Here is a 115,343-nt window from a genome sequence, read left to right on the forward strand (position 1 = left end):
GATAATTTACAACAGGCATCAGATGAGTTGGATAAATTTAGGTATAATAAAAAAATAAGTTCACCGCATATTAATTAACTACGGATGGAAAGGATGAACTCAGATCGGTTTAACCAATTATGAAATCTGTGTGAATCTGTGCAAATCTGTGGTAAAAAATACAAAATGAGTATTTCAGTTAAAAATCTTTGTAAACATTACGATAAGCAAAAAGCGGTCGATTCAATCAGTTTTGAAGCTAAACCAGGTCGTATTTTGGGTTTTCTGGGGCCTAACGGAGCTGGTAAATCTACCACTATGCGTATGCTTACCGGTTATTTATCGCCTACATCTGGTGAGGCTGAAATTTCCGGTAAAAGCATTCTTACTGATGCTATTGAAGCTAAAAAACATATTGGCTACCTTCCTGAAAATACGCCACTCTATACTGATATGTATGTAAAGGAATTTTTAAACTTTGTTGGTGAAACGTATAAACTTACCAATTTATCGGCAAGGATTGACGAAGTCATCAAATTGGTAGGCTTAACACCAGAACAGCATAAAAAAATTGGGATGTTATCGAAAGGATATCGCCAAAGGGTTGGTCTGGCCCAGGCGATCATTCATAATCCAGCGGTTTTAATTTTAGATGAGCCCACTTCTGGTTTAGACCCAAACCAACTGGTCGACATTAGGCAACTGATCAAAACACTCGGCAAAGCTAAAACGGTTGTCATTTCTACCCACATCATGCAAGAAGTTGAAGCCATTTGTGATGACATCATCATCATTAACAAAGGTAAAATTGTAGCAAGCGATTCACTTGAGGGGCTTAAAAAAGCGCATCAACAACAATCATTAGAAGATATTTTTAGAAAATTAACCGCTTAAATTCATGCATAGCCTAAAAATCAAAATTATACTTATAGCTTTTATATTTTTAAGTCCGATACTTTTAAAAGCTCAAAACAGCCCGGGCATTGGTATTGCAGCCGAAATCGGTTTACCGTCAGGCAATTTTTCTAACCTTTCAGGAATTGGCTTAGGTGCATCAGTAAAAGCCGATCTTCCGGTTGCAGAAAATTTTGCCATAACATTAAATGCAGGTTTTATGAACTTTTTTGGCCGAAGGAACCAACTTTTCAATGTGCAGGATTTAACTTATATTCCTGCAAAAGCCGGACTGAAATACCAATTGAGTGAAAGCTTTTATGCTGAAGGTCAATTGGGAGCTGCTTTACCCTTAAATAAGGAGCAAAAAACCTTATTTGCCTGGTCGCCCGGTATTGGTAATCAATTCAAACTTTCAGGAGGAAATAAACTTGATTTAGGGATCCGATACGAAGCATGGACAGGTAGAAACAATATTGCCGGTTTAAACAAATCCGATAGTAAAGGATTTGTGGGCATCAGGTTTACCTATGTGTTTGGCTTGTAAGTTACGCTCAGCGATTCTAAGCCCGGTAACCTAACGAAAAAATATTTCTTAACTTCGGCATTTAAATTTAACTATGTACGCAGTTTTTAAACGCGAGTTATTCAGTTTTTTAAGTTCGATGGTAGCATACATTACCATTGGCATTTTTCTGTTGGTTTCTGGTCTGTTACTATGGTTTTTCCCTGATACCTCAGTGCTTGATTATGGTTATGCCGAGCTTGATGGTTTTTTCAGTTTGGTACCTTATCTTTTCATGTTTCTCATTCCCGCCATTACGATGCGCTCTTTTGCTGAAGAAAGGAGAGAGGGGACTTTTGAACTTTTAATTACCCGGCCGATCCAAATCTGGCAGATTATTGTGGCAAAATATTTAGCGAGCCTGGTTTTGGTATTATTTGCCTTAATCCCAACCTTAGTCTATTATTATAGTATCTCAAAATTGGGTTTTCCTGAAGGAAATATCGATTCAGGATCGGTTATTGGCTCCTATATCGGTTTGTTTTTATTGGGTGCTACCTTTACATCAATTGGTATTTTCTCATCTGCATTAACTAAAAATCAGGTTATTGCGTTTGTTATTAGTGCGGCATTATGTGCATTTGCTTTTTTAGGTTTCGATTATAGCAGTCAGATTGCCGCATTTCAAAGTATGGAGAATATCATTCGCAACTTAGGCATTAATCAACATTATACTTCGATAAGCCGTGGCGTTTTAGACACCAGGGACCTGATTTACTTTATTTCCTTTTCGGTACTTTTTTTATTGTTCACCAAATTAATAACAGGAGGTAAACGATAATGAAGCTGAAAAATAAGTGGATTAATTTGATCATCGTAATAACGTCACTGATTATTTTAAATGTTGTTGGGCAGTATGCTTTTCATCGTTTTGATTTTACTGCCGATAAACGTTTTACGCTGAGCGAAAAAACAAAAACCTTACTGCAGAAAAATGAAAAACCGGTAATGATTACTGTGTTTTTAGCTGGAGAATTACCACCTGCGTTTAAACGCCTACAAGCTGCGGTGTCGGATATTTTATCTGATTATAAAGCTTATGCTAAAACCGAAGTTAAAGTGGTGTTTGTTGACCCCATAGCAGGGCTTAATCAGGCTGATCAGGATACAGTAATCAATAATTTGTACGAAAGAGGAATAGAAGCAACTAATTTAAGCGTTAAAACAGAAAGTGGGTTAACGCAGAAACTCGTATTTCCGATGGCCATGATGGAAAGTGAGGGTAAGGAATTCCCCATTAAACTTTTTCAGAATTTAGATACCCGTGGGAATTACGAAGACAATATCAACCGCGCTATTGAAAATCTGGAGTATATTTTTACTTCAAGTTTAAAGAAGGTACTTTCGGGTGATAATCCAAGGATTGGCTTCTCGGAATCAAATGGCGAACTCTCTGATTTGCAAATGGCAGATGCCATTCACACGCTATCCAACAGTTATTTAGTTGGCCGTATTGATTTAAATAGTATTGATAAGGCTGGGCTAGATAAACTGAAAATGCTCATTATTGCCAAGCCCAGGAAACCCTTTACAGAAACTGAGAAATACAAAATCAACTATTTTGTAATGAATGGCGGGAGGGTACTTTGGAGTATCGACCAGGTAAATGCCGAATTGGATAGTTTGCGTGGAAAAAGCGGACAGATGGCTGTTAATAGTAATCTGAACTTGGATGACATGCTTTTTATGTATGGTGCAAGGATCAATTATAATATCATTGCTGATCCGGCGAACAGTGCCGAAATTCCGGTTTCAACAGGCGTTGTAGGCGGACAGAACCAGATGCAACTATTGCCCTGGATTTATTATCCTATTTTATTGCCCGATGCGGCTGAAAGTCTGGTGAAAAAGCTGGATGGGGTAAAATCTGAATTTCCAAGCTCGGTAGATACTATCGGGGTTAAAGGTGTGAAAAAATCGTACATCTTAAATACTTCTCCTTACAACAAAGTATATAATGTGCCGAAATTGTTTAGCTTGCAAATGGTAAGCGAACAGTTAGATCCGCAATCTTTCCAAAGTAAACCGCAACATGTTGGTTTGATGCTGGAAGGTCAATTTCCGTCGGTTTTTGCCGGGCGCCCCTTGCCAGCTACCATTATGCAGCCTTATGCCTTGGAAAGCATTAGCAAACCTGCTAAAATGATCGTGATAGGAGATGGTGATATTTTTAAAAACCAGGTATCAGCGCAAAACGGCACGCCCTTTCCATTAGGTTTCGATCGTTATTCGCAACGTACTTTTGGCAATAAGGCTTTATTGCTCAACATTGTTGATTATTTTACGGATAATGATAACTTAATTGACCTACGGAATAAAGAAGTGAAAATTAGATTGTTGGATAAAGCCAAAATTAAGCTCGAAAAAACAAAGTGGCAGCTGATAAATGTTGTGGCGCCTTTGCTATTGTTAATATTCTTTGCAATTTTTCAACATTATTACCGCAAATACAAGTACGCTAAATAATTTTTATATTTTTGAAGAAGACTAAATAACATCATGAGATTTATTGTATCCACATCAACTCTATTAAAACACTTACAAACCGTAAATGGTGCATCAAGCAGCAGTACGGTTTTGCCTATATTAGAAAATTTTCTCTTCGAAATTAAAGATGGAAACTTAACTATCTCTGCTACCGATCTGCAAACCAGCATGACAACTGCTTTGGCTGTAGAATCAAAAGAAGAAGGTAAAGTAGCTGTTCCATCTAAAATTTTATTAGATACACTTAAAACATTACCAGATCAACCGATCGCATTTAATATCGATGATAGCACTTTCGCGATCGAGATCAGCGCCGGAGATGGTAAATATAAATTAAGTGGTGAAAATGGTGATGATTTTCCGAAGATTCCTGTCGTAGAAAACGCGTCTTCTGTAAATTTACCGGCATCAGTTTTAACTGAAGCCATTACAAAAACTATTTTTGCGGTAAGTAATGATGAGTTGCGCCCGGCTATGACAGGTGTATTCTGTCAGTTATCTCCTCAGCACATCACCTTTGTAGCTACCGATGCCCATAAATTGGTGAGATATCGCCGCATGGATAGCAAAGCAGATAAGGCAACCTCATTTATTCTTCCGAAAAAGGCCTTAACACTTTTAAAGGCTGCTTTACCTTCAACAGATATTAATGTATCAGTAGATTATAATGCAACAAGCGCTTTCTTTAAGTTCGAAAATATCAACTTAGTGTGTCGTTTAATAGACGAGCGCTATCCTGATTATGAGGCAGTAATTCCAACCAATAATCCGAATAAGCTAATTATCGATAGAAGTTTGTTTTTAAATACCCTTCGCAGGGTGGTAATTTTTGCCAATAAAACGACGCACCAGGTAAGATTGAAAATTAGCGGAAGTGAATTAAATATCTCTTCTGAAGATTTGGATTTTGCTAACGAGGCACATGAACGTTTAAGTTGCCAATATGATGGTGAAGACCTGGAAATTGGCTTCAATGCACGCTTTTTGATCGAAATGTTAAGTAATTTAAGTGGTGATGAAGTTACTTTAGAACTTTCTACGCCAAATAGAGCAGGACTTTTAATTCCGCAAACCAATGACGAAAATGAAGATGTTTTAATGTTGGTGATGCCTGTGATGCTAAACAATAGTTACTAAAAAAAAACTAATTCATTAGTTTTAATAAGAAAATGGCTTGGTTTTTGACCGAGCCATTTTTTGTTTTTAATCAACCAAACACAAACTAATGAAAATCTATAACAACCTCTCGAAACTACTGCTTTTGTTCATTGTCTTATGCAGTACAGGTCTTTCATCCTGTAAAAAGAATAATCCAGGTGAAGTAGTTAATGGCGAGGCCAAGTTAAAAATGGTCAATGCTTCGCTTGCCGAGGACCATCAGGATTTTTATTTAGATAATGAGAAACTAACCACTGCGGCTTTAGCTTTTGGCGAAACGAGCGAATATGTAAAAATACCTTCTGGCAACAGAAGTGTTTCTTACACCGGAGCAAATAATACGGGTACAGATACTTCATTAAACTTTACTCCATCTATTACATACACTACTTTTTTGGTGACCAATAAAAAGGGCGAACTGGAAATTGTTAATTATGAAGATAATCTGAGTAATACAGAATCAGACAAAGCGAAAATTAAACTGATCAACCTTACACCCAGTTTTGCTACAGGTATAAATGTTATGGTGCAGGGAGGCACACAATTCGTTAACGGATTGGCTTTTAAAGAAGCATCGAATTATTTTACAGTAAGTGCCGATGTAAATTTAAGATATTCAGTAGTAGGCTCCGGTAGTATTAAAACGATTGAGAGCACAAGTTTGGTAGGTGGTAAAATTTATACAATCTGGTTTAGTGGTACTACCGCTGCAACATTAACCGCACATATCATTACCGATAATTAATTTCAAAGTTTAATATGCTTTCTGCTATCTTTACGTTTTATTAGCATTGGCAATTTATATGAAAAATACAGTATTGTTTTCCAGGATATTCCTTTTTTTTGCATGCACTTTTTTAATCAGCTCTTGTATCAAAAACAATAATTTCATTAAGGGAGATGCGAAAATCCGTTTTTTTCAAGCGGCTTCAACCGATACCACTCAAAATTTTTATTTAAATGGGATACAGATTGGAGCCTCGGTAGCCTATAATACAAATACAAGTTATGTTGTTATAGCTGGCGATTCTGTTTTTAATATCTCAAGCAAAAATATAGGCACTGGTGTAGATGCTACTTCTTTGGCGAATCAGGAATTTAAAATTGGTCAAAATTATTCTGTTTTTTATTATAAAGACAAAACTGGCGGTCCTGCAAAATTGAAAGTTTATACGGATGATGTAAAACCAGATCTTGATTCAGCTAAGTTAACTTTTTTGAACCTGGGTTATACACTTGGATCTAAAGTTGTGATTACAGATAGTACAAACACAGCTAATCCAATTGAATCTTCAATTGACTATGGTGAGATTAAGACTTTTAAAGTAAAAGTTAATAAGATCATGAAGTATGCATTTAAATTATCTAGCCCTACAGCGACGAATCCACCACCTGCGGTAACACGTTTAGATTCTCTGACGATTAATAATGGAAGAGTTTATCTGATCTTGTTTGATGGTGATAAAAAAGGTGAGCTTAAAAACCGGATCATCTCATCCAACTAATTATTTATTATTACTATTTTAAGTATTAATCGCTTTACTATTCATACTTTTGCCCAAAATCAGATACATTGGAATTACTACATCAGCTTTTAGATTTTATTCTCCACATTGATGTTCATTTAGCCGAAATTGTTAATGAATATCGTACCTGGACCTACCTTATTTTATTCCTAATCATTTTTGCAGAAACAGGTTTTGTGGTTACACCATTCCTTCCTGGCGATTCATTACTTTTCGCGATGGGTGCATTAATTGCAGGCGAACATGAAACTGGTTTAAATATCTGGATTATGCTCCTTATATTAATTGTGGCAGCGATTTTAGGAAATACAGTTAACTATAAACTGGGAACTGTTTTGGGCGCCGGGGTATTTAAAGAGAAAAACAAAATCTTAAAACTTAAATATTATCACCAATCGCATGAATTTTTCGAAAAACATGGTGGTAAAGCCATTATGTTGAGCCGGTTCTTGCCGATTTTCCGGACAATTGCTCCTTTTGTTGCTGGTATAGCTAAAATGCCATTTGGCCGTTTTATGTACTATAATATTATTGGTGGTGTAACCTGGATTTTCGCGTTATTAATTGGTGGTTACCTATTAGGACAGATTCCGGTAATCAAAAATAACTTCGAATTAGTCATCATTTTTATTGCTGTAGTTACTTTTGTTCCTGCTATTTGGGCTGCCGTTAGAAGCCGCTTAGAGCCTAAAAAGGTTGAAAAAATTATTGAAGGAGAAGATCCCAAATCATAACTAAAGTTCCCGGCCGATAAGTTTGCCATTTTGGTATTTCTTTTCGGTTTCTTTTTCTTCTTTTTGTTCATCTGGCAATATTTCGGTTTTAACCAGGTTTTTAAGTACTGGCTGTCCGGCATCTACCCAGGCAGAATACCAGAACGAACCTGTGGTTAATATGGCAGCACGCATCTGCTTTTCGACCATATTGTTCATCTTATCGTGATAAGCCTTTGAATATTCTCTGGAGTATTGTTTGAGCACCGTATTGTTACGTTCTGAAAAACTATATTTTTGCCTGGAAGGAAATGATGCATTTAATTCCGCTTCAAAACTTAGAACGGTATCAACCAGACTATGGGTATGTTTAAGCACTTTCCAGATTTCTTGCAATGGGTTTTCGATATAATCTGCTTGTCCTACAACAAAATTGTAATTTGTAGAAAACAGTTCTGGCAAACGGCTTTCCCAAAAAGCGTGGATGCCAACTTGATTGGTAAGTTGCCCGTTATGGTTTGCAGTACTGTGTAAAGGAACGTGTGCATCGCCAATGTAATGACCCAGATCTGCAGAATATTTTAAGATTTTTACTGAATCGTGCATTTTAAAGGCTTTAACTAAACTAAAATAGCTACGCTGTATTTGCCAGGGGATAATACCATCGGTGTTCAGCTTTTTCAATCCATATTTAGCCAGGGCATCATCCCATTTTTCAGGAATGCTATCCATATTTTTCTCATAATTTTCCACATCCAGGTAATGTCGTGGTGCTTCAAGGGTGTCAGCATACCTCCGTTTATCCGGGTCAACAGCGTGTTCGGTAATGTATTTGATATTCTTTTTATAGAAACCGATCATGTCAGAAGGCAAAGTGAAAACAGCAAGATTGTTTATCCTTTGATGCGCAAAGAAGCCCCAGGAGGTACAAAGAAATATAGGGATGATTAACGCGGTTAAAATCGTTAATCTTTTCATATCCTAAGATAAAAAAAAATATTTATTATTTGTCCTGATTTAAACTTAAGTTAATTTCATTCCGGTCGATATTGAAAATTTCTGATCCGATGTTATTTAACTTTTCACTGAAGGGCTCAAATCCATGATCTATAATATAATTTCTTTCCTTTTCAGTAATGGGCACCATCCATAATATATTCACCTGACTATCACGGTAATTTTCAAGCTGTATATCGGGTAAGTGATTCAGATGTTTCACCAGTACTACCGATGTCATTTTTGTACGTTTAAGAATATTAAAAGTGACGGTGTGGCCGTTCCCAAGCCAGGAAATTCTCTTCCATGGAATGCTTGCCTGTCCACTGATCCAACTGCCAATAAGGTTAAGTTCTGCCTGAGACAAACCTGCATTTAAGAGCAAGCCCAATTCTATCCTGTTTATCTCATTAGGGTCTTCGCTATACATTTCAGCCACAGGCATGGGTAGTAACGATAGTCCGACAGTTACAAATACATCCTTAATCTCTCCTTTCTTCAAAAATAAGCCTCTGGGCGGCCATTCGTTTCCATCTATTGTAAAATATTGATCACTTTTACCTAAATTATCTTCATATTGCTGGAGCAACTGAGGTTGAATCATTTGAAATGGATTAATTTCCTGATCCCACAATTGCCAGTATTCTTTCGATTTTCTAACCCTTTCTAACAAGATATTAGAAGATTTAAGTTCCCAGCAATAATCTCCTTCGCCAACGCAGTCTCTGGCATAACCTGAGAAACCATTCATGCCTGCCCAGGATGGGATGATGGCAATAACTTCTCCCTTTTCCATTAAAGCAGCACCATCACCTTCCTCAAACCAGACAATTTCCAAATCATCTGCTTGCAGAGGTATTTGTCCTTGGGGGAACCTGCAGTACGCTTTGATTAACATTGGCGGAATCCCTTCTTCCATTTGTTTTAAATCTGCATTTATCGGGGCTTCATCCAGATTTCTGATCCAACAGGCTTTAACTCCGAAATCGGAATCTTCATCACCCCACAAATAAAAATAAGCAACTTGATTATCCTGCTCCACAATAGCGGTAATCGGACAAGCTGGACTTCTCAATTCCATGAGTACTTCTGGTTTTTCCCTTTTAGGAGCGTCTGAACCAAATAACTTTTTTAATAAACTCATCTTTAATCTAAATCTTAATTCTTCAACATTTTAAATGAAAACCAGCCCAATAGCCCAATAATCACTACCATTAGTACCCAAAGCCAGGCTTTATTTTCGAATAATGGTTTTTCTGTTTTTATGGAGTAAGCCGGGTTTTGCTGTTCCGCTCCAATGTTTACGCTGGTTAAATCAACTGGGATTTTATTTTCGAATTTTTCAATTTCATAAACAGGATTAGTTGCCTTTTCATTACCATAGTATAGGGCATATTCACTTTTTGGCTCATCAAAGCGGGCAATAATTTCGGAAATGTTTCCTTTTAACTGTAAACTACTTAACCGTAATGGTTTATTGTCGTTGTTTTGGATAGTAATTTTTAACCTGGATGTAACGGTATTCTCAAAATTGAATGCCGTTTCTTCCAAAGAACTTATTGTGCCTTCATAAAGATTCGCATAATTGTACTGAATGCCTTTGTCGGTTTTAAAACTATCTGTTGCATATTCAATTTTGATCGGACGGTAAAAATCGAAATCGCTTTGTGCATTCAACTTTAGATAGGATAAGGGAACCGGAGTGTTTAGGGTTACATCAACAACGGTTTCCTTTTTGGATAGATCGTTTTTAACATCGAAAGATTTGTATCGAACCTCTTTATAGGTTCCTTTTATGGTATCTGTTTTTGAGATTTTTGCCTCCAATAATTCAGGCTGTATGGGACTTTTTACCGCAACCCTAAAATATTTATATTTCGAATCAGGAAAATTCAATTTGGTAAACTGGTAATCTGTATCGTTATTTTTGATTGATAAAATTCGGTAGTCTGATAAGATGGCAAACCATTGTTTGTTATCATTACTCCCTTCAAGGGTCACTTTCCAATCGAAGTTGTCTTGTTTGAAAGCTAGTTTAATCTGGTTAATTAAGTTTATTCCTGGCGATTGAAAAGTATAATAATAACCATTTGGATTCGTGCTTTGGTTAATCTGTTTAAATGTAATATCATTTGTAGTTACCTTATCTGCACGCTGTTTTAACAGGTAAGGCACTTCTATGGTATCTTTTCCATTAATGCCAAAAATCCTTAAATCTTCGAAACCTGCATTTGCTTTTTTATATAAATCATCTGGTAGCGTCATTTTATGCCAGACCGTATTAACGCCGGTTATACTCCGTTTAAATTTATATGTATTGGTTTGTGCATTTGCGATACTGGTACAAAGCAAAAGCAAGCTAAATAGTTTAATTTTCAATTTGAGCATCATCTATAATTAAATGTTTGTATTTATTGTAAAGGAAAGAAATGATGAGCAATAATACCCCTAACGACACAAAAACTATGGTTTTAGAAATTGTGCTTAAAGAATAAATATCGTACAAGAAAAGCTTTATCAATGTTATTCCAAATAAAACCATAGCCCCAATGCGTAAGTATTTTTTGTTTTTGGCCAAGCCCATGCTAATTAAGAATAATGAAAAGATACCCCAAAGGATGCTCAATCCGAGTTTATAACTTCCTTCTGAATGTGATAATTCTAAAATGTTGATCAATTCGCTGCTGACGATCCATAAAAGGGAAACATAAAGTAAAAAATCGAACATCATTTTCAAATCCCTTTTCAACAGCCCTGAACGTTGCAGTTGGTTGCACTGTATAATCAGTAAAGCAAAAAAAGCAATTGCCATATACCTGGTACAGGTATTAAGTGAGCCAATACTAAAATATTTACTTTCAGGAAGTAAATAGGCATCTCTAAGCTCGCTTAAGTTATAAAGTCCGAATGTTAGAAACGCTATGATAACCAGAAGATTAATCAGAAGGTTAGCAACAGCAAGTTCGCTGTTTTTTAGTTTTTTAATGTTCAGATAACTTAATGCTGAGGCAAAAAACAGGGTGTAAATATAAATCCATGCTGTTTTTAAAGTCAGGTAATTATAGTTGTATTCACTGCTTGAGTCATAAAACTTTGATTTTGGATTAAGGTTAATCTTGCTCAATTCGAATAGGTTGTTAAAGTATTTAGAGATCTCGATCCTAAAAGTAATGTAGATTACAAAAACCAGAATAGCGGGAATGGAATAACTAAGTATCCTTCTCATCCAGATCCATTGTACAGGCTCGTCACTTTCTTTTTTGCTGATACTGAACATCCAGAAGAAGCAGGCAATAAATATGCATGCGGTTAAAAAACCTACATTAAGGATTGGTGTAATTACAGTTGCATTTCCATTGTAGATGTCATAATAAGTTATCCAATCTTCCAGCAGACTAAAAAAGGCAAGGAATATTAATGGGAAAGATAATTTTTCGTAAATAACAATCTTTTTTACCCGAGCTAAGTAGAACAGCACTGCGGCCTCTACCACCCAGAAAATGGTTACCCAACCGCCATCTAACTGAACAGGAACAGCCATGGTAATAAAGGTGATCACCATTGCCAGAATGAGATAAAAGAGGTTTTTATCTGCAAGATTTTTCTTGTAAATAATTAAGCTCACCACAAAGTGGATCACGGCGTTTGCCAATGTAAACAAACCTAATAATTCAATACTGTTCCTATTGTCTGATAATATTAGATAACCTATCCCGTAGTATACAAATGAATTTAAAAGTAAGATGACCACATCGCTAAAGCCAAAAACCTCTTTTTTGCTTACTTTATAGGCCAGGTTGGTAATGTAAAAAATGAGGAAAAATAGACTAGAAAATAATAATGAGATGCTAAAATAATCGTTTTTACTGCTTAAATCTAGGCGCCAGGCAGAAAAGATGATCCATGTTAAACCGAAAGAAGCATAGAACAGGGGTTTCCAGTATTTTTTGAAACTGAGTACCAGGATCCCGATATTGATAATCGCCATATAAGTAAACAAAACACCAACCTTGCCAGAGCCATCGCTCAATAAAAATGGGACAGCATAAGCGCCAACTAAACCAATATGGGCGATAACCTGTTTGTTATATTTAATTGCTGCAACAACGGTAAATGAGGTAAATACAACCATTAAAGCAAAGGCCAGTGCCTGCGGAATTAAGGCATAGAAATCGTAAGCTGCATAGGTAATAAAATACATAATCGCAATCGCACCGCTAACCAATACAGCTGAAAAATTTTCATATTTAGCTTTAAGCTTAATGGCAAAAGCCATTAAACCTACACTGACAGCGTAACCCAAAACAATTCTTGTAAGTGGACTAATCATATCGTGATCAATGGCATATTTGGCACCGATTGCTACACCGATAATTAAAATCAGGATACCAATTTTGCTGATCAGGTTTTCTCCTATAAACTTCTCGAAATCAGATTTAACCATGTTTTCGCGCTTAAATCTATCAGCGAAATTAGGTTGCTTTTGGTTTGCCGCAGGAGAGATAGGCGCAGGGGTAGGTTGCGGTGCAGCCGAACGTTGCATGGCAAAGTTAGGAGGTGTATTTCTTGCTGGTGGTGTAATTATTGGCTCAGGATTTATTGCTGGAGGTATAGGCACTGAACCTGGCGATTGCAGCGCCCTAACCTCGTTTTTTAAAGCCTGAATTTCGGCTTCAAAGCTTTGTTGCCTGAGCAATAAGTTTTCCAGCTTAATTAATAGCAGATTTAATTTTTCGGAATTATCCATTCTATATTTTGTACTACGTATTTTTACTTTACTAATATAGGAATGTTATTTTATAAGGGGAGGAATATAATAAATGAGGTATTTTACCGCCTTTGCCTGGCAATAGGTCGGTATAAACTTCCCTAAAATAGGAGAGGAGTACGAAATGCTGAGGCAAAATCAGCTTGTATTATTGAGGTTTATAGTTTAACCCTTTTGCTATGTTTTACAAGATAAATCAGCTCCCCTCCTTATCTTCAAGGAGGGGTTGGGGCAATGTCATTAAGTTAGGTACCGCGGTCGTCAGTCTGAGCGTAGTCGAAGACTTTTTGAGATTGATAAAATGCAAATAAATGCCCTTCGACTACGCTACCATTGACGTTATTTTGTAAATCATTATTAATCAGTGTTTTAATTACTTTAGTATTTCCGCCCAGCTAGGCCATAGCACGATATCCCCGTTCTACTTAAATCCGGCCTAACAAATTTTTCGGGCTGTACTGTCCAAGCCAACCTACTAGCTTCGAAAGAAAAATTTTCAGCCGGCAGTTTTTGTTTTTTCATATGTGTTTATATTTTTAATGGCATTCAAGCTAGCTTCGCTGGTCTTTTTGATGCCAAAAAGAAAGAGCCCTTCGGCGGCGGCGAGCCGAGGCAAGACCGCGCCTTGGGACAAGAGAAGACAATTATACGTCACTCATATTGATTTTAAACAATTAATTAACCCTCAGTGTGACATCTTTTTGAGATTTATATCATTAACGTGATGATATTGGGGTGGCTTTTTGTTGGATTTTATGCACATTAAATTAATTCACTGATTTTACAGCAAAAATTCTTTTTAATGATTTTTTTGTAAAACAAAAACGCTACTTATTTCTTTAAAGCTTCGCGTACTTTTGGAGCAATTTTGCTTCCGAATAACTCTATCGATTTCATCATTGCGGCGTGAGATGGTCCGCCAACATCCATATGGGCAGAGAAACGGGTTAAACCAAAAGTTTCTTCCATTGCCAAAATTTTATCTACCGATTCGTTTACATCGCCAATAATTAAGGCTCCGCTATTGCTTCGGCCAGCGTCGAACTGGTTACGTTGATAAGGTGCCCAACCGCGTGATTTACCAATCCTGTTCATCTGGGCAGAATAAAGCGGATAATAGTAATCTGCAACTTCATTACTGTTTTCGCCAAATAAGGAATGCATATGAACGCCTACTTCGAACTTGTTCATATCATGGCCATAGGCCTGGTACACTTTTTTGTAATAATCAAAAAGTGGTTTAAATTGTATAGGCTGACCTCCGATAATGGCAAACATTACAGGTAAGCCTAATCTACCAGCGCGTTCTACCGATTCTGGTGTTCCTCCAACGGCTACCCAAATTTTTAAGTTATTATTTACGGCTCTTGGCAACACTTCCTGATTATTCAGTTCTGCTCTGAATTTACCTTTCCAACTAATTTTGGTTTCCTTATTTATTTTAAGGAGTAATTCAAGCTTTTCTTCATAAAGTTCGTCGTAATCTTGTAAGTTATATCCGAACAGGGGAAACGATTCAATAAAGCTGCCACGACCAGCCATTAATTCTGCTCTTCCGTTCGAAATTAAATCTATCGTTGCAAAGTTTTGATACAGTTTAACGGGATCAGATGAACTTAAAACCGAAACTGCACTGCTTAATTTAATGTTTTTAGTTACTGTGGCTGCAGCAGCCAGTATAATTTCAGGACTGGATACGGCGTAATCAGGGCGATGGTGTTCGCCAATGCCATAGAAATCTAAACCAACTTCGTCCATTAGTTTTATTTCTGCTATAATTTCCTGAAGTCTTTGCTGGGCGGGTTGAATTTCTCCCTTTGCATTGATCTGGAGATCGCCAAACATTCCGATACCTAATTCCATAGTGTTAAAATAATTTTAACAAAGTTAATAGATAAGGGTTTATCAGTTTTTGATGTATGGTAAGAAATTTATGAATCGGTGAGTTTACCCAGCGTTTTTAGAATTGTTTCCAATTCGCGGTTGGGGTAATCAAAATTTGTGGATTCGATTTTAAATTTTCTGCCATTTTGTAAGATAATGCTAATGAAAGAATATCTTCTACGTCCAAATGGCTCATCAATAGCTTTTATTGTTTTAATTTCATTCCACTTAAAATTCCCCAGTTTTAACAATGTGATTTCATTTTCATCGGCAATAATTGCGTATTCATCCTGCTTCGCGATTAGGTTTTTAAAGTAGAAAATAAAGAACACAGTTAATATAGACATCGAGATTATAGCCGATTGCACATAGCTTAGATCAAACATAAATATTGGTGCGACAAAGAATAATGGGAACATTGAGAAGATATAAATCATAATGAATATGTTGCCATTGTCTTTAACTTTGATCGATTTAACCATATTCTGGAATTTATTATGGGTTAAAAGAAATGAGTCCATTATAAACCCCATCAATTACTTTGCTCATTCTTGATATATCGAGGGTTTCCATGGTATCGGTTTTTTGGTGGTAATTTTTATTCCTGTAAAAGGAGGTATCGGTAATCATCATGGCATCGTAGTCAAATTTCCAGTAATTTAAATGATCAGAAAAATCGATACCTGGGAGTGAAGGTGGGCTGGCAAATGTTTTAGTTAAGATACTTTTGCTTGCTTTAAAGTTTTTAGAAAACTGATTTACAAATTCACCAGAACCGAATTTTTTAACCAGTGTAATGTAATTCCCCTTGTTTCCATACTTTACTGATAAAATACCTAGAGGGTAGGATTGCGATTTGGCTTCGTCCTTAAAATAAGCAATCATTTCGAGTGAAATCATACCAAATACTTCAGCTTTTGATTCTTTTAATGATTTAGCATGAATGTAACTGCCCATAAATTCGGTTCTGAAATAGGGTGGTTCTTCTAAAGTATAAGCTACAAGATCAATACGGTAATTGAGTTTTTTACCTTTAAGCAACCTGGAAAGTTCTATTAAACCAACTATACCGCTGGCATTATCATCCGCACCTTCCTGATCTCCGCAAACATCGTAGTGTGCGCCAACGATAATCCGTTTTTTATTTTCTGTACCAAAAGAGCAGATGATATTTTTATAGATTTTTTGATCAACATCATATTTCTGTGCGGAAACACTATCTGATGATTTTTCAAAAATTGTTTTGATATAATCAGCCGTTAAATTGAGTTGATCGATATTGGTATGGTTACGGAATTGAGGTGTTTTGGTTAAGGTTTTTAAATAAGTTTTGATTACGCTTGTATCTGATTGCGCAGAGGCACAACCTTGATATACAATGAAAATGAAGAGAAAGCGAATTAAGATTTTAAGCATGGGTTAAAGTATCAGGATGTTTGGTTGTGATCCTTAACCGAAGATAATGATTTGGGTTTATTTTATGGGCAGATCAGCCAGTGTTTTTTCGGTTAGCCCTCGCTATTAAACCCGATTATAGCGAGCACGAAGTGCAACGAAGTAAAGCGGTAAGCGGGGCTTTCGGAGCAGATTAGCATTGGCTTTGCTTTCCAAATAAAAGTTGGGATGAAGATCTTAAGCAGATTTGAACCATATAAGGAACATAAGATCATATCAGCTTATGCCTGGAAAGATTCTGAAACGAGTTCAGAATGACGTATCTACAGAAGCAAGTTCAGGATGAATCAGCTAGGTTAAAATCGGCAACTGAAAACTAACAACTGTTAATTGCGAACTACAAACTACTCTATTTTCTTACCTTTCATTGCAGTAGAAATCGCAGCATCCATTACACGCTCAGCAAAGGGGCGGGTAAATTCATTCAATTCATCTGCTTTCTTTAAAATGGTATCTTTTTCCTGTGAGGCTAAAGCTGTTTTTAACGCTTCTATATGTGCCACGGTTTCTGCAATTTCAGTCTCGCTTAAATGTTCTGCATGTTTTTTGATAAAACCTTCGGCTGTGTAAACCAATTGTTCTCCTTCGCTTCTTGCTTCAATCAGCATCCGTTGCTCTACGTCACTTTTGGCGTGGGTAATGCTGTCGATCAACATTTTTTCTACCGTATCATCACTCAAGCCGTAACTTGGCGTGATTTCGATCTCTTGTTTAACTCCAGAACGTAACTCAATTGCCTGCACAGTTAAAATGCCATCGGCATTCAATAAAAAGTTGATATCAACCTTTGGCAAACCAGCAGGCATTGCAGGGATTCCTTTTAAATCGAATTCGGCAAGTTTTCTGTTTTCCTTAACTAAATCGCGCTCACCCTGGTAAACAGAAATCTTCATATTCACCTGTCCATCTATAGAAGTAGTGTATTGGCGACCGGCTTTAGTAGGCACTTTGCTGTTACGGGAAATAATAACATCCATTAGACCACCCATGGTTTCGATACCCAAAGAAAGTGGGGTTACATCCAACAATAAGATATCAGAACGGTTTCCGGCCAAAACATCAGCCTGGATGGCTGCACCAAGTGCTACAACTTCATCAGGGTTGATATTATCCTGTGGTTTTTTACCGAAGAAATTCTCTACAGCCTGCTTTACATATGGCGTACGGGTAGAACCTCCTACCAAAATTACTTCGTCGATATCGGCAGCGGTTAAATCTGCATCTTTCAATGCATTTTTACAGGCTGTGATGGTTTCTTCCACCTTTGCGGCAATCAATTGCTCAAAAGTTTGTTTATCCAGAGTGCACCAGATTTCGCCAACCTGTTCATTATATAAATTTTGGGTCGATAAAGCTTTTTTAGCAGCTTCAGCCTGTAAACGTAAGGTTTGCATTAAAATGTTATCCTGAGCAACTACCGTTACATCAAGATTATTTTTCTCCAGCCAATAGTTTAAAATGGCCCTATCGAAATCATCACCACCTAAATACGTATTTCCATTTGTCGCCAAAACCTCAAAAATTCCATTTTGGATCTGTAGAATAGAAACATCGAATGTTCCTCCTCCTAAGTCGTAAACGGCAATCGTTTTTTGTTGCGAAGGATCTAAACCAATGCCATAAGCTAAACTTGCTGCGGTAGGTTCGTTCACAATGCGCATCACATCCAAGCCTGCTAATTTTCCTGCATCACGGGTGGCCTGGCGTTGACTATCGTTAAAGTAAGCCGGAACAGTGATTACAGCCCTGTTAACTGGTGTTTTTAAGGCATGTTCTGCTCTTGCCTTAAGTTCTTTTAAAATTTCTGCAGATAATTCTATAGGAGTATAAAAACGGTTACCAGCCTGGATTTTCACCAAAGCATCGGTATCGTCGTCGATAATTTTGTAAGAAAAAATAGCGGCGTGTTCGGCTACATCTTTATAAGATCGGCCAAGAAGTCTTTTAACCGAAAAAATCGTGTTAGAAGGATCAGTAGTTAAGTATTCTTTCGCCTCGTTACCTACAATCGCTTCATTTTGGCCATTAAAATAGACCACTGATGGTACCAATATCCCTTTGCCAGCATCGTTAATTACCTGCGGATTTTTATCTGGATTAATAAACGCCACCAAACTATTGGTTGTGCCTAAATCTATTCCAACTATAATTTCTTCCTTCTGAAACGAACCTGTAGCAAGGTTAATTGATATTTTTGCCATAGGAGCAAAAATATGCTTTTTAAATAAAGGTTATGTCATTCATTTGTTAGCAACAAATATAAACCTAAAGAAATTATGACTGAAAATAGCGTATAGTTTATTTCTAAAAACAAAATAATAGCGATGTGATATTTTTGAAATTTGTAATAAAATATTTAATTTTTTTCTCTCAGATTTGTTTGTTTGCTTGTTTTGTGCTGTTTTTCTCTAAATTTTAATATGTATTTTGTGTTTTAAGGTGTTTTTATATGAAAATTATCGCTACAATATTTATATTGCCTGTACATTTATCTAAATTAATATGAAAAAACAGCTATTTTATGTCTTGTTTGGGCTTTATTTGTTCCCTATAACCTCTTTTGCGCAAAATATAATAAAAGGTAAGGTTACAACATTGAAAGGAGAAGGAATTATAGCCGCTTCTGTTAAGGAGAAAGGTACAGGAAAGGGTACTGTGACCGATCAGAATGGAGATTTTCAGATTTCAGTTTCTGATAAAGGAACCTTAATTGTCAGTGCTATTGGATATGAAACCAGAGAAGTAGTAACAACAGCCGGACCTTTAACAATTATTTTATCGGAAAGTTCACAAAATCTTGGCGATTTTGTGGTGGTTGGAACCCGTGGTAAAGGCCGCTCTTCTATTCTTACACCTGTTCCTGTTGATGTGATCAAGATTAATCAGGTGAACATGCCTACTGCAAAAATGGATTTAACTTCAATTTTAAATGCTGCTTCACCGTCTTTTAATTTTAACAAACAAAGCGGATCTGATGGTGCAGATCAAATAGATCTGGCTACGCTCAGAGGTTTGGGGCCAGACCAGACATTGGTTTTGGTAAATGGCAAACGCCGTCACCAAACGGCCTTTGTTGCAGTATTCGGAACCAGGGGAAGAGGGAATTCAGGAACAGATTTAAATGCTATTCCGGAATCTTCGATAGACCGTGTTGAGATTTTACGCGATGGTGCATCGGCACAATATGGATCGGACGCAATTGCAGGGGTAATTAACTTAATATTGAAAAAAGATGTTGGTGTTTTAAGTGTTAATACCGGATATTCAGGTTATTATGATCCAAGAAACAATACGCATTATGCTAAAGAGCTAGGGCAGTATCGCCAGGGTGGTGCAATTGATGGGAATGCATTTTCTTTAGGTGCCAATTATGGTGTTGCACTGGGTAAACATGATGGTTTTATTAATTTCTCTGGAAACTTTTTTGCCAATGGAAAAACATTCAGACAAAACCTGAATACAGATTTAAGTACCAAAGATGGTTTGCCTATTAATACGGTGAGGAGATCTACTGGTGATGGATCAGTAACCTCTGGCGGTTTAATGTATAATATGGAACTGCCAATTGCAAATACAAAAACAGTCATTTACTCTTTTGGAGGTGGTAATATAAAAGCCTCTGATGCTTATGCGTATACCAGAAATTTATCAGAGCGGCCTGAACGTTTTCCTGACGGGGTTGCCGGAAATCCTATTTTACAAACCACAATAGACGGAGAAACTTATTTTGATCCGATCATCCAGACTAAAATCCAGGATTTATCCTTTGCAGCAGGTGTAAAAGGGATCTGGGGTAAGGACTGGAACTGGGATTTAAGCAATACGCTGGGACGTAACAATTTTCATTTTTATGGCGATCAAACATTTAATGCTTCTCTTGGTGCTGGTAAAACTCATTTTGATGATGGGGGTTTTTCATTTTTGCAAAATACAGTCAACTTTAATTTGAGTAAGGCAATTCCAACTGTTGCATCGGGTTTGAATTTGGCTTTTGGCTTAGAGCATAGATATGAAAACTATAAAATTTACGCAGGAGAAAAAGATTCATATTCTAACTATAACCCAGATAAAGCTACAGGTTCTCAAGGTTTTCCGGGTTATCAGCCAGGCGATGAAGTTAACGCGGGTCGATCTAATGTTGCTGCTTATGTTGATGCAGAATTGGATGCTACCGATAAGTGGCTTATAGGTGTTGCTGTTAGGGCAGAAAATTACAATGATTTTGGCTTCACCAGTAATTACAAATTTGCGACCCGTTATAAATTAACAAACAATTTTAATGTTCGCGGATCGATAAGTACAGGTTTTCGTGCACCATCACTACAACAAATTAATTTCAGCAATACGTTTACAAACGTGCAGGGAGGCAAGGTTTTCGAAGTTAAAATCGCACCGAACTACAGTCCAATTACAAAAGCAGCTGGAATTCCTGATCTTAAACAAGAAAAATCTGTTAATGCAAGTTTAGGCTTTTCGTGGAAACCAGTTTCTGAAATTACGGTAACCCTCGATGGTTATCGCATTAATATTAAAGACAGAGTGGTTTTGTCAGGTCAGTTTGATGAAAGTATTCCAGCGTTGAAGCCGATATTAAATCAATTGAATGTATCACAGGCACAGTTCTTTGCAAATGCGGTTAACACTACAAATTATGGTTTGGATTTAGTTGTAGATTATACTAAACGCTTTGACAATAAAAGTATTAAGGTTTTGTTTACCGGAAACTTAAATCATTTAAATATTGATAAGATTAACATTCCGAATGCTTTAAATGGTTCTTATGAAAATCAGCAGGCATTTTTTAGTGACAGAGAACAAGCGTATATTAAAGCATCTGCTCCTCCTGTAAAACTAGGCTTAAACTTAGATTATGGGTTTGGTAATTGGATGGTTGGAACGCATTTTCTGTACTATGGCAAAATTTCGATTTTAGGCTATGGTTATGCAAACACTTATCCACCATTGGTTGAACTGGATAATGATCCAAGCAAAACGGTTTTAGAACAGTTTAATTATTCAGGCAAAATGGTTACTGATGTTTATGCTTCTTACAAAATCTCGAAAAAAGTGACGGTGTTTTTTGGTGCAGATAACGTTTTTAATATTCACCCTGATTATGGTTACGTACAAGGCGCAAAGCTTTCTGCCTACGATGGCGAAACAGGCGGTGCATGGGATGCCGTTCAAATGGGCTTTAATGGTCGGAAACTCTTTACCAAATTGGCTTTTAACTTTTAAAAGGAACTGAATATAAATGCTAAAGAGGCTTTTGATCAGTTCAAAAGCCTCTTTTTTTTCTTTTTTCCCCACCAGATCAAAAATCCGGTAGTGGGCAAGGTTGCAATAATTAACGCAGCCATAAATGCCAGTATCTTAGTAGGCCAGCCAAATAAGCCTCCATCATGCATATCAAGGTTTGAATTGCGCCATTTTAAACCCAATGGCTTATTCTGATGTAACATTTGATCCGTAAGCAAACCCGTATTTGGATTGAAGTAGAAATAACTTAATCCCCGCCAGGCATCTCCTGAATGAATGATCTGAACGGTAGCCATCATACTTGCTTTTTCGTCTTCTGGATAATTTACCAGGATCGCTGTGTAATTCCCTTTATTTAATCTGATTAGTGTATTTAAGGCCAGGTTACTGGCTAAGCTATTTTTATGTTCAGCCGGAGATTGTACATATTCTCTTAACAGAACCGGCTTTTTAGCTGTGCCCAATGACTTATAAATGCCCAGTTCCCACCATTTAAATGACCATACCAGGCCGGTGATAGCGATTACCAGGGCAAATGGAATCACATAAAAACCAAACGTACTGTGCAAATCCCAGTTAAGTCGTTTAAACCTTGCATTCCACTTTACTGTTAAGCGTTGTCTGATGTTTTTTAGCTTTTTAGGAAGCCAGATGATAAAGCCTGTAATAATAATCATTAAGAACATGAGGACAGAAGAGCCTACGATAAAACTTCCAATAGGCTTCTTAAATAGCAAATATTGATGAATCAGTCTGACTATACTGAAAAATTCATGTTTAAGATCAATAACCCCGAGAACCTTTCCGCTAAACTGATCGATATACACATCTTTATTATATGCTACCTGACCAAGATAAAAAAATGATTTAGCCTTTTTATTGGCTTTAGAAGCTGAAAATACGTAGGCGTATTGATCTGATTTTACTTCTACACGATTAAATTTTTCGTCAACTGGAAGTGCCTTCTGTGCCTTTTCTTCTAAAATATACAAAGGCAATGGTTTACCCGCTGCCTTTGTATAAACAATATCCTGATGGAAAAAATTAAACAACTCCTCTTCGAAAACGTATATACAGCCCGTAAAGGCTACAATAGTAATGATAACACCACTGATCAGGCCAAGCCACAGGTGTATTAAAGCAGCTATTTTTTTAAATTTTTTCAAAATTTTAATTGAAAGTATAACCCAGCGTAAATAAATAATTTGAAGGTGTACCCGGGAAAAGTCTTAAGTAATCGTACCCGCCAACCCAGTGCACTTTATTCGTAATATTATTCATGTTAAACTGTACTTGTACCTTACCAACATTATAATAAAGTGCAGCATTGAATAAAGTATAGCTTGGAATCGTTTGATTAAAATTCAAAGATAAAATTCTGGAATCTACATAATTTGAACCAGCGCCAATGCCTAGTCCTTTCAAAATACCATCATTGAAGTTATATTTTGCCCAGATGTTTGCGGTATGATGAGGTGCATTTGGTTTCTGTATACCAACTTCTGATGCAACAGGACTATCTGTAATCATAGCCTGATTATAAGAATAAGATGCCAATATGCTGAGTTGTGGAATAATGCGGCCAATAATGTCGAATTCAATGCCTCTTGAACGTTCTTCGCCTACAGGACGCAAACGATCTGGTTGGCCTTCAATATTTGCAGGATAAAGCACATTGGTTTGTTTAATCTGGTAAATGGCTGCAGAGGCTGTTAAGTGATCATCCAGCCAGCTGGTTTTAGCACCAAATTCAATCATATTGCTTTTTAAAGGATCAAATGGTCCGCCGGCATTTGGGTTGGAAATGGCCGAAGCAGTTTGTGGCGTGTAACCCATTACATAAGTTCCGTAAAGGTTAATGTTTTGTGTGGCTGAGTAAACCAAACCGAATCTGGGCAATAGTGCTTTAGAGTGCGCTTTTGCTTCTGTTGGTTTAAGGTAATTGGCGAAATCGGTATAATACTCGTAGCGTAATCCAATCAAGGCCTGTAATTTACCAAATTTGATATTGTCCTGTACGTAACCGGCGTGCAGAAAAAAGTAGGTTGGATCATAAGCCGCCTGGGTAAAAAAGTTTTTGCTATCGTCCTGCATGCGTTGTGATCCCATTACATCATTCAGGTTGAAAGATGGTACATTCGGTACCAGCAAATTATTTACCACAAGGAAGCGCTTGATATAATTGGTAGGATCCTTATCATAATCAGCTTTCACGAAATTTAAAGAACCCGTATTAGCCGCATTTCTATAAGATAATGCGGTTAATTGTGAGGCGCCAACAGGTAGTTTCTCGCTGGCGAAATCATATCCGGCAACAATAGTTTGTTCTATTTTACCAGTTTTAAGCTTGTAGTTAATAAATCCAGAGAAGTTATCAATATATCTTTTACGGATTCGGTTAAAAATCTGCATGGCAACTAAATTGGTATTGGTAACTCCTGATGCATTGTAAACATAGTCATTGGCACTTCTGTGCTCATACAAATCTTCGCTGTATCCTGTCTTCATGTAAGAAGCTGTAAAATTGAAGTTATCGCTGAAACGGTGATTTAAGGAAAGTGCAACATTATAAGTTTTCTCATTCAGCCGATCGTTCCCTGTATTTAGTGAAGTTGATTGTGGCGTAGAATATAGGTTTCCATTCCCAAAAACGGATTGTCCACGATCTAAACGGCTTTTTGAATCATTGTAAACCAGGTCGAAGTTTAAACTGGTATTTTTCGAAGGTAAAAACGTGAGTGATGGTGCAATAACCACATTTTTATCAAATTGTAAATCGCGGAATGAATTTGCATCCTCATAACCAAAGTTTAAGCGGTATAGTAACGTACTATCTTTATTTGCAGGTCCGGTAACATCGGCAAGCGCACGGAAAGTATTGTAACTTCCCATAGAAAGGCTCAATGATTTACGGGTTTCTGCCAAAGGTTTTTTGGTTACGCGGTTGATCACACCACCCGGACTCGCATTGCCATAAAGTGCTGATGAGGGGCCTTTTAATACTTCAACACGCTCCAGGTAATTGGCCAGGGGCTGTTTCCAGAAACCAGTGCTGGTACGCATGCCATTAATTAACTGAGTATTGCTACCGCCATTAATTCTGAAACCACGGATAGTGATGTCGTCGTAAAATGTGAACTGATTTACTCCGCTGAAGTTTTTAACCACTTCACCAACCCGTACAGCACCCTGATCTGCAATTAGTTCTTTACTTGCATAAGAAACCGATTGTGGTAAATCTTTTAATAAAATTTCTGATTTACTTCCAATAAATGTGGCGGTATTTTTATAGGTTTTCTCTTTCCTGCCGGTTATTTCAACCTGTTGTAAATCTGATTTTGTTGGAGATAAGCTCACATTAAAAGTGATTTTATCACGATTCAGATTAATATTTCTGCTGGTAGTGATGTAACCAACATAGCTGAATTTAATTGTCGATGTGGTTTTGCTCACAGATAAATTAAAATTTCCTTTTTGATCGGTGATTGTTTTTTCATTTCCATGATCAGCATATACATTAACTCCAGGGATTACTTCACCGGATTCATCGGTTACTTTACCATTTATGGTCACCACTTCCTGGGCTGAGGCAAGGGCATAAATACCCGTAAAAACAATTAGAAATAACAGTTTCTTATAAAGATTAGACATTGAAATTTGTTTGGTTTTTATTTAGACTTATTTTAAATAATGCGCAAATCTAATATATTTCTGAAATGTTACAAAAGGAAAATAAATAATTGAAGTTTTTAAGTGAGTTGGGAAGATAAGAGAAACAGGCTATTTCTTGTTTTTTTCTTCAATCCAAAGCGACATGTATTTTGTACTCTGTGCGGTGTGGTGATTTAATATCTGTCCGAAAAAGTTATTTTGCCGGTGTGCAGTTAAATCTGAAGCTAATCTATCGATTTCTTTAATGAATTGATCAGCAAAATATTTTGTGGAATACCTTTGATTAATAATATCTATGCCATTTTGTTGTGCCGCTTGCCACGCGGTTTTATCCTGATAAAGTTTTATAGCTTCCTCTATAAAAAGTTCCAGATCATCTTCAATGCTACCATTCCAGTCTAAATTACCTTTCATGGCTTCTGCACCAACAGATGTAGTTACCGACGGCGTGCCAACCTGCATGGCATCGATAAACTTACCTTTTACACCCGCACCAAACTGTATGGGGGCAAGTAATATCCGATGTTTAGCAATGGTTTCCTTAGCATCTACAGCTCTTCCTTTAATTAAGAATTTTTCGCTTTTGTTATCCAGTTGCAGCACTTTTTGCGAGGCATAAGATCCGAATATATTTAAATTTACACTTGGAAGCCTTTTTCTGAGTACTGGCCAGATCCTGGTTTTTAAAACCTGAACAGTATTCCAGTTGGGCTCATGAAGGAAATTGCCAATGAAAACAAAATCTGCCCGATCTTCAAAGGGAATCCATTTTTCGATCACTTGCTGATCAATTTCTTCTTCGAGAAATGGTAAATAATAAATTAGTGAAGCATCAATTTTGAATTGATTTTTCAGGATATCTATCTCCACTTCCGAAATGATTAAAGATAAATCACAACGTAAAATTGAAGCAATTTCTCTTTTAGCCGTATCTGAAAATAAATCTAAAACTTGTTTTTTTTTACCGCTTTGCTGGCGCGCACTTCTCAGGCAATGTAAATCTTCAGTATCTAAAATCCTCAATGCATCGGGGCATTCCTGTTGAACCCGCCAGCCATATTGTTCTTCTACCATAAAACGGTCGAACATGACAATTTCAGGGTTTAGTGTTTTTAAAAATGAATTAAAGCTTTCATCATTCAGCTTTATTTGCTGCTCAATAACAGGAGTTTGTGTGAAATCATAACTGAAATCGCTTTTTGATGCTGCAGAGGCAAAAGTGATTTCGTAATGTTTGTTTAAAAATAAATCGACCAGTTGAATCATCCGTGTTCCCGCCGCCGAAGAAGTGGGTTCGGGCCAGACTAATCCAATAATCAATAATTTTTTTACGCTTCTACTCATTTTCTACAAAATAAGCTCTTTTTTTTTGCTCCCGCATATAAATGTGATTTTTGCAGATTAAAATCTAGATCTGCGATTATCTACTAAATCTGCGGGATATATAAACGTATCTTAAATATTCTTAATTTTGCAACTCAATTACACCACCACATGTTAGGATTAAAATTGTTGACAGACCCACGTTGGGCAAATATTGCGGAATCGAATTTAGAAGAAATTTTATCTGACCATGCCTGGTGCGAACAAAAAGCGGCTACCAATGCCATTACCTTGATCACTCAAAATTCTGAACATCAGGATCTGGTAGATGAACTAACCGCCATTGCCATTGAAGAGATGCAGCATTTCCAGATGGTTATTGAAATTATAAAAAAACGAGGTTACACCTTAAGCCGCGAACGGAAAGATGATTATGTTGGTCGTTTGGTGAAATTCAGTAAAAAAGACGGAAGCCGGAATATGGCTTTTATTGACAGGTTATTGTTTGCTGCAATGATTGAAGCCAGAAGTTGTGAACGGTTCAGGGTACTTTCGTTAAATATTAAAGATGCTGAACTGGCTAAGTTTTATCACGAACTGATGGTTTCAGAAGCAGGACATTACACGACATTTTTAAACTTTGCCCGTAAATACAGTACGGATGTAGATGTAGATAAACGCTGGAAAGAATGGCTGGATTTTGAAGGCGAATTGATTCAAAGTTTCGGAACTAAAGAAGCGATACACGGGTAAATGATGTAAGATGTTTTATGGGAAATGGATGATGGAGGTATTTATCGCTTGATCTTCTGACTTTCAGATCCCTGAATTTCCGACTTATGAATATTCCACAGCCAAATAACGATATCCTGATAGCTATCGATACCTTTTTTCTGGTTGTTCAGTTTTAAGAAACGATCGAAAGCGGCATCCATATAACCGAACATATCACCATTGTATTTTCTCCAGAATTCTTTTTCAATTTTAAAATCAGCTAAAACCCGAGGTGAAAGTTTTAAATAAAGTAATTTATAGTCCTCTGGTGATTTCATCCGGATTTCGAATAAGATATACCGCAACATTTCATAATTGGCAGAATATTGGTAATTCACATCAGGACTGTTTCTTGCGGTCAGGTATCCCAAAAGATTAGCTTCATCTTCGTAAGCAATGCCTAATTGGTGCCCAATTTCGTGGCAGCTTACATAGGGTTTAACGAAATCTGGCAAATTCATATTCATATTAGCTTCGCCAGAAAGCGGGGCATAATAACCTTCAATACCAATTTTACTGATGATCCATGAATTTAAAACCGATTTTAAGCAAGGATTGGAATATCTGAATACTGAGTTTTTTTTCTCCATAAATGAGTAAGCAGCGGCAGATTTTGATTCGAGCTCATTAATCGTGTAAGCGGGCACTTTATTTTGCCTCAATTTTAAGGCATTGGTTTTATCAACGAAATAATTGCACAGAACAACTAATTCTTTAACATTATATTTTTCGTTGCCAATTCCTAACTCCTCGCTAATACTTGGTCGGCTATAATTTAAACCCCATACGATTTTGAAAATGATATAGAGAATTAAGAAAAAAATTAAAATTTGTAAGGGGACAACAATTCTATCCTGTTTTTTTAGTGATTTACGTCTTTTGTAAAACCTTACGATTTTATAAATTACAAAGCCAATAAGTAAAACATATATCATATCTCCAATAGCAAAAGGAAACAGAGCCGAAATAAACCTTAATGCTGAAGAAATGTAAGGATAAAAACCTGTTGAATAATATTTTTGGACAAGGGTAGGGAAGAAGCCAAAGAAGAAAATAATTAGCGCAATGACAGATATAGCAACAGCTTTTACAAGATTTTTTTTTATTGAGGTCATTATTTGTAATGGCCTTTCAAAGAATAAATATAGAGAACATCTTCTATCACTTCATAAATAATTCTATGTTCATCGTTAATCCGTCTAGACCATTTCCCGGAAAATTCATATTTGAGCGGCTCTGGCTTACCTATTCCACTATATGGCTCTTCAATAATAGCTAATATCAACTGTTCAATTTTCTTTTTTATAGCCTTGTTTCCAGATTTCTTCCAAAATTTGATATCTAATAAAGAATCGTCAACATATTGAATCTCCATCGAATTATTTCCATAAATCTTCAATAGCTATTTTAACACCTTTGCCAGCTTTTACCTGTTCTTGGCCTCGTTTTATTTTAGCTACAAATTCTGGGTTATACAGACTTTCTTCTGTTTCAAAATCGATCCTTAAAACCTTCATAACCGCTTTTAGGGCTGAGGCTTCTTCTTCGTTTTTTGGATGTGCAATTAAAGTTTCCATATTTATTATTACTAATAAACAAATATAACAAATCTATCGTGCAAAAGTTAATCGTTTTCCGATCTGATCGGTCGTAAATTTGCCATTTTGATAAGCCAGATTTCCTGATACGAAAGTGTGGGTAATACTTGACTGGAACGTATCTCCATCAAAAGGACTCCAACCACATTTATAGAAATTATTCAATTTGGTTACTTTCCATGAATCTTTGAGGTCTACCAGCACTAAATCTGCCCAGTAGCCTTCGCGGATGAAACCACGTTTCTCTATGTCAAAACAAATCGCCAGATTATGAGCCGTTTTTTCGACAATTTTTTCTAAAGAAATTTTACCTTGTAAATGCATTTCTAATAATGCCGGTAAGGCATGCTGTACCAACGGGCCGCCAGATGGAGCTTGAGCGTAAGGCTGCTGCTTTTCTTCCAATGTATGTGGGGCGTGATCTGTGGCAATCACATCAATATAATCTTCAAGAACGCCTTTAAGCACACCTTTTTGATCATCTTCGGTTTTTACAGCAGGATTCCATTTAATGAAATTTCCTTTTGAAGCGTAATCTTTATCGTTAAACCAAAGGTGATGTACACAAGCTTCTGCCGTGATTTTTTTATCCTTTAGCGGGGTAATATTATCAAATAAGGTTATTTCTTTTGCTGTAGAAATGTGCAGGATATGCAAACGCGTTTTATAAGTTTTTGCCAGTTCGACCGCTAGTGATGATGATTTATAACAAGCCTCTGCACTTCGGATTAAAGGGTGCATATCGATTGTTAAATCGTCACCATATTGGGCTTTGAACTTAGCTAAATTTTCGCGGATGGTTGCTTCATCTTCGCAATGCGTAGCTACCAATATTGGTGCTTTGCTAAAGATGTTTTCTAAAGTTTTCTCGTTATCTACCAGCATATTCCCGGTTGATGAACCCATAAAAACCTTAATTCCGCAAACATTTTTAGGATCGGTTTTTAAAACCTCTTCAATATTGTCGTTACTGGCGCCCATGTAAAATGAATAATTGGCCAATGAGGTTTGGGCAGCAATTTCGTATTTATCGGCCAGTAAATCCTGTGTTAAGGTATTAGGCACCGTATTGGGCATTTCCATAAAAGAGGTAATCCCTCCGGCTACTGCAGCCATACTTTCAGTAAAAATATCGGCCTTATGGGTTAATCCCGGCTCGCGGAAATGAACCTGATCGTCAATCATCCCTGGTAAAAGGTATTGTCCTTCTGCATTAATTTCCTGCGCATCAGGTGTTGATAGATTTTGACCGATTTTAGCAATTAATCCATCTTTTATCAATACATCAGCAACAATTTTTTGTCCTTCGTTAACAATTGTCGCAGCTTTTATCAGGTAAGTATTCATGGTTTCAAAGGTAAAAATAGATTTGAGAAGTTAGATATGAGATTTGAGAATTTCAATTGTCTATTTCGGCGGATGAAAGGTACAGAACTGAATTTAACGTATTGTTTTAGGTTAAATAAACCTGCTATCCGTTTTATCCCGATTTTCATCGGGATAAAACGGATAGCAGGACTGCCACAACCGAAGAATTACTGAAATTGCTTTTCTAAATAGCTTTGGTCTTTCTGCTTTAGACTTACTTTTAAGCTTTCGGCTTAAAAAGCCTATCTTTGTGCGCTATGGCAAAATCGTTCGAAGAATTTAAGTTAAACAGGCAAATTTTAAATGCAGTTGCCGATGCAGGTTACACCGTTGCCACGCCGATACAGGAAAAAGCAATCGCTCCAGTGTTATCTGGACAAGATATTTTCGGTATTGCTGAAACTGGTACAGGAAAAACTGCTGCTTTTGTTTTGCCAATTTTAATGCAGTTGAAATATGCTCAGGGCGATCATCCAAGAGCACTGATTTTGTCGCCAACACGCGAACTGGCCATGCAGATTGCAGAACAGGTGAAATTATTTTCTACTTATACCGATTTACGTTCTTTAGTGATTTTCGGCGGAATTGGTCCGAAAACACAGAAAGAGCAGATTGCAAAAGGCATTGATATCCTGATTGCTACGCCAGGAAGATTCTTAGACTTATATTTAGCTGGCGATATTAACACACAGAGTTTGAAATTTTTGGTGTTGGATGAAGCTGATAAAATGATGGATATGGGTTTTATTGGCTCTATTCACAGGATTTTGGAGATCGTTCCACGTAAACGGCAGAATTTGTTGTTCTCGGCAACAATGAGCGACTTGGTCCAGAAAATTGCCGGCGATTTCCTGAATAATCCGCTTGTAATTGAGGCATCTGCACAGGCAACCCCTGCTGCAAATGTAACGCAGACTCTATATTACGTTCCGAATTTCAAAACGAAAATTAACCTATTGCAGCATTTACTGAAAAATGATGAGACTTTTAATCGCCTGATTATTTTCTGTAAAACCAAAACGGTTGCCGATAATATTTTCAGTTTTATTGAACGTAGGTATGGTGCTGAAAATGTCCGAGTAATTCATGCCAATAAAGGACAGAACACCAGGATTAACTCTATAAATAGTTTTAAAGAAGGTAATATCAGGGTACTGGTGGCTACAGATGTGGCGAGTAGGGGCATTGATGTAAGTGATGTGAGTCATGTGATCAATTTCGATGTACCGATTATTATTGAAGATTATGTACACCGTATTGGCCGTACAGGCAGGGCTTTTGCCAAAGGTGATGCGATTACCTTTGCTACTGATGCCGAAAAGTATTATATCCGCAAAATCGAAAAATTGATTCGCCAATACATTCCTGTGGCCGAAATTCCGGAAGGCGTATTCATTGATGAAACCCCTTACGAAGAGCGCCAGCATATTGCAAAAGAAATCGATATGCAGAAACGTAAGGAAGATCCTGATTTTCAAGGGGCTTTCCACGAGAAAAAACACGCTGCGGCAATAGAAAAAAAGGTGAGGGAGAAAGCCAAAGCAAAGGCTGGTAAACAGGTAAAGAGTTTTAAAAAGGGCAAAAAATTCGATAAGAAAAAGTAATGAACCCGACACAATTAAAATAATTATTAATTTTCTAAATAATTATTTCAATTGTCAAAGGCTCCATCTGACAATTGAAAACAAATAAATAAACACAGATGAACTTTAGGATTACGCCTTTAAATATTGTAAGTGCCGTTGGTTTGGGCTTGGTGGTTGTAAATCTCTTTTCGGAGAAAAGTGCAGCACCAAGACATGTAAACCTGGATGGTTTTTATCTCCTTATATTGGGCTGTTTAATTGTGGTAACATTTATTACAGATATGATTTTCCGCTTTACTCTAAAGGATATTAAAAGAATTTGGATTGTTGAATTGATTTTCATTGTTATTGCGGCCGTGTTAATGTTAATCTTGCAAAAGGTCGCGTAATTAAACCGTAAAAATATCCCGCCAATGTTAATCATTGTAATCTACTCATCTGTGGAATCAAATTAATTAATCATCTTTGCATCCGGAAAAATTAATCGGTCTAAATCGGAGGAATCTGTTAAATCGGTGAAATCAATATTAATATGAAAAAAGCAGAAATAAAAATAACCGTTGAGTTAGATGAAGGCAACAACCCGGATAACATACTTTGGGAAAGCACAGATTCTGGTAACGCTGATAAAGTGCCTGCGAAGGCGATGTTTTTATCAGTTTGGGACCACAATTATAAAAATACCTTAAAGATAGATCTTTGGACAAAGGATATGCCTGTTGACGAAATGAAACGTTTCTTCTACGAAACTTTGCAAACCATGGCCGATAGCTTTTTAAAAGCCACAAACGAAACTTTAATTGTTGAAGATTTACGCGATTACTGTGCCCACTTTGCAGATAAGATGGGGATTATTGAAGGGCAGTAGTTTAGTCATTAGTCATTAAAAAATACCAGGTAAGTTAGCGATTAAGCCATTAACTTCCATTACAAACAATTACCAATCAGTGGATTCGTTAAAATCAGTGTAATCATTTTTAACTATGTTAGTATTAAATAAATTCAGGGCTTGGTTAGGCATTTTGTTATGCGTTATTGCAGGTTTCTGCCCCATGCTAAAAGTGCCCATTAAAGGCAATTGGAACTTGTATCAATCAGATGCAAGATTGTTTTTGATTACTTATGCCATTATCGCCATTTCGGTATTGGTTCTCTTTATCAGAAAAGTAGGTGCTTTCAGGTTTATGAGTTTTGTAATGGCTATCTGGTATGTTTTAGCGGTAATTGCTGTTTACTTTACAGCAAACAATTACACTAAATATGGCTTCGCAAATAAATTTATCGGTAAAGTTGTTCATTTCCAATGGGGTTGGATTGTACTTTTGGTAGGTGTTATATTTATGCTTTTCAGTGTTAAGAAATCGCAATTAGAGGTAAAACCTTAGTTCATTTAATAGAATAGTTTAGGGAATAGCTGGTAGCCATGATTTTATTGGCCACAAGCGTTTAAAAGGAACATTTGGAGGATAATTAAGGGTTTTCAGGTTCAAATTGGTAATATCCTGAACAAAAAGTTCTACTTCATCCTTATAATGAAATTTACATAGGCATTTTTAGGTCGGGTCTCCAATCCACCCGAGGGATTTATTGTATCACAATCTTTATAGCGCAAACCTTGGTCTGTTGATGCAATTTTAATTGGATCGGCAAAAGCAACACCTCCTCCGGTTGATCCGTAAAGTGATGTAGTATGCTTATGTGTTCGTAACTCATCGCCTTGGTAACTCCCAACTCCTCCAATTTCCTCTGTAGCATTTTTTCTATCCTTCACATCAGGATCGTTCAATTTGTCTGTGTAATCGACTCCTCTTAAAAATTGGCCTTGTAAATCTGGTAATTTAAATTCTGTATCATCAACACCTTTTCCCCATTTAAAGCCTAATATTTTAAACAACTCTGGGAAATCGCCTACATTTTTAATTGCTCCATCACAAATTTCCCAGCCGTCTGGTTTGTCTTCTTTTGCTCCTGCAAAGGCAAGTATTGATCCGATAGGATTATCTTTATCTGTAGTATTACCAGTCAAATAATGTTGGTTCTTTGCCAGCCAAACAGCTGGATAAATAAATGGAGTAATTGTATTCTTCTTTGCTTCTCGATTTATAAAAATTGCAAGACTTGAAAATTCATCTTTTAATTGAGATTCGGTAAACAAGAACAAATCTATTTTTACAGGAAGGATATCCCCGCCCTTTAGTTGCCATTCGATATCATCCTGGGTCTTAAAGTTGTTTTTTGTGTCTGATTTTCCTGAAATACCACCATAAGTAAATTCAACCTTGTTATCGTCGTTTTTATCTATCACCGGTTTTGCCTTAAGAATGGTCTCTGTGTTTTCTTTGGTTAAACTGGCATAATTAATTTGGTCGATCATGAGCTCAATTTCTTTGTCATCAATAATTTTAACAATAGCTTCTATTTTTTGCTTGTTTTCAAAAAGCTTGTCCACAAACTGCTTAATAATTTCTGTATATTTCGAAACGTCGCCATCTATAGTTATGTTAAGCTCAGATTTACTATTTCGGATAACTTCAGAAACATAACTTCTGTTTAAATACCTCTTTATTTGTGTTTCAGAAGAAACCACAGTATCTGATTGAGCCCCAGCGACACTCAATGGCCCAAGGGATATCCCAAAACCACCGCCAGAACTTGAAGAAATGATCTTGCTTTTCTGTATTTTGTCTTCGTCGCCTATTATTTTTTTTGTGTTTTTTGAATCGTTGAAAAAAGTAGCTATAGAATTTACTGTTGTTGTTGAATAAGGAGAACCATCACTATACAAATTTGCCCAAATTAGATTAGTTCGACTGTTGTTATAAAAGTACTTGAGTTCATTAAATGTTCCTTTGAGTAAATAAGCTCTTTCATGTATTAGCGTCAATTGAGTTGTATAATTGTCATCAGGTGTAAGCATGGAAATATCATCTTCGTTAAGCCATACTTTTTTATTCCCTATCTTGGCATAGATTTTATAAAACTTGAAGGGTAAAAGATTAAGCGCTACTGCCGAACTATTGGTTAAGTCTTGTGCATCTCTAATTTTACTGATCATTTCTGCTTCAACTAAAGGATCAGAATGCTGTATAACGATAGAGATTTCCTGAATAGTTTTATCCTTTTTGTCGTCTGGCACCTTCTCTTCAATTTGATCTAACGAGTCCTTATAATCTTTCCAATCTACCAATATTAGCGGAGTATAAAAATAAGCAGGTCTATCGGCGCTTCTATTTTTATAAACAGCAATTTTTAATCCACCATAAGAAGCTAGATTATAGGTATTGTAAAAGGATGGAATTTCAAAGTCTAAGGTTGTTCCTTGATTTGTTTCTAGTTGTGACATAATCTTGTTTTTGTTAGTTTAAGTATTCGCCATCTTCCAATAATTGAAAGTAGTCTCCGGCTTTTGCAATGGTTAGTTTATCTGGGCATGTGCCATAACTGCCGCCGTCACTTCTATGGCAAATCACGGCTGTGTGATTGTCAAAACGAATTTCGGCTACTTCATTTGGCTTAATAGTAGTAAAGGTTATACCAGTACCTGTATCCCAATCTAATGTGAGAACGATATTTCTATCAACCGACATATTTTCAAAGTTGGCAAAGACTTCATCATCTTTAGTTTTCAGAGTGCTCATATTTGGAAATTTGATTTCGCCTACTTTGTAATGCGGTGTTCGGCGCGTCCGTTTATTATTGGATTATATTTTTTAAAATGGCTCGTCGCTTATTAATACGATCCATGTTGGTATTTTAGATGTTGTAGCTATGCCGATGCGCAAATCTGAATACTCATAAATAATTGCCATCCGGCCACGGGTTGCACTGGCAAAATAACTATTCGCAATATCGATTTCGTAATACCTAGCAACGGCATCGGCTTCATTTATTTTATTGGTATTAAAAAAAGCTATTTTACCATAATAGGGTTTTGCATAGCCCGGTTTGGTGATGGTAATGGCATAGTTTTTAATTTTTTGCTTTTTAAATATTTTTAATGCTGTTTTTATATTGGTGGAATTGATTGTAGTTTTTGAAATCTGACCTTTGTTTGGCTCAATATTTAATTCGGCCAGCGTGAAAAATTGATTAGGCTTTACAACTGCATTTTTTTCGGTAAATTGTATATTAAAATCTCCATCTATTTTACCCCGGTTAATTGGTACTTTTAAGGATGTGCCACAAGAACTGATAATTGTGAGGCCCATCACCGCAGTACACATAGGAAATATTAGTTTTTTCATAATTGTATAATTTTAAAATGTTTGTTTGAAAAATATTTGCCTTGATAATATATCTTCACATTGGTAATTTTTACTTTTTCCCTGGTATACAATAATATTTTTCCTCTTTTAGAACAGCTGCACCTGGTACCCTCCATTATACTACCATCTGCATTACGGTTATTAATGTCGCCATTGGTATCTCTATCATTTTCATTGCCATCTTTATCTCTATTGTTTTTATCCCCGTTTTTATTTATTTTGTTTCTTTTTCCTTTCGTTCTGCGGTCGGCAATTTCTCCACCACTTTTTCTGTTCCCAGCAGCGCCATCATTCAAACGGCTGCTATTGTCTCTATCATCGTCCCTGTCGTTTCCATCGCCGTCTAATAATCGGCAAATGCAGTCGCCACCTATGCTATACACTTTATTTCCTGCTATAAACAAGGTTTTGTGCATGGTATCTGCAATTGTTTTTATTTCGGCATCGTTGTTTGCTAAACCGATATAACTGAATGTTCTATCTTGGCAATACCCAGCAGAGTAACACAACATGGATATTAATAATGTTAATATTTTCTTCATATCGTTTTTCGATTGATTTATGCTTTTGTAGTTATCCATAATCTCTCTTCAGTCATTCTAAACCATGAATTTTTCGTAAGTTTTAATTTACATATCAAATTTAAGTTTCCATTTTTCTTTGGGGCTGGCAATTGAGTGAAGTATCTTCTTTTTGCTGTGAGCTGTAGGTAATAAGGTGTGTAGTGAAAAAATAAAGCGGAAACCTGAACGAAATTTTGAGTATTTTAAGCTACGCTAAACAAAAAACAACATACTTCGCATTGGTAAACCTGTATCTCACACATTTTTAAGCTTTTTTGCTCCTTTTCTAATTATCTTTAGTAACACCTTTTTTGGTTTCACTAGAATGGTTATAAAAAGCAAATTTTTTAAGTGTTTAATGCTTTTAGACTTTGTCTTAATGGGCAACAGTCTTAATGCGATTGCGCAAAAGAATATTAAGCAGATAAATATCACTCAGCAAAGCAAAAATGTTAGTCTTTTAAACCAGGCATATTATACGCTATCGAAAAAAAACAATAAAACTTATGCCCAACTCCAGGAACTAGATTGGCACTTTTTGGACAGTAACATAGCAGCACAAAAAGAGTTTCCAGATACGGTTTTACAATATTGGATCAATTTTAGTATTCGCAGTACTTTTGATAGGGATACCAGCTTACTGTTGAAATTAGACAGTAAAATGCAACAAACTCAATTGTATGAGCGTGTAGGAAATCGATTGGTACTGGTTGGGCAAACGGGTTTTGGTGCTAAAATTTCAAATCTCTCGATAGCTACTGATTATTGGCGGATACATTTGACCTTAAAGCAAAAAGAAACACAATATTTTTATGTGCTCATTCAAAAATACCTATACAACATTGTTCCACAATATCCGCAAATAGAAACCTATGATACCGCCTACAGGGAAAAGAACAGAGAACTGGTTTTGTTTCCGTTAAGTTTTAGACATGTTAAATTGTGGGTTGCAGGTTTTTATTTCGCCGTTTTTATTTATTGTTGTTTAAAATATTTTCTTCAGCGGAGAGATAGAGCGTATCTGTATTATGCGTTAGCATCATTATGTATGTTTTTTAGGTATTCGTTACAGGTAGATGCCATTCTTTTAGAAGTAAATTGGCTACCGATAAATAATGATTTTATATTTCTACTCTCTTTTATTCCCCAAACTTTTTTTTATATTCTTTTTTTTGGCGAATTTTTACAGGTTAAAAACAACAGATACCTTAACTTATTTTTAAAATTTTGTTTATGGCAATGGGTTTTAATGATCGTAGTTATGATTGTACATTATTTACGGCCAGAACTTAGCCCGATTACAAAAATATTTTGGATTTATAATTCTTTGCCATTTTTTATCCTTACTGTTTTGCTCAGTTATTATGCCCGGCCAAAACCAAACAAAGGCTATTTGCGGTTTGCATTTACAGGCTTGGCGGCCATATCATTTGCGTTATTATTTGTTTTGGCGCCTAAATGGCTGGATGTCTATAACCATTTGCCAAGTTGGTACTACGCCATTAACAATTACGTAGATTTAGTAACACTGGCTTTTGCAATAGATGCCGTTTTGTTTTTAACAGCGTTGGCATACAGAGACCGCCTTGACGAGCTGGAACGCATTGACTTAAAAATTAAAAATGCGGAGAACGAACATAAGATTTTAAGATTGCAAATGAATCCACATTTTATTTTTAACTGCTTAAATTCAATAAATTTATATATCGAACAGAATAACAGTGTGTTAGCATCTGATTATCTGAGTAAATTCTCTCAGTTAATGCGCTTATCCCTTTCGCACTCAAGGAAAGATAAAATCGTATTATCAGAAGAAATCAAAACCATAAAGTTGTACCTAGAAATGGAAACCATGCGTTTCAAAGGTAAACTGAAATATATTTTCGACATTGATGATAATGTTGACGCCGATTTTATAGAAATACCACCGATGCTGGTGCAGCCCTATATCGAAAATGCCATTTGGCACGGCCTGATGCATAAAAGTGTTGGCGGTGAAATCCTGATTAAAATTTCTCAGGATTTTACACAGCAAACTTTACTCGTAATTATTGAGGACAATGGAATAGGGAGGGTAAAAGCATCGGAGCTGAATAGTAAGGCGGCCGAAAAAGAAAAATCGTATGGAACATTGATTACAGGAGAGCGTATTGCTAATTTTAATAAGGAATTTAATACCAATACACAAATCCATATAGAAGATCTTTACGGCGCAAATAATGAGGCCAAAGGAACCAGGGTTTTAATCAGTATCCATTTAATTTAAAAACAACCTAATGTATCATCAATAAAAATAAATAAAATCTAAAATATGAAAGCGCTCAATATTGTAATTATAGATGATGAAGAAGATAGTATAAGTTTACTGCGTATACAGTTAAAAAAGCATTGCGGACAAGCTGGAGCCATTTATTCGTTTAACAGCCCGATTAAAGCATTACAGGAGATTGAAAGCTTAAATCCGGATTTGGTTTTTTTGGATATTGAGATGCCAGAACTAAATGGCTTTCAGCTTTTGGAGAAATTAATGCCAATCAGTTTCAAAGTGGTTTTTACCACAGCTTATAATGAGTTTGCCATCAAGGCCTTCAGGTTTAGCGCCTTGGATTATCTGGTTAAGCCTGTTGATATAAAGGACCTGGTTGAAGCCGTTAACAGGGCTGTAATTAGAAACAATTTTTCTGATAAACAACTCAATCACTTTCATCGGCAGATGAATATGGAACGTGTAAATAAAATTGCCGTGAGTTCTCTTTCAGGTATTGTTTTTATTAATGTAGACGATATTCTGTATGTTGAAGCCAGTAGCAATTACTCTATTTTGGTCTTGCTGGATGGCGAGAAGGTGATTATTTCAAAAACACTAAAAGATGTTCAGGAAATATTGGAGGACAGAAATTTCTTTAGGATACACCGTCAGTATATTATCAATTTAAACAAAGTGAAGTTTTTTAACAAGAATGATTGTTTGCTTACATTGGAAAATAACAAACAGTTACAGGTAGCAAGGATACAGAAAGATAAACTGATAGAGAAATTTGGAGCCGTATAGGTTAATTGGGTTAATTGTTGCATAACGCTAAACCAGTTCGTTTTTCTTTGCGGTTGTCATCCTGTGATTTACGGAAATTGACCTGATCCTGGTTTTGATGATCTTAATCAGCCATAAAATAATCATCGGTATATTCTTCCAATGGAATATAGATTCTTTCCCATTCATTGCCGCCTACTATTTCCCAGGTGTGCCCTTCCCCGGCCGTATCGTTGGCAATAAGTATAGTACCCGGCTCGATGATAAAGGTATCGCCATTGCTTACTGTAAACCGCAGTTTACCCTTAAGCGTAATTACATATTGCCTCCTCGGCGCAGGGTGGGGGATTTTCTCTAAAGTTGATACATCAGTTTGGGCGAAAAAATAATTGGCATTGATATGTTGGCGGATCGGGATTTTACCCATTTCAAAAGCGCATTTGTCGCCCTCAATATTGATTAATCGTATTGCTTTTAAATAGTTTTTTGGCGTTCCGGCTTGATCGTTATTCATCTGCTAAAATTATGGTTTTAAAATTTTAATTCGGTTTGTCCTTTTTTGGCAACCTCACGTTCATGTTGTAGTAGCCACTGTTTACGCCATAAACCTCCGGCATAACCAACCAGTTTGCCGTTGCTGCCAATTACCCTGTGACATGGCACTACAATGGCAATATTGTTTTTTCCGTTTGCCGCTGCAATAGCCCGTATCGCTAACGGATTGTGCGTAGAAAATTTTGCGTATGAGGTGGTTTCGCCAAAAGGTATCTTCAATAAATTCTGCCATACTTCCTGTTGAAATTCGGTTCCTTTTTGTTTCAGTGGAAAATCGAAATCCCAAAGCTTTCCATTAAAGTATTCTTTTAATTGGTTGGCAACTTTTATGGTCAGTTCGTTTTCTATCAAATCAGCAATATCCTTTTCTTCAAAAGTAACGGCATGCACAAAATCCTCATCAGCCAGGATGCTTAATCTGCCAATAGGCGTTTCTATAACTGATGCGTAGTTCATATTTCTAATTAACCACAGATTTACACAGATGAACACAGATTTTCGTGCATATTGTTTTTCTTAGTGTTTTCTGTGTCTACTTGTTTAATTAATTTTAAATGCCTTTAACCTCTTTTATGCTACTTCGAAAGAATAGCATCTGTGTTTATCCTTATTATCTGTGGTTAATGGTCTTTCTCTGTGCCTCCGTGGCCAATAAATTTTAATGCCATTAATTCCGATATACTGCTTTAAAAATGCCATCCGTGTTTATCCTTTTTATCTGTGGTTAAATCTTTCTCTGCGTCCCCGTGGCTAAGTGAGTTTCCAAACAAAATTACAACAATACAACAATTTAAGCATGCAATATTTATCAATAAAAGTATCTTTGCGGTTATGCAATTGGCCAAAGAGGTTAAATATTTAATTCACAAGGAAGTATTATTAGAGTGGCGCTCCAAATATACCATTAACGGTGTATTGCTCTATGTGGTTTCTACTATTTTTACCTGTTACCTGTCGTTTGTAAGCCTTGGCGATAAATTAACCTGGAACGCGCTTTTCTGGATTATCATGCTTTTTGCCTCTATAAACGGCGTTTCAAAGAGCTTTTTACAGGAAACCAAGGGGCAGCAGTTGTACAGTTATATTTTGGCCAGTCCCGCTGCGGTTTTGATTTCTAAAACAGTTTATAATACCCTTTTGATGTTGGTGCTTACCACTATAGCATTGGGCTTTTATACTTTGGTTTTCGATTCCTTTACGCCGCCCGATATGCTATTGTATTACGTTGCCGTGGTATTGGGCAGTATGAGTTTCTCTACCGTTTTTACTATGGTTTCGGCCATTGCAAGTAAGGCTGGTAACGGTGGGATGTTAATGGCGATATTGAGTTTTCCGATCATTATTCCGGTATTGATCTTGTTAATTAAACTGGCCAAAAATGCGGTCGACGGCTTGCCATGGGAGAATAGTTACGATGAAATTGCGATGTTACTGGTAGTGAATGTACTGATGGTGTCAACGTCTTTATTGTTATTTCCTTACCTTTGGAGAGATTAAAAAAATGATTGAATGAGAGAATGATTGAATTATAGAATGAGAAATTTGCAAGTATAAATACTTGATGATTTTTAAACCATAAAAAAGAATATTTCTCTCATTCCAAAACTCAAACATTCAAAATTATATATGTATGAATAAAACTTGGTGGAAAATTTTAGGTTCAATTCTGGTGATTTATACTGCAATCGCGGGTTTATTACTTCACGTACCTCGTTTACCTATATTAAATGAAACAATCCGGAATCTGTATTTCCATGTTCCGATGTGGTTTGCCATGATTGTACTTTTTTCTATCTCAGTTTTCTATAGTGTAAAGTCACTAAGTAGCAAGAGTGAAATCGACGATATGAAGGCTGTGGAGAGTGTAAATGCCGGAATTATTTTTGGCCTTTTGGGTTTGGTTACCGGTGCGATCTGGGCTAAATACTGCTGGGGAGAATTTTGGAGTTTTGATCCCAAACAAAATTTTGCCGCTATTTCTGTTTTATTATACTTTGCTTATCTCATTCTCAGGAATGCGATTGATGAAGAACAAAAAAGAGCAAAAATTTCTGCTATTTATAATATTTTTGCCTTCCCAATGATGGTGGTGTTGCTTTTTGTGTTACCACGTTTAAAAGATTCATTACATCCGGGCAACGGTGGCAATCCTGGTTTTAATAGTTACGATTTGGATAGCCGTATGCGTATGGTATTTTACCCGGCATGTTTAGGCTGGATCTTAATCGGCTATTGGGTATATACCATCCGTTTCAGAATTCGCAATATTGAAAACAAACAACAACATAACTAAAATGAAGAAGATATTTTTCTCCCTGATATTAATGATGGCCACCATGCAGTTATTTGCACAAGATAATGGCGTGGAAATGGCTGATAGCCTTCGCAGCAATGGAAAGATATATGTTGTGGTAATTTGTATCGTAATTATTCTGGTAGGGCTGCTTGCGTATCTTTTCTCGATCGATAAAAGGTTGAAGAAAATCGAAAAAGAAAATCACAACAACAAATAAAACGGCCTGTAATTGCGATAGTCTGGATTAAGTTTAACGGAGATCAAAATTATATTGATCTCCTTTTTTATGTCTTATTTCTGATTCAAGATTTATGATATTCGTAATTATTGTAGCTTTTTTGTTTGTTGATTAATCAGTATCGTAATAAAATAGTCCTGTGGATATTTTTTTTATAATTTTTTTTCATCAGAATAAGCAATCATAAAACCTATGAAAATGGTCGTTTTAATCGGGTTGAGGAATCAATATATCCTCGTTTAAACCTGTTTAAATATTGTTTTTGAACAGTTTTGTATAAACGGTATAAAATCTGTTTCAAAGCCTGAACAGGGTGGTGTTAGCTATACACTAAGTATTTTTGCATTTGGATATGTGCAGTTTTTTTAGGCAATTTTGCACCGAAAACTTATTCAATATAAAAAATAAATAATGGCTAATCTAGCAGACGAGAACAAGTTCTTTGCAGATGTTTGTAAAAACTTTGACAGTGCGGCTCAATTCACCAATCATCCGGAAGGTTTATTGAACCAGATTAAAACATGTAATAGTGTATATCGTTTCCAATTTCCAATCCGCCGCGGAAACGGTTTTGAAGTAATTGATGCCTGGCGTGTTGAGCACTCTCACCACATGAGCCCTACAAAGGGTGGTATCCGTTACAGTGAAATGGTAAACGAAGATGAGGTAATGGCACTTGCGGCCCTAATGACTTACAAATGTGCTATTGTTAACGTTCCGTTTGGCGGTGCAAAAGGTGGTATCAAAATCAACACCAAACAATACAGTGTTGCCGAACTGGAAACCATCACACGTCGTTATACCACAGAATTAATTAAGAAAAACTTTATTGGCCCTGGTATCGATGTTCCTGCTCCGGATTACGGATCTGGCGAACGCGAAATGAGCTGGATAGCCGATACTTATATGACCATGAATCCTGGTCAGTTAGATGCTTTAGGCTGTGTAACTGGTAAGCCAATTGCTTTACATGGTATCCGTGGACGTAAAGAAGCTACAGGCCGTGGGGTAGCTTACGCTGTACGCGAATGTGTTGAAGTAGCAGAGGATATGGCTAAAATTGGTTTTAAAGCTGGTTTAGGAGATAAAAGGGTAATTGTACAGGGCTTGGGTAACGTAGGTTATCACTCAGCTAAATTTTTAGCCGAATTTGGTGCTACAATTGTCGGGCTTTGTGAGTTTGAAGGTGCTATTTATAATCCTAATGGATTAAACGTTGATGAGGTTTTTGCACACCGTAAAAACACAGGTTCAATTTTAGATTTCCCTGGTGCTACCAGCTTTAAAAATTCGATGGAAGGTTTAGAGCAAGATTGCGATATCATTGTTCCGGCAGCATTAGAAAACCAGTTTACGGAGCTTAATATCCGTAATATTAAAGCAAAAATTATTGCTGAAGGTGCAAACGGACCAACTACACCAGAAGCTGAAGCCATTTTTACAGAGATGGGCGGCATCATCATTCCTGATATGTATTGCAATGCAGGTGGTGTTACGGTTTCTTATTTCGAATGGCTGAAAAATCTTTCACATGTGGCATTTGGCCGTATGGAGAACCGTTATGCAGCTAACTCAAATGCCAATCTGATCAATACTTTAGAGAACTTAACCGGTAAAACCATCCTTCCGGAGCACCGTTTAATGATTGTTAAAGGCGCATCAGAAATGGAATTGGTAAACTCTGGTTTAGAAGATACCATGATCCATTCTTACCACGAAATTCGTGAAACCAGAATGAATAAACCAGGCACGCAAACCTTGAGAACTGCTGCTTTTGTAAATTCTATCGATAAAATTGCGGTTTCTTATATGAATTTAGGCGTTTGGCCATAATAAGGCCTGGGGTAGGAAGGCAGAAGGTTTAAGGCTTTCCCTCAACGGTAAATAAAAAAAAACCTTACAGTTCTAAAATCTGTAAGGTTTTTTTGTTGACTAATTTCGTTACTGCGAAACCATCTTAATCTTGCAAATGTTAGCTTATGAGGGGCGTTATTCCCAACTTGATTTGGAATCGTAATGCAAGCGCTTTAAGATTCCCGCCTGCGCGGGAAAGACGACTACTCTATTGAAATCTGTCAATCGTAGCCTATCGAACGACTTGTATGATTTATAAGAATAACATAAAAGATCACAATACTCTGCGTAAATCACCTTGAATCTGCGGGAAATACTTACTTGTTTGCCGGAATATCAACATTGAAATTAAAATTTAACGAGCTGTTGAATCCATTTTTAAACGGTTTTAAAAGTTGGATCAAGGCGTTACGATCCTCATTTAAAAATAAAAGTTCCGATTCTAGTTTGATTTTATCTTTCTCTATACTTTTTGCTTTGATTTCCAGTTGACTAAAAGTACCCAGTTTATCGGCAATTAAGGGTATTGATGTTTGTTTGATCAATTTTTTAAAATCAACTTTAAAATAAAAGAAGTCGTCAGATGATGCCCTTTTCAAATCTGGTTTAGCGCTTTGAACTGTACTTAATTGAACATTACCATTACTGCCTTTAAAATAAAATTGGTATAAAGGAATCATTGCGCTGCTAATCTTTCCGGTAGATTGATCTAATGCGCCTAGCGATTTAAGGTAAGTATTCAATGCTTTATCGTCGGCATTTAGATTTATAGTAATCGAGGGAATCTTCCGGTCTTGAAGTATTTTTTTCTCCACCTGCTCAAAGTCATCATTGTACTCGTAGCCGACAATGGTATCTACCTGCGTAATAGTGTTTGTCCATTCAAAATCCACGTAATCTTTGTAAAATCTGAAAAAACTATCTTTTGAAAGTAGGGAAAGACTTTCAGCTGCTTTTTTTTTAGACAAAGCAGGTTTAAACTTCCCGTTTAGCCACATACTCACTGTACTTTGGGGATTTAAAATCCGATGCTTAGGTTCAGCAGCAGGTTCTATCCATCTATTCACCAATTCACTGTTAAAATCAATTTTTCCATCTGTAAAATTAACTTTGCTTAAAGTTTCTTCATTTTGAAAAGACAGGTGATCGGAAAAGCTGGCCATTTGCTCAAACTTGCTATCGCTAATTTTAACCATGTTTTTCTGAGCCTGTATTTCTTCCAGTACATTTTTTACCGGCTCCTTTTTCAGGGTAAATGCCAGGCTTACCGTTTTATTGTTGAACAGAAGGCAAAATGTTGAGTCTGCAGACTGGAAAAAATGAGTATCCTTTTTGATTAATGCAAGCTTTTTCAGAATAAAGCGGTTAAATGCCAAACTGTCGGCTATTTCGAAACACGAGAAAAAAGTATTTTTAGCTCTTCCTTTTAACATGTATATGTAAATGTTTGCGGGTATTTTTAAGCCTGTGTTTAAATCGGTTAACCTTTCTTTGATCCCTTTCTTGTCTGCTCCTGAATATTGACCAGGATGTTTCAGATAACTAACTGCAATGGTTTTGTATAGTTCATCAACATTAATTTTAAACAAAGCATCGGTAGAAACAGGGATGGATATCTTATTGGCCTGGATTTGTCTGTATTTGAAAAAGCCGAAATAACAAAGCAGCAGCAATATTACTATCGCTGCTGTTATTTTTAAAAATTTCTTCATGGAATATGGTTAACTGTTTAAATCGGTTAACTGTAAACTGCCAACTGATAATTGCCAACTAAACTATTTAGCTGCATTCTCAATAAGCGAAAACAAATACTTCAATGCATTTTCATGCCCGTTCGGAATTTCGGCGCTGATATCTGCTGAAACTAATCTGCCCTTAATCGGGTTCGATTTCATGTACACATTGCCCATTTTTTCTAAAGTACTGTTAAATTTCTTAGCGGTTTCTTCACCGCCAATTTCTGAATCTGGCACTTTTCCTACAAGATTTTTAGCATTAAACAGGAAGCTGAAATTGTTTTTGCTCAACAGGTCTTTGTGCAGCTTGCTGATTTTGTTGTTGTGTTGATTATTACTGATGCTTTGCATCTCACTTAAAGAATTGCCAAAAAACACAATTCCGTCTTTAATCATAAAGTAAATATCAATCGGGCTTTTCTTCTCCTGAATTTTATAAATATTATTTTCAACCGTTACCATGTTTTTATGAATGCCATATTTAATCAGCTTGTTAATCAACCTGGTATCTTCAGAAGAGAACATGAAAAGGAAATCAGGTAAAGTTTCATTTTTGGTTTTTGTTACCTCTTTTTGATTGTAATCATCATCATACTCATAAGTGGTATAAGTAACTTCTTTGGTTTTTAATCCATTGATTACGAATAGCGCATCACCTTTAATTACTTTGCTCACCGCTTCTTCATCCAATAAAAGTGAAAACAGACCAGTTCCCAATTCAACCTCCTCGTCCATTTTACCGCCTAAAAAAGAACCATAAGTTTGTTTAATTAACTTCGGGAATTCTTCTAAATAAGCTTTAGTATCAATAGAATAGCTCATAAAACCAAGGGCTTTTTCACTGTCTACATATTTCAGAAAGTTTTTGTTCAACTTCCTGTTCATAATTTTTTTATAAGCATCGGCTTGTTCCTGGGCCAATTCTAAGCCCGTAGAAATACGGAAACTTTTGTCATCCATAAAAAGTTTAGCATTTAAGCTGCCATAACCTTTCATTAAGCCTGCTTTACCATAAGTGCCAAATTCAGGCGCAATGGAATTGTAAACATCCTGAAGGCTCGATACCCATAGCTCTGCAATGGCTTTGTTATCCAAACTTGAAGTATAAGATTTATTTGTCTCAATAGATTCATAAGTGCCATTGAAAATCTGATCAGCCTGAGCGGTCATCCAGGTAAAAGCCAGTCTTTTTTTCTTGGTATCCTGTTCTGCCAGTTCTTTCTGGTACTCTTGATAGTGCTTTTCATCACCAGCCTGATTATAATTTGCAGTGTCCGCTACATCGCCTGAAACATAAGCTACAGCACTATCCCTTACCACATCATCAGGCATGTCTGGTGAGATTCCATCATAAATAAAACCATCACTGACTGGCTTTTTCTTTTTACCAGCAGTAGATTTCTTTAGTGTTTTACCTTTAGTGGCTTTTTTTGCTGATTTTTTCTTTTTATTAGTGGTTTTTGTCTTTTTATAAGATTTTACTTTAGCGGGAGTAACAATCTCTTCAGGATAAGCAACCGTCGCCACCGAATCTACAGCCACAGCAGCACTATCTAATCCTACTGTATCCCACCCATATTTTGTGTATTTAATCCCATAACGGGCAGATTTAACTGAATCGGCAAAAAATGAACCCCTAATGCTTCCTGTTACAAAATAAAGCATGTTATTGTTCCATTTGATGATACTCGTACTATCAGGTAAAACCATTGTACGGATATCGCCCTGCTGCGTAAATTTTTTCTCTTTATTTTCGATCAGGCTTTCAAATTTTTTGGCATCCTTTATCGGAATTAAAAAACAGTTGTAGGTAATGCTATCACTTAATTGGTTAAAGTAATACATGTTTTTCTCCAGGTTGATGCCAAAATCTTCTATACTGGTGAAGTTTTTATCCAGAGATTTAGAGGTTTCCGTCAATAATTTCTTGCCTACAAAAGATTCGTTAAAATCTTTTACAAACATGAGTTTAAAAACATTATCGCCCTTAATGGTGGCTACTGTGAAAGCATTTGATGGAATTTTTTTTGCTAAATCCTGTGCCTGCGCAAAGTTTAGCGATAAAAATAGGGAGATGGCAATTAGAATTTTTTTCATTTAGATAGATTTTTTAGAGATAAGGATCATGTTTATTTTACTATTGAGGCTATATACATGATTTATTTAGATAGTTGTATAGTGTTTGATACGTTAATTTTTCCGTTAATTAAATCCATAATGCTGCTTTTTAACATCACGGCTTTTTTGGATTTCGACACGTTTGATGACGGATTGGCGCTACTTGTTACAGGAGACTCGAAACGATAGATGCTGGTGTAGGTAGCACCGTTAAAAACCGCCTTGTCTTTTGCTTTTAATTTACTGAATTCTGTTTTAGCGGTACCGATTGCCTGGTATTTTCGGCTAAAGGTTTTGGTAGCCTTGTTATAGGTGTAAGATGAAGTATTGGTTGCCTTAATTTTTTGTTGCGCAAGAATGTTTTTGGTGATGTTATTGATATTCGAAACATCTTTAAAAGAAAAGCTGATGGTTGCGATGTAATTATTAAAATCACTCGTGCTTTTAACATTCGAAATTCCCTCCGATTTTCTCAAATAGGCTACTGCTTCACTTAATTCTTGCTGAATTTTCTGTTTACTGGGGACTTTATAACCCTGTACGCTATCTAACAGCATTACAGAAGCCACCTTTGTTTTACTCTGACTCAGGTTTATGGTGAGCACAACATCACCAGTACCATCGCTTTTCATCGAAATTTCTTCAATTACCTCAAAGCACGAGCTTAAAATGGGTATCAAAAAGATAAATAACAATAACTTATAAAACTGTTTCAAGTTCATATTAATCCGGTTTATGTTTACTGTGTGGAATGTAAAAAGGGAATAATTATCTGACAGGCCAAACTTAATAATTTCAGGCCGGACTTTTAAGCGATTTAAGATATTACTTAAGATCGGTTATAAATAGGGATTCAGAACAAAATATTTGCCCTTCAAAAATCAGTTGATTGTCAATATAAAGACAAGAAAAATGTAAAAGAATGCTGGCTAAGCCTATTTTTCTATCTTTGTTGCCAGCTTTTACAACAAGTATAAACCATGAAGAAAAGTGCAATCATTGGGTTGATTACCATCGCGATTTCCGTAGGGATTTTATTTAGCTTAAATGCAAATACCGACACCTACTCTAATTTCAAACAAGCAACTCTTTCTGAGAAAGAAGAACATGTTATGGGCTATTGGGTAAAATCAATGGGTACTTACTACGATGCCGTAAAAGACGCGAACCATTTTTCATTCCATATGAAAGATGAAAAGGGAGACGTGAGAGAGGTAATTTACGCTGGTACCAAACCGCAGGATTTCGAAAAATCAGAAAAATTAGTGCTTATCGGTAAAATGGATAAGGACAAATTTTACGCATCGAAAATTTTAATGAAATGCCCATCTAAATATAATGATAACCTGGTAGAGGTTAATAAGGACGGCAAAGTCGAACAAGTAAGCAAAGACGGCGGGAAAAAATATAACTAATTTATTTAATGGATATTCAATTTGTAGGCGAACACCTGTTACCAGGTAAAATCGGGCAGTTTTTTATTGTTCTGGCATTTAGTGCATCATTACTATCAACTATATCGTATTTTTTTGCCAGTCGCGATAAAAAATTAGAAGAAAAATCCTGGAGAAACTTAGGCCGGATTGGATTCTTAGTTAATTTTGGCTGTATAATTGGTATTGGAGCAATTTTGTTCTATCTGGTACTGGGGCACTACAATGAATACAGTTACATTTATTGGCACTCCTCAAAACAGCTTCCAATTCATTATATTATTTCTGCCTTCTGGGAGGGACAGGAAGGAAGTTTCTTGCTCTGGGCTTTCTGGCAATCATTTCTAGGTACTTTATTAATCTGGAAAGCTAAAACCTGGGAGCGACCTGTAATGACAGTTGTAGCCTTCTCCCAAGTGTTTTTAACCTCAATGCTTTTAGGGGTAGAGATTTTTGGCGAACGCATCGGAAGTTCTCCATTTATCTTGCTAAGAGATTCGCTTGATTTAAAATCAATGGCTCCTGTTGTTTTCGCAAATCCTGAGAACTTCGCTAATTATTTAAAATTCATTACCGATGGTAGAGGATTAAATCCGTTGTTGCAAAATTATTGGATGGTGATTCACCCGCCAACTTTGTTTTTAGGTTTCGCCAGTATGGTTGTGCCTTTTGCTTATGGCATTGCGGCTTTATGGCAAAAAAGATATAAAGAATGGATTAAACCAGTTATGCCTTGGGCGCTTTTTGCGGTGATGGTTTTAGGTACAGGTATTATTATGGGGTCTTTCTGGGCTTACGAAGCATTAAACTTTGGCGGTTTCTGGGCTTGGGATCCTGTAGAAAATGCTTCTTTAATTCCATGGTTAACCCTAATCGGGGCGGTACACGTAATGATTGCATATAAAAATACAGGGCATGCCTATTTTACAGCCATTGCATTGGTATTCTTAAGTTTCTTATTGGTGCTTTATGCATCGTTTTTAACACGAAGCGGAATTTTGGGCGATACATCTGTACACTCGTTCACTGATATGGGAATGTTTGGTCACCTGATTTTGTACAACGTAGTTTTTGCAGTTTTGGCCATAACGTTGATTGTAGTACGGTGGAAAGAATTGCCGATTACCACCAAAGATGAAGAAACCTATTCTCGCGAATTCTGGATGTTTATTGGCGCTTTAGTGGTAACTATCGCTTGCATCCAGGTCATATTCTCCACTTCGGTTCCTGTATTTAACAAAGCCTTTGGAACAAATTTTTCGCCTCCAATCGATGCCGTTAAATACTATAATCAATGGCAAGCCCCATTTGCGGTATTAATTACTTTGATTTCGGGTTTCTCTCAATATTTAAAATACAAAAGAACAGATCCTCGAAAATTTTATAGCAGTTTAATCTCTGCGATTTTGTTTTCGATTGTTTTAACCGCAGGTTTAGTGTATGTGGCTGGGATTTACACCAACACCATGTACATCCTCATTACTTTCAGTTGTTTGTTCGCTGTTCTTTCTAATGCTGCAGTATTATATCAGGCTTTTGGTGGCAAGGCTAAATTGGCTGGATCTGCAATTGCACACATTGGTTTTGCTTTTTTGATCTTAGGTGCTTTAATTTCTGCCGCTACAAACAAACCTTTATCAATTAATGCCAGTAAATTTATTCCGGTAGAAGGTTTCGAGAAGGCGGAAAAACCTGGTGAAAACATCATGTTATACAAAAACGAACCTAAAAAAATGGGTAAGTATACCGTAACATACATCACTGATACAGTAGTGGCACCCAATACCATTTATACCCTTAATTTTAAAGTTTTGGATAAAGAAGGGAAAGTGAAAGAAGATTTTAATTTGCATCCACATGTTCAGGACAATGAAAAAATGGGTTTGATTGCCTCTCCTGATACCAAGCATTATTTAACCTACGATGTGTACACTCACATTACCAGCGCCCCTGCTAAAAAAGAATCGCACGAAGGGCATTCGGATGATGAAAACTATAAAGCACCACGTATTGTTAAAGTTTCAGTAGGCGATACCATCCATACTTCGAGCGGTGTGATTACGGTGAAAGATTTAGATCGAAAGCCTACTGCTAAAGATTTAGCACTTGCGCAAGGCGATTATGCGGTTGGTTTACCATTAGAAATTAATGCAGCCGGTAAAGTTTACAACACGGAGCCTATTTTCTTAATAAAAGGGAATAATACTTTCGATTTCGCCCGTAAAGTGGATGAATTAGATTTGAAATTCCGTTTTTCGAGGGTTTTGCCAGATGAGAAAAAAGTAGAGCTTCAGATTTTTGAAAAACCTCAACAAGCTAAAGATTGGGTTGTTTTTAAAGCAATTGAATTTCCTTTCATCAATTTATACTGGGCTGGTACCATCGTAATGGTTGTGGGTTTCTTAATTTCAATTTTTAGAAGGAGAAAAGAGGCCAAAGTCGTATAAAATCATGAAAATTGTTTTATTAGGTTCTGGAAACGTTGCCACACACTTAGCAAAGGCTTTAAAAAGCAAGGGCGAGGAGATCGTGCAGGTGTACAGTCAAAACCTGGATAATGCAACCTTATTGGCACAGTCGATTGCAACTGAAGCCATCGGCGATTTAAATGAAATTAAGCAAAATGCTGATTTATATATCATCTCGGTAAAAGATGATGCGATTGAAAGCGTTGCTAAATCATTGAAAAATGTAACTGGCCTGGTGGTACATACCTCTGGAACTACAGATATTAATGTTTTATCATCACAAGTTACTAAAGCGGGCGTTTTTTATCCTTTGCAAACTTTTTCAAAAGAAAAAGAGGTTTCATTTGAAAATATTCCACTTTGTATTGAAGCGAACGATGACAGTCAATTAACGATTTTAAGCAATCTCGCTGCTAAAATTAGCCGGGAAGTATATAAGTTAAATGGCGAGAAAAGAAAAGTATTACACCTGGCAGCGGTATTTGCCTGTAATTTTCCGAATCACCTGTATGCTTTGGCAAATAAAATTTTAAGTCAGAACGATTTGAATTTTGAAATCATCAGGCCATTAATTGCCGAAACAGCCGATAAGGTAATGAGCAACCTGCCTGAAAATGTGCAGACTGGGCCAGCAGTTAGGGTTGATGAAAGCACTCTAAATAAGCATTTGAGCATGTTAACCGATATGCCTGAATTGCAGAACATTTATCAAACATTGAGCGATAGCATAAAATTAATGCTGAAATAGCATAATTACGGCTTCTGCTTATTACTTTTGCAAAATAATTATGAGCATTTTTAAACTAAAAATAAATTTTGAAGAAGCAGATCACGAATCTATTGAATTACCAATAGCAGCCGGAGAATCTGTTTTAGATGTTTGTCTGGATAATGGAATCGAATTACAGCACAACTGTGGTGGTGTTTGTGGTTGCAGTACCTGCCATGTGTACGTAACAAAAGGTATGGACAATATCGAAGAGATTTCTGACAAAGAAGAAGACTTTATCGATAGAGCAGTCCGTCCGAAAATTACTTCCCGTTTAGGTTGCCAGTGTGTGGTGATTAACGGCGATATCGAAGTAACCATACCAGACCAGTCTGATTTTATGGGACACTAGGTTTAGTCCTTAGTCCAAAGTCCTTAGTCGGGAGTCGATTAACCAATTTCAACAATTAACCAACAAAACAACATGAACAACGATAAATTTGCTTTACCTTTTTATTGGAACGACTACGAAGATATAGCAATGTCTTTATATGAGAAATTTGGTGATGATTTTACAGAAGCCAAAATTTACCGTATCCGCTTTACCGAACTTTTAGAATGGGTTTTAGAATTGCCAAACTTTAAAGGTACTCGTGAGGAAAGCAGTGAAGGCCATTTAGAACAAATTCAATCTGCCTGGGTATACGAGTGGAGAGATAATCAGTAATTTAGTTTGGAGACAAGAGTTTGGAGTTTAGAGCTCCATTCTACTCACAACTCCAAACCCCAAACTCCCAACTCAAAATGTTTCTCCAGAAATTAAAAGAGATTACCACTTTCATTTTTGATGTAGATGGTGTGCTTACCGATGGATCAGTTCAGGTTACTGATAATGGTCAGTCGTTGCGCACTTTTAACATTAAAGATGGCTATGCCATGCAATTGGCTGTTAAAAGAGGTTATAATGTTTGTATTATATCTGGTGGAGATGGTATTGCCATGGGCAAACGATTTTTTAATCTGGGCGTAACCGATGTTTTCCTCGGAACAGGAGATAAGGTTGCCATTTTCAATCAATATCTTCAAGATAAGGGCATTACTTCAGAAGAAGTGCTTTATATGGGCGACGATATCCCTGATTTAAAAGTAATGAAACTTGTTGGGCTCCCAACCTGTCCGGCAGATGCGGTAGAAGAGATAAAAGCAATCTCTACATTCATTTCCCCTTACAATGGAGGAAAAACCGCTGTGCGTGATATTATCGAAAAAGTAATGAAAGTACAGGGCAGGTGGCACGATGAAAATCCAAATGCTGCCGATTCGGGGATGTAATTAGTTCAATAGTTCATTTGTCATTCGTTCATTGGTAATTGCTGGTAGAACATTGTTTATTACTTCTTCGGCGCTTGTCATCCTGAGCGTAGTCGAAGGATCTTTCTACAAGTATTTTCAAGAAATAACTTAGTAATAGATTTCTCCGTTTCACTTCTTAACAGTCAGGATGATGATATAAGTTATGACTATTGATCATTGTAAATTGAACATTGGTCATTGTGCTTTCCATGATTGTCATCCTGAGCGTAGTCGAAGGATCTTTAGCTACGTACCACCTAACAGAATGACGTTCCCGTTATAAATCTTCAGTTCAAAAATTTGCAATACACCAGATTATGTACGAGATTTACATCAGTAAATTAATCAATCGATTGATTAATTTACTGATGTAAAAACATAATTTTTAATCATATGAGTACATACCTTGTGCCTGTCGATTTTTCTAAAACAGCTGATCATGCTGCGAAATATGCGGCCAGGTTGAGTTTCGCGATGACGAACTCAAAAATTATACTGCTTAATGCTTATTACGTTTCCGAATACGAGAGCATTCTTCCTACACCCGATATGATCATTACGACTGATGAAAATATCGCTGATGAAATTAAGATAAGGCTCGAAGCACTCGAAAAACTGAAGTCAAAAATGCTGGAGATTAATCCCAAGGCCGACATAGAGGTTTCTCTAACAAGAGAAACCTTATTAAGATCAATCATCGATCGGGTAAATAGGGAAGAAATCGAAGTCATTATTATCGGAAGTAATGGTAAAAAGGCGAAAGATGAAAGTGATATCGGTTCTAATGCGATCAAAATTTCTAAATCAAGTCCGGTTCCGGTTTTGGTTGTTCCGCCTAAGGCTGATTATCAATCCATCCGTAAAGCCATTTTAGCCTGCGATTTTAAAAAGGTTAAAGAGGTGATCCCGATGCACGCACTCAAAAATATCCTGAGCAAACATGTCCTCGAACTTTTGGTGCTTAATATTAATTCTGGTCATAAGATCGATTCCCAGGAAGAACATTTTTTACATGAGATGCTTAAAGATTTTTCGCCGGCATATCACTACGCTGATCATCCCGATACGATTAAAGGAATCGTAAAATTTGCCAAAAGCGAAGAAGCCCAGTTAATTATCGCACTTCCAAAGAAGTATAGTTTTTTTGAAAGTTTGCTGCACGAAAGTGTATCTCAAAGGTTAACGATTAAATCGCATGTGCCGGTGTTATTGTTGAAAGATTGATATATTTTATTTCGCAACAGCTTAGTTACATAGCGACTTTAAACTTTCATTTTCTTTTACACTCCAACAAACTCAATTTGGACCAAAAACAACAAAAGAACAACATGAAAAAATTAATGATGATTTGCGGATTAATGCTAGGTATAGCTGGTTTCGCTAACGCGCAACAAGGTGGTGGACAGGGAAGAATGATGATGAAACCTGAAGAAAGGGTAAAACTGTTAGACGAAAAATTAAAGTTATCGGATGATCAGAAAACAAAGTTAACCACGGTTTTTACTGAGCAGGCTGAAACCATGAAAAAAATGCGCGAAGAAATGCAAGGCGGTGGCGATAGAGATGCGATGAGAGAAAAAATGCAAAAAATGCGTGCTGATAACGACGCAAAAGTTACTGCGGTATTAACTGACGATCAGAAAAAAGCTTACGAAGCCTGGCAAAAAGAACAACGTGCTGAAATGGAAAAACGCAGACAAGGTGGTGGAAATAACTAATCCTGGTAAAATATGAAATAAGAAAAGCGGCTTTATGTCGCTTTTCTTATTTTAGCAGAAAAATAAAATATGCCTGCCAATTTCCCTCCCATTATTTTAGCCTCTAAATCGCCACGTAGACAAGAGCTTTTAACACTTATGGGCTTAAATTTCAAAGTCGAGCTTAAAGATGTTGATGAAAGCTACCCCTCAGATTTAAGTCCGGCAGAAATTGCCGTTTACATTTCAGAACAGAAGGCCAGGGCTTTTACTGCCGATGGCGAAATAGTGATTACAGCAGATACCATTGTTGCATTAAACGGTGAGATTTTAGGTAAACCTGAAGATAGGGTGCATGCTCAAGAAATGTTAAAAAAGCTGTCTGGAAGCAGACATGAAGTTTTTACGGGTGTAACACTTGTTAAAGGCGATAAAATTCATTCGTTTTACGATAGGACAGAAGTTTACTGTAAATCTGTTACAGCTGATGAAATTGATTTCTACATTGATAATTACAAACCCTTTGATAAGGCCGGAAGTTACGGTGTGCAAGATTGGTGGGGTATCGTAGTGGTACAACGGATTGAAGGCTCGTATACTAACGTAATGGGCTTGCCAACAGAAAAGCTATATAATGAGCTATTGAAGTTTATTTAAAACTCCTTGTGGAATTCTCTTAAAAGTTTCATCATCTCTAAAAGCAACCACGATGAAAGCGAGAATTAATGAAGTTACCATAGCCGAGCCATGTTTACAGAACTGGGATGAAATGGATAAAGGCGAAGGCTTTAATTTCTGTAAAGCCTGTAGCAAAAATGTAATCGATTTTTCTGGCTATACCAATGCAGAAATCATTAATGTATTGGCAAATGCAGGTTCTTCTGTGTGCGGCCGCATGAGCCAAAGCCAATTAAACCAGCTCAACTATCATTTGGCTATTGTTCCAACAAACAATAGAAACTGGATGAAGTACCTTGGTGTGCTGGCTATAGGCATGAGCATTTTTGTGATTGATGCCAGAGCCGAAAATTTTAAGGAGTCCATTGAAATAACTAGAAGCATAAATAACAAAACCGATAATAAAAAACCGGTTATACCCAAAAAAGTATACGGTTATGTTATCGGTGCTGACAATAAGCCGCTCGCTGGAATAAGGTTATCCATTCTTGATACTAAATATGTTACTTTGACTGATAAAAATGGTCGCTACGAAATTCTTTTGGATAATAAGTTTGATTTCAGTAAAAACCAACTGATGGTTGAAAGCATCCGTTATTCAGCCTTTTTAACACTCGATTTTTCTAAAGAGAAACAAAATAACCTCAAACTCAAAAAAACTGAACCAATGATTATGGGTAGAGTACTGATTGCGCCAAAAAAGAAATAATCCTAAATTAATATATGCAAACTCCCGGTGATCCATCTGCTGATGGGTCATTTTCTATATCAGGCTGGCCAGTACACCCATTTTCAAATCGTAAGTGGAAAGCGTTAACCTGTTTATCTTCGATCTGCCCAAAACGTAATTGGTAATTAAAGCCGCAATCACAATCATATCAACCCTTAATGGAATTATTCCAGGCATTGCTGATCTCTCTTGATGGGTAGAATTCAATAATTTACCTGCAATTTCGATATAGTCGTCAAAGTTAAATTCGAAAGTTTTGGTGGTATTTATATCTGTTTTCAGTTTGTTTTTTCTGATGATGAGTTCGGCAAAGGTTTCGAATGCTCCGGCAGATCCGATCAGCACTTTGGGCTGATGTTTTTCACAGATGTCGAAAAGATTGATGAGTTGGTTTTGAATGTGAAATAAAATGGCGTTTTTATCCCCGTCATTTATGGGGTCTGATTTAAAAAACTGTTGCATTAAACGGGCTGCACCAATATTGTAACTTTTCTTCCAGATCAGTCTTTCAGTGTCGCAAAGAATAAATTCTACACTACCGCCACCAATATCCATAACCAGCGAAAGATCGGTAATGGCACCGCTCAGTTTAACACCCTGGTAAATTAATTCAGCTTCTTCTTCACCGCTAATCGTTTCAATGCTTATTCCAGTTTTTTCATTTACCGCATCAACGAAATCTTTCCCGTTTTCTGCACTTCTAATGGCAGATGTTGCCGTAGCCCTGATTTTATCAACCTGGTAATCCGCAATAATTTCACTAAAATCTTTAAGACAATTTATTCCTCTTTCAAAGGCTGCTGGAATGATAATATTATCGTTAATTCTTCCTTCGCCCAATTTAACGGGAACATTGGTTTTGTAGAGAATTTCCAATTCTTTACCTGCTTTTTCAGCAATAAGCAAATGAAAAGTATTGGTTCCAAGATCGATAACGGCAACACGCATATTTTTTTTATTTTTTGGAAAGCAGATTCAATACTTTATCGGGAGCTGCAGTCCTGCTATCCATTAAATTTCGTTAATGTTGGTGCTAAATTAAAGCAAGTTCACCGAAATATCATTGCTATCAGGTTTATTTTTCACGCTAGTAGGTTTTGGCAAAATAGCGAACGGCCAGGAAAATTCCGTGATGTCAGATGTTATCATCTTACTGCACTAATATGGTTCTGCGATCCAGAATAGTAGAACAAGCCGCTGTTAATAAACGGGATAGCAGCGGCAGCCTCAGATTTTTTCAGTCTGAGCTACAGCGTATAGCCCGGCTAACATTAAAATATACCACTGTCATTGCTTTTCCAATCCTATTTCACAAAATCCTGCAATTGTTTCGCGTTATGTAATGCTCCAACTCCCCAGGTATTATTAAAATAAACAAAAACTTCATTAACACCGTCTTTAATCTGATTTTTGAAGTCCGTAATTGTATTTATGTCATATTCTGATTTATACAACACAGGTTTTCCATGAAAACGGTAATAAACAGTTGCTGTATTTTGAATTACATTATCTGGTAGGGCAGAAGGGTAGCTTTGTCCGCTGAAAGTGATATTGTTTTTGGCTAATTTTTTGTGAATTTCTTCGTCAAACCAACTGATGTGGCGAAATTCTACCACGTTTTTAAAATCTGGTCTTAAATTTTCAATCAATAGATTTAACCGTTCAGCATTATAATCGAACTTCGGTGGAAACTGAAAAAGTACACAGCCCAATTTCTCTTTTAGCCCGATTTGAATAGCCTCGTAAAAATCGTTGATAAGTTGCTCGCATTCATTCAACTGCTTGTAGTGTGTAATTAAACGCGGTGCCTTAATCGTAAACAAAAAATCGCCAGGACTTTCATTGTACCATTTATCGAACGATTTTTGCGTTGGCATTTTATAAAAAGTAGAATTAATCTCTATTGTATTAAATTGCCCGCAATAATACTTAAACCAATCTTTTTGTGCTAAACCTTTAGGATAGAAAACTTCTTTCCATTCGCGGTAATAGAAACCTGAACAACCAATTCTCCATTTCATGCATAAAAAACAGGTTATAGAGGGAAAGGTTTATCATCTGTTATAGATTGCACTGAAAATAATCAACGAGATACCAATGTAACCTGATAGTTTGTCCGTGGTGTCAGATGTTACCATCTGATACTGTGAAAAATCAATTATCCATTTTATTTATATGGTTTTTATAGTCAGATGGTAACATCTGACTTCACAAAATAATTTATGCTTTCAGGTTACTTAGGTGGTCAATATCTTATGCAAATGCAGGGATTTAAGGTTAGAAATAAATACCCGTGATGTCAGATGTTACCATCTGGTACTGTGAAAAATCAATTATCCATTTTACTTATATGGTTTTTATAGTCAGATGGTAACATCTGACTTCACAAAATAATTTATGCTTTCAGGTTACTTAGGTGGTCAATATCTTATGCAAATGCAGGGATTTAAGGTTAGAAATAAATACCCGTGATGTCAGATGTTACCATCTGATACTGTGAAAAATCAATTATCCATTTTACTTATATGGTTTTTATAGTCAGATGGTAACATCTGACTTCACAAAATCGGATCAGCATGACAATTTGCTGTAAAACAAAAAAAACCGATGCTTGCGACATCGGTTTTTCAATTATATTTAATTACAAATTACTCGAAGTATTCTTTCATTCTTTCGAAGAAACTCTTATCATTTTTACCTGGTTGAGGCTTAAAATTCGGCGATTCACGTAATTTCTCTAAAGCATTACGTTCGTCGCTACTTAAAGCTTTTGGTGTCCAGATGTTGATGTGAATAATTTCATCACCTCTATGGTAAGAATTAACTTCTGGCAAACCTTTACCTTTTAAGCGTAATAACTTTCCGCTTTGGGTACCTGGTTCGATTTTAATTTTGGCTTTACCATCAATGGTTGGTACTTCGATGCTCAGCCCTAAAGCAGCATCAACAAAGCTTAAATGTAAATCGTAAACAATATTATTTCCTTCACGTTTTAAGGTTTCGTGAGGTGTTTCTTCAATTAAGATAATTAAATCGCCAGGGATGCCGCCATTAGGTGCTGCATTTCCTTTGCCGCTCATGCTTAATTGCATACCTTCACTTACGCCTGCCGGAATATTGATGGTAATGGTTTCTTCACCACGTACAACACCATCTCCATGACAAACATTACATTTAGCGGTAATTTGCTGACCGCTACCGTTACAGGTAGGACAGGTAGATGCCGTTTGCATCTGGCCCAAAATCGTATTGGTTACTCTACGCACCTGGCCGCTGCCACCGCAGGTACCACAGGTACTTACTGATGATTTATCTTTTGCTCCAGAGCCATCGCAGGTTTTACAAACGATTAGTTTATTAACCTTTATTTTCTTTTCGGCACCATGTGCAATTTCTTCAAGTGTTAATTTAACCTTTATGCGTAGGTTAGTGCCTTTTGCAACACGACGACCGCCACGTTGCTGACCGCCACCACCACCGCCAAAAAAACTTTCGAAAGGATTGTGACCACCGAATACATCGCCGAAATTGCTGAAAATATCGTCCATGTTCATTCCGCCACCGCCATAACCGCCGCCACTCGCGCCTCCAACACCAGCATGACCGTATTGGTCATAACGTTGTTTTTTCTCAGGACTGCTTAAAATTTCGTAAGCTTCAGCAGCTTCCTTAAATTTATCTTCAGCAGCTTTATCGCCAGGGTTTTTATCCGGGTGATATTTAATCGCCATCTTGCGATAAGCTTTTTTTATCTCATCGGCGGCTGCGCCCCTGGTTACGCCTAATACGTCGTAATAATCTCTTTTACTCATCTTTATTTATAAAATGATTGAATGATTGAGTGATGGAATGAAAGAATATCAATTCAATCATTCAAAATTCAATCATTCAATAATTATTTCTTACGCCCCAACTACAACTTTAGCAAAGCGGATTACATTATCATTTAAGGTATAACCTTTTTCCACCTCATCGATCACTTTTCCTTTAAGGTCTTCGCTTGGTGCAGGGATATTGGTAATTGCTTCGTGGAAATCGGTATTAAAAGGTTGGTTAATGCTTTCTACATCTTTCAAACCTTTTTGTGCCAGGGTGTTTTTCAGTTTTGTGCTTACCAATAATATACCTTCTTTAACCGGAGCTACCTCAGTAGCTGTTTCCATTGCTTTTAATGCACGGTTAAAATCATCTAAAACAGGTAAAAGTGAAACAATTACATCCTTACCGGCAGTTTGCAATAATTCTACACGTTCTTTTTGTGTACGACGTTTATAATTATCGAACTCAGCGTATAAACGTAAATATTTGTCGTTAAGTTGCTGAACTTCCGCTTGCAATTTTTCTTCTGCGGATAATTCAGGTGCCTGCTCAGTTTCAACTGCAGGAGCATCAGTATTCTCTACATTCTCAGCAGTATTTTCTGATGTATTTTCAGGATTCATTATATTTTCTTCTTTATCGTTATTTTTCTTCTTATTAAACATAATACCGGGCTGAATTTTTTTGTGTTAATCTCAACTATTTTGCCATAAACGGAAATCAGCCAAGCTGTCAGATTTATTTGTATTTATCTGAACAGATTGGCTGATTAGCTGACGGATGTCAGAATTTTTTATACAATTTGAGCATCTTCGTGCACAACTCCATTCTCACATTTAATAATGCGTGAAGGGAAAGTGCGGATGATGTGGTAATCGTGCGTAGCCATTAATACCGCAGTTCCGGCCTGGCTGATTTGTTTTAAAAGGGTTACAATTTCTTCTGATGTTTCCGGGTCTAAGTTGCCTGTAGGTTCATCCGCAAGGATAATTTCCGGATCGTTTAACAAAGCCCTTGCAATAACAATACGTTGCTGCTCGCCTCCGGAAATTTCGTGTGGCATTTTTTTTATTTTAGAACGTAAACCAACTTTGTCTAAAACATCTTTAATACGCTCGTTAATTAGTTTTTCATCTTTCCAGCCTGTTGCCTTAAGCACAAATTCAAGATTTTTTTCAATCGTTCTATCAGTAAGTAATTGAAAATCCTGAAAAACTACACCCAATTTGCGACGTAAAAATGGAACCTGGCTTTCTTTTAGGTTTTTAAGGTCAAAACCGGCAATATTGCCTTCGCCATTGCCAATATGCAAGTCGCCATATAATATTTTAAGCAAGCTGCTCTTACCTGAACCTGTTTGACCAATAAGGAATACAAATTCATCTTTTTCGATATGTAAATTTACGTTTGAGAGCACTAAATGTTTCTGCTGAAAAACATCAACATTACTTAAATGAATTACTGAGTTGCCTGCCATATTATATTTCCAATTTTGCAATCTGCCCGAAAGGCAAACCTTTAACCATTTCCATAATGTAATCTTGCTTGTCGCCAAGTCCGAGTTTTTCGAGCGATTTATCAGGCCTGTCTACCCTAAAATAAGCTAAAAGTGTAAACTTGTCGTCTCTCAACTGTACGTAATCTGGAATTTTGGCTATGCCTTTAACTTTAACGATATACATTGTGTCCAAAAATAGCTATTTAAGCTGAAAGCCCAAAGGAGAAAGCTGAAAGACTAAAGTTGAGAAATTCAATTAAGGTTGTTTAAGAACTCAATCGTATTCACATTATCGGCATAATCCCAAAGTTTTGGATGCTGACTTTGGCCAAAACCAAAAGTGTTAAAGCTTAACGGTGCTTTAGTAATAATGCATTGAATATTTTCTGATTTATCTTTTAACTTATTTTCTATCTCTTGCAGATTATCATATTCTTCGTAAAAAATCACCGCTAAGGGAGAGGTTAAGTTCTCATCTTCTTTTAATAACAAAAAGCCATTGTCGAAGTGTTTAGCCGCATTAACAAGGTAAATAGATTTGTTATAATCGTAATTGTTATTGTATTTAAAGTGATTAATAATGGGTTGAAAACTCTCTATACCTTCGTAAAAATTGGCAATATCGTACCCTTTAGGAAAATAAAGTTTAGAAACGTTTCTGCAACCCAAACCAAAATAATCAAAAATATCATTGCCAAGGTGTTGAATATCTTCAAAACTTTCGGTACCATCTAAAACCGCCACGCTGTTCCTGTTTTTACGGATGATATTTGGAACTTTACTAAAATAATAATCAAAATAACGGGATGAATTGTTGCTGCCAGTAGCAATAACAGCGTCAAAATCTTTTAACCGCTCAACATATTCTATTTTGTCTTCAAATTTTGATTCTATTTTAATCAATTCGGCAAGCACCGCTTTAACTAATTTTTCATCAGCTGAAGAAAGTTTGATTAGTGCAATGTTTCCGGTAGCCAATACACTTAAAATGTCATGTAAACCCACCAATGGGATGTTGCCCGCCAGGATTAAACCCACCTTTTTTGGCGATGTACTAAACTTAACCGATTCGAACCAAATGGTCAAATCTGCCTCATTTAACATCTCGGCGAATGATAAGATAGATTTTTTTATATTTTCTGCAGTAAACCATGCATTTGTGCTTTCAGCACTATAAAACGCATTTCCTAGTATGTCAGTAGGCTTTGTAAGCAATAAGCCCAGTTTGTTAAACGCGATTATTACTTTTTCTTGAGTTAATGCTGACATATTTAGAATTATTATTAAGTGATTATATCTTATATTTGCATCGCAAAGGTAAACTAAGCAAAAGAATTAGACGAAAACATGGCGATTAAAATAACAGATGAGTGTATAAATTGTGGGGCTTGCGAACCGGAATGTCCAAATAATGCAATTTACGATGCCGGTACTGCATGGCGTTTTTCTGATGGTACTAATTTAAATGGTATCATTGATTTTGGTAATCAACAAATTGAAGCAGATGCTGCCCAGGAAGCAGTTTCGGATGAAGTGTATTACATTGTGTCCGATAAGTGTACAGAGTGTAAGGGTTTTCATGACGAGCCTCAGTGTGCCGCGGTTTGCCCGGTTGATTGTTGCGTAGATGACGAAGATATCCGCGAAACTGAAGAAGAATTATTGGCTAAGAAAGCCTGGTTGCACCAGGAAGGATAAGCTTATATCATATATTTAACTAGAAAAGTCTCGCATAAGTGGGACTTTTTTAGTTATAGAAAGTTTTTTATAGCCCAAAAATATAATCATGATCAATAAAATTACAATAGTTCCTTGTGGAAAGGAGAGTGTAAGCAAAATTGTTGATGGAATTAATCAATATAACTTAGACCGTGTTCCTGCCCTTTCAGATATATGGACACCATTGGAATATATGGCTAAAAATGAAAATGGAGAAGAAATAGGAGGGGTTTTAGCGGGTATAGGTTATTGGAATGGGTTAGAAATCAATATTCTTTGGGTAAAAGATGAATATAGAAAGAAAGGAATAGGTACCCATATTTTAAAATATGTTGAAGACGTTGCAAAAGCAAAAGGAGCAACAGTTGCTATGCTTGATACTTTTGACTTTCAGGCAGAAGGGTTTTATTTAAAAAACGGATATATACAAATTGGAGAAATACCAAACTTTCCTGAAGGGCATAAAAGAATTTACTTTTCGAAAAGATTAGACCTTTAAATTAGTGTCTGATATATCTTCTGAAAATTATTATTAAGGTATTCAGTTTCCCCCAAACTAATCAACATCGAATTTATTAGGGATAATCAGCACCGGACAAGCCGATTTTCTCGCCACATGTTCGGCAACGCTTCCCATTAAAAAGTGGTACAAACCTGTACGGCCGTAAGTGCCTATTACAATTAAATCAGATCCCCATTCGTCTGATTGCTGGATAATGCCGTGCGCTGCAGTATCTACTATGCTTAAATAAGTTGTTGTGATGCCCTTACCATATTTTGTTTCCATTTCTTTCAATAGAATATGGCTGTTTTCTTCGCTGTTATCATAAGTTTCCAGAAATACGGGTGCTAATGTTAAATCGGGGTTTACATTAGCTGGAACGGGTTCGATAATGTTTACCAATGCTACTTCTGAACCAAATTTTTCAGCCATGTCATAACCGGCTTTTGCCGCTTTTTCCGAGCAGGTACTGTTATCAACGGCAATTAATATTTTTTTAAAATTCATGGCGAGCATATTTAAAAGTGATCATTGTAAAAATAACAAATTTCCAGGTAAAATGTTAGGCAATGGATGTATTTTATTAGTTTTACAATAGTTTAACGAGCAAGTTTAAATGGAAAATCAATACGGTATTTGTAGGGTTGCCGTTGCACCCTTAAGAGCTGATGCATCAGATAAAGCAGAAATTGTTTCGCAACTTTTATTCGGCGATCATGTCGAAATTATTCAGAAGGAAGACCGGTGGTGGCTGATCCAGAACGGATATGATGGTTATGAAGGCTGGATGGATTTCAGGCAGTTAGCACCAATCAGTCAGGATCAATTTGTAGAAATGCACGATTGTAAATTATTGGCCCCTTTAAGTTTCAATAATGTGTTAACTGCAGCAGACGGCAGTTCCTATCATTTAAGTCCGGCCAGTAACCTTCCTTGTTTAAAAGACGGTTTTTGTTATGCAGGTGAAGAAAAATTTAAACTGAATTTCGAAGCATACGATAATAGCGCTGTAAATTTTACGGATAGGGTTAGCGAAACGGCTAAATTTTTTCAGAATATCCCATATCTATGGGGAGGAAGGCATTTATTTGGTTTAGATTGCTCTGGTTTTGTACAAACCGTATTTAAAATGTTAGGCATTAAGTTAAATCGCGATGCTTCACAACAAGCCGAACAAGGAGAGCTGGTTGGTTTTCTGGCTGAGTGCAAAGCTGGCGATGTTGCCTTTTTTGATAACGATGAAGGCCGGATCACTCACGTGGGCATTATGCTGAGCCCAAATGAAATCATCCATTCCTCAGCAAAAGTAAAGATTGATCCAATTGATGATCAGGGAATTTTTAATAAAGAATTGGGGAAATATTCGCATAAACTGAGAATTATTAAGCGATTTGTGGAATAGTAGTCAAAAATGTATCCTATATAAAAGATACATTTTATGCCATCTAAATTTAAAATCCAGATCTCAAATCCCTGCCATGAAGACTGGGAGGGCATGCAATCTGATGTAAATGGGAAATTTTGCGGTTCCTGCCAGAAAACTGTAATAGACTTTACCCGCTTCACAGATGCAGCGCTGAAACATTGGTTTAATGAAAACCAGGGAAGTAACTGTGGGAGATTTAAACCTGAGCAGCTTGATCGTTATATTGGTGAAAAAAATCAGTCATTTTTTAAAATTTTTAAGCCAGGTTTAATTGCAGCTTCAGTTTTTGCATTTTTAAGTGTTCCTAAATTTACTTACGCACAATATATAAAGCCACTGGAAGCCGAATGTAAAATTCAGCATAATCAAGCTTCGGGTGATATAGAAGGAGAATATACCTTTATAAAAGGGAGAGTATACGATCAGGATGACATTGGCTTAAATAATATCAATATTGAGTTAAATGGTCAGCATATTTATGCTAAAACGGCAGCAGATGGATCGTTCTATATTAGAATGGAGAAACCAAAAAACAGGACTATTGGCGAATTGATTTTTACTTCAAATACTTTTGAAACTAAAAAAAGTTTTTTCCTTTTAGGTGAGGAAAAAGAAATCTCGGTTGTGTTACAACCTGCAATGTATATGGATTTCACAAATCAGATATTAGCGGATAAATTAAGCGAAAAATTGGTAGGAAGGCTTGGTGGTATTTCGATAGAAACAACCGTAACCAGGAGAATTGTGAGACGTGTTATCAATATTTTTAGATAATTTTTAATAAATTGGATTGATGAGCTCAAGTTTTAAAATAAAGGTTTCTAATCCTTGCCTGGAACAATGGGAAGGGATGCAACCACATTCAAATGGAAAATTTTGTGGCTCCTGCCAAAAATCAGTCGTAGATTTTACTCATTTCTCTGATCGTGATTTATACAACTGGTTTATAAAAGATCAAAAAAAAAGTTGTGGAAGATTAAGGCCAGAGCAACTTGACCGTTTAATCAATGTGAAAGCAGGTTATGCATTCAGTAGATTTAAACCAAGCTTAATCGCAGCATCTTTAATGGCTTTTTTGAGCTTTCCGAAGTTTAGTAATGCCAAAATGATCAAAACACCTTTTAATCAAACAGATCGATACTGCAGTAATGTTTCTTTTGAAAAGAAAACCGAGGTTTTAGTTGATACTTTAAAAACAATAAAAGGTAGGGTAATAGATAAAGATGATAAACAGCCACTTCCTTCAGTATCTATTATGGTAAACCAGCGCTTAGCTTTTGCTTCTACCGATCAAAAAGGAAACTTCGAAATTAAGTTACCAGCAAATTTCGAAGATAAAAATTGTGTTCTAACGGTAAATTATATAGGCTATAAGACTTTAAATTCGAAGGTTGATTTAGCTAAAGATGGCCAATTAAACCTAGAATTATGTATAAGCGGAGATATTTTGGGTGGTCCTGAAATTGTAATTATCAGGCACTCAATTTGGAGGATGATCCTTTATAAAGCAAAAAATCAATTAAGGGATATTAACCCATTTTATGCAAAGAAAAACTAAATTTCCATCTCCCAAACCATTATCTGCCGGTCATCACCTGTAGAAATCAAATATTTGCCATCATGGCTCCAAATAACTTTATTGATGGAATGGCTATGGCCAACACCTGCCTTTTCTAAGCTTAAAATTTTATACAATTTAAAATTTTCTGCATCCCAGAGTTTAATACTTTTATCCTGACTGCTCGTAGCAAAATAAGGAAGGGTAGGGTGAAAGGCAATATCATACACGGTAAACATGTGTGCCGGAACGGTTTCCCTAAGTTCGTAATTCGGCAGATCCCATATTTTTAGTTGTGCATCTCTGCTCCCTGAAATTAAGTATTTGCCTGTGGGATGATAAGCCAAAGAGGTTACCGGTAATGAATGTCCTTCCAGAGTTTGTTTTAAGCTATAATCGGCAAGGTTATAAATCCTGATCAGGTGATCTTTACAGCCGAAAGCCACTTCATTTTCATTGGGTGCAATTGCAATGGCCCTCACAGTATCGTAAGCCACCTGAAAACGATAAATTTCTGTAAAGTCACTAAGCGACCAAACCGCAACAGTACCATCTTCCCCAGTCGTTAAAAGCTCATTTTTGCCCTTTACAGTTTGTATGTTAAAAATCGGTTTAGTGTGGGCATTTATCCTGGCAATTACTTTTTGATCCTTGAAATCGTAAACACTAAAAGCGCCACTCCGTTCCCCAACAAACAATTGATCATTGTAATGGTGTAGACAATAAACCGAACTTTGTACAGGCATTTTAACCTTCACAAAAGCCATAATATTTAATGACCATTCTACAATGCCCTTATCATTCCCGGCACTAAAAAATATGTCGTCTTCACCAGCATTGGCTAAAGCGTAAACAGAGTTTTGATGTCCGGGTAGGGTGTGTAGGTGTTTGAGCATGTGGGGAAGGTTGGAAGGAGGGAAGGTTGGAGGGTTGAAGGATATTTAAACCCTCTACCTTTCGGCCTTTTACCTCATTTGTATCTTTTTTCTAAATCAGAATTAGGTTAATTTGCAAAAATCTTTGGGAAATTTATTTCTTCGCCAAATTCATCAAATTTCATTTCGTTTAGTCGGTTAAAAATTCTTTCTGAATCTGAAATGGAAATTTCAATGGCTGTACTAAACACTTCAACTGGTAATTTCTCTTCGGTATAATCAATAAAAATCAAACTTATAGTTTCACTTGTTCTACCTTTAGCCTGATTAATGGAATAATATTTTGATGTTTTAAGTTTAGTTTTCCAAAAGCCATAATTATGTTGATATGAAATATGGCTTGTACTAATGACATAAAACTCTTCTCCAAAAGTATTCCAGAGTAAATACCTACCTAAAGTGAAAAAATATGCAATTGGTAATAAAAACGGAAACATATTAGGTTTTTCATCTTGCAAGCTAATGGCAAACCAGAATAAGCCAAAGATCGCAACAGTATTAAAAACGAACAAAAATATCTTTAAGTAATAATTTGTAGGGATTTTACTCCTTACAAATATATTTAGATCATCGAAATTAATATTTGTTTTCAATATAGATTTTATTTATCTGTTTCTTTTAGTTACAATATTAACTCAATTAATAGTTACTACTGAAAAACTTCAAATAGAAAGTCACCAATTTTAGTCCTGAACAAATATAATATAGGAATTATTACTGCAGTTAATAGATAAGATTTTGCCCTTGGGAAGTTTAACTTCTTTAAATTTATTAATGCTAAAATCGCGCAGAGTAGAATAGTTAAGATTAACGCTACCCATTCTCCCATAAACATATTGAATGGTAAACTTGCAATTCTATCAGATTCTGCACTTTCTCCTAAAGCCATCCAAAATACAATTGGAATAATTAAAACGTAAAGTAAAGAACAAATAAAAAAAGCTCCGATAAAGACCAATAAAAAATGCCAGATCAAAATTTTCGACTTTATAATCGCGTTAATTTTATCTAACATTCTTTAACTATTTGTGTCTTATCTTTAAAATTAAAGCGGAGGCTTTGGAATTTATAACCTTAAACCCTCAACCTTCCAGCCCTCTACCTTATTTGTGTCTTTTCTCTAAATTTCTAGCAATATCCCGGATAGATAAACCTTTTTCTTTCAACAAAAACAACAGGTGAAAAACAAGATCTGATGCTTCTCCAATTAATTCTTCTTCCGATTCGGCTAATGCAGCAATTACGGTTTCTACACCTTCTTCGCCAACTTTTTGGGCAATTTTATTTAAACCCTTATTGCGCATTTTGTTGATATAAGAACCCTCAACAGGATTTTCATATCGATCATTAATGATATTTTCGAGCTCGAAAATAAAATTCTGGTTAAAATCTGTTTTAAAACAGCTGCGGCTTCCGGTATGGCAGGTTGGGCCAACGGCATCAGCTTTAATCAGAATGGTATCGTTATCGCAATCCACAAAAAGCTCTTTAACAAACAAAAAGTTATTGCTGGTTTCACCCTTTGTCCAAAGGCGGTTTTTAGAGCGCGAAAAGAAAGTTACTTTGCCTTCGGTCTGGGTTTTTTCCAAAGCCTCGGCATTCATATATCCCAGCATTAAAACCTCTAAAGTTTTATAATCCTGAATAATTACTGGAAGTAAGCCAGCTGTTTTCTCCCAATCAAGGGTTGATGTATCGATGTTCATTTTATTTTTTTATTTCGGAAAAACAGACTCATGACTATGGACTGCGGACTCCGGACTTATATTATATCCTTACGGGAATATTGTTCCTTCTTAATTCCTGTTTTAAATCGGGGATTAAAATTTCACCATAATGAAATACCGAAGCTGCAAGCGCGGCATCAACATTGGCTTTTTGAAAAACCTCAGTAAAATGCGCCGTACTGCCTGCTCCGCCTGATGCTATAATCGGGATATTGATCATCTGGTTTACTTTACTAAGCAATCCGCAATCAAAACCAGCTTTGGTGCCATCATGGTCCATAGAGGTTAACAGGATTTCGCCTGCGCCTAAATCTTCTGCCTGTTTAATCCAGTTTTCGGTTTCCAGTTCGGTAATTAACCTGCCGCCATTTAAGTGAACCATGTTTTTACCGTTTACATGTTTAGTATCGACTGCTAAAACCACAAATTGTACCCCGAAGGTTTTAGCAAGTTCTTCAATTAACTTCGGATTTCTAACTGCTGCTGAGTTGATACTGATTTTGTCCGCACCAGCATTTAATAGGGCTTCTGCATCCGCAATTTCGGTTATCCCACCACCAATGGTAAAAGGAATATTTAATTGGCGGGCAACCGATCTTACCATTTCAATCATCGTTTTCCGACGCTCATGAGTAGCTGTAATATCCAGAAAAACCAGTTCGTCGGCACCTTGCTGTGCATATTGTGCCGCTAGTTCAACCGGGTCGCCCGCATCGCGTAAATCAACAAAGTTTACGCCTTTTACCGTGCGGCCATCTTTAACGTCTAAACAAGGGATTATTCTTTTCGAAAGCATATTTTGTTTGGTTGTCATGCTGAGGAACGAAGCATCTTTTTCATTGGGTGCAGATCCTTCATTCTTCAGGATGACATAAATATTTATGGAATTATATTGAACTCAAAGCCTTCAAATTCCACTCTTTAATTTCTTCGATGGTAATGCGGTCTTCGTAAATCGCTTTTCCTACCACCACACTTCTGATCGGGTATTTAGCCAGTTCGTAGATATCCTGCATTGAGCTTACGCCACCTGAAGCGATCAGTTTGATCATTGGCGAGTGTTCCAGTAGTTTTTGGTACAATTCAATCGCTGCGCCGCCTAATTTTCCATCTTTACTAATATCGGTACATAAGAAACGGAAAAAACCAAGTGAAAGACATTTATCAACGTAATCCATCAGTTTAATTGGTGAGCTTTCCATCCAGCCCGAATATTTAATTACTTCATCCAAAACGTCTATTGCAATCACAATGCGATTGGCATAATCGTCCTTTTTAGCAAAAGCTTCGCTCAATTGAGGTAAGAATTCAGGATTGGTAATGGCCTGTGTACCCACAATTACACGGTGGATTCCCGCATCAAGCAAATTGGTAACCTGCTCAATAGTTCTGATACCTCCGCCGTACTGCACTTTCATATCTGTTTTTTTGATAATCTCGAAAAGTGCTTTTTGATTGCTAAAATCACCTTTAGCTCCATTTAAATCAATAATATGGATGAAATCTGTACCATTTGAACGATATTTCTCTATCATTTCGGGGATAGAAACATCATATTCTGTTTTTTGGTTGTAATCGCCTTCACGAAGACGGACAACTTTTCCATCCAAAATATCAATAGCGGGTATTATGTACATTTTATAAGCTTAAGTTTGAAAAATTTTTTAATACTATTTCGCCGGCTTTTCCCGATTTTTCGGGGTGAAATTGAACGCCGTAGAAATTATCTTTTTGCACAGCTGCCGAAAACTTCAAACCATAATCAGCAGATGCGATGTCAAAAGTAGGGTTATATTCAATAAAGTACGAATGCACAAAGTAAAATTGTGTATTATCTTCAACACCTGTAAATAGCGGATTGTTTTTCGGGCTAACCGCATTCCAGCCCATGTGTGGTATTTTGATATTCAGTGACTTATCAAATTTTTTGGTTTTCACCGGAACGATGTCTAATAGCGTTGCATTGCCCTCTTCCGAATGTTCGGTAATGAGCTGCATGCCTACACAGATACCAAGAACGGGTTTTGTTAGTTTTTTAATGGCTTCAACCAGACCCGTTTCCTTTAACTTTTCCATGGCGGCACCAGCATGGCCCACACCAGGAATGATGATGTGGCTATATTTTTCGAGGTCATTTTCTGTATTTACCATGCCGTAGGTTACGTTTAAGCGATCTAAAGCTGCAGTAAGGGAGAAGATGTTACCTGCTCCGTAGTTTATAATTCCAATCCCTAAATCGCCTTGATAGGACTTTGAATTTCCATCGTTCATATAATTCTTTTATACTGTTAAGAAGGTTTATAATTAATTTAGGTCTTCTCTTTCTATGTTTACCTTTCTAAAACCGACTATCAATTTTGATTTGATGAGGTAATCAACCATCAACTTGTCTCCTTTCCACCAATTATAAAATTCTGATTTATCTAAAATAATATCTCCATTTAGTTTAATAGATGTTTTTTTTACATTTAATCACAAACTTTGCATTATTTGTTCTTATTTTTTGAAGTACTTCTAACTCAGTTGTTTTTTTACGGTTAGAATTAAGATCCATTGTTAACAATATGATTGGTCGTACAATAAAAAAACATACATATACAATAGCAACAATTACGAAGGCTACAAATGCATCCCAATAATGTCCGGTTGAGTTTGGAGAAGGTTCACCATTTTTACCACCTGAAAATGGAAAGATAAAGACAGCAATAGTAAAAGCAAGTATAATTTGATAAAGATTTTTCTTAGCTAATGGTAGCATCTCATAAGTAATGAGATCTACATCTTCACTACTTAATTCTTCACTTGTTTCTGTACTCATCGATTTTTTTAAATCTATTTCCCATTATTCATCATCCATTTTACCTTTTACATTTTCTCTATAAAATGTGAAAATGAACGTCAGTTTTCATGGATGCTGTAGTCCCACTATCCGCTTATAGTCCTCGCTACGCTGCGGGCTATTCCGCTCTATCGGGTTTATTTAACAGCGGATGGGCATCAAAACCCTCCGCCATAAACCTTTCAGCCTTCCAACTTTCTTACAACATTCCCTTTGTGCTCGGTAATACCATTTTTTCCGCATCACGTTTGATCGCCATTTTAATGGCTTTGGCAAATGCTTTAAAAATGGCCTCAATTTTATGATGCTCGTTATCGCCTTCTGCTTTTACGTTTAAATTGCATTTTGCAGCATCACTGAACGATTTAAAGAAATGATAAAACATCTCTGTAGGCATATCACCCACTTTTTCGCGTTTAAATTCAGCATCCCAGACAATCCAGTTTCTTCCTCCAAAATCAATGGCCACCTGTGCCAGACAATCGTCCATTGGCAAGCAAAAACCATACCTTTCAATGCCTAGTTTATTGCCTAATCCTTTGGCAAAGGCTTCACCCAGAGCAATACCAGTATCTTCTATGGTGTGGTGTTCGTCAATATGTAAGTCGCCTTTAGCAATTACCTCTAAATCTACACTTCCATGTCTGGCAATCTGATCGAGCATATGATCGAAAAAGTTTAAACCCGTTTCAATCTTTGCTTTTCCTGTTCCGTCCAGATCCAGATTAATGGTAATGTCGGTTTCATTGGTTTTACGCTCGTGGTGAATTTTTCTGCTTCCTGCTTTAAGCAAGTTGTAGATATCTTCCCATTTCCTGGTTTCCAGAATAATCACATCCAACAAAGTTTCATGTTTATCTAATGCTTCAGCAGAGCCCAATGCGTCATTCTGACGGAGAAAAATCGCCTTGGCACCTAAATTCTTGGCCAAAACTACATCATTTAAGCGATCGCCGATCACGAAGGAGTTTTTCAGGTCATAATCTTCGCTGAAATATTTTGTTAATAAAGCAGTGCCGGGTTTACGGGTAGGAGCATTGTCTTTTGCAAAAGTTCTATCAATCACAACCTCACTAAAATGAACGCCTTCCCCTTCAAAAGTATCTAACATGAAATTATGGATTGGCCAGAAATTCTCTTCCGGATTTGATAATGTTCCCAGTCCATCCTGGTTGGTTACCATTACCAGTTCGTAATCCAGTTCGGCCGCAATTTTCGATAAATAATATAACGAGCGCGGATAAAATTTAAGCTTTGCAAAACTATCTACCTGTTCATCATCAGGCTCGATATTTAAGGTTCCATCGCGGTCGATAAATAGCACTTTCTTCATTTTAAAAATTTTCTAGAACAGTTAATAGTTTGTCGTTTTCTTCTTTTGTACCCACTGTAATCCTTAAACATCCTTCGCATAAAGTTACTTTAGATCGGTCGCGTACAATGATGCCTTGTTCCACTAAAGTATCATAAATTTTTAAGGCATCGGTAACTTCTGTCAGGATAAAATTGGCGTCAGAAGGATATACTTTTTTAACAATGTTTAGTGCGGTTAAAGCCTTACTTAAACGGTCTCTTTCTGCAACAGATTCTTTAATCCATTCGTTCACCTGAGCGATGTTTTTTAAAGCTTCAAAAGCTAAATCCTGCGTAGCCTGATTGATGTTATAAGGTGGCTTAATTTTGTTTAAAACATCGATCACTTTTGTCGATGAAAATGCCATGCCCAGACGCAAAGCGGCAAGTCCCCAGGCTTTCGAAAAAGTTTGCAAAACTACCAGGTTTCCGTACTCAGTTAACTCCTGTATAAAGGTCTTCTGACGGGCGTAATTTATATACGCTTCGTCCACTACAATGATGCCATTAAAGTTCGCTAAAATGGTTTCAATATCTTCGCGGTTTATCGAATTTCCGGTTGGATTATTTGGTGAACAAATGAAGATTAATTTCGTGTTTTTATCAATTGTTTCTGCTATCTTTTCCATGTCCAATTGGAAGTTTGGAAGCAAGTTAACTTTACGTATTTCTACATCATTAATGTTAGCAGAAACTTCGTACATTCCATAGGTTGGTGGCAGCACAATTACGTTGTCTTTTCCAGGATTACAGAATGCGCGAAACAATAAATCTATCGCTTCATCACTACCATTTCCTAAAAAAGTATTTTCAATTGGTACACCTTTTATTTTGCTGATTGCATCTTTCAAATCAAGTTGCAATGGATCAGGATAGCGGTTATAATTTGCGGGTAATGGCGAACCATAACTGTTCTCGTTTGCATCCAGAAAAACAGATGCCTGACCTTTAAATTCGTCCCTAGCGGTAGAGTAGGGGCGAAGGTTTTTTATATTTTCTCTTACTAAATCGTTAATGTCCATGTTAATTAAAATGATTGCACAGATTACTTAATTCTTTTCCTTCGGTATGATTACGTAGATTATGTGATTACACCGATTTGCATTTTCTTTTATGTCGTTTTATCTTCGGACTTCGGACTTCCAACTCCGGACTCAAAGTTCAATCTAATACTAACAGCATTTTTATGTGCTTCCAGGCCTTCAGCGGCAGCTAGTATTTCAACTGTAGCGCCAATGTTATCTAATCCATCAGCCGATAGATGTTGAAAGGTGATCTTTTTCAGAAAAGCATCGGTAGATACTCCAGAATATGCTTTTGCAAAGCCACTGGTTGGTAAAGTATGGTTGGTTCCGGAGGCATAATCGCCGACACTTTCTGGGGTAAAATTGCCTAAAAAAACCGATCCTGCGTTGATAATCAATTGAGTTAGACTTTTGAAATGCTCCGTAGCCAATATTAAGTGCTCTGGCGCATATTCATTCGAAAATTGCATTGCCTCATCCAGGTTTTCGACTAAAACGGCATAAGAATTTGCTATTGCTTTAGCAGCGATCTCCTTCCGTGGTAGAATAGAAAGCTGATTTTCAATTGCTTTTAGTGTCTCAGTAATGATTTGATTTGAAGTAGCAACTAAAATAGCCTGACTATCAGTTCCATGCTCAGCTTGTGCAAGTAGATCTGAAGCAATAAATGACGGATTGGCAGTCTCATCAGCGATGACCAAAACTTCCGATGGTCCTGCAGGCATATCGATAGCCACTTTATTTTGGACCATGGTTTTTGCTGTGGTTACATAACGGTTGCCAGGGCCAAAGATCTTATATACCTGGGGCACACTTTCGGTTCCGAAAGCCATTGCAGCTACTGCTTGTGCGCCGCCAATTAAGAATACTTTTTCGATCCCAAGCAGCACGGCACAGTAAGCCAGATAACAATTGGTTTTGCCATCACTTTGTGGAGGAGAACACACCACGATTTCTTTACAACCTGCAATGATTGCAGGTGTGGCAAGCATTAAAAATGTGCTCGGTAGAACAGCTGTTCCACCAGGAATATAAAGACCAACTTTTTCAATTGCCCTCGATTCGCGCCAGCACAGAACGCCTGGCATCGTTTCGATTTTGTCCTCAGTTTTTAACTGCGACTGGTGAAAAGTTTTGATGTTTTGATAAGCCGTATCAATTGCATTTTTTGCTTCAGCCGGTATGGTAGATGCAATTGCTTTTAGTTCTTCTGCATTTAAAAACAGCTTCTCCAAATCAACTTTATCGAATGCTTTTGCAAAGTTGAAAAGTGCCTGGTCGCCATCTTTTTTTACGGTGCTGATGATGTCTGCTACACGTTCTTCAACCAGTTTATCGTCTTCAATTTGTCTCGAACAAAGTTCTTCAATTTTTGATTTAGATAAATCTGTATAATTGTAGATTTTCAATGTTTTATAATTTTAAATTAACTAATAGTTAATATGAATTTAAACGATTTATTTGATTATTTTCTCGATTGGCATTACCAAAATACCTTCGGCACCTGCTGCTTTTAAACTGTTTATTTTATCCCAGAAATCTTCCTCGGCAATTACAGAGTGAACAGCAACCCAGTTTGGTTCGAAGAGCGGAACTACCGTTGGACTTTTTACCCCTGGCAGTAAATCAACTACTTTTTGAAGGTTATCTTTTGATACATTTAGTACCACGTATTTGTTAGATTTTGCGCTAAGTACAGAGCGGATGCGTTGAAGCAATTCTGCAACTTCCGGATTCTCGGCTATTGATTTATTTCCGATTAAAACGGCTTCCGATTGCATCACATCAGCAAATGGTTTTAGTCCGTTGCTCTTTAATGTTCCACCTGTTGATACGATATCAAAAATGGCATCACTTAAGCCTAAGCCCGGGCCAATTTCTACCGATCCTGAAATGGTTCTGATATCAGATTTTATGCCTTTTTCCTCTAAGAATTTTTCAAGGATTACCGGGTAAGAAGTAGCAATGGCTTTGCCATTCAACTCTTCCAATTTTTGAATATTACTGGTGGCCTGAACAGCGATTTTTAAGGTACATTTTCCGAACCCTAATTTTTGCAGATAATCAACTTCAGCTTTGGTTTCTACAATTACATTTTCACCAACTATGCCCAGATCAGCAATGCCGTCTTGTACATATTCAGGAATATCATCATCGCGAAGAAAAAGGATTTCTAAAGGGAAATTGGTAACGGTTGAGATGAGGGAACTTTTGTAGTTTTCGAAAGATAAGCCACAATTTTTAAGTATTTCTACAGATTTTTCGTTTAACCTACCCGACTTCTGGATAGCGATTTTAAGTGTTTTCAAAGTATTGAATATAGAGTGAACAAGAAATTATTTTACGGAAAAAAGTTTTGAAGTACAAAACAAACATATCATATCGCCTATCGGCGATGGTGTAAATGTAAGTGATGGTTCAAAGTTAAATTCATAAATTATTTCTGCCAGTATCAATACGTTAGCTGATAAGCACTGGCAAATATAGTGTTTGAAATGATAAAACAAAAAATAATGGCACTTAATTTGCCATTATGCTGTTTTTATTGTTAATAACCCATATTTATATTAAAATTTTACTCTTTTGAAAAAGTTTCGCTTTCTAATTCTACCCTTTATTTTGTTTATTTCTGCCTGTGGGTGGTTTAAAAGCCCACCAGAGATTGGAAAAGTGCTTTCTGAGCATTTTAAGAATAAAATCTACAAAGATTTCGATACTGTAGCTTATGACAGCATTTTTGTGAAAACAATGGACAGTCTTTCGGGCAAGTTCGTTAACCCTAAAACTATAAAAGCATTTTATGCCAATAATAACGCTCAACCTAAGTTGGTTACGCAATTCTATATTAATGGAGAATTAGATTCATTAGTGAATTATTTAGATCAGAGCAAGGTGCATGGCTTTAACCCAAAGATCTTTAAAGGGGATGAAATTAAAAGCTTGTTAGCAGTATTAGCAGCCAATAAGTTTAAAAAAGTTGAGGAAAGTTATCCTGTAATTGCCAAATTAGAACTGCTATCGGCAAATGCTTACTTGAACTACAATAATTACCTTAAATATGGGGTAGTAAATCCCCGAACTATCTTTTCGCGTTATTACATTAAAGTAAAACGCCCTGACAGCTTGGGGATGATTAATCTTTTAAGTGGTAAAAGTCTTTTGGATACCTTAAGATCTGTTCAACCAAAATCGATTCAATATAAAGCTTTACAGTCTGCCTATTTAAATACGGATGTGGAAAGTGAGAAGCGGATTTTATTATTGAACATGGAACGTTTCCGTTGGAAAATGCCAGAGATGGGAGATAACTATGTACAGGTAAATATTCCTGATTTTAGGTTAACCTGGCTAGATAAAACAGATACCGTAATTACGATGAAAGTTTGTGTTGGTGGCAAGCGTGAAAATGGTTATGAAGATAAGCTAAAAGCCTTTGCAAAATCGGGTAATTTAGATGATAAACCGAAGAATCATGAGACGCCATTATTGTTCAGTAAAATCAACTCCATTCAGGCCAATCCAATCTGGAATATTCCGGTAAGTATTGCCCAAAGTGAGATCTACTGGATGGCTCGAAAAGATCCTTATTATTTATCGAATAACAACATTAAAGTTTACTATAAAGACAAGCTAATTGGTGAGCCTGATACCATCAATTGGAACAGGTACTCGCGTGATAAATTGCCCTTCAAATTTAAGCAGGGATCAGGCGGTGGAAACGCCTTAGGGAAGTTCAAATTTATCTTCGATAACAGCTCGAGTATTTACCTGCACGACACCAATAATAAGAACGGATTTAACCTGACGAATAGAGCGATTAGTCACGGCTGTGTGCGCATCGAAAAGCCGTTAGAATTTGCCGCACTTTTGGTGAAAGATTCTTATGCTTATGATAAGCTTAGGGCAGAGGTAGATTTACCACCGATAGATAGTACGCATGTAAAATGGTATAAAAAACGCATGGCGCAAAAGGCAGATACCACCAAAGCATTTCAATTAAAACCAGCTTGGTTTGCCCCAAAGAAAAATGTTCCGTTAATCATTACCTATATCACGGCCTGGCCGCAAAATGACAAGATCGAATACAGACCTGATGTGTATGGTATGGATGAAAAACTTTGGACTGCCATGAAAAAGTTTAGATAAAAATTCCAAGAATATGTAGTCAGATGGTACCATCTGACTGATCCCTTAACGTGAGCGAAAAAATAAGAGCTGATTTTTAAATTCGTATATAGTGATCTGATTAAGTATTATAATCGATAATTGCATAGTGTCAGATGTAATATCTGACACCAAATAGGTGGTAACATCTGACACAACAAACGAAAATTGGTAACTTTATTGAAATGAGATTTGGAATTAAATTCCAAAATAATATATTTGTTTATAAACATTTAAACAGATAATCAAGGCTACAGGACATAAAAATAACGCTCAATCCCCGTCGCTGTAGCAATCCCATATCCTTATTATTGGAGTTGAAATTACATATGCTTTATAAAAGCAGCTTGTTCTTTTTTATGTTTTATTGCGTTAAACTGCAGTATTACTGAGTTACATCTCGTTTTTACAGTTACATTTTATAAAAAATCAAATTAATAATGGCTATTAATCTACAAAAAGGACAAAAAATTGATATCGGATTATCGAAAATTACTGTAGGGCTAGGCTGGGATCCGAATGAAGGTACTGGTTACGATTTCGACTTAGATGCGTCAGCATTTATGATTAACTCTGGTAGACTGATCCCTGCCGAAGAATATTTTGTTTTTTACGGAAATACCGATTCACCTGATCAGGCTTTACACCATACAGGCGATGATCCAACCGGAGGAAATAGTGCCGATGGAGACGATGAAAGTATCCAGGTTGATCTTTCTAAAGTTGATTCCCAGATACAGGAAATTTTATTTGTGGTAACCATTCATGATGCTATAAGTCGCAAGCAAAATTACGGGCAGGTGCGAAATTCTTATATCCGTATTGTTGATGACAGTAATGGGCAAGAGGTTGCCAAGTACGAACTGGGCGAAGATTTTTCTATCGAAACCGGGGTAGAGTTTGGCCGCTTATACAAACGTGAGGGTAAATGGAAATTTGAAGCATCTGGCATCGGTTATCGCGAAGATTTATCATTTTTCCTGTCGAAATATTTTAAAGGTCAGATTATTAAATAATATCTAAAACGCTCTTATGGCTATAAATTTAGTAAAAGGTCAAACAATTGATCTCCGTAAAAATGATAAAGGAGAAACTTTTGATTTATCGAAGGTTACGATGGGTTTGGGATGGGATGTCCGTCAAAAAAACACTGGTTTTCTTGGTAAATTATTCGCCCCTAAAGAAGAAGAATTCGATTTGGATGCCATTGCCTTCTTATTGGATGGCCATGATAAAATCCTTAATCTGGGCAGAACTGTTAACCAAAATGGTCGTCAGGTTGGATTATTTGAAGGAGATGTAATTTTCTTCAATTCAATGCGGCACCCTTCCGGGAATATCTGGCTAACCGGAGATAACAGAACGGGTGCAGGTGATGGCGACGATGAGCAGATTATTGTAAAGTTAGATGCATTGGATACCATTTACCAGAAAATAATCTTTGTGGTATCTATTTACCAGGGCAGGCAGAACAATCAGCATTTTAGCATGGTCGAAAATGCCTTTATAAGGGCTGTTGATGCAAATGGAAAAGAAATAACCAGGTATAGCCTCTCTGGTGATGCATCCTTAAACGGGATGTGTACAATGGTTTTTGCCGAAGCTTACCGTAAAGATGGTGGCTGGAAATTCAGGGCCATTGGCGAACCTCATCAAACAGATAGTTTCTTGGAGATTTTAAAAAAATACGTAAACGCATAACATTTATAATTAAACCACTGTCGCTATATTAAAAAGCTTAACAGTAAACTAACCAGATATGGCAATTAACCTGCAAAAGGGGCAACGAGAAGCAATTAATGCTCCTCAATTTACCATCGGACTTGGATGGGATACCAATAGTGCATCAACGGGTTCTAGTTTTGATTTAGATACTTCAGTTTTTGTATTGGGCGATAATAAAAGATTATTATCCGACTCACATTTTGTTTTTTACAACAATCTAAAAACACCAGATGGTGCTGTTGAGCATTCTGGCGATAACTTAACGGGTGACGGTGATGGTGACGATGAACAGATTAAGGTAGATCTATCAAAAATCGGCTCAGCTGCCACAGAAATCTGTGTGGTAGTTACTGTTCATGATGCCGAGAATAGAAGGCAGAATTTCGGGCAGATCAGGAATTCTTACATCAGGGTATTGGATGGTGCTAAGAATGAAATCCTGAAATATGAATTAGAAGAAGATTTTTCTATAGAAACCGCAGTTGAGTTTGGTCGGATTTACAAACGCAATAATGAGTGGAAATTTGAGGCTGTAGGGGTAGGAATGAAAGATGGATTGGAATTTTTCTTAAATAAGTACAACTAAAACCTGCATTTAATGGCAATTAATTTATCAAAAGGACAAAAAATCGATCTGCGGAAAGAAAGTGGTGCTACTTTAACCAGTTTTTGTGTAGGCGTTAATTGGGGAGCAATCGAAACTAAAGGTTTTTTGGGTTTAACCACCAATAAACAAAATGTGGATCTGGATCTTAGCTGTATCCTCATTGATGACAACAATAACCTTTGCGATCATATTTATTCTCCACTTTACAGGATAGATTTTTTACAACAATTTGGTTTGCCAAAAGGAAAATTACTTTCGTTAGATGGTGCTTTAAGGCATACTGGTGATGACCTGGAAGGCGATTCGGGTGGTGATGATGGTTTGGACAATGAAATTATCACGGTTGATTTATCAAAAATTGATCCCAAAATTGCTAAGATATTCTTCTTTCTAAACAATGTAGGTAAAGAGGATTTTTCTCAGGTTCCTTACTCAAAAATCAGGATGTACGAAGGAACGCCAACACAGGTTAAAGAGGTTTTTGCATCGTATAATGTATCAGCAGAATCGGGTTATGTTGGCAAAAAAGCACTCATTATGGGTAAGCTTTATAAACGCAACAATGAATGGAAATTTGATGCCATTGGAGACCCCACCCCCGATACATTTTTGGGGCAAACCATTCATTTAATCTTAAAATCGTATTTATAATGGATATCAAAAATATAGAAGGTTTAAGCGGCAGCGAAATAAGGAATTTGGTTGCTCAGGGCGGTAAATTTGTGATGTATAAATATTGCATTTCAGTTGTAATCATGACCTTTAACAGACCGTCTGATTTTCATTTTATCCATCCTGGTAAAAGCAGGATTACACCAGGTTTGGGGTATTTGTTTACCAATCTCTTTTTAGGCTGGTGGGGCATCCCATGGGGACCAATTTATACTATTGGGAATATTGCGACTATTTTGCGTGGTGGGAAAGATTACACTACCGAAATTTTAGCACACCTCAATCAAAACGACCCAACTTATGGTGCAGGTACAACTTATAACATACCTGGGCACGGAGAAAACCATGTTCATTCATCAAATCAGGAAACGGCCAATACTAACAATATTCCTCAATAATTTATAACATGAGAAGACTTCCAGTTTACCTGTTGTTAGATACATCAGGCTCCATGAGCGGCGAACCCATTGAGGCAGTAAAAAATGGCGTCCAGGTAATGATCAGTGCATTGCGACAAAATCCTCAGGCGATAGAAACTGCTTTTATCAGCATCATTACCTTTGATAGTGTAGCACAGCAGATTATACCACTTACCGATTTGGCATCATTCCAAATGGTCGATTTAAGGGCAACAGGTACTACTGCCTTAGGTGAAGCATTAAAATTGGTGGCCAACAGAATTGATAATGAGGTGGCAAAAACCACAACTGAGCAAAAAGGAGACTGGAAACCTTTGGTTTTTATCATGACAGATGGAATACCAACTGACGATTGGTTGCCGGGCCAAAACGAATTTAAACAGCGTAAAACAGCCTTTACCGTTGCCTGCGCTGCGGGTGCCGGGGCAGATACGGCTATTTTAAAGCAAATTACCGAAAATGTAGTGAGTTTAGATACTGCCGATTCTGCAAGTATCGGCAAGTTTTTTCAATGGGTAACGGCATCTATTGGGGTAACCTCTACAAGGGTGGAAGATGGTGGAAAAGAAATACAAGGTATTAAAGAATTGCCGCCACCCCCATCAGAATTAAATATCGTAGTTTAGAGAATATGAGAAGATTACCTGTTTACTTTTTGATTGATACATCAGGCTCGATGTATGGCGAACCCATTCAGGCTTTAAATAATGCACTAAGCGGAATGATCAACACGTTAAGGGCAGATGCACAAGCATTAGATTCTTTGTGGATCAGCATGGTTACCTTCGATAGGGAGGTTAAAGAAATTGTACCCTTAACTGAATTGGCATCTTTTCAGCTTCCAGAAATCAGCTGTCCGCAAAGCGGACCAACCCATACAGGTAAAGCGCTGGAAATGTTATACGAGAAAGTTCAGGTTGAAGTAATAAAAGGTAATGCTACGCAAAAAGGAGATTGGAAACCCTTGTTTTTTTTGTTTACCGACGGAAAACCAAACGATTTACAATTGTATCGGGAAATGCTGCCTAAAATTAAGTCGCTAAATTTTGGCGCAATAGTTTGTTGTGCTGCCGGGCATTTGGCCGATGATTCTCTCTTAAAAGAGCTTACACCCGATGTTGTTCATTTAGATACGGCTGATAGTGCTACGCTGAAGCAGTTTTTTAAATGGGTATCAGAAACCATCGAACAGGGAAATAAAAGCCAGGGTACAGGCGAAAGTGTGGCTTTGCCACCACCACCTAACGAAATTACTTTGATTATTTAATATGGATGTTCTAAGTATAATTAGTATAGCCATTACGGTTATCGGTTTTATTGTTAAAATGTCATCTGGTGGAGACAGTAATAACGGTTCACATTATCAGCCTTTAACTACCAGCGATATATTTCCTGAAACAACATTAGATGGAATTTTAATCTGCTATGAAAGCTTTAAGTTCCCTGATTTTAATATGCGCCATGCCGAGTTGAATTTGAGAAGCAATCAATATGGTGATTTTAAGGTCCTTGCAGCAGATTTACAAGGTGATTGCCTTTATTTAAATGTGCAGTTTCTTGATGTTTTTGATAAAAAGAGTAAAAATAATGAGGTGCTAATCTTTAACAACAAAGTAAATACCTATTTCTCTGTTAATCATTTAAAAGGAACAAATAATGTGGTTGTTTACGGTTGTACAAATTACAATCAACGGATTAAAGATGGTTACAGGGATGTTGCTAAAGAAATCCGTCGTATAATTTCCCGATGATACCAGCTTAATGTAGGATCATAAAATTATTTCCTTATTCAAACCATTAATCCAATTATTTATAATATGAGAAGATTACCCATTTACTTTTTAATAGATATTTCCGAATCGATGGTTGGTGATCAGATCCAACAGGTTGAAGAAGGGATGGCAACCATTATTAAAGCCATTAAAACCGATCCTTATGCGATAGAAACGGTTTGGATTTCGATCATTGTTTTTGCCGGACAAGCCAAAACCCTTGTTCCTTTACAGGAGGTAGTGAGTTTTTATCCGCCTAAATTTCCCATTGGTGGCGGCACTTCTTTAAGTAAAGGTTTAGGGCATTTGATGTTCCAGATGAGAAAAGATATTGTTAAAACCACCATGGAACAAAAAGGCGATTGGAAACCAATTGTATTCTTGTTTACCGATGGTGTACCCACCGATGATAGCAAAAGCGCTATTGCCGAATGGAAACAAAACTGGCAGCGTACCGCAAATATGGTCGCCATTTCTTTTGGCGACAGTACCGATACCCGGATTTTAGCTGAGTTAACTGAAAATGTGCTTCAATTTAAAAATGCAACTACTGAAGATTACAATAAGTTTTTTAAATGGGTAACAGATTCCATTAAAACAAGTAGCATCAGTGTCGAAAATAACGAATCGGGGTTCGAACTGGCAAAATTAGATGGCGATACACTTTCTAAAATTGATATTTCCAAAGCACCGGCCAGTAACCAGTATGTGGATAACAATTATGTCGTTTTATCGGCCAAATGCCAAAATACAAAACGGCCGTATTTAATGAAATATCGAAAAGTAATTAACGAATCGGGGTTTGATGGCCTAAACCTGCAAACCCAGGCCTATAGGCTGGTAGGTGGTTTTCAGGTAGACAATTCTTATTACGAGTTTTGCGAAGATAATGGCATACAACAAAAGGTTAATACTGAAGAATTAATTGGCGCACCATCGTGCCCTTGTTGTGGCAACCAGTTTGGTTTGGCTATGTGCCAATGCCAAAAGATACACTGTATTGGTGATGAAAGTATGAGTACCTGTCCATGGTGCGGTAATGTAGGCAGTTATGGTTATGGCGAAGGTGGTTTTGATGTTGGAAGAGCACAGGGTTAAACATTAATACGGATGCTTGAAACGAAGAAATACCTTGAAAGTTTATTCAAAGCGAATAATATTGAGGTATTATCAAATAAACAAAATCTCTTTGAGCGGTATGTGAGTGACGCATTTAATATTGAAGCTGTAAAGCTGATCAAAGAAAAACATAAAAATATAATGGAGAATTGGGATTTAAAGGTCAAGATTGACGATGTTTTGGCAAAACAGATTATCATTCCGAATGCAACGGTTGCAAAACCATACAAAGCAGTTTTGGATTTTAACCAGTCTGAATTGCAGAATATCACTTTTGTCGAATTTGATAATTTAAATCAATATGGCTTAAATTTTAATGCTAATCTTAAGCTTATTGAAGGAATTCCGAGTCAAAGCGGCGATTTTAAAGTCAAAATGAAGTTTAAGGTTTTGGGCGAAGATCAAAATTCTGAACCCAATGTAAAAATGATCTCTTTGGTGATCAATGCCGATCCTAAATCGCTTTGGAAAAATATTGCCAGTGATGATCAAAAAGATGATCATTGGAAAGCTCAAAACTATTGGAAACCAGATCAGGTTGATGATTTTCAACCGCTAGGTGATAAACATATCGTGGTTGCTTCCAAAAGGGGTAGGAGCCATGCCAATGTAGGTTCTTTTAGAGAAGACGACTATGCTTTTAAACACTTTGAAGATAATGGATGGAGCGTTGTTTGCGTGGCTGACGGTGCCGGAAGCGCAAAGTTAGCCAGGCAGGGATCTAAAATTGCCTGCAAAGCAGTTATCGATTATTTTGCTCAAAATTTAACCGAAGCGGATTTAGAATCCTTTGATGAAATCTTATTGCACCACCATCAGGTAGGAGGAGACGATAAACAGATCAGCCACTTTGTTTACAACAACCTTTCAAAAGCTGCACTTTATGCCCATAAACAAATTGAGGCCTTTGCAATAATGACTGAATGCCCGATAAAAGACTTTCATTCCACGCTAATTTTTGCGCTTTTGAAAAAGTTCGATTTTGGTTATGCCATTTTAACTTTTGGCGTTGGCGATTGCCCAATAGGCTTGCTAAATAAAGATTTAACTGAAATTAAGCTCATGAACTGGCTTGATGTAGGCGAATTTGGCGGTGGAACAAGATTTATAACCATGCCTGAGATTTTTAGCAGTGAAAAATTCTCTACCCGTTTTGGTTTTACATTAACCGACGATTTTTCTTACCTTATGCTCATGACGGATGGTATTTACGATGCAAAATTTGTGGTAGAGGCCAATTTAGAGAAATTGGAAAAATGGAAAGCATTTATTGATGATTTAAAGGGAGATAATGAAGATAAAGTAGCAGTAGATTTCGATCCTTCAAATCAGGAAATTGCTCATCAACTCTCTGCCTGGATGGATTTTTGGAGTCCGGGAAACCACGATGATCGAACTTTGGCCATCATTTTTTAACAACCGCCATGTCAACAATAACTGTAAAATCTATATTAAACGGCCAGTCTTATCAATATATAGATAATGGCGATCCTAAAAGCGGAACTGCCAAAAATGTATATTTTAGTCCCGATCGTAAATATGTAGTTGCCATTTTTAAAGAGAAACAAGATTTTAATCAGAAGGAACGCCTAACAAAAATTGTAACGAAATATTTAAATCAAATTCAATCTAAAGAGGCGGGGGATTACTATTTGGATGAAATATACCGCTGGCCTACTGATCTGATAGAAACTAGAGATAGAATTGGGATTATTGTTCCCATTTACAATTCGAAATTCTTTTTTGCTAAAGGCTATACATCAAGCGATCTGATCAAAGGAGAAGAAAAAAATGGAAAATGGTTTGCTGGGGCTAAATTCCGGAACAAACAATTTCCGCTGAGTTTGGATCAAACAGAATTGGGTAGATGGTTAAATTATTTTCAAATTGGTGTTAACCTTTCCCGTGGTGTAAAGAAAATGCATCAGATGGGCTTGTCTCACTCCGATTTATCCTACAATAATGTGCTGATCGATCCATCAACAGGTTCTGCCTGTATGATCGATTTGGATGGTTTAGTTGTTCCAGGGTTATTTCAGGCAGAAGTGATCGGAACGGCAGATTTTATAGCGCCTGAAGTATTAGCCACTAAACATTTAAATAAAACCGATCCGGCGAGGAAGTTACCCAATAGGTTAACCGATTTGCATGCTTTGGCCTGTTTAATTTACATGTATTTACTGCACCGGCATCCGTTAAAAGGAAGTAAAGTACACGATCTGGATACCGAGAAAGATGATTTGTTGAGCATGGGCGAAAAAGCATTGTTTGTAGAGCATCCTACCGATTTATCAAACCGGCCTAAAATGAATCAGGTCTCCAAATGGGATATTTATTGGGCAGATGTAACTAAATTACCTTACACCATTACAGGCCCGTATCTTAAAGCGCTGTTTGATAAAGCCTTTATAGATGGTTTGCACAACCCGATGCAACGTCCTACTGCCGAAGAATGGGAAATTGCCCTGTTAAAAACTACTGACCTGATGCAGCAGTGCAGCAATATTTATTGCGATCAAAAATGGTATGTTTTTGATAATACTACCATACCAAAGTGCCCTTTTTGTGGCACAAGCCATAAAGGAACACTGCCGGTTTTAGATTTATATTACCAATTTCAGCCAACGGTTTGGAAACCTAAAAACCACAGGTTAATGGTGTATAACAACCAATATTTATTTCAGTGGCATGTTAATCGGAATGTGATCAGGAATGAAAAACTAACAGCCGAACAAAAAAATCCGGTGGGCTATTTTACTTTTCACGAAGGGAAATGGGTTTTGGTGAATCAAACACTAACTTCATTGGTCGATAAAACAGAAGATAAAGAAATTCCGGTAGGATCAATGGTCGAATTGACGGACGGTAAAAAGCTGCTGCTATCGAAAGAAGAGGGTGGAAGAGTAATTTTAATCACGCTTGCGAACAGATAAAACTCAAAAGTACTATGGATAATATGTTTGATCACCCACTTTTAATTGCAGGTTTTGCAGTTGTAGTTGTCGTAATGTTAATAATAGATTTAGGGCTTTTTAATAAAAAAAGTCATAATATATCCAATAAGGAGGCCATCACGTGGTCTATCGTTTGGATTTCTCTATCGATGATTTTTAGTGGAGCAGTATATTATGTGCTCGGTTTTGATAAATTCACCCAGTTTCAGTCAGCATACTGGATAGAAAAAGCACTTTCGGTCGATAATCTTTTTGTATTTATCTTAGTTTTTAAATTTTTCGATGTTGCTAATGAAAATAAGCACAAAGTACTTTTTTGGGGTATTATAGGTGCGCTGATATTAAGGGCGATATTCATTTTCTCGGGTGCGTTTTTTATTGAATTAACCTATCTGAATAAAATATTAAGCCTGTTTGGAGTAGCTGGATTTAAGTACGATATCAATATTATTATGACGCTTTTTGGTATTTTTCTGGTTTATGCCGGAATAAAATCATGGTCAGCTGATGATGATGGCGATGAAGAAGACTACAACAATACCAGAGGCGCCAGATTGGTGAGGAAATTCTTTAGGGTGAGTGATAAATATGATGGCGATAAATTTTTTACTATTGAGAATGGCGTAAAGTTAGCAACACCTCTATTGGTGGTGGTAGCCGTTATAGAGTTTACTGATTTACTTTTCGCTGTAGATTCCATTCCTGCAATCTTCGCCATTTCAAAAGATCCATTTATCCTTTACACTTCAAATATTTTTGCAATTTTAGGTCTTCGGGCCTTGTTTTTCTTGTTGGATAATTTTATTCACCTGTTCAGTAAGTTAAAATATGGCCTCGCTATAATTTTATCTTTTATTGGGGTAAAAATGATTATTGCACCATTCTTTCATATCGAATCAATATATTCTTTAATTGTAATTGGTGGGGTTTTAATTTTATCGGTGCTTTTATCACTAATGTTTCCAGAGAAAGAAGAAAAAGCATCTTAATTTTTAAACTGATTCGAAATTAGAAATTTCTTAACTTTGTGTAGTTTTAACACAAATTAAAGGATGATCGATCAAAATATTAAAATTGCTGTTGACGCCATTGTTTTTGGCTACGAAAAAGGAACACTTTATGTGTTGGCTGTTCAGCAGAGATTTGGTAAATTGGCCGATAGATGGGTTTTGCCAGGTGGATTTATTTTAGACGACGAACCTTTGCTTATGGCAGTTGAGCGCGAACTTAAAGAAGAGGCCGGCATAACGGTAAATTACCTGGAGCAATTGGGTACTTTTGGTGATGATATTCACCGTGACGAACGATTTAGGGTAATTTCTGTCGCTTATTTTGCCCTGGTTAATCCTAAAAATTTTGTGTTAAAAGCCGATACCGATGCCAAAGATGCAAAATGGTTTCCTATAACAGAGATTCCAAAATTGGGCTACGATCATAATGAAATGGTTAATCTCGCACATCAGCGTTTAAAAAACAAACTCACTTACCAGCCAATCGGATTTGATCTGTTGGATCAGGAATTTCTTTTTTCCGACCTTGAAAATTTATACTGCTCCATTTTAGAAAGAGATATAGACCGACGAAATTTCAGAAAAAAAATTCTAAGTTTTGGAATTGTTACAGAAACCGACAAAGTAGTGAAAATAGGTGCCAGCGGCAGGCCAGGCAAACTTTTTAGGTTTGACAAACCTAAATACAATCAGCTTTTAAAGGAAAATTTCCAGTTTGATATTAGGTTTGCGTAAAATAAACACAAATTATTCTTTGTATTCTAAAAATGATTTTTATATTTGTGTAAATAATACGCAAATATATGTTGAATCTAAATCCAAGTTTTACTCCGCTAGGCGAAAATAACTTAATCGAATACAAATCTTTCTTATTTGCAGGTGGCGAACCACACATTAAAATTTCAAATAATTTTGATGCCAGCCTTCCGCTTACTATTACACACCGAATAAATTCTTTTAATGATTTAGGCCTGATCTGCATTACCGTTGATGCTTTGAAAAAAATGGGTGTAAAAGAAATCAATCTATTTATTCCATATTTTCCAGCAGCAAGGCAAGATCGGGTAATGATTCCTGGTGAGCCTTTATCGGTGAAAGTTTATGCCGATATCATTAATGCAATGACTTTGGCAAGTGTTACCGTTTTTGATCCGCATAGCGAAGTAACACCAGCCTTGCTCAATAACTGTGTGACAGTTTCCAATCACGAATTTATAAAGCAGGTAATTGCAAACATTGGAACTGATGTAAAACTCATTTCTCCTGATGGTGGTGCTTTAAAGAAAATTTATAAAGTATCTGAATTTTTAGGTGGTGCAGAAGTGGTAGAGTGTTCAAAAAGCCGCGATGTGAAAACAGGAAAACTTTCAGGATTTAAAGTATATGCTGAAGATTTAGCTGGTGCCGATTGTTTGATTGTGGATGATATTTGTGATGGTGGCGGTACATTTATCGGTTTAGCAGAAGCATTAAAAGCTAAAAATGCCGGCAAACTTTATTTAGCGATTAGTCACGGCATATTTAGCAAAGGCTTTGATGAATTAGGCAAATATTTCGAGCAAATTTTTACAACAGATTCGATCAAAGAAGTTGATCATGAAGGGGTAACACAAATAAAATTAATCGATATTTTATAAAACAATATGAGAACGATACTTCCACCAGCGATTCTTGCACCATCAAATGTATCGATATTCCTAGCAGGAACAATCGATATGGGCCATTCGATTGATTGGCAACAGAAATTTATTGATCAGGCCAATAAAGAAGAAACTTTGGATGATGTAGTTGTTTTCAATCCAAGAAGAAAATCCTGGGATCACACCTGGACACAGCGTATCGAAAATAGACAGTTTAGTGAGCAGGTGAATTGGGAATTAGATGCCATGGAAAATGCTGATGTGATTTTGTTGTTCCTTGAAGCGAATTCCAAATCGCCAATTTCGATGATGGAGTTAGGTTTATTCGCTGATTCTGGCAAATTAATGGTTTGTTGTGAAGAGGGGTTTTGGAGAAAAGGGAATATTGATATTGTATGCCGAAGAAAAGGGATTGATCAGTATAATACCTTCGATGAGCTTAGTGAGGTAGTAATTACTAAGCTTAAAAAGTTGGTAGAAAGCAAATAGAAATTGATTGTTAAAAACAATTGGTTATGATGTATGATATGAATTGGTTACTCAAAACGGTAGATGAAAAAGAAGTCGACTTTTTATTGTTTTGGGGGCATAAAAGAAGTAAAGATGGATCTATTAGTAAAACCTGCATGAGTCAATGGTGGCCATCTCCATTTGTTGAAAATGACATCATCTATCAAACAGCTGAACATTACATGATGGGGAAAAAGGCTTTATTGTTTAATGATCAAGAGATTTTTGGGAAAATACTAGCAAAAGGATCTCCTAAAGATGTAAAAGTTCTTGGTCGACAAATCAGAAACTTCGATGTTGCAAAGTGGGATGCTCATAAGTATGAAATTGTAAAACAGGGAAATCTGCTTAAGTTTTCCCAAAATGAAGATTTGAAGTCTTTCCTTTTGCAAACTAAAGATGAAGTGCTGGCCGAAGCCAGTCCGGTTGATCCAATTTGGGGGATCGGTTTGGCAGAAGATAATTCAAATGCTTTCATTCCTCAAAATTGGAGAGGTTTAAATCTTTTGGGTTTTGCATTGATGGAAGTAAGGGATGAGATATCATCCAATAAAATTAATGATCAATGAAATGTTTTTTTAATCGACCGTCATCTCGACTGAAGCGCAGCGGAATGGAGAGATCTATTTAGATAGATTTAGCTTCGCTGAGCACTTCGTGGTTCTCGACTGCGTTGCGCTACGCTCGAAATGACGATGTTTTTAAGAAAGTTTATGGTGGAACAGTTTATAAATAAGAAATTCAAAAAATGATTTTAACCCTAATCAAAGCCGATATAACAACAATTAAAGCCGATGCGATTGTTAACGCTGCAAATAGTTCGTTGCTAGGTGGAGGTGGAGTTGATGGTGCCATTCACAGGAAGGGTGGTAAAGCAATTTTACAGGCCTGTGTAGCCATCAGGAATAGACAAGGGAAATGCAAGACCGGAAATGCAGTAATCACTACGGCAGGCAATTTACCTGCAAAATATATAATTCATACGGTTGGGCCGGTTTGGAACGGAGAAAGTGAACAAAATAATGCTTTGCTTGCGGATTGCTACCGAAACAGTTTAACCTTAGCAGTTGAAAATGATGTTAAAATTATTGCCTTCCCTAATATCAGTACGGGAATTTATCATTTCCCTAAAGATAAAGCAGCAGATATTGCCATTAATGCAGTAAATAATTTTACACAAAAAGAAAAAATAGAAAAGGTAATCTTCGTTTGTTTCGACGATGAAAATTACCAGCGCTATGAAGAAAAACTCAATCGCATTAACTAATGAGGTGAGTTGTTAACAGAATTATATAATGAAAATAACAGTAAAAAAATATAAAGAACAGATATTAGAATGGCCAAAATCAGGATGCCATATTATGGCCCAATATGATGACGAAAAAATAATTGTTTATCAGGCTTACCGAAAAGAAATCGGTGAATTTGCAGTCAAAAATCAATTTTTCGGCGGTGAGTTCAGTTTAAACAGGATGACATGGATAAAACCCAATTTTCTATGGATGATGTACAGAAGCGGCTGGGGAACCAAGGAAGGACAGGAAATTACTTTAGCCATACACCTAAAAATGTCTGCATTCAGTAATTACCTTGAAAATGCAGTTTATACTTCATTCGATCAAACAGAAGGTATTTCTCACGAAGAATGGAGAAATGAACTGGAAAATTCTAATATCAGGTTACAGTGGGATCCTGATCACGATCCTTATGGCGCAAAACAAGAAAGAAAGGCTATCCAGATTGGATTAAGGGATAATTTTATCAGATCTTTTGCGAAAGATGATATTTTGTTAATTGAAGATATTAGTCAGTTTGTAGAAGAACAATATGAATTTGTTCGAAACAGCCAACTGGAAAATTTAATGACCCCTGTTGAAAAACCTTTCATTTTAAACGATGAAATATTGAACAGGAAGTTGAAAATAATAAAAGAGTAAGTCATGGACACTAAAATAACTAAAGGAATCAGCAAGCTGCTGAGCTATATTTTGAGACATTCGCCAGAAACCATAAAGCTAAAGCTCGATGAAAATGGCTGGGCAGATGTGAATGAGCTGATTGCCAAATTCGACCTTTATGATCTAACATTAGATTTTGAACTGCTTCAATACGTTGTTGAAAATAACGACAAAAAAAGATTTGCCTTTAACGAAGATAAAACCAGGATCAGGGCAAGCCAGGGACATTCTATTGCTGTTGATTTAAACTTAAATCAAGCCGAACCATTGGCATACTTGTATCATGGTACAGTCGAAAAGTTCCTAACGGATATTAAATTGCAAGGGCTGCAAAAAATGAGCAGACAGCATGTGCATTTAAGTGCCGACAAGGAAACGGCGAATAAAGTAGGTGGAAGAAGGGGAAAACCGGTTATCCTTACCATTAATAGTGGAGAGATGCACAAGGCAGGATATAAATTTTATTTATCAGATAACAATGTGTGGCTTACAGATGTTGTGCCTGCTGAATATATCACGTTTTAAAATGGGCAGAACATTAGTAATAGGTGATATCCACGGGGGATTAAAAGGTCTCGTCCAGTTATTTGAGCGTGCAGAGGTAACAAAAGACGACAAACTGATTTTCCTTGGCGATTATGTAGATGGTTGGAGCGAATCGGCGCAGGTAATCGATTACTTGATGCAGTTAGAAAAAAGTCATCAATGCATCTTTATCAAAGGCAATCACGATGCATGGTGTATCGACTGGTTGGAAAAAGATATTGTGGATGAGGTTTGGTTTGTTCACGGTGGTAAATTAACCATGGAGAGTTATCAAGACTTATCTGATGTGACTAGAAAGGAACACCTGGATTTCTTTGAACGGATGCACGATTATTATGTTGATGAGCAGAACAACCTATTTATCCACGCCGGTTTTTCTTCCATGCACGGACCAGAAAAGGAGCGCTATTCTTCTAATTATTCGTGGGACCGTACACTTTGGGAAATGGCCTTGACTATGGACAATAGAATTAAAAAGGACTCCGCAATTTATCCGAAACGTTTATTGCTCTATCACGAAATCTACATCGGCCATACGCCAACGCTTTATTACAATGTTAATGTACCCATGCAGGGCTGTAATGTTTGGAATATTGATACCGGTGCTGCATTTACCGGAAAATTGACTTGTTTAGATATCGAAACAAAAGTATTTTGGCAGAGCGATACATTACAAAGCTTATATCCGAACGAAAAAGGAAGAAATAAATAATATTTAAATACATCAAAACCATGAATCCATTATTATTAACAGACGGTTATAAAGTTGACCACCGCAGACAGTACCCAGAAAATACCACATTGGTTTATTCTAACTGGACGCCAAGAAAAAGCAGGCTCGAAAACGTAAACCATGTGGTGCTTTTTGGCTTGCAGTATTTTATCAAAAAATACATTATAGAAGATTTTAACAAGAATTTCTTTAAACAGCCAAAGGAAGAAATTTTAAAGAAATATGCCCGCAGGATCAATAATTACTTGGGCGAAAACCTGGTAGGTACGCAACATATTGCCGATCTGCACGATCTGGGTTATATCCCAATGGTATTTAAATCGCTGCCAGAAGGCGCAGAAGTGCCTTTGCGTGTGCCGATGTTTACGATGTATAATACCAAACCCGAATTTTTCTGGCTGACCAATTATTTCGAGACATTACTGTCAGCAGTGGTTTGGTTGCCATGCAATTCTGCTACTATCGCCAAGCAGTACCGTACTATTTTGGAACAATATGCAGCAGAAACTTCATCCGTTCCCGAATTTGTAGATTGGCAAGGACACGATTTCTCTATGCGCGGCATGGGTGGGATAGAAGCTGCAGTAACTTCGGCAGCAGGGCATTTATTGAGTTTTACAGGTACCGATACCATTCCTGCCATTGATTTTTTAGAAGAATATTATAAAGCAGATTCAGATAAAGAGTTAATCGGTGGTTCGGTAGCTGCTACAGAGCATTCGGTAATGTGTATGGGGACCAATACCGGAGAACTTGAAACTTTTAAAAGACTGATTTTAGAAGTGTATCCGAAAGGAATTGTATCTATCGTTTCTGATACCTGGGATTTATGGAAGGTGCTGACGGAATATCTGCCTGTTTTAAAAGAGGATATTATCGCCCGTCAAGGTAAGGTGGTGATCAGGCCAGATTCAGGAGATCCTGTTGATATCATCTGCGGAAACCCCAATGGCAAAAACGAAAATGAGAAAAAGGGCGTAATTGAACTGCTTTGGGATGTTTTTGGTGGAAAAACAAACGATAAGGGTTTTAAAGAACTGGTTCCACAGATTGGTGCCATTTATGGTGATAGCATCACTACCGAAAGGGCTACACAAATCTGCGAACGTTTAAAAGCAAAAGGCTTTGCCTCAACCAATGTGGTTTTTGGTATCGGGTCTTTCACCTATCAGTACAATACCCGCGATACCTTTGGTTTTGCAATGAAAGCCACTTATGGCGAGGTTGATGGTGTTGGTCGCGAGATATTTAAAGATCCGATTACCGACGATGGCACAAAGAAATCTGCAAAAGGTTTATTGCAGATTTTTAAAAATGCCAACGGAGATTACGAATTGAAAGATCAATGCACCTGGGAAGAAGAAGCACAGGGCGAATTGAAGGAAGTTTTCAGGGATGGCAAACTGTTAATTGATTATTCTCTTGCCGACATTAGAGAAAGGCTAAAGAATAGTTAACTTCGCCAAGTTTTTGGAGTGGCATCATTAATATAGATTTGTCATCCTGAGCCTGTCGAAGGAGCATAATAAAACGTTTCGACAGGCTCAACGTGACAGATTTATTTTATGATATACCTCATTTTTTGAAAGATACAATGCAAAACAATTCCACATTTAACCATCAAGCCGATATTGTAAATAGTGCCATCAGATTTATAAATGCGTGGTTTAAACAATCGAAGGCCATTACCGAAGAACTGAATGATTTTTTTATTCTTCCCGGTAATAAAATTATTGGCAAGGATGTTATTATTGGGCGTTTGAAAGGTATTTTCGGTCGGTCCGATGAATATGTTGGAGGCAGATACGATATCATCGATGTTAATTTTGAATTAATGAATGAGGGTAAAGGCATGGGCTTTGTTGAAGGGGTTGCAGGTTATAGAGATGTTATTCAAAAACAATCGAAAATTGTAAGCGGACCTTTTAAGCTGTATTTCGCGCTGTACAACGGTAGCTGGAAAATTGTAAATATCGAATTTCCGGGATTTAGTTATTGATTTAATCTTATTTAGGACCAGTTAAATTTCGCTTTTCATCGTTAATTGTCATTCTGAACATAGTGAAGAATCTTAGACATGAAATTCAGTCAGGTATTTTCCTACCAATTGGTGTCATCACCGACCAAACTAATCTATTAATATTCAAATCGATTCGGATAGGATGTAATAACATAAAACTTTATATTTGTACCAATATGGTACACTAAAAATAGAATTATGTTAGTAGTAAGCAGCAGAGAATTTAGGGAAAAACAGGCTGAATATATGGATATGGCCGATAGTGGGGAACAGATTATTGTTCAAAGAGGTAAGAATAAAGCGTATTCAATAACACCAATCACCAATGATGATATCTACTTTTCAAAGGAGATGGTCGAAAAGATTCAAAAATCACTTTTGCAGGCAAAAAATGGAGAAGTTACTAAGGTTACAGGAAAAGATGCTTTAGTAGAATTTCTTAAAGATTTATAATGTATAGCCTAGAGTTCACCTCCCAGGCAATAGAGGATCTTAAGTGGTTAAAGAAAACAGATTCAATTGCTTATAACAAGGTTCAAAAATTATTATTGGAACTTATCGAGCATCCAACCACAGGAACCGGGAAGCCAGAACTAAAGAAATATAATTTATCTGGCTTATATTCTAGAAGGATATCGCAAAAGCATAGATTGGTTTATCAAATAAATGGCGAAACGATAAGTGTATTGGTTTTGTCGGCTGCTGGCCATTATGGTGACAAATAAAACTGAATAATTCTGTTATAAAGCATCATCATCTCCCAAACTTAAGTAACATTGATAATAATTACTAAGGAATATTATCCCCAATTCCATAATTTTTCTATCTTTGGTTTTTAATGAATTTCCTTTATCCGGGCTTTCTTTTTGCACTAATATCGGTTGCCATCCCGGTTATCATTCATTTATTCAATTTCAGAAAATTTAAAAAGATTTATTTCTCTAACGTTCAGCTTTTAAAAGAAGTAGAGCAACAAAACTCTTCCAAAGAAAAACTTAAAAATCTACTTATTCTGTTCTCGCGGATTTTGGCGATCATCTTTTTGGTGCTGGCATTTGCTCAACCCTATATTCCGGCGCACAACCAAAAAACTACTGCTTTAAAAAATATAGTAAGTATTTATATTGATAATTCTTACAGCATGGAAGCCGTTAATAAAGATGGCAATCTGCTCGACGAAGCCAAACGCAGGGCAAAAGAACTGATTAAAGGTTTCGGTATAAATGATCGTTTTCAACTTTTAACGAACGATTTTGAAGGGAAACACCAGCGCTTATTGAACGAAGAGACATTTTTAAAAGCCCTTGATGATGTAAAAATCTCGGCTGCCAACCGCAATCTCCAACAGATCTTAAACAGGCAGAGCAATGTTTTAACCGGAGGCGAAAATAAATACAGCTTTCTAATTTCCGATTTTCAGAAAAATATTTCATCCATAAAAAAACTCGAAACCAAAGCCGATATCCAGTATTCATTTTTGAAATTGAATGCCAATACCTTACCCAACGTTGCGGTAGATAGCGTTTGGACACTTTCTCCAAACCACCAGCCTGGCACGAATGAACGTTTGGTGATACAGCTAAAAAATTATTCAGAAGAAGAAGCAAAAAATATCCCGCTGAAATTAAGCATCAACAACCAGCAAAAAGGATTGGGTGCCGTAACCATTCCTGCAGGTAAAAAAATTAAGGATACCCTGAATTTCTCAGGACTTAATGCAGGCTGGCAAAAAGGTGTTGTGAGTATCAAAGATTTTCCGGTAACCTTTGATGATACACTGTCGTTCAGTTTTAAAGTAGATCAAAGTTTTCCTGTTTTAAGCATCAATGGATCTAATGCGGGGAATTATATCAAAGCGCTGTTTGCTGCCGATAGTTATTACAAGCTTGTTGAAAATGCCGAAAGTAATATAAACTATAGCAATTTTGCCAATTATGGCTTGATTGTACTGAATGGATTGAAAAACCCTTCAACCGGATTGGCACAGCAGTTAAAAACCTATCTGAATGCAGGTGGTAAAGTGGTGCTTTTTCCTGATTTAGATGCCAGTATTCAAAGTTATAATTCATTTTTAAGCGGATTGTCGCTTCCTGTTATTCAAGGTTTAAATACAACCCCAAGCAAGGTTGATCAGATTGATCTGCAAAATCCAATTTTCAGAACTGTTTTTGAGGAAATTCCCAAAAATCTGGATCTTCCAACTGTTTCCCGTTATTATTCTTTTGCAGAGAAAAATACTTCCAACAAGGAAGATATTATGTTGCTGCCGGGTAGAAAGCCTTTTTTTTCGAAATATATTGTAGGTAACGGACAGGTCTATCTATCAGCTTCGGGGTTAAATAGCAGCGACGGGAATTTAGCACGGCACCCGGTTTTCGTACCTTTAATTTACCGCCTGGCCTTAAGTGGTGGAAATGAATTGCCTTTATATTATAATATTGGCAATGATAATACACTGGCCAGTAAAAAAATCAGCTTGGGTAAAAACCAGAGCTTAAAAATCACTACTGACCATTTTGAAGCGATCCCTGAAATCCGTCAGGCAGATGGAAAAACATTGATTTACATTGCCGATCAGATTAAAAATGCGGGCTTTTATAACCTGAAACTTGCAGATTCGTTGCTTGCTGTTTATAGTTTTAACAATGGCCGAATCGAATCTGATATGCACTACTTAAGCAAAACAGAACTTGGGCAATTAGCTGGCAGTAATCTGAAAATATTCGATACCGATAAAGATGCCGTTAAATTAATTGCCGGCGACAATAAAATCGGGCAGACTTTATGGAAACTTTGTCTAATTTTGTCGCTGATTTTTATTGCAGCAGAAATTTTACTCATCCGATTTTTTAACAACACAAAAAAAACAATATGAATCTCCTGGTTAAAAATGTAACCGTTGCCGATCCGCAAAGTAAATTCAATAGTCAACAATGCGATGTCAGGGTAGAAAATGGTAAAATTAAAAACATAGGTAAATTAACTGCCGATAAAAATGAAACCGTTTTCGATGCTCATGGTGCTTTTTTAACACCAGGATTTTTCGATTTAAACTGTGTAGCAGGCGATCCTGGTTTCGAAACGAAGGAAGATATTCAAACGCTAACGGCAACCGCAAAAGCAGGTGGTTTTACGGGATTGGCCTTGTTACCACAAACCAGCCCGGTTGTACAGTCAAAATCTCAGGTAGAATATATTATTAACAAAGCCAAAAACAATTTGGTTGATGTTTTGCCTGTTGGCGCCATTAGTCAAAATCGCGAAGCAAAAGAACTTGCTGAATTATTCGATATGCAACAGGCAGGCGCTGTAGCTTTCTCTGATGGAGATAAAGCCTTACAAGATGATGGTTTTATGAGCCGCGCCTTGCAATATGCAAAAGGTTTCGATGCGCTGTTAATGGTTTATCCTGAAAATAAATCAATCGCAGGTAAATCGCAGATTAATGAGAGCAAAAATTCTGTGCTGTTGGGGATGAAAGGTTTACCTGCACTGGCCGAAGAAATGCATATTGCCCGCGATATATTCCTGGCTTCTTACAACGAAACCAAAATCCACATCAGCAATATTTCGACTGCGGGAGCTGTGGCTTTGATCCGTAGGGCAAAGAAAGATGGTGTTCAGGTTTCATGCGATGTAACGGCACATCACCTGGTATTTACAGAAGAACTTTTAAACGATTTTGATAGTAATTATAAGGTTAAGCCACCATTGCGTGGAAAAGCTGATGTAAAAGCATTAATTGCCGGTTTAAAAGATGGAACCATCGATGCCATTACTTCTCAGCACCGTCCGGAAGAAATCGAATTTAAAAATGTAGAGTTCGAAATTGCCCACTACGGCATTATTGCTTTACAAACCGTATTGCCACTTTTATTAAAAGCCGGACTGGATGCCGCCCTAATTGCAGAGAAACTGGCCATTAATCCGCGTAAATTATTAAATTTAGCTGTTCCGGTAATAGAAGAAGGATCAGAAGCCAACTTTACCGTTTTTAATACAACCGAAAAATGGTTGTATAATTCTGCCAGCAACCACTCAAAATCGGCAAATAGTCCGTTATTGGGTGCCGAGTTAACCGGAAAGGTAACTTTGGTTTATAACAATAATCAGCACTGGGAGAATTAAGGTTGAAGGTTAGAAGGTTGAGGGCATAAGGTTCTTAACCATGTCTCAAAAGATAGTAGTTCAAAAAAAATATTGATAAATTAACAGGTTATAAGTACTAAAAGACAAAAGCAAGAAATTACAGTTTTGTTGTTCAGGTCATACAATCTTATCATCCTAAAATCCTAAAAATCTTAATCATGGATAATAGAGTAAAAAAAGCACTAAGTGCAGCCATTAACAAGTATGCTGAAGTTTCAGCCACTAATGTAGAAGGTTTTGAAACAGAGTTATTGGCTGCTTTTGAGCTTGATGTTAACTTTTTAGATAAAGCTACGGCTTTCGATGCTGTTTTCGATTCTCACCCGAAATTTGAAGAATTACGTGAAGTTTTTTTTGATTTATTGATGGTAAATTTCTTTAGCAGTGACGTACAGAAACTGGAAGAAGATTACTTAGAAAGTGATGAATGGGCAAATATCGAAGAAGAAACCATTGACAGAGGAACTGAACTGTTAAACCTGTTGCTTTATATTAAAGAATGTAAAGATGAAGACCTGGATCCTGAATTGGGAGATTTCTTAAAGGAATTTTTGTTGGTAGAGGACGATGAGTTTCAGGATGAATTTGAAATTTACGAAGAACTGATCAGCAACCAGCAACTGGCAGAAAGTAGTGTAGAGGAGATCTGTAAAACAGCCACTAATTTAAATATCAGCGAGGAAATGCTGGAATTATTTGTGCCGTTTATGGCTTTTTTCCTAGATGTTGAAGGAAGTGCAGAAACCACGAAAGAAATAATTCAATTTAGCAGTAACAAATCGTTCGATTCTGCTACTTATATATTAATTACAACAATTAATAATTAGATTATTTTATCATGGAACAACAAATACTTCAGGAGGAAAAAAAACCTAACGCATTGGCTTTCAAAGTTGCAATAAGTTTTGCAGTTTACTCAATCCTATTAATTTATCTGTTAAAGTTACTTGGCATTGATTCAACAAATCCTGATTTACCTATTGCAGAAAAAATTATTGCAATGTTTTTATCTTACGGTGTGTTTTTTATGTCGATTATCTACACACAGATAACACATAAGAAAGAGCTTGGAGGATATATTACTTATGGACGAGCATTTTCAACCGGTTTTAAAGTAGCTGCTTATGCCGGTTTGTTTGTTGGTTTACTTTTTATTTTATATTACAAAGTTCTAGATCAAACTGCTTTAGATAAAATAGCTGATGCAGCGATAGAAAAGGCAAATGGCAATGAGCAACAGATAAAAGGTATTGAAATGATGCGTGGATATATGTGGATTTTTACTGCTTTTGGTGCTGCGATTGCGTATACCTTACTCGGTCTGATCATAAGTTTAATCAGCGCAGCTATTCTTAAAAAAGATAGAGCTTAATTTCTCATAATATTTTGAACGTGCAGGTTTTATCATTTAATTTGATGAAATTTGCACGTTTTAATTTTGTAAAGGATTTGGTTGGGAAAATCTCAAATCTCAAATCTCAAATCTCAAATCACTAAATGGATATATCAGTTGTAGTACCCTTATTTAATGAAGATGAATCTTTGCCGGAATTAACGGCCTGGATTGATAAAGTGATGATTGATAATAATTTCAGTTATGAAATTATTTTGGTTGATGATGGTAGTACTGATAGGTCCTGGGAGGTAATTGAAGAATTAAGATCTCAAAATCCTGCCATAAAAGGCATTAAGTTTAGAAGGAATTACGGTAAATCTGCGGCATTGAACGTTGGATTCGAAGCCACGCAAGGCAATGTTGTAATTACAATGGATGCCGATTTACAGGATAGTCCGGATGAAATCCCTGAATTGTACCGCCGCATCAAGGAAGAAAAACTCGATATCATTTCAGGCTGGAAGAAAAAACGTTACGATCCGATTACGAAAACTATCCCAACAAAATTATTCAACGCTGCTACCCGTAAAATGAGCGGCATAGAGCTGAACGATTTTAACTGTGGCCTAAAAGCGTACCGTAGCGATGTAATCAAAACCATTGAAGTTTATGGCGAAATGCACCGATATATACCCGTAATTGCCAAATGGGCCGGATTTAGTAAAATAGCCGAGCAGGTGGTAGAACACCGTGCGCGTAAATATGGCACAACTAAATTTGGTTTCAGCAGGTTTATAAATGGCTTTTTAGATTTACTTTCTATTTTCTTCGTGGGTAAATTCGGCAAACGTCCAATGCACTTTTTTGGTTCGCTGGGCGTATTGAGTTTCTTTATCGGTATCATTATGGCTTTATACATTTTGTTCGAGAAGAAATATTTGATTTGGCAAGGTTTAGCTTACCGGGATGTAACCGACCAGCCATTGTTTTATTTATCGCTGGTTGCCATTGTGGTTGGGTCGCAGATGTTCCTTGCAGGTTTTATTGCCGAACTTTTATCGCGTAACGCACCAGAAAGAAACCAGTATTTAATCGAGAAGAGGGTATAGGGTAAAAGGTTTAAGGCGTAAGGTTTATGCGCCCAAATCCTCAATCTTTTACCTTCCACCTTTTACCTCTATAAACATGTTTTTCTCCATCATCATTCCACTTTACAATCGTCCACAGGAAATTGACGAACTGTTAAACACCCTAACTAAACAGACTTATTTACAGTTTGAAGTTTTGGTTATTGAAGATGGTTCGAAAAACGATGCAAAGTCAATTGTGGCTTCTTATGCAGATAAACTGGATATTAAATATTATTTCAAGGAGAATGCCGGACAAGGTTTTGCCCGTAATTTTGGTTTCGAAAGGGCTACAGGCGATTACTTTGTAATTTTCGACTCCGACTGTTTAATTCCCGCAAACTACCTTGAAACGGTTAAGAACTATTTGTACGAGCATCATTTAGATGCCTATGGAGGTCCGGATGCGGCACACGATAGTTTTACGCCGGTGCAAAAGGCCATCAGTTACGCCATGACATCGCCATTCACCACAGGCGGTATCCGTGGAAACAAGCAGCATGTAGGGCAATTTCATCCACGCAGCTTTAATATGGGTGTTTCACGTCAGGCCTGGGAGAAAGTTGGGGGCTTTATCCTTACCCGATTGGGTGAAGATATTGAGTATAGCATCCGTATTCATGAAAATGGTTTTAAAATTGGGTTGATCCCAGATGCAAAGGTTTACCATAAAAGAAGAACAAGTTTCGGGCAATTTTACAAACAACTGCATTTCTTTGGCAGGGCAAGAATTAATATTTATAAACACTTTCCAAAAGAGTTGAAACTGATTCATTTTTTTCCGGCAGTAGCAACCGTTGGTATGATAACAACATTGCTATTGAACATCTTTTATCCGCCTTTGGCGTTTATTTTCGATTTTCTGGTGCTATTGTACTTTTTGTTAATATTTTTTCACTCCTGGTCATTAAATAAATCTTTAAAAGTTGCATTTTTGAGCATTATATCTTCATTCATCCAATTAACCGCTTATGGTTTAGGATTTATACAGGATTTATTTAAACGTGTGGTATTCAAACAACAATGATCAATTATCTAAAAGAAAGTACTTTCGCCGTTAACGATGTAATGCAAAAGGCATGGGGCATTACTAAGAAACATTATTTATCGATTGCTACGTTATGTTTTTTAATGTTTATTACCGCTAGTGCATCAAGTTTGATGGCCTTTTTTATTAAGGATGTAAGCAAAGCTTTAAGCATTATCATGGTGATTATTTTCGTTTTGCTCTATTTTACCATTAATCTTTCACTGTTTAAGTATATTTTTCATTTAATGGATGATGAAGAAAACGATGTGAAAATTGTGGATACACTTCCAACTAGGCAACAGATTATCAGATTCCTGGTAGCTACACTATACTTTGTAGGTTGTATTCTGGGTGTTTATTTGGTTGTAATCCTGGTTGCTTTTCCATTTATTTATACTGGAATTAATGTGTCAATTGTTAAAAATGTAGCCATTTCAGTAGGCATTATTGCCATCTTCATTACTTGGTTAAGAATTTCATTTTTTCCGTTTTTTATCATTGATAAAGGAGCAACACCTTTCGATTCGATTAAATTAAGTTTGGCTACTACTAAAGGGAATTTTACTAAGATTTTATTGTTGTTGGTTGTTTTAGGAGGAGGATATCTTATTTATCTGTTATTAAATTACCTGCAATGGCCGTTAATCGCTTTCATTGTAAATATTTTAAGTTCATTTATCATTGTTCCGCTTTCTAGTGTAGCTTTAACCGTTGCATACCGCAAAATTTCGAGCGAGTATAAAGGCGATAAGCATCCGGATATTTTACATAATATAGTTTAACCCCGGATATCCGCCATTAAGTCATTCTATCATTCCAAAATTCAATCATTAAACATGGGATTAAAAGCAGCATTAAGTAAACCCTTTGCGGCATTTGCAGTTTGGCAGATCAACAAATGGAAAAATAATGCCGTTGATGCCCAAAATAAGATCCTGGAAAATCTTATTGACGAAGCCAGACATACAGCGTTCGGGAAAGACCATCATTTCTCCGAAATCATAAACTATACTGATTTTAAAAAAAATGTTCCTGTTCAGGATTACGAAGGCCTAAAACCTTATATAGATCGTATGGTAACAGGAGAAGCTGATGTACTTTGGAAAGGCAAGCCACTTTATTTTGCCAAAACCTCAGGCACCACTTCAGGTGTAAAATACATCCCGCTTTCTAAAGAATCGATGCCCGAGCACATCAAAGCTGCACGGAATGCCATTTTAACTTATATTAATGAAACGGGCAAGGCTGATTTTGTAAACGGAAAGATGATCTTTCTGCAAGGGAGTCCGGTTTTGAGTGTGAAAAATGGGATCAATGTTGGACGTTTATCTGGAATTGTGGCCCATCATGTACCAGCCTATCTGCAAAAGAACCGTTTGCCTTCTTACGAAACGAATATTATAGAAGATTGGGAACAGAAAGTGGATGCCATTGTGGAGGAAACCATTAAGGAGAACATGACTTTAATTTCTGGGATTCCACCTTGGGTACAGATGTATTTCGATAAATTGTCTGAGAAATCTGGAGGGAAGAAAATCGCTGAAATATTCAGGAATTTTAGCCTGTTTATCTATGGAGGGGTAAATTTTGAGCCTTACCGTGCAAGAATTGAACAAAGCATCGGAAAAAAGATTGATGCCATTGAAACCTATCCAGCTTCAGAAGGATTTATTGCCTATCAGGATTCGCAAAAAGATAAAGGCTTATTGTTACTGGCCGATGCAGGGATTTTTTATGAATTTGTTCCTGCTGATGAATATTACAATGATAATCCAACACGGTTATCGCTTGGCGAGGTTGAGCTGGATAAGAATTATGCGCTGATTCTAAATACTAATGCAGGTTTATGGGGTTATAGCATTGGCGATACCGTGAAATTTGTTTCGAAAAATCCATATAAAATTGTAGTTACCGGGCGGATTAAACATTTTATTTCTGCCTTCGGCGAGCATGTAATAGGAGAAGAGGTAGAACAGGCGATTTTAAGTGTGGCCAATGCAGAACAGGTAGAAATTACAGAATTTACAGTGGCACCGCAGGTTAATCCGGGAACTGGTCAATTGCCTTACCATGAATGGTTTGTGGAGTTTTCGTCTGCGCCAAAAGATATGACAGCCTTTAGCAAAAAAGTTGACGAGGCTTTACAAAAGAAAAATATTTATTACTTTGACCTGATTGAAGGAAACATCCTTCAGCCATTGATTATACGTACTTTGCAAAAAGATGCTTTTGTAAACTACATGAAAAGTGAAGGGAAATTAGGCGGACAGAATAAAGTGCCTCGTTTGAGTAATGATCGGAAACTGGCGGATGGATTGGAGAAATATATTGTTTAATTAATCTTCCCCGGTTCGTGTCCTCACGAAACGAAATGAGAAAAAGTGGTTCGTGGAGACACGAACCACAGCGTTGGATGCTTTAGTGGTATATATTGTTTGATTGCTAGATTGTTGAATTGTTAGTACTGGCGCCTTAACCATGGCGGTAGAATATTGTTGGATTGTTTAGCATTGTGCAGATGAAAATTGCTAAATTGTTGTTAATGATTAACGTTCAACGATATGGAAAAGAATTATTTACAGTTAAATCAGATAACTGCTTATACAAAATCGTTTCATCTTAGCAATTTTGTATGGGATTTGGTATCTGGTTGGGATAGCTTTGCAAAGTATACCATCGGGCAACAGTTTGTTGATGCTGTTGATTCTATTTCAGCTAATATTGCTGAAGGCTTTGGTCGTTATCATAAGAAAGATAAGATCAAGTTTTATTATTATAGCTTTGGTTCTGTTAAGGAATGTTTAGACTGGAACGAAAAAGCAAGAGTTCGAAAGTTGGTAAGTGAGGAAACGTATTCAAAGATTTTTGCAACTTTGGAAACTTTGCCGAAAGAAATTCATCAACTGATAAAATTTACAAACGAAAAATTGAAAATTTAATCGAATACAATTAAAACAATTAAATTTTTAATACGAGAGAAAGAAAACAATTGAACAATATAACAATACAGCAATCTGTAAAAAGAATAACCATATTAGGTTCTACAGGGAGCATAGGTACACAAGCACTTGAAGTTGTTAGGGATCATCCTACAGTTTTTAAAGTTGCCGTATTATCCGCACTAAAGAATGCAGCATTACTGATTCAACAAGCAAAGGAATTTAAACCGGCAATTGTTGTTATCTGTGATGAAAGCAAATACAGCGAAGTTAAGGATGCTTTGTTTGGCCTTGATATTAAAGTTTTGGCTGGAGAAGCGGCTTTATCAGAAGTTGCCGCTTACGCTGATAGTGATGTAGTGCTTACTGCATTAATGGGATCGGTTGGTTTAAAACCAACCATTGCAGCTATAAAAGCAGGTAAAAACATTGCTTTGGCAAACAAAGAAACTTTAGTGGTTGCCGGCGAACTGATTACACAATTGGCAACTGAACACCGGGTTAAAATTTTACCGGTTGATTCTGAGCATTCGGCCATATTCCAGTGTTTGGTTGGTGAGGAGCAAAATGAGATTGAGAAAATTTATTTAACGGCATCCGGCGGGCCATTCTTAGGCAAAACAAAAGACTTCTTATCTACTGTAAAAAAAGAGCAGGCTTTAAAACATCCCAATTGGGTAATGGGGGCAAAAATTACGATTGATTCTGCATCTCTAATGAATAAAGGTTTAGAGGTAATTGAGGCAAAATGGTTGTTTAACCTCGATGTAGATCAGATTGATGTTATCGTACATCCACAATCTATCATCCATTCCATCGTTCAGTTTACTGATGGCTCTATGAAGGCACAGATGGGCGTTCCCGATATGAAACTGCCTATTCAGTATGCTTTAAATTATCCCGATAGGCTAAAAAACAATTTTAAGCGTTTTAACTTCTTAGATTATCCAAGTTTTAGCTTTCAGAAAGCCGATACGGAAACATTCAGGAATTTAGACCTGGCATTTACTTCTTTACGAAAAGGTGGGAATATGCCTTGTATTTTGAATGCCGCAAATGAAATTGTTGTAGAAGCATTTTTGATGGATAAAATTGGTTTTCTGCAAATGAGCGAGGTTATCGAAAGATGTATGGTAGAAATCAGTTTTGTTGAGAAACCGCAATTAAGCGATTATTTAGAAACTGACAAACATAGCCGTATCTTAGCCGGCGAATTAGTAACAAAAAGTATAGTTTAACATCTAATATAAAATTTTATAAGAAAATATGAATGGATTGATTATGGCGGGGCAGCTGCTGCTCGGATTGTCTTTATTGGTAATATTACACGAATTAGGGCATTTCCTGGCAGCCAGGGCATTTGGTATTAAAGTAGAAAAGTTTTATTTATTTTTTGATGCCTGGGGTTTCAAGCTTTTTAGTTTCAAAAAGGGCGATGTTGAATATGGAGTGGGATGGTTGCCACTTGGCGGTTATGTAAAAATTGCCGGAATGATTGATGAGAGTATGGATACTGAGCAAATGGCCCAGCCAGCTCAACCTTGGGAATTCCGTTCTAAACCAGCCTGGCAACGTTTAATCGTAATGCTTGGAGGTATTATCGTAAACGTAATTGTAGGTATTTTTATCTTTTGGATGTTAACCTTCAACATCGGACAAAATTATACTGTTAACAGTAAACTAAACGATGGTATTTCTGTTGGCGCGATTGGTAAAGAAATTGGTTTAAAAAACGGAGATAAGATTTTGGCCATCAATGGCAACAAGTTAATTCGGTTTGAGGATGCTATATCAAGCAAAGTATTGTTTGATGGTGCACAATTAACGATTTTAAGAGAGAATAAAACCCTTTACATTTCTGTTCCGGATACCATTTTAAACAAAATATCCAAAAACGATAAAGAGAATTTTATCTCGCCACGGTATATCATGGAGCGTGTTGATAAGGTAAGCGCACCTGATGAAAAAGCAGATAAACCATCATTTTTTGATAAGCTATTTGGCAGAAAGTTTGAGAAACCATTATATCCTGCTTATACTGCCGGTATTAAACCGGGCGATAGTATTTTATCGGTTAATGGAAAACAGATCACTTTTTTCGATCAGTTTAAAGAAGAAGTTTCTACAAATAAGCTAAAACCCGTTACCATTAAGGCATTGCGCAAGGGAAAAGAAGTAACATTCGATCTTAAAGTAAGTAAAGATGGAACAATTGGAATTATTCCTAACTTAAAGATGCCTGAAACTGCACATGTAGATTTTGGCTTTATAGAGTCGTTGCCAGTTGGTGCGAACATGGCATGGAGCACTTTTGTTGATAATGCAAAAGGAATTGGTAAAATGATCACCGGAAAGTTAAGTGCACGTAACATCAGCAGTCCGATTGGAATTGCTAAGGTTTATGGCAGCACTTTTGACTGGGTTAAATTCTGGACTTTAACCGGGTTAATTTCGATGGCATTGGCATTTATGAATTTATTGCCTATCCCGGGCTTAGATGGAGGCCATGTCGTATTTCTTTTGATTGAAATGGTGCAACGTAAGCCGGTAAGCGAAAAAGTATTGGAAAAAGCGCAGATTGTGGGTTTTGTAATCCTGATCTGTTTAATGGTGTTTGCTTTTGGTAATGATATTCTAAAATCCTTCGGTAAATAAAACCAAATTTATATCATTGCCGCAGATGCGCAGATTTGACCAGTCGATCTGCACATCTGCGGCTTTTTAATTTAATACATAGTATGAGCGAAGGAAAACCAGATACCAATTATTTCGATTTTTACGAGTTACCGATCCAGTTTAATCCAGATCAAAATGCGGTAAAAACAAAGTTTTATGCTTTAAGCAAACAGTTTCACCCCGATTTTTATGCCAATGAAAGCGAAGAGAAACAGCAGGAAGTGCTAAACCTGTCAACTTTGAACAATAAGGCTTACCAGACACTGAGCAATGCTAAAAAACGCTTAAAATATGTGCTAGAGCTAAAAGGGATAGTAGAAACAGACGAGGGTTATCAACTGCCGCAATCTTTTCTAATGGAAATGATGGATGTAAATGAGGCTTTAATGGATCTGGAGTTTGAGCCAGACGCCGAAAAGCTAGCGCAGGTAAAAGGAGATGTTGATGCCATAGAAAAAGACTTGGCTAACGAATTGAATGATTTGATAGCTCGTTTTGATAGCAACCCAACAGCATCCGATGCACTACTGCCTTCGATTAAGGATAATTTTTACCGACAGAAATACGTTGACCGGATCAGGGAACGCTTGCAGAAATAGATGGAAGATCCCGAAGTCGGGAGTGCGATGTCCGGGGATGGTGGTGTAAAATAGATAGCGCCAATTCTGCTCAATTGTGCCTTTTCTTTGTGTCCTCTGCGGTTAAAAGATGGGAATACTTAAACCTTTCGTCTTCAACCTCTTTAAAACACCTAATTGTAAAATCATTTTTTAGTTTTTGCCAGGCAAAAGCTTTGTTTTACTTTCGGAACAAACAATCAGATTTATGAATAGCTCCCTTTCTATTTTTCGTAAAGTAGCCGTAGCAGAAGGCATATCCTACCTGCTTTTGTTATTTGTAGCCATGCCCTTAAAGTATTTTGCAAACCTTCCTCTGTATGTAAAATATACCGGCTGGGCACACGGATTATTATTTGTATTATACGCAGCTACCTTAGTTTTGGCCTGGCAAGAGCAAAAATGGAAGTTTGGTAAAGCTGTTTTGATTTTTTTGGCATCACTTTTACCATTTATGCCCTTTGTGGTTGATCGAAAATTGAAAGACGAAAGACCAAAATAATTGCTTTTCAGTAAGTTAAAATTAATTGAAAATAATTTTGTGAATTAAGGTTTCATTATCTACATTTGCAACCCCGTCTAAGACGAATGCCCGGATGGCGGAATTGGTAGACGCGCTGGTCTCAAACACCTGTGGGAAACCGTGCCGGTTCGACTCCGGCTCCGGGTACATTTTTTCTTAGGGATCCCCAACGGGATCCCTATTGATTTTACAATCAATTTACATTTAAAGTTCCTCTTATAACTTGGAATTATAGATTGCAAAACGGATTGTATTTGCGTAATCTATTATCATTATTCCACCGTTTTTTGAAAAATGATATTTTACTAACCAAAATGTTCTAAAGACCCAACTTTATCTAATTAAATCAAAATTTTACTATTAAGGATGAGTAGGAATTGCTCTACCTCTACCTATTTTTTGGAATGAATGTCCGATAGCGTTCATTTAACTGTCCGAAATTGAACACCTAAATCTTTATGAGCACTACAAATAGCCTCTAGGGAGGTATATTTGAAGAAAGCATTACTTGGCATAATAATAGAAAAGAACATTAGAGCTTGCACATCATATTGAAGTGCTTTTGATTAGTGATATTTAAACTTTCAAAGTTGTGATAGGACATCATTTATTATTTATATATAGAAATTTTAAGAGGTTTAAAATTTCTTTTTTTGTAAATCTTATCGGATTATCTATAGGATTGATATGTACTCTTTTAATCTATTTCTGGATCAGGGATGAGTTAAATATTGACAAGTTCAATGACAATGATACATATCTATATCAGGTATTAAGAAATGAACCACTTAACAATACAGTTAACACTGAAGAATATACTCCAGGACTCTTGGCCCGTGCCCTTGTATCTTCTATTCCAGAAGTCGAACATGCTGTAGCAGTCGTCCCTCCCAACATTTCCTACAAGGGTGCACTTTCGGCCGGTACAACAAAAATTTTCACTACTCCGCAATTTGCTGATCAGGGTTTCTTTGACGTTTTTACCTATGAATTTATTGAAGGAGATAAGAATTCAGTGTTATTGCATAAAAGCGCAATTTCAATTTCGGAGGAAACCGCATATAAATTGTTTAAAACGACGAAAAACATTATCGGGAAGACAATAGCATTTGAGAACGAATATTTTGCAGGCCAATATATCATATCCGGAATTTTCAAGTCTCAGCCCAGTGCCTCAACTAAGTTTGATGTACTATTCAGCTATGAACTCTTTTTAGAAAAACGGCCTGAAGTAAAGGAGTGGTCAAATGGCGGCCCATCAACCTTTCTCATTTTAAAGAAAGATGCAGATATCCAAAGTGTGAATCACAAAATTACTGAGCTTTTTCTTACTAAAAGACAAAACACAAAAGAAACCCTATTCGTACAGCGTTTTTCAGAACGATATCTTTATGGTAGTTATGAAAACGGAGTTCCAATAGTCGGAAGAATGGTTTATGTGCGTCTATTTGGTGTAATCGCGTTGTTCATCCTTGGCATTGCATGCATCAACTTTATGAATCTTTCTACCGCAAAGGCCTCCAGAAGAATGAAGGAAGTGGGGATAAAGAAAGTATTGGGAGCAAAAAGGGGAGCACTAATGGTTCAATATATTGGAGAGTCAATGTTACTAACGGCTATTTCACTGTTTGTTGCTTTGCTTGCCACAGAATTATTACTACCACAGTTCAATTCCATAACCGGTAAATCCCTAAGTCTACATTTTGACCTGAAGCTTGTATTGGCACTATTCAGCATCAGCTTATTAACCAGCTTGGCTGCTGGCAGCTATCCAGCCTTTTACCTTTCTGGATTCAATCCAGCGAATGCCCTAAAAGGCAAATTGAGCAGTACAAAAAGTGAACTTTTAATTAGAAAGGGATTGGTTGTGTTCCAATTTATTATCTCTATTATATTAACCATATCTGTTTCGGTAATATACAACCAAATAAAATTTGTAAAGAACAAAAACTTAGGTTACGAAAAAGACAATGTTATTTCTTTTGCCAAACAGGGAAAATTAGATAAAAACTTTAAGTCGTTCATATCACAACTGAAAAATACGCCTGGGGTGGTTGATGCATCATATATGTATGGAAGTTTAGCTGGCGGAATCAGCTCCCGTTCAGGTGGACTGTCATGGGAGGGACAAGCATTGGATCAGAAAAACACAAAATTTGATTATCTAGATGTTGATTTTGGTCTTATTGAGACGCTTAACCTAAAAATAGAGCAAGGGAGAAGTTTTTCGCCCGAATTTGGCTCCGACACCTCGGCCATCATTTTTAACAAAGCTGCAATAAAGGCAATGGGGATAAAGAATCCAATCGGTAAAACAGTGAACTTTTACGGGAATAGACAGATAATAGGTGTTGTAGATGACTTTCATTTCGAATCACTTTTTGAAAAGGTTAAGCCTTTCTTTTTTAAGATTGACTATGAAAATGGTGGCAATATATTGGTGCGGATTAAACGTGGATCAGAAAAGATTGCAATAGAAAATATTGAAAAAATATATAAGGAATTTAACGAAAATCTTCCTTTTGAATATAAATTTTTAGATGATGACTATCAGGTGCAATACACGTTCGAAAACAAGATAGCTATCTTATCAAGGTATTTTGCCGGTACCGCGATTATCATCTCATGTCTTGGTTTGTTTGGATTGGCGGCATTCATGGTGGAGAGAAGATCAAAAGAGATAGCGATTAGAAAGACGCTGGGATGTAGCGATCTAGGTGTTATTTCTTTGCTATCCACATTTTTTGTCAGAATTATTTTTATTGCAATTTTCATAGCTTTTCCGATAGGATATTTGATAATGGGCAATTGGCTCGAAAGCTTTGCCTACAGAATATCTTTACAGTGGTGGCATTTTGCTTTTGCAGGCTTTTTAGCCTTTGTAATGGCTTGGACAGCAATTGCATCACAAATATTTATCGCTATCAGAATAAACCCCGTAAAATATCTTAAAGAATAGAGCTACAT

General features: G+C 36.7%; 119 protein-coding genes and 1 tRNA gene (1 of these 120 only partly in view). 76 read left to right on the forward strand and 44 right to left on the reverse strand.

Annotation, left to right across the window (positions count from 1 at the left end; translation table 11 throughout):
• From ACUN24_RS11605 to ACUN24_RS11645, 9 genes are all read left to right on the forward strand, one after another.
• On the forward strand, window positions 1–78 hold the 3' portion of the coding sequence (locus ACUN24_RS11605; protein WP_445562620.1) for a glycerophosphodiester phosphodiesterase family protein. 843 nt of this gene lie to the left of the window's left edge; the window shows 78 of its 921 coding nt (coding positions 844–921); the start codon falls outside the window, past its left edge; the stop codon is at window positions 76–78.
• Between the two features lie 87 nt (window positions 79–165).
• A complete protein-coding gene (locus ACUN24_RS11610; RefSeq protein WP_445562621.1) occupies window positions 166–873 on the forward strand; it encodes an ATP-binding cassette domain-containing protein in 708 nt (235 codons plus the stop codon).
• 4 nt (window positions 874–877) lie between these two features.
• Window positions 878–1,420, forward strand: coding sequence for a hypothetical protein (locus ACUN24_RS11615; protein ID WP_445562622.1), 543 nt, complete (start codon window positions 878–880; stop codon window positions 1,418–1,420).
• A gap of 73 nt (window positions 1,421–1,493) precedes the next feature.
• Entirely contained in the window at window positions 1,494–2,219 is a 726-nt protein-coding gene (gldF, locus tag ACUN24_RS11620; RefSeq protein ID WP_445562623.1) for a gliding motility-associated ABC transporter permease subunit GldF, read from the forward strand.
• Complete coding sequence (gene gldG, locus ACUN24_RS11625; RefSeq protein WP_445562624.1) at window positions 2,219–3,904, forward strand: gliding motility-associated ABC transporter substrate-binding protein GldG; 1,686 nt, start codon at window positions 2,219–2,221, stop codon at window positions 3,902–3,904. The genes gldF and gldG overlap by 1 nt, the downstream gene beginning before the upstream one ends.
• Window positions 3,905–3,937: 33 nt before the next feature.
• Window positions 3,938–5,062: a DNA polymerase III subunit beta gene (gene dnaN / locus ACUN24_RS11630; protein WP_086545224.1), complete on the forward strand. Its 1,125-nt coding sequence runs from the start codon at window positions 3,938–3,940 to the stop codon at window positions 5,060–5,062.
• Window positions 5,063–5,150: 88 nt separating this feature from the next.
• Entirely contained in the window at window positions 5,151–5,828 is a 678-nt protein-coding gene (locus ACUN24_RS11635; protein ID WP_445562625.1) for a DUF4397 domain-containing protein, read from the forward strand.
• 58 nt (window positions 5,829–5,886) lie between these two features.
• Entirely contained in the window at window positions 5,887–6,588 is a 702-nt protein-coding gene (locus ACUN24_RS11640; protein WP_445562626.1) for a DUF4397 domain-containing protein, read from the forward strand.
• A 68-nt stretch (window positions 6,589–6,656) separates the two neighbouring features.
• A complete protein-coding gene (locus ACUN24_RS11645; RefSeq protein WP_445562627.1) occupies window positions 6,657–7,343 on the forward strand; it encodes a DedA family protein in 687 nt (228 codons plus the stop codon).
• Here ACUN24_RS11645 and ACUN24_RS11650 read toward each other — a convergent pair whose 3' ends face one another.
• The 8 genes from ACUN24_RS11650 to dnaK form a co-directional block, all read right to left on the reverse strand.
• Complete coding sequence (locus tag ACUN24_RS11650) at window positions 7,344–8,300, reverse strand: zinc dependent phospholipase C family protein (RefSeq protein WP_445562628.1); 957 nt, start codon at window positions 8,298–8,300, stop codon at window positions 7,344–7,346. It lies immediately after the preceding gene.
• A gap of 25 nt (window positions 8,301–8,325) precedes the next feature.
• Window positions 8,326–9,462: a suppressor of fused domain protein gene (locus ACUN24_RS11655; RefSeq protein WP_445562629.1), complete on the reverse strand. Its 1,137-nt coding sequence runs from the start codon at window positions 9,460–9,462 to the stop codon at window positions 8,326–8,328.
• A 14-nt stretch (window positions 9,463–9,476) separates the two neighbouring features.
• The gene (locus ACUN24_RS11660) at window positions 9,477–10,709 is read right to left on the reverse strand and encodes a DUF3999 family protein (protein ID WP_445562630.1); all 1,233 of its coding nucleotides are present in this window, start codon (window positions 10,707–10,709) and stop codon (window positions 9,477–9,479) included.
• Window positions 10,687–13,065 (reverse strand): DUF2339 domain-containing protein, encoded by a 2,379-nt coding sequence (locus ACUN24_RS11665; RefSeq protein ID WP_445562631.1) that lies wholly within the window; start codon window positions 13,063–13,065, stop codon window positions 10,687–10,689. Before ACUN24_RS11665 ends, ACUN24_RS11660 begins: the two co-directional genes overlap by 23 nt.
• Before the next feature lie 852 nt (window positions 13,066–13,917).
• Entirely contained in the window at window positions 13,918–14,949 is a 1,032-nt protein-coding gene (locus ACUN24_RS11670) for an Atu2307/SP_0267 family LLM class monooxygenase (protein WP_445562632.1), read from the reverse strand.
• Between the two features lie 68 nt (window positions 14,950–15,017).
• Window positions 15,018–15,452 (reverse strand): hypothetical protein, encoded by a 435-nt coding sequence (locus tag ACUN24_RS11675; RefSeq protein WP_445562633.1) that lies wholly within the window; start codon window positions 15,450–15,452, stop codon window positions 15,018–15,020.
• A gap of 13 nt (window positions 15,453–15,465) precedes the next feature.
• The gene (locus tag ACUN24_RS11680; RefSeq protein ID WP_445562634.1) at window positions 15,466–16,386 is read right to left on the reverse strand and encodes a M28 family peptidase; all 921 of its coding nucleotides are present in this window, start codon (window positions 16,384–16,386) and stop codon (window positions 15,466–15,468) included.
• 383 nt (window positions 16,387–16,769) lie between these two features.
• Window positions 16,770–18,626 (reverse strand): molecular chaperone DnaK, encoded by a 1,857-nt coding sequence (gene dnaK / locus ACUN24_RS11685; protein WP_445562635.1) that lies wholly within the window; start codon window positions 18,624–18,626, stop codon window positions 16,770–16,772.
• A gap of 301 nt (window positions 18,627–18,927) precedes the next feature.
• Here dnaK and ACUN24_RS11690 point away from each other — a divergent pair, with 301 nt between their 5' ends.
• On the forward strand, window positions 18,928–21,663 hold the full coding sequence (locus ACUN24_RS11690; RefSeq protein ID WP_445562636.1) for a TonB-dependent receptor: 2,736 nt from the start codon (window positions 18,928–18,930) through the stop codon (window positions 21,661–21,663).
• 35 nt (window positions 21,664–21,698) lie between these two features.
• On the opposite strand, the gene ACUN24_RS11695 is transcribed toward ACUN24_RS11690, so the two are convergent.
• From ACUN24_RS11695 to ACUN24_RS11705, 3 genes are all read right to left on the reverse strand, one after another.
• Complete coding sequence (locus tag ACUN24_RS11695) at window positions 21,699–22,850, reverse strand: PepSY-associated TM helix domain-containing protein (protein WP_445562637.1); 1,152 nt, start codon at window positions 22,848–22,850, stop codon at window positions 21,699–21,701.
• 4 nt (window positions 22,851–22,854) lie between these two features.
• Complete coding sequence (locus tag ACUN24_RS11700; protein WP_445562638.1) at window positions 22,855–25,335, reverse strand: TonB-dependent siderophore receptor; 2,481 nt, start codon at window positions 25,333–25,335, stop codon at window positions 22,855–22,857.
• Window positions 25,336–25,464: 129 nt separating this feature from the next.
• Entirely contained in the window at window positions 25,465–26,700 is a 1,236-nt protein-coding gene (locus ACUN24_RS11705; protein WP_445562639.1) for a glycosyltransferase, read from the reverse strand.
• A gap of 150 nt (window positions 26,701–26,850) precedes the next feature.
• On the opposite strand from ACUN24_RS11705, the gene ACUN24_RS11710 reads away from it, so the two are divergent.
• A complete protein-coding gene (locus ACUN24_RS11710; RefSeq protein ID WP_132394891.1) occupies window positions 26,851–27,432 on the forward strand; it encodes a tRNA-(ms[2]io[6]A)-hydroxylase in 582 nt (193 codons plus the stop codon).
• A 41-nt stretch (window positions 27,433–27,473) separates the two neighbouring features.
• Here ACUN24_RS11710 and ACUN24_RS11715 read toward each other — a convergent pair whose 3' ends face one another.
• The 4 genes from ACUN24_RS11715 to ACUN24_RS11730 are packed head-to-tail and all read right to left on the reverse strand — an operon-like array spanning window position 27,474 to window position 30,398.
• Window positions 27,474–28,568, reverse strand: coding sequence for a DUF3810 domain-containing protein (locus tag ACUN24_RS11715; RefSeq protein ID WP_445562640.1), 1,095 nt, complete (start codon window positions 28,566–28,568; stop codon window positions 27,474–27,476).
• Window positions 28,568–28,828, reverse strand: a complete 261-nt coding sequence (locus tag ACUN24_RS11720; RefSeq protein ID WP_445562641.1) for a Txe/YoeB family addiction module toxin — start codon at window positions 28,826–28,828, stop codon at window positions 28,568–28,570. The genes ACUN24_RS11715 and ACUN24_RS11720 overlap by 1 nt, the downstream gene beginning before the upstream one ends.
• 4 nt (window positions 28,829–28,832) lie before the next feature.
• Window positions 28,833–29,030 carry a DUF2683 family protein gene (locus ACUN24_RS11725; protein WP_315420656.1) on the reverse strand — a complete coding sequence of 66 codons (198 nt, stop codon included), beginning with the start codon at window positions 29,028–29,030 and terminating at the stop codon, window positions 28,833–28,835.
• Between the two features lie 33 nt (window positions 29,031–29,063).
• Window positions 29,064–30,398 (reverse strand): dihydroorotase, encoded by a 1,335-nt coding sequence (locus tag ACUN24_RS11730; RefSeq protein WP_445562642.1) that lies wholly within the window; start codon window positions 30,396–30,398, stop codon window positions 29,064–29,066.
• A gap of 278 nt (window positions 30,399–30,676) precedes the next feature.
• On the opposite strand from ACUN24_RS11730, the gene ACUN24_RS11735 reads away from it, so the two are divergent.
• From ACUN24_RS11735 to ACUN24_RS11750, 4 genes are all read left to right on the forward strand, one after another.
• Window positions 30,677–32,023, forward strand: coding sequence for a DEAD/DEAH box helicase (locus ACUN24_RS11735; protein WP_121282620.1), 1,347 nt, complete (start codon window positions 30,677–30,679; stop codon window positions 32,021–32,023).
• A 98-nt stretch (window positions 32,024–32,121) separates the two neighbouring features.
• Complete coding sequence (locus ACUN24_RS11740; RefSeq protein ID WP_445562643.1) at window positions 32,122–32,394, forward strand: hypothetical protein; 273 nt, start codon at window positions 32,122–32,124, stop codon at window positions 32,392–32,394.
• A gap of 143 nt (window positions 32,395–32,537) precedes the next feature.
• Window positions 32,538–32,873, forward strand: a complete 336-nt coding sequence (gene gldC, locus ACUN24_RS11745; protein ID WP_121282622.1) for a gliding motility protein GldC — start codon at window positions 32,538–32,540, stop codon at window positions 32,871–32,873.
• 115 nt (window positions 32,874–32,988) lie between these two features.
• Window positions 32,989–33,390, forward strand: a complete 402-nt coding sequence (locus ACUN24_RS11750; protein WP_445562644.1) for a hypothetical protein — start codon at window positions 32,989–32,991, stop codon at window positions 33,388–33,390.
• 131 nt (window positions 33,391–33,521) lie between these two features.
• On the opposite strand, the gene ACUN24_RS11755 is transcribed toward ACUN24_RS11750, so the two are convergent.
• The 4 genes from ACUN24_RS11755 to ACUN24_RS11770 all read right to left on the reverse strand — a co-directional run bounded on the left by ACUN24_RS11755 (window position 33,522) and on the right by ACUN24_RS11770 (window position 36,812).
• The gene (locus ACUN24_RS11755) at window positions 33,522–35,348 is read right to left on the reverse strand and encodes a tail fiber protein (protein ID WP_445562645.1); all 1,827 of its coding nucleotides are present in this window, start codon (window positions 35,346–35,348) and stop codon (window positions 33,522–33,524) included.
• A 13-nt stretch (window positions 35,349–35,361) separates the two neighbouring features.
• A complete protein-coding gene (locus tag ACUN24_RS11760; protein WP_445562646.1) occupies window positions 35,362–35,643 on the reverse strand; it encodes a hypothetical protein in 282 nt (93 codons plus the stop codon).
• Between the two features lie 72 nt (window positions 35,644–35,715).
• Window positions 35,716–36,249 carry a hypothetical protein gene (locus tag ACUN24_RS11765; RefSeq protein WP_445562647.1) on the reverse strand — a complete coding sequence of 178 codons (534 nt, stop codon included), beginning with the start codon at window positions 36,247–36,249 and terminating at the stop codon, window positions 35,716–35,718.
• Window positions 36,246–36,812, reverse strand: a complete 567-nt coding sequence (locus ACUN24_RS11770; protein ID WP_445562648.1) for a hypothetical protein — start codon at window positions 36,810–36,812, stop codon at window positions 36,246–36,248. The genes ACUN24_RS11765 and ACUN24_RS11770 overlap by 4 nt, the downstream gene beginning before the upstream one ends.
• A 400-nt stretch (window positions 36,813–37,212) precedes the next feature.
• Between ACUN24_RS11770 and ACUN24_RS11775 the strand changes: the two genes are divergently transcribed.
• Together ACUN24_RS11775 and ACUN24_RS11780 are read left to right on the forward strand one after the other, a co-directional pair.
• Window positions 37,213–39,099 carry a sensor histidine kinase gene (locus ACUN24_RS11775; RefSeq protein ID WP_445562649.1) on the forward strand — a complete coding sequence of 629 codons (1,887 nt, stop codon included), beginning with the start codon at window positions 37,213–37,215 and terminating at the stop codon, window positions 39,097–39,099.
• Between the two features lie 45 nt (window positions 39,100–39,144).
• Window positions 39,145–39,885, forward strand: a complete 741-nt coding sequence (locus ACUN24_RS11780) for a LytR/AlgR family response regulator transcription factor (RefSeq protein ID WP_445562650.1) — start codon at window positions 39,145–39,147, stop codon at window positions 39,883–39,885.
• Window positions 39,886–39,988: 103 nt separating this feature from the next.
• On the opposite strand, the gene ACUN24_RS11785 is transcribed toward ACUN24_RS11780, so the two are convergent.
• Both ACUN24_RS11785 and ACUN24_RS11790 read right to left on the reverse strand, forming a co-directional pair.
• Entirely contained in the window at window positions 39,989–40,378 is a 390-nt protein-coding gene (locus tag ACUN24_RS11785; RefSeq protein WP_445562651.1) for a hypothetical protein, read from the reverse strand.
• Between the two features lie 17 nt (window positions 40,379–40,395).
• On the reverse strand, window positions 40,396–40,875 hold the full coding sequence (locus tag ACUN24_RS11790; RefSeq protein ID WP_445562652.1) for a methylated-DNA--[protein]-cysteine S-methyltransferase: 480 nt from the start codon (window positions 40,873–40,875) through the stop codon (window positions 40,396–40,398).
• A gap of 375 nt (window positions 40,876–41,250) precedes the next feature.
• On the opposite strand from ACUN24_RS11790, the gene ACUN24_RS11795 reads away from it, so the two are divergent.
• From ACUN24_RS11795 to ACUN24_RS11810, 4 genes are all read left to right on the forward strand, one after another.
• Complete coding sequence (locus ACUN24_RS11795; protein ID WP_445562653.1) at window positions 41,251–41,916, forward strand: heme exporter protein CcmB; 666 nt, start codon at window positions 41,251–41,253, stop codon at window positions 41,914–41,916.
• Between the two features lie 133 nt (window positions 41,917–42,049).
• A complete protein-coding gene (ccsA, locus tag ACUN24_RS11800; protein WP_445562654.1) occupies window positions 42,050–42,712 on the forward strand; it encodes a cytochrome c biogenesis protein CcsA in 663 nt (220 codons plus the stop codon).
• 1 nt (window position 42,713) lies between these two features.
• Window positions 42,714–42,932, forward strand: coding sequence for a CcmD family protein (locus ACUN24_RS11805; protein WP_445562655.1), 219 nt, complete (start codon window positions 42,714–42,716; stop codon window positions 42,930–42,932).
• A 432-nt stretch (window positions 42,933–43,364) separates the two neighbouring features.
• The gene (locus tag ACUN24_RS11810; protein ID WP_445562656.1) at window positions 43,365–44,786 is read left to right on the forward strand and encodes a Glu/Leu/Phe/Val family dehydrogenase; all 1,422 of its coding nucleotides are present in this window, start codon (window positions 43,365–43,367) and stop codon (window positions 44,784–44,786) included.
• A gap of 338 nt (window positions 44,787–45,124) precedes the next feature.
• Here ACUN24_RS11810 and ACUN24_RS11815 read toward each other — a convergent pair whose 3' ends face one another.
• The 3 genes from ACUN24_RS11815 to ACUN24_RS11825 form a co-directional block, all read right to left on the reverse strand.
• Complete coding sequence (locus ACUN24_RS11815) at window positions 45,125–46,519, reverse strand: hypothetical protein (protein WP_445562657.1); 1,395 nt, start codon at window positions 46,517–46,519, stop codon at window positions 45,125–45,127.
• A gap of 63 nt (window positions 46,520–46,582) precedes the next feature.
• Window positions 46,583–48,640, reverse strand: a complete 2,058-nt coding sequence (locus ACUN24_RS11820) for a hypothetical protein (protein ID WP_445562658.1) — start codon at window positions 48,638–48,640, stop codon at window positions 46,583–46,585.
• Window positions 48,641–48,702: 62 nt separating this feature from the next.
• The gene (locus tag ACUN24_RS11825) at window positions 48,703–49,383 is read right to left on the reverse strand and encodes a hypothetical protein (RefSeq protein WP_445562659.1); all 681 of its coding nucleotides are present in this window, start codon (window positions 49,381–49,383) and stop codon (window positions 48,703–48,705) included.
• Window positions 49,384–49,641: 258 nt separating this feature from the next.
• Between ACUN24_RS11825 and ACUN24_RS11830 the strand changes: the two genes are divergently transcribed.
• The 10 genes from ACUN24_RS11830 (at window position 49,642) to ACUN24_RS11875 (ending at window position 57,708) form a co-directional block, all read left to right on the forward strand.
• Window positions 49,642–50,076 carry a cytochrome c maturation protein CcmE domain-containing protein gene (locus ACUN24_RS11830; protein ID WP_445562660.1) on the forward strand — a complete coding sequence of 145 codons (435 nt, stop codon included), beginning with the start codon at window positions 49,642–49,644 and terminating at the stop codon, window positions 50,074–50,076.
• An 8-nt stretch (window positions 50,077–50,084) separates the two neighbouring features.
• Window positions 50,085–52,541 (forward strand): heme lyase CcmF/NrfE family subunit, encoded by a 2,457-nt coding sequence (locus ACUN24_RS11835; protein WP_445562661.1) that lies wholly within the window; start codon window positions 50,085–50,087, stop codon window positions 52,539–52,541.
• Window positions 52,542–52,545: 4 nt separating this feature from the next.
• A complete protein-coding gene (locus ACUN24_RS11840) occupies window positions 52,546–53,310 on the forward strand; it encodes a Rossmann-like and DUF2520 domain-containing protein (RefSeq protein WP_445562662.1) in 765 nt (254 codons plus the stop codon).
• Window positions 53,311–53,350: 40 nt separating this feature from the next.
• Entirely contained in the window at window positions 53,351–53,683 is a 333-nt protein-coding gene (locus tag ACUN24_RS11845; protein WP_029275355.1) for a 2Fe-2S iron-sulfur cluster-binding protein, read from the forward strand.
• A 72-nt stretch (window positions 53,684–53,755) separates the two neighbouring features.
• The gene (gene iscX / locus ACUN24_RS11850) at window positions 53,756–53,998 is read left to right on the forward strand and encodes a Fe-S cluster assembly protein IscX (RefSeq protein ID WP_088300868.1); all 243 of its coding nucleotides are present in this window, start codon (window positions 53,756–53,758) and stop codon (window positions 53,996–53,998) included.
• A 77-nt stretch (window positions 53,999–54,075) separates the two neighbouring features.
• A complete protein-coding gene (locus tag ACUN24_RS11855; RefSeq protein ID WP_445562663.1) occupies window positions 54,076–54,603 on the forward strand; it encodes a KdsC family phosphatase in 528 nt (175 codons plus the stop codon).
• Window positions 54,604–55,017: 414 nt separating this feature from the next.
• Window positions 55,018–55,848: a universal stress protein gene (locus ACUN24_RS11860; protein WP_445562664.1), complete on the forward strand. Its 831-nt coding sequence runs from the start codon at window positions 55,018–55,020 to the stop codon at window positions 55,846–55,848.
• A 104-nt stretch (window positions 55,849–55,952) separates the two neighbouring features.
• Window positions 55,953–56,342, forward strand: a complete 390-nt coding sequence (locus tag ACUN24_RS11865) for a hypothetical protein (RefSeq protein WP_132394872.1) — start codon at window positions 55,953–55,955, stop codon at window positions 56,340–56,342.
• Window positions 56,343–56,411: 69 nt separating this feature from the next.
• Window positions 56,412–56,978 (forward strand): Maf family protein, encoded by a 567-nt coding sequence (locus ACUN24_RS11870; protein WP_445562665.1) that lies wholly within the window; start codon window positions 56,412–56,414, stop codon window positions 56,976–56,978.
• 52 nt (window positions 56,979–57,030) lie between these two features.
• Window positions 57,031–57,708 (forward strand): carboxypeptidase-like regulatory domain-containing protein, encoded by a 678-nt coding sequence (locus ACUN24_RS11875; protein WP_445562666.1) that lies wholly within the window; start codon window positions 57,031–57,033, stop codon window positions 57,706–57,708.
• Between the two features lie 54 nt (window positions 57,709–57,762).
• On the opposite strand, the gene ACUN24_RS11880 is transcribed toward ACUN24_RS11875, so the two are convergent.
• The 7 genes from ACUN24_RS11880 to ACUN24_RS11910 all read right to left on the reverse strand — a co-directional run bounded on the left by ACUN24_RS11880 (window position 57,763) and on the right by ACUN24_RS11910 (window position 64,315).
• The gene (locus ACUN24_RS11880; RefSeq protein ID WP_445562667.1) at window positions 57,763–58,677 is read right to left on the reverse strand and encodes a Ppx/GppA phosphatase family protein; all 915 of its coding nucleotides are present in this window, start codon (window positions 58,675–58,677) and stop codon (window positions 57,763–57,765) included.
• A gap of 356 nt (window positions 58,678–59,033) precedes the next feature.
• Entirely contained in the window at window positions 59,034–59,750 is a 717-nt protein-coding gene (locus ACUN24_RS11885) for a DUF72 domain-containing protein (protein ID WP_445562668.1), read from the reverse strand.
• Window positions 59,751–60,377: 627 nt separating this feature from the next.
• Window positions 60,378–61,541 carry a molecular chaperone DnaJ gene (gene dnaJ, locus ACUN24_RS11890; RefSeq protein ID WP_445562669.1) on the reverse strand — a complete coding sequence of 388 codons (1,164 nt, stop codon included), beginning with the start codon at window positions 61,539–61,541 and terminating at the stop codon, window positions 60,378–60,380.
• A 90-nt stretch (window positions 61,542–61,631) separates the two neighbouring features.
• Entirely contained in the window at window positions 61,632–62,213 is a 582-nt protein-coding gene (locus ACUN24_RS11895; protein ID WP_193422548.1) for a nucleotide exchange factor GrpE, read from the reverse strand.
• 128 nt (window positions 62,214–62,341) lie between these two features.
• Window positions 62,342–63,025 carry a cell division ATP-binding protein FtsE gene (locus tag ACUN24_RS11900; RefSeq protein WP_029278680.1) on the reverse strand — a complete coding sequence of 228 codons (684 nt, stop codon included), beginning with the start codon at window positions 63,023–63,025 and terminating at the stop codon, window positions 62,342–62,344.
• Window position 63,026: 1 nt separating this feature from the next.
• Window positions 63,027–63,230, reverse strand: a complete 204-nt coding sequence (locus ACUN24_RS11905; RefSeq protein ID WP_025143129.1) for a hypothetical protein — start codon at window positions 63,228–63,230, stop codon at window positions 63,027–63,029.
• A gap of 68 nt (window positions 63,231–63,298) precedes the next feature.
• Window positions 63,299–64,315 (reverse strand): acyl-CoA reductase, encoded by a 1,017-nt coding sequence (locus ACUN24_RS11910; protein WP_445562670.1) that lies wholly within the window; start codon window positions 64,313–64,315, stop codon window positions 63,299–63,301.
• Window positions 64,316–64,393: 78 nt separating this feature from the next.
• Here ACUN24_RS11910 and ACUN24_RS11915 point away from each other — a divergent pair, with 78 nt between their 5' ends.
• Together ACUN24_RS11915 and ACUN24_RS11920 are read left to right on the forward strand one after the other, a co-directional pair.
• On the forward strand, window positions 64,394–64,744 hold the full coding sequence (locus ACUN24_RS11915; protein WP_025143125.1) for a 4Fe-4S dicluster domain-containing protein: 351 nt from the start codon (window positions 64,394–64,396) through the stop codon (window positions 64,742–64,744).
• Window positions 64,745–64,832: 88 nt separating this feature from the next.
• The gene (locus tag ACUN24_RS11920; RefSeq protein WP_445562671.1) at window positions 64,833–65,264 is read left to right on the forward strand and encodes a GNAT family N-acetyltransferase; all 432 of its coding nucleotides are present in this window, start codon (window positions 64,833–64,835) and stop codon (window positions 65,262–65,264) included.
• Between the two features lie 57 nt (window positions 65,265–65,321).
• Here the strand turns inward: ACUN24_RS11920 and ACUN24_RS11925 are convergent, their stop codons facing one another.
• Window positions 65,322–65,774, reverse strand: a complete 453-nt coding sequence (locus tag ACUN24_RS11925) for a universal stress protein (RefSeq protein ID WP_445562672.1) — start codon at window positions 65,772–65,774, stop codon at window positions 65,322–65,324.
• A gap of 109 nt (window positions 65,775–65,883) precedes the next feature.
• On the opposite strand from ACUN24_RS11925, the gene ACUN24_RS11930 reads away from it, so the two are divergent.
• From ACUN24_RS11930 to ACUN24_RS11940, 3 genes are read left to right on the forward strand one after another with little or no spacing between them, the layout of a single operon-like run.
• A complete protein-coding gene (locus tag ACUN24_RS11930) occupies window positions 65,884–66,669 on the forward strand; it encodes a C40 family peptidase (protein WP_445562673.1) in 786 nt (261 codons plus the stop codon).
• Between the two features lie 36 nt (window positions 66,670–66,705).
• On the forward strand, window positions 66,706–67,467 hold the full coding sequence (locus ACUN24_RS11935; RefSeq protein ID WP_445562674.1) for a hypothetical protein: 762 nt from the start codon (window positions 66,706–66,708) through the stop codon (window positions 67,465–67,467).
• A 19-nt stretch (window positions 67,468–67,486) separates the two neighbouring features.
• The gene (locus ACUN24_RS11940) at window positions 67,487–68,251 is read left to right on the forward strand and encodes a carboxypeptidase-like regulatory domain-containing protein (protein WP_445562675.1); all 765 of its coding nucleotides are present in this window, start codon (window positions 67,487–67,489) and stop codon (window positions 68,249–68,251) included.
• On the opposite strand, the gene ACUN24_RS11945 is transcribed toward ACUN24_RS11940, so the two are convergent.
• The 12 genes from ACUN24_RS11945 to hisG all read right to left on the reverse strand — a co-directional run bounded on the left by ACUN24_RS11945 (window position 68,248) and on the right by hisG (window position 78,439).
• Window positions 68,248–69,147, reverse strand: a complete 900-nt coding sequence (locus ACUN24_RS11945; protein WP_445562676.1) for a WD40 repeat domain-containing protein — start codon at window positions 69,145–69,147, stop codon at window positions 68,248–68,250. The genes ACUN24_RS11940 and ACUN24_RS11945 overlap by 4 nt on opposite strands.
• 107 nt (window positions 69,148–69,254) lie before the next feature.
• Window positions 69,255–69,779, reverse strand: coding sequence for a hypothetical protein (locus tag ACUN24_RS11950; RefSeq protein ID WP_445562677.1), 525 nt, complete (start codon window positions 69,777–69,779; stop codon window positions 69,255–69,257).
• A gap of 56 nt (window positions 69,780–69,835) precedes the next feature.
• Window positions 69,836–70,201, reverse strand: coding sequence for a hypothetical protein (locus ACUN24_RS11955; protein WP_445562678.1), 366 nt, complete (start codon window positions 70,199–70,201; stop codon window positions 69,836–69,838).
• An 88-nt stretch (window positions 70,202–70,289) separates the two neighbouring features.
• A complete protein-coding gene (gene hisIE / locus ACUN24_RS11960; RefSeq protein WP_445562679.1) occupies window positions 70,290–70,892 on the reverse strand; it encodes a bifunctional phosphoribosyl-AMP cyclohydrolase/phosphoribosyl-ATP diphosphatase HisIE in 603 nt (200 codons plus the stop codon).
• A 61-nt stretch (window positions 70,893–70,953) separates the two neighbouring features.
• Window positions 70,954–71,709, reverse strand: a complete 756-nt coding sequence (hisF, locus tag ACUN24_RS11965) for an imidazole glycerol phosphate synthase subunit HisF (RefSeq protein ID WP_445562680.1) — start codon at window positions 71,707–71,709, stop codon at window positions 70,954–70,956.
• 91 nt (window positions 71,710–71,800) lie between these two features.
• Window positions 71,801–72,550 carry a 1-(5-phosphoribosyl)-5-[(5-phosphoribosylamino)methylideneamino]imidazole-4-carboxamide isomerase gene (gene hisA / locus ACUN24_RS11970; protein ID WP_445562681.1) on the reverse strand — a complete coding sequence of 250 codons (750 nt, stop codon included), beginning with the start codon at window positions 72,548–72,550 and terminating at the stop codon, window positions 71,801–71,803.
• Between the two features lies 1 nt (window position 72,551).
• Window positions 72,552–73,184: an imidazole glycerol phosphate synthase subunit HisH gene (gene hisH / locus ACUN24_RS11975; RefSeq protein ID WP_445562682.1), complete on the reverse strand. Its 633-nt coding sequence runs from the start codon at window positions 73,182–73,184 to the stop codon at window positions 72,552–72,554.
• A 175-nt stretch (window positions 73,185–73,359) separates the two neighbouring features.
• A complete protein-coding gene (locus ACUN24_RS11980; RefSeq protein WP_445562683.1) occupies window positions 73,360–73,731 on the reverse strand; it encodes a hypothetical protein in 372 nt (123 codons plus the stop codon).
• Between the two features lie 220 nt (window positions 73,732–73,951).
• Window positions 73,952–75,085, reverse strand: a complete 1,134-nt coding sequence (gene hisB / locus ACUN24_RS11985) for a bifunctional histidinol-phosphatase/imidazoleglycerol-phosphate dehydratase HisB (RefSeq protein WP_445562684.1) — start codon at window positions 75,083–75,085, stop codon at window positions 73,952–73,954.
• 1 nt (window position 75,086) lies between these two features.
• Window positions 75,087–76,127 (reverse strand): histidinol-phosphate transaminase, encoded by a 1,041-nt coding sequence (gene hisC / locus ACUN24_RS11990; RefSeq protein WP_445562685.1) that lies wholly within the window; start codon window positions 76,125–76,127, stop codon window positions 75,087–75,089.
• Window positions 76,128–76,216: 89 nt separating this feature from the next.
• Window positions 76,217–77,539 (reverse strand): histidinol dehydrogenase, encoded by a 1,323-nt coding sequence (hisD, locus tag ACUN24_RS11995; protein WP_445562686.1) that lies wholly within the window; start codon window positions 77,537–77,539, stop codon window positions 76,217–76,219.
• Window positions 77,540–77,587: 48 nt separating this feature from the next.
• Entirely contained in the window at window positions 77,588–78,439 is an 852-nt protein-coding gene (gene hisG, locus ACUN24_RS12000; protein ID WP_445562687.1) for an ATP phosphoribosyltransferase, read from the reverse strand.
• 274 nt (window positions 78,440–78,713) lie between these two features.
• On the opposite strand from hisG, the gene ACUN24_RS12005 reads away from it, so the two are divergent.
• From ACUN24_RS12005 to ACUN24_RS12200, 40 genes are all read left to right on the forward strand, one after another.
• The gene (locus tag ACUN24_RS12005; protein ID WP_445562688.1) at window positions 78,714–80,276 is read left to right on the forward strand and encodes a L,D-transpeptidase family protein; all 1,563 of its coding nucleotides are present in this window, start codon (window positions 78,714–78,716) and stop codon (window positions 80,274–80,276) included.
• Between the two features lie 458 nt (window positions 80,277–80,734).
• A complete protein-coding gene (locus ACUN24_RS12010) occupies window positions 80,735–81,310 on the forward strand; it encodes a TerD family protein (RefSeq protein WP_445562689.1) in 576 nt (191 codons plus the stop codon).
• A gap of 16 nt (window positions 81,311–81,326) precedes the next feature.
• Window positions 81,327–81,995: a TerD family protein gene (locus ACUN24_RS12015; RefSeq protein WP_445562690.1), complete on the forward strand. Its 669-nt coding sequence runs from the start codon at window positions 81,327–81,329 to the stop codon at window positions 81,993–81,995.
• Window positions 81,996–82,053: 58 nt separating this feature from the next.
• On the forward strand, window positions 82,054–82,605 hold the full coding sequence (locus tag ACUN24_RS12020; RefSeq protein ID WP_445562691.1) for a TerD family protein: 552 nt from the start codon (window positions 82,054–82,056) through the stop codon (window positions 82,603–82,605).
• Window positions 82,606–82,617: 12 nt separating this feature from the next.
• Complete coding sequence (locus ACUN24_RS12025) at window positions 82,618–83,277, forward strand: TerD family protein (protein ID WP_445562692.1); 660 nt, start codon at window positions 82,618–82,620, stop codon at window positions 83,275–83,277.
• Window positions 83,277–83,696: a hypothetical protein gene (locus ACUN24_RS12030; protein ID WP_445562693.1), complete on the forward strand. Its 420-nt coding sequence runs from the start codon at window positions 83,277–83,279 to the stop codon at window positions 83,694–83,696. Before ACUN24_RS12025 ends, ACUN24_RS12030 begins: the two co-directional genes overlap by 1 nt.
• An 8-nt stretch (window positions 83,697–83,704) precedes the next feature.
• Entirely contained in the window at window positions 83,705–84,343 is a 639-nt protein-coding gene (locus tag ACUN24_RS12035) for a vWA domain-containing protein (RefSeq protein ID WP_445562694.1), read from the forward strand.
• Between the two features lie 5 nt (window positions 84,344–84,348).
• A complete protein-coding gene (locus ACUN24_RS12040) occupies window positions 84,349–84,984 on the forward strand; it encodes a vWA domain-containing protein (protein WP_445562695.1) in 636 nt (211 codons plus the stop codon).
• Window position 84,985: 1 nt separating this feature from the next.
• Window positions 84,986–85,468, forward strand: a complete 483-nt coding sequence (locus ACUN24_RS12045; RefSeq protein WP_445562696.1) for a hypothetical protein — start codon at window positions 84,986–84,988, stop codon at window positions 85,466–85,468.
• A 66-nt stretch (window positions 85,469–85,534) separates the two neighbouring features.
• Window positions 85,535–86,587 (forward strand): TerY-C metal binding domain-containing protein, encoded by a 1,053-nt coding sequence (locus ACUN24_RS12050; protein ID WP_445562697.1) that lies wholly within the window; start codon window positions 85,535–85,537, stop codon window positions 86,585–86,587.
• A 12-nt stretch (window positions 86,588–86,599) separates the two neighbouring features.
• Window positions 86,600–88,024 carry a PP2C family serine/threonine-protein phosphatase gene (locus ACUN24_RS12055; RefSeq protein ID WP_445562698.1) on the forward strand — a complete coding sequence of 475 codons (1,425 nt, stop codon included), beginning with the start codon at window positions 86,600–86,602 and terminating at the stop codon, window positions 88,022–88,024.
• A gap of 8 nt (window positions 88,025–88,032) precedes the next feature.
• Window positions 88,033–89,541 (forward strand): helix-hairpin-helix domain-containing protein, encoded by a 1,509-nt coding sequence (locus tag ACUN24_RS12060; protein ID WP_445562699.1) that lies wholly within the window; start codon window positions 88,033–88,035, stop codon window positions 89,539–89,541.
• A gap of 14 nt (window positions 89,542–89,555) precedes the next feature.
• On the forward strand, window positions 89,556–90,551 hold the full coding sequence (locus ACUN24_RS12065) for a TerC family protein (RefSeq protein WP_445562700.1): 996 nt from the start codon (window positions 89,556–89,558) through the stop codon (window positions 90,549–90,551).
• A gap of 63 nt (window positions 90,552–90,614) precedes the next feature.
• On the forward strand, window positions 90,615–91,307 hold the full coding sequence (locus tag ACUN24_RS12070; RefSeq protein ID WP_445562701.1) for an NUDIX hydrolase: 693 nt from the start codon (window positions 90,615–90,617) through the stop codon (window positions 91,305–91,307).
• Window positions 91,308–91,375: 68 nt separating this feature from the next.
• Window positions 91,376–92,209 carry a ribose-phosphate diphosphokinase gene (prs, locus tag ACUN24_RS12075; protein WP_445562702.1) on the forward strand — a complete coding sequence of 278 codons (834 nt, stop codon included), beginning with the start codon at window positions 91,376–91,378 and terminating at the stop codon, window positions 92,207–92,209.
• A gap of 6 nt (window positions 92,210–92,215) precedes the next feature.
• On the forward strand, window positions 92,216–92,701 hold the full coding sequence (locus tag ACUN24_RS12080; RefSeq protein WP_445562703.1) for a nucleoside 2-deoxyribosyltransferase domain-containing protein: 486 nt from the start codon (window positions 92,216–92,218) through the stop codon (window positions 92,699–92,701).
• A 38-nt stretch (window positions 92,702–92,739) separates the two neighbouring features.
• Entirely contained in the window at window positions 92,740–93,291 is a 552-nt protein-coding gene (locus tag ACUN24_RS12085; RefSeq protein WP_445562704.1) for an NADAR family protein, read from the forward strand.
• Window positions 93,292–93,470: 179 nt separating this feature from the next.
• On the forward strand, window positions 93,471–93,989 hold the full coding sequence (locus tag ACUN24_RS12090) for an O-acetyl-ADP-ribose deacetylase (protein ID WP_445562705.1): 519 nt from the start codon (window positions 93,471–93,473) through the stop codon (window positions 93,987–93,989).
• Window positions 93,990–94,017: 28 nt separating this feature from the next.
• Window positions 94,018–94,659 carry a DUF4291 domain-containing protein gene (locus tag ACUN24_RS12095; RefSeq protein WP_445562706.1) on the forward strand — a complete coding sequence of 214 codons (642 nt, stop codon included), beginning with the start codon at window positions 94,018–94,020 and terminating at the stop codon, window positions 94,657–94,659.
• Window positions 94,660–94,662: 3 nt separating this feature from the next.
• Window positions 94,663–95,205, forward strand: coding sequence for an RNA 2'-phosphotransferase (locus tag ACUN24_RS12100; RefSeq protein WP_132394846.1), 543 nt, complete (start codon window positions 94,663–94,665; stop codon window positions 95,203–95,205).
• 1 nt (window position 95,206) lies between these two features.
• Entirely contained in the window at window positions 95,207–95,938 is a 732-nt protein-coding gene (locus tag ACUN24_RS12105) for a metallophosphoesterase family protein (protein ID WP_445562707.1), read from the forward strand.
• A 20-nt stretch (window positions 95,939–95,958) separates the two neighbouring features.
• Window positions 95,959–97,416: a nicotinate phosphoribosyltransferase gene (locus tag ACUN24_RS12110; protein WP_445562708.1), complete on the forward strand. Its 1,458-nt coding sequence runs from the start codon at window positions 95,959–95,961 to the stop codon at window positions 97,414–97,416.
• Between the two features lie 137 nt (window positions 97,417–97,553).
• Window positions 97,554–97,958, forward strand: coding sequence for a hypothetical protein (locus ACUN24_RS12115; RefSeq protein ID WP_445562709.1), 405 nt, complete (start codon window positions 97,554–97,556; stop codon window positions 97,956–97,958).
• Window positions 97,959–98,177: 219 nt separating this feature from the next.
• The gene (locus tag ACUN24_RS12120) at window positions 98,178–98,432 is read left to right on the forward strand and encodes a type II toxin-antitoxin system prevent-host-death family antitoxin (protein WP_445562710.1); all 255 of its coding nucleotides are present in this window, start codon (window positions 98,178–98,180) and stop codon (window positions 98,430–98,432) included.
• Window positions 98,432–98,704, forward strand: coding sequence for a Txe/YoeB family addiction module toxin (locus ACUN24_RS12125; RefSeq protein WP_227256263.1), 273 nt, complete (start codon window positions 98,432–98,434; stop codon window positions 98,702–98,704). Before ACUN24_RS12120 ends, ACUN24_RS12125 begins: the two co-directional genes overlap by 1 nt.
• A gap of 113 nt (window positions 98,705–98,817) precedes the next feature.
• Window positions 98,818–100,854 (forward strand): vWA domain-containing protein, encoded by a 2,037-nt coding sequence (locus ACUN24_RS12130; RefSeq protein WP_445562711.1) that lies wholly within the window; start codon window positions 98,818–98,820, stop codon window positions 100,852–100,854.
• Window positions 100,851–102,107 carry a dihydroorotase gene (locus ACUN24_RS12135; protein WP_445562712.1) on the forward strand — a complete coding sequence of 419 codons (1,257 nt, stop codon included), beginning with the start codon at window positions 100,851–100,853 and terminating at the stop codon, window positions 102,105–102,107. The genes ACUN24_RS12130 and ACUN24_RS12135 overlap by 4 nt, the downstream gene beginning before the upstream one ends.
• Before the next feature lie 179 nt (window positions 102,108–102,286).
• Window positions 102,287–102,955, forward strand: coding sequence for a hypothetical protein (locus ACUN24_RS12140; RefSeq protein ID WP_445562713.1), 669 nt, complete (start codon window positions 102,287–102,289; stop codon window positions 102,953–102,955).
• Between the two features lie 11 nt (window positions 102,956–102,966).
• The gene (locus tag ACUN24_RS12145; RefSeq protein ID WP_445562714.1) at window positions 102,967–103,500 is read left to right on the forward strand and encodes a DUF4199 domain-containing protein; all 534 of its coding nucleotides are present in this window, start codon (window positions 102,967–102,969) and stop codon (window positions 103,498–103,500) included.
• Between the two features lie 125 nt (window positions 103,501–103,625).
• Complete coding sequence (locus ACUN24_RS12150) at window positions 103,626–104,573, forward strand: glycosyltransferase family 2 protein (RefSeq protein WP_445562715.1); 948 nt, start codon at window positions 103,626–103,628, stop codon at window positions 104,571–104,573.
• A 76-nt stretch (window positions 104,574–104,649) separates the two neighbouring features.
• Window positions 104,650–105,618, forward strand: a complete 969-nt coding sequence (locus ACUN24_RS12155) for a glycosyltransferase (protein WP_445562716.1) — start codon at window positions 104,650–104,652, stop codon at window positions 105,616–105,618.
• Entirely contained in the window at window positions 105,615–106,403 is a 789-nt protein-coding gene (locus ACUN24_RS12160) for a hypothetical protein (protein ID WP_445562717.1), read from the forward strand. Before ACUN24_RS12155 ends, ACUN24_RS12160 begins: the two co-directional genes overlap by 4 nt.
• A gap of 54 nt (window positions 106,404–106,457) precedes the next feature.
• A complete protein-coding gene (locus ACUN24_RS12165) occupies window positions 106,458–107,957 on the forward strand; it encodes a GH3 auxin-responsive promoter family protein (RefSeq protein WP_445562718.1) in 1,500 nt (499 codons plus the stop codon).
• Window positions 107,958–108,182: 225 nt separating this feature from the next.
• Window positions 108,183–108,560, forward strand: coding sequence for a four helix bundle protein (locus tag ACUN24_RS12170; RefSeq protein WP_445562719.1), 378 nt, complete (start codon window positions 108,183–108,185; stop codon window positions 108,558–108,560).
• Between the two features lie 50 nt (window positions 108,561–108,610).
• On the forward strand, window positions 108,611–109,798 hold the full coding sequence (locus tag ACUN24_RS12175) for a 1-deoxy-D-xylulose-5-phosphate reductoisomerase (RefSeq protein ID WP_445562720.1): 1,188 nt from the start codon (window positions 108,611–108,613) through the stop codon (window positions 109,796–109,798).
• Window positions 109,799–109,826: 28 nt separating this feature from the next.
• A complete protein-coding gene (locus ACUN24_RS12180) occupies window positions 109,827–111,215 on the forward strand; it encodes a site-2 protease family protein (RefSeq protein WP_445562721.1) in 1,389 nt (462 codons plus the stop codon).
• Window positions 111,216–111,298: 83 nt separating this feature from the next.
• Complete coding sequence (gene hscB, locus ACUN24_RS12185) at window positions 111,299–111,835, forward strand: Fe-S protein assembly co-chaperone HscB (protein WP_445562722.1); 537 nt, start codon at window positions 111,299–111,301, stop codon at window positions 111,833–111,835.
• 226 nt (window positions 111,836–112,061) lie between these two features.
• Entirely contained in the window at window positions 112,062–112,355 is a 294-nt protein-coding gene (locus ACUN24_RS12190; RefSeq protein ID WP_445562723.1) for a DUF3817 domain-containing protein, read from the forward strand.
• Between the two features lie 88 nt (window positions 112,356–112,443).
• A tRNA-Leu gene (locus tag ACUN24_RS12195) sits at window positions 112,444–112,523 on the forward strand.
• Between the two features lie 445 nt (window positions 112,524–112,968).
• On the forward strand, window positions 112,969–115,335 hold the full coding sequence (locus tag ACUN24_RS12200; protein WP_445562724.1) for an FtsX-like permease family protein: 2,367 nt from the start codon (window positions 112,969–112,971) through the stop codon (window positions 115,333–115,335).
• The last annotated feature ends 8 nt before the right edge of the window (window positions 115,336–115,343 follow it).

The organism is Pedobacter sp. WC2501 (assembly GCF_052682415.1).

Bases quoted from the DNA above. Each gene is read 5' to 3' on its own strand.
- hisF (WP_445562680.1), bottom strand. From the start codon at position 71,709: ATGCTTTCGAAAAGAATAATCCCTTGTTTAGACGTTAAAGATGGCCGC.
- dnaK (WP_445562635.1), bottom strand. From the start codon at position 18,626: ATGGCAAAAATATCAATTAACCTTGCTACAGGTTCGTTTCAGAAGGAA.
- hscB (WP_445562722.1), top strand. From the start codon at position 111,299: ATGAGCGAAGGAAAACCAGATACCAATTATTTCGATTTTTACGAGTTA.
- ACUN24_RS11815 (WP_445562657.1), bottom strand. From the start codon at position 46,519: ATGAAGAAATTTTTAAAAATAACAGCAGCGATAGTAATATTGCTGCTG.
- ACUN24_RS11780 (WP_445562650.1), top strand. From the start codon at position 39,145: ATGAAAGCGCTCAATATTGTAATTATAGATGATGAAGAAGATAGTATA.
- ACUN24_RS11765 (WP_445562647.1), bottom strand. From the start codon at position 36,249: ATGAAAAAACTAATATTTCCTATGTGTACTGCGGTGATGGGCCTCACA.
- ACUN24_RS11710 (WP_132394891.1), top strand. From the start codon at position 26,851: ATGTTAGGATTAAAATTGTTGACAGACCCACGTTGGGCAAATATTGCG.
- ACUN24_RS11900 (WP_029278680.1), bottom strand. From the start codon at position 63,025: ATGGCAGGCAACTCAGTAATTCATTTAAGTAATGTTGATGTTTTTCAG.
- ACUN24_RS11635 (WP_445562625.1), top strand. From the start codon at position 5,151: ATGAAAATCTATAACAACCTCTCGAAACTACTGCTTTTGTTCATTGTC.
- ACUN24_RS12170 (WP_445562719.1), top strand. From the start codon at position 108,183: ATGGAAAAGAATTATTTACAGTTAAATCAGATAACTGCTTATACAAAA.
- ACUN24_RS12065 (WP_445562700.1), top strand. From the start codon at position 89,556: ATGGATAATATGTTTGATCACCCACTTTTAATTGCAGGTTTTGCAGTT.
- ACUN24_RS12100 (WP_132394846.1), top strand. From the start codon at position 94,663: ATGGACACTAAAATAACTAAAGGAATCAGCAAGCTGCTGAGCTATATT.
- ACUN24_RS12105 (WP_445562707.1), top strand. From the start codon at position 95,207: ATGGGCAGAACATTAGTAATAGGTGATATCCACGGGGGATTAAAAGGT.
- ACUN24_RS11615 (WP_445562622.1), top strand. From the start codon at position 878: ATGCATAGCCTAAAAATCAAAATTATACTTATAGCTTTTATATTTTTA.
- ACUN24_RS11775 (WP_445562649.1), top strand. From the start codon at position 37,213: ATGGGCAACAGTCTTAATGCGATTGCGCAAAAGAATATTAAGCAGATA.
- ACUN24_RS12190 (WP_445562723.1), top strand. From the start codon at position 112,062: ATGAATAGCTCCCTTTCTATTTTTCGTAAAGTAGCCGTAGCAGAAGGC.
- ACUN24_RS11910 (WP_445562670.1), bottom strand. From the start codon at position 64,315: ATGTCAGCATTAACTCAAGAAAAAGTAATAATCGCGTTTAACAAACTG.
- ACUN24_RS11720 (WP_445562641.1), bottom strand. From the start codon at position 28,828: ATGGAGATTCAATATGTTGACGATTCTTTATTAGATATCAAATTTTGG.
- ACUN24_RS11955 (WP_445562678.1), bottom strand. From the start codon at position 70,201: ATGTTAGATAAAATTAACGCGATTATAAAGTCGAAAATTTTGATCTGG.
- ACUN24_RS12030 (WP_445562693.1), top strand. From the start codon at position 83,277: ATGGATATCAAAAATATAGAAGGTTTAAGCGGCAGCGAAATAAGGAAT.
- ACUN24_RS12055 (WP_445562698.1), top strand. From the start codon at position 86,600: ATGCTTGAAACGAAGAAATACCTTGAAAGTTTATTCAAAGCGAATAAT.
- gldC (WP_121282622.1), top strand. From the start codon at position 32,538: ATGAAAAAAGCAGAAATAAAAATAACCGTTGAGTTAGATGAAGGCAAC.
- ACUN24_RS12180 (WP_445562721.1), top strand. From the start codon at position 109,827: ATGAATGGATTGATTATGGCGGGGCAGCTGCTGCTCGGATTGTCTTTA.
- ACUN24_RS12160 (WP_445562717.1), top strand. From the start codon at position 105,615: ATGATCAATTATCTAAAAGAAAGTACTTTCGCCGTTAACGATGTAATG.
- ACUN24_RS12150 (WP_445562715.1), top strand. From the start codon at position 103,626: ATGGATATATCAGTTGTAGTACCCTTATTTAATGAAGATGAATCTTTG.
- ACUN24_RS12025 (WP_445562692.1), top strand. From the start codon at position 82,618: ATGGCAATTAATTTATCAAAAGGACAAAAAATCGATCTGCGGAAAGAA.
- ACUN24_RS11740 (WP_445562643.1), top strand. From the start codon at position 32,122: ATGAACTTTAGGATTACGCCTTTAAATATTGTAAGTGCCGTTGGTTTG.
- ACUN24_RS11610 (WP_445562621.1), top strand. From the start codon at position 166: ATGAGTATTTCAGTTAAAAATCTTTGTAAACATTACGATAAGCAAAAA.
- ACUN24_RS11865 (WP_132394872.1), top strand. From the start codon at position 55,953: ATGAAAAAATTAATGATGATTTGCGGATTAATGCTAGGTATAGCTGGT.
- ACUN24_RS11820 (WP_445562658.1), bottom strand. From the start codon at position 48,640: ATGAAAAAAATTCTAATTGCCATCTCCCTATTTTTATCGCTAAACTTT.
- hisIE (WP_445562679.1), bottom strand. From the start codon at position 70,892: ATGAACATCGATACATCAACCCTTGATTGGGAGAAAACAGCTGGCTTA.
- prs (WP_445562702.1), top strand. From the start codon at position 91,376: ATGTTGAATCTAAATCCAAGTTTTACTCCGCTAGGCGAAAATAACTTA.
- iscX (WP_088300868.1), top strand. From the start codon at position 53,756: ATGAACAACGATAAATTTGCTTTACCTTTTTATTGGAACGACTACGAA.
- ACUN24_RS11980 (WP_445562683.1), bottom strand. From the start codon at position 73,731: ATGAGTACAGAAACAAGTGAAGAATTAAGTAGTGAAGATGTAGATCTC.
- ACUN24_RS11655 (WP_445562629.1), bottom strand. From the start codon at position 9,462: ATGAGTTTATTAAAAAAGTTATTTGGTTCAGACGCTCCTAAAAGGGAA.
- ACUN24_RS11895 (WP_193422548.1), bottom strand. From the start codon at position 62,213: ATGTTTAATAAGAAGAAAAATAACGATAAAGAAGAAAATATAATGAAT.
- ACUN24_RS11680 (WP_445562634.1), bottom strand. From the start codon at position 16,386: ATGCTTAAAATCTTAATTCGCTTTCTCTTCATTTTCATTGTATATCAA.
- ACUN24_RS11750 (WP_445562644.1), top strand. From the start codon at position 32,989: ATGTTAGTATTAAATAAATTCAGGGCTTGGTTAGGCATTTTGTTATGC.
- ACUN24_RS11905 (WP_025143129.1), bottom strand. From the start codon at position 63,230: ATGTATATCGTTAAAGTTAAAGGCATAGCCAAAATTCCAGATTACGTA.
- ACUN24_RS12155 (WP_445562716.1), top strand. From the start codon at position 104,650: ATGTTTTTCTCCATCATCATTCCACTTTACAATCGTCCACAGGAAATT.
- ACUN24_RS11870 (WP_445562665.1), top strand. From the start codon at position 56,412: ATGCCTGCCAATTTCCCTCCCATTATTTTAGCCTCTAAATCGCCACGT.
- ACUN24_RS11760 (WP_445562646.1), bottom strand. From the start codon at position 35,643: ATGAGCACTCTGAAAACTAAAGATGATGAAGTCTTTGCCAACTTTGAA.
- ACUN24_RS12120 (WP_445562710.1), top strand. From the start codon at position 98,178: ATGTTAGTAGTAAGCAGCAGAGAATTTAGGGAAAAACAGGCTGAATAT.
- ACUN24_RS12145 (WP_445562714.1), top strand. From the start codon at position 102,967: ATGGAACAACAAATACTTCAGGAGGAAAAAAAACCTAACGCATTGGCT.
- ACUN24_RS12020 (WP_445562691.1), top strand. From the start codon at position 82,054: ATGGCAATTAACCTGCAAAAGGGGCAACGAGAAGCAATTAATGCTCCT.
- ACUN24_RS11930 (WP_445562673.1), top strand. From the start codon at position 65,884: ATGGAAAATCAATACGGTATTTGTAGGGTTGCCGTTGCACCCTTAAGA.
- ACUN24_RS12010 (WP_445562689.1), top strand. From the start codon at position 80,735: ATGGCTATTAATCTACAAAAAGGACAAAAAATTGATATCGGATTATCG.
- ACUN24_RS11835 (WP_445562661.1), top strand. From the start codon at position 50,085: ATGGATATTCAATTTGTAGGCGAACACCTGTTACCAGGTAAAATCGGG.
- ACUN24_RS11840 (WP_445562662.1), top strand. From the start codon at position 52,546: ATGAAAATTGTTTTATTAGGTTCTGGAAACGTTGCCACACACTTAGCA.
- ACUN24_RS11650 (WP_445562628.1), bottom strand. From the start codon at position 8,300: ATGAAAAGATTAACGATTTTAACCGCGTTAATCATCCCTATATTTCTT.
- hisC (WP_445562685.1), bottom strand. From the start codon at position 76,127: ATGGACATTAACGATTTAGTAAGAGAAAATATAAAAAACCTTCGCCCC.
- dnaN (WP_086545224.1), top strand. From the start codon at position 3,938: ATGAGATTTATTGTATCCACATCAACTCTATTAAAACACTTACAAACC.
- ACUN24_RS11705 (WP_445562639.1), bottom strand. From the start codon at position 26,700: ATGAGTAGAAGCGTAAAAAAATTATTGATTATTGGATTAGTCTGGCCC.
- ACUN24_RS12035 (WP_445562694.1), top strand. From the start codon at position 83,705: ATGAGAAGACTTCCAGTTTACCTGTTGTTAGATACATCAGGCTCCATG.
- ACUN24_RS11945 (WP_445562676.1), bottom strand. From the start codon at position 69,147: ATGCTCAAACACCTACACACCCTACCCGGACATCAAAACTCTGTTTAC.
- ACUN24_RS11690 (WP_445562636.1), top strand. From the start codon at position 18,928: ATGAAAAAACAGCTATTTTATGTCTTGTTTGGGCTTTATTTGTTCCCT.
- ACUN24_RS12070 (WP_445562701.1), top strand. From the start codon at position 90,615: ATGATCGATCAAAATATTAAAATTGCTGTTGACGCCATTGTTTTTGGC.
- ACUN24_RS11810 (WP_445562656.1), top strand. From the start codon at position 43,365: ATGGCTAATCTAGCAGACGAGAACAAGTTCTTTGCAGATGTTTGTAAA.
- ACUN24_RS11670 (WP_445562632.1), bottom strand. From the start codon at position 14,949: ATGGAATTAGGTATCGGAATGTTTGGCGATCTCCAGATCAATGCAAAG.
- hisB (WP_445562684.1), bottom strand. From the start codon at position 75,085: ATGAAGAAAGTGCTATTTATCGACCGCGATGGAACCTTAAATATCGAG.
- ccsA (WP_445562654.1), top strand. From the start codon at position 42,050: ATGAATAAAACTTGGTGGAAAATTTTAGGTTCAATTCTGGTGATTTAT.
- ACUN24_RS11830 (WP_445562660.1), top strand. From the start codon at position 49,642: ATGAAGAAAAGTGCAATCATTGGGTTGATTACCATCGCGATTTCCGTA.
- ACUN24_RS11660 (WP_445562630.1), bottom strand. From the start codon at position 10,709: ATGATGCTCAAATTGAAAATTAAACTATTTAGCTTGCTTTTGCTTTGT.
- ACUN24_RS12060 (WP_445562699.1), top strand. From the start codon at position 88,033: ATGTCAACAATAACTGTAAAATCTATATTAAACGGCCAGTCTTATCAA.
- ACUN24_RS11875 (WP_445562666.1), top strand. From the start codon at position 57,031: ATGAAAGCGAGAATTAATGAAGTTACCATAGCCGAGCCATGTTTACAG.
- gldF (WP_445562623.1), top strand. From the start codon at position 1,494: ATGTACGCAGTTTTTAAACGCGAGTTATTCAGTTTTTTAAGTTCGATG.
- ACUN24_RS12090 (WP_445562705.1), top strand. From the start codon at position 93,471: ATGATTTTAACCCTAATCAAAGCCGATATAACAACAATTAAAGCCGAT.
- ACUN24_RS11770 (WP_445562648.1), bottom strand. From the start codon at position 36,812: ATGAAGAAAATATTAACATTATTAATATCCATGTTGTGTTACTCTGCT.
- ACUN24_RS12165 (WP_445562718.1), top strand. From the start codon at position 106,458: ATGGGATTAAAAGCAGCATTAAGTAAACCCTTTGCGGCATTTGCAGTT.
- ACUN24_RS11925 (WP_445562672.1), bottom strand. From the start codon at position 65,774: ATGAATTTTAAAAAAATATTAATTGCCGTTGATAACAGTACCTGCTCG.
- ACUN24_RS11725 (WP_315420656.1), bottom strand. From the start codon at position 29,030: ATGGAAACTTTAATTGCACATCCAAAAAACGAAGAAGAAGCCTCAGCC.
- ACUN24_RS11825 (WP_445562659.1), bottom strand. From the start codon at position 49,383: ATGAACTTGAAACAGTTTTATAAGTTATTGTTATTTATCTTTTTGATA.
- ACUN24_RS12040 (WP_445562695.1), top strand. From the start codon at position 84,349: ATGAGAAGATTACCTGTTTACTTTTTGATTGATACATCAGGCTCGATG.
- ACUN24_RS12130 (WP_445562711.1), top strand. From the start codon at position 98,818: ATGAATTTCCTTTATCCGGGCTTTCTTTTTGCACTAATATCGGTTGCC.
- ACUN24_RS12115 (WP_445562709.1), top strand. From the start codon at position 97,554: ATGCAAAACAATTCCACATTTAACCATCAAGCCGATATTGTAAATAGT.
- ACUN24_RS11845 (WP_029275355.1), top strand. From the start codon at position 53,351: ATGAGCATTTTTAAACTAAAAATAAATTTTGAAGAAGCAGATCACGAA.
- dnaJ (WP_445562669.1), bottom strand. From the start codon at position 61,541: ATGAGTAAAAGAGATTATTACGACGTATTAGGCGTAACCAGGGGCGCA.
- ACUN24_RS11640 (WP_445562626.1), top strand. From the start codon at position 5,887: ATGAAAAATACAGTATTGTTTTCCAGGATATTCCTTTTTTTTGCATGC.
- ACUN24_RS11785 (WP_445562651.1), bottom strand. From the start codon at position 40,378: ATGAATAACGATCAAGCCGGAACGCCAAAAAACTATTTAAAAGCAATA.
- ACUN24_RS11915 (WP_025143125.1), top strand. From the start codon at position 64,394: ATGGCGATTAAAATAACAGATGAGTGTATAAATTGTGGGGCTTGCGAA.
- ACUN24_RS12110 (WP_445562708.1), top strand. From the start codon at position 95,959: ATGAATCCATTATTATTAACAGACGGTTATAAAGTTGACCACCGCAGA.
- ACUN24_RS11735 (WP_121282620.1), top strand. From the start codon at position 30,677: ATGGCAAAATCGTTCGAAGAATTTAAGTTAAACAGGCAAATTTTAAAT.
- ACUN24_RS11855 (WP_445562663.1), top strand. From the start codon at position 54,076: ATGTTTCTCCAGAAATTAAAAGAGATTACCACTTTCATTTTTGATGTA.
- ACUN24_RS11885 (WP_445562668.1), bottom strand. From the start codon at position 59,750: ATGAAATGGAGAATTGGTTGTTCAGGTTTCTATTACCGCGAATGGAAA.
- ACUN24_RS11805 (WP_445562655.1), top strand. From the start codon at position 42,714: ATGAAGAAGATATTTTTCTCCCTGATATTAATGATGGCCACCATGCAG.
- ACUN24_RS11715 (WP_445562640.1), bottom strand. From the start codon at position 28,568: ATGACCTCAATAAAAAAAAATCTTGTAAAAGCTGTTGCTATATCTGTC.
- ACUN24_RS12135 (WP_445562712.1), top strand. From the start codon at position 100,851: ATGAATCTCCTGGTTAAAAATGTAACCGTTGCCGATCCGCAAAGTAAA.
- ACUN24_RS11940 (WP_445562675.1), top strand. From the start codon at position 67,487: ATGAGCTCAAGTTTTAAAATAAAGGTTTCTAATCCTTGCCTGGAACAA.
- ACUN24_RS11700 (WP_445562638.1), bottom strand. From the start codon at position 25,335: ATGTCTAATCTTTATAAGAAACTGTTATTTCTAATTGTTTTTACGGGT.
- ACUN24_RS12015 (WP_445562690.1), top strand. From the start codon at position 81,327: ATGGCTATAAATTTAGTAAAAGGTCAAACAATTGATCTCCGTAAAAAT.
- ACUN24_RS11935 (WP_445562674.1), top strand. From the start codon at position 66,706: ATGCCATCTAAATTTAAAATCCAGATCTCAAATCCCTGCCATGAAGAC.
- ACUN24_RS12085 (WP_445562704.1), top strand. From the start codon at position 92,740: ATGAATTGGTTACTCAAAACGGTAGATGAAAAAGAAGTCGACTTTTTA.
- ACUN24_RS12045 (WP_445562696.1), top strand. From the start codon at position 84,986: ATGGATGTTCTAAGTATAATTAGTATAGCCATTACGGTTATCGGTTTT.
- ACUN24_RS11795 (WP_445562653.1), top strand. From the start codon at position 41,251: ATGCAATTGGCCAAAGAGGTTAAATATTTAATTCACAAGGAAGTATTA.
- ACUN24_RS11675 (WP_445562633.1), bottom strand. From the start codon at position 15,452: ATGGTTAAATCGATCAAAGTTAAAGACAATGGCAACATATTCATTATG.
- ACUN24_RS11790 (WP_445562652.1), bottom strand. From the start codon at position 40,875: ATGAACTACGCATCAGTTATAGAAACGCCTATTGGCAGATTAAGCATC.
- ACUN24_RS11665 (WP_445562631.1), bottom strand. From the start codon at position 13,065: ATGGATAATTCCGAAAAATTAAATCTGCTATTAATTAAGCTGGAAAAC.
- ACUN24_RS11755 (WP_445562645.1), bottom strand. From the start codon at position 35,348: ATGTCACAACTAGAAACAAATCAAGGAACAACCTTAGACTTTGAAATT.
- gldG (WP_445562624.1), top strand. From the start codon at position 2,219: ATGAAGCTGAAAAATAAGTGGATTAATTTGATCATCGTAATAACGTCA.
- ACUN24_RS11880 (WP_445562667.1), bottom strand. From the start codon at position 58,677: ATGCGTGTTGCCGTTATCGATCTTGGAACCAATACTTTTCATTTGCTT.
- ACUN24_RS12125 (WP_227256263.1), top strand. From the start codon at position 98,432: ATGTATAGCCTAGAGTTCACCTCCCAGGCAATAGAGGATCTTAAGTGG.
- ACUN24_RS11920 (WP_445562671.1), top strand. From the start codon at position 64,833: ATGATCAATAAAATTACAATAGTTCCTTGTGGAAAGGAGAGTGTAAGC.
- ACUN24_RS11860 (WP_445562664.1), top strand. From the start codon at position 55,018: ATGAGTACATACCTTGTGCCTGTCGATTTTTCTAAAACAGCTGATCAT.
- ACUN24_RS11730 (WP_445562642.1), bottom strand. From the start codon at position 30,398: ATGAATACTTACCTGATAAAAGCTGCGACAATTGTTAACGAAGGACAA.
- ACUN24_RS12050 (WP_445562697.1), top strand. From the start codon at position 85,535: ATGAGAAGATTACCCATTTACTTTTTAATAGATATTTCCGAATCGATG.
- ACUN24_RS12095 (WP_445562706.1), top strand. From the start codon at position 94,018: ATGAAAATAACAGTAAAAAAATATAAAGAACAGATATTAGAATGGCCA.
- ACUN24_RS12080 (WP_445562703.1), top strand. From the start codon at position 92,216: ATGAGAACGATACTTCCACCAGCGATTCTTGCACCATCAAATGTATCG.
- ACUN24_RS12140 (WP_445562713.1), top strand. From the start codon at position 102,287: ATGGATAATAGAGTAAAAAAAGCACTAAGTGCAGCCATTAACAAGTAT.
- hisH (WP_445562682.1), bottom strand. From the start codon at position 73,184: ATGAACGATGGAAATTCAAAGTCCTATCAAGGCGATTTAGGGATTGGA.
- hisA (WP_445562681.1), bottom strand. From the start codon at position 72,550: ATGTACATAATACCCGCTATTGATATTTTGGATGGAAAAGTTGTCCGT.